104 protein-coding genes and 1 tRNA gene (1 of these 105 running past the window's edge) are annotated in these 114,251 nt (G+C 67.8%); 52 read left to right on the top strand and 53 right to left on the bottom strand.

The annotated features are described in order from the left end of the window. From GGQ80_RS08125 to GGQ80_RS08115, 3 genes are all read right to left on the bottom strand, one after another. Positions 1-78 carry the 5' end (the start) of an Hpt domain-containing protein gene (locus GGQ80_RS08125; protein ID WP_183983598.1) on the bottom strand. The gene continues 99 nt to the left of window position 1, outside the view, so only the first 78 of its 177 coding nucleotides appear in the window; it begins with the start codon at positions 76-78; its stop codon lies off the left edge, out of view. Between the two features lie 86 nt (positions 79-164). Then, complete coding sequence (locus tag GGQ80_RS08120; protein WP_183983596.1) at positions 165-374, bottom strand: hypothetical protein; 210 nt, start codon at positions 372-374, stop codon at positions 165-167. Between the two features lie 400 nt (positions 375-774). After that, the gene (locus GGQ80_RS08115; protein ID WP_246346953.1) at positions 775-1,476 is read right to left on the bottom strand and encodes a choice-of-anchor K domain-containing protein; all 702 of its coding nucleotides are present in this window, start codon (positions 1,474-1,476) and stop codon (positions 775-777) included. 555 nt (positions 1,477-2,031) lie between these two features. Between GGQ80_RS08115 and GGQ80_RS08110 the strand changes: the two genes are divergently transcribed. Continuing rightward, positions 2,032-2,544 carry a glycine zipper 2TM domain-containing protein gene (locus GGQ80_RS08110; RefSeq protein ID WP_183983594.1) on the top strand — a complete coding sequence of 171 codons (513 nt, stop codon included), beginning with the start codon at positions 2,032-2,034 and terminating at the stop codon, positions 2,542-2,544. 42 nt (positions 2,545-2,586) lie between these two features. Here the strand turns inward: GGQ80_RS08110 and GGQ80_RS08105 are convergent, their stop codons facing one another. The 3 genes from GGQ80_RS08105 to GGQ80_RS08095 are packed head-to-tail and all read right to left on the bottom strand — an operon-like array spanning position 2,587 to position 5,188. Beyond that, positions 2,587-3,234 carry a GntR family transcriptional regulator gene (locus GGQ80_RS08105; RefSeq protein ID WP_183983592.1) on the bottom strand — a complete coding sequence of 216 codons (648 nt, stop codon included), beginning with the start codon at positions 3,232-3,234 and terminating at the stop codon, positions 2,587-2,589. A gap of 34 nt (positions 3,235-3,268) precedes the next feature. Then, the gene (locus GGQ80_RS08100; RefSeq protein WP_183983590.1) at positions 3,269-4,267 is read right to left on the bottom strand and encodes a 4-hydroxyproline epimerase; all 999 of its coding nucleotides are present in this window, start codon (positions 4,265-4,267) and stop codon (positions 3,269-3,271) included. Between the two features lie 6 nt (positions 4,268-4,273). Next, a complete protein-coding gene (locus GGQ80_RS08095; RefSeq protein WP_183983588.1) occupies positions 4,274-5,188 on the bottom strand; it encodes a dihydrodipicolinate synthase family protein in 915 nt (304 codons plus the stop codon). Positions 5,189-5,254: 66 nt separating this feature from the next. Between GGQ80_RS08095 and GGQ80_RS08090 the strand changes: the two genes are divergently transcribed. Next, complete coding sequence (locus GGQ80_RS08090) at positions 5,255-6,478, top strand: NAD(P)/FAD-dependent oxidoreductase (RefSeq protein ID WP_183983586.1); 1,224 nt, start codon at positions 5,255-5,257, stop codon at positions 6,476-6,478. Positions 6,479-6,503: 25 nt separating this feature from the next. Here GGQ80_RS08090 and GGQ80_RS18735 read toward each other — a convergent pair whose 3' ends face one another. Further along, a complete protein-coding gene (locus GGQ80_RS18735) occupies positions 6,504-6,629 on the bottom strand; it encodes a hypothetical protein (protein ID WP_343050949.1) in 126 nt (41 codons plus the stop codon). An 89-nt stretch (positions 6,630-6,718) separates the two neighbouring features. Between GGQ80_RS18735 and GGQ80_RS08080 the strand changes: the two genes are divergently transcribed. The 7 genes from GGQ80_RS08080 to GGQ80_RS08055 all read left to right on the top strand — a co-directional run bounded on the left by GGQ80_RS08080 (position 6,719) and on the right by GGQ80_RS08055 (position 12,438). Beyond that, positions 6,719-7,003, top strand: a complete 285-nt coding sequence (locus tag GGQ80_RS08080) for a glycoside hydrolase family protein (protein ID WP_183983584.1) — start codon at positions 6,719-6,721, stop codon at positions 7,001-7,003. Between the two features lie 116 nt (positions 7,004-7,119). Then, positions 7,120-7,719, top strand: coding sequence for a hypothetical protein (locus GGQ80_RS08075; RefSeq protein ID WP_183983582.1), 600 nt, complete (start codon positions 7,120-7,122; stop codon positions 7,717-7,719). After that, a complete protein-coding gene (locus tag GGQ80_RS08070) occupies positions 7,710-7,943 on the top strand; it encodes a hypothetical protein (RefSeq protein ID WP_221364272.1) in 234 nt (77 codons plus the stop codon). The genes GGQ80_RS08075 and GGQ80_RS08070 overlap by 10 nt, the downstream gene beginning before the upstream one ends. Positions 7,944-8,335: 392 nt before the next feature. Then, a complete protein-coding gene (locus GGQ80_RS08065) occupies positions 8,336-9,115 on the top strand; it encodes a FadR/GntR family transcriptional regulator (protein ID WP_183983578.1) in 780 nt (259 codons plus the stop codon). Continuing rightward, positions 9,103-9,480, top strand: coding sequence for a hypothetical protein (locus tag GGQ80_RS08060; RefSeq protein WP_183983576.1), 378 nt, complete (start codon positions 9,103-9,105; stop codon positions 9,478-9,480). Before GGQ80_RS08065 ends, GGQ80_RS08060 begins: the two co-directional genes overlap by 13 nt. Before the next feature lie 112 nt (positions 9,481-9,592). Continuing rightward, entirely contained in the window at positions 9,593-9,895 is a 303-nt protein-coding gene (locus GGQ80_RS18290; protein WP_221364271.1) for a hypothetical protein, read from the top strand. A 266-nt stretch (positions 9,896-10,161) separates the two neighbouring features. Continuing rightward, a complete protein-coding gene (locus tag GGQ80_RS08055) occupies positions 10,162-12,438 on the top strand; it encodes a glycoside hydrolase family 127 protein (protein WP_221364270.1) in 2,277 nt (758 codons plus the stop codon). Positions 12,439-12,480: 42 nt separating this feature from the next. On the opposite strand, the gene GGQ80_RS08050 is transcribed toward GGQ80_RS08055, so the two are convergent. The 3 genes from GGQ80_RS08050 to GGQ80_RS08040 are packed head-to-tail and all read right to left on the bottom strand — an operon-like array spanning position 12,481 to position 17,669. Then, positions 12,481-14,292 (bottom strand): NPCBM/NEW2 domain-containing protein, encoded by a 1,812-nt coding sequence (locus tag GGQ80_RS08050; RefSeq protein ID WP_183983574.1) that lies wholly within the window; start codon positions 14,290-14,292, stop codon positions 12,481-12,483. Positions 14,293-14,310: 18 nt separating this feature from the next. Beyond that, positions 14,311-15,345 carry an Ldh family oxidoreductase gene (locus GGQ80_RS08045; RefSeq protein WP_183983572.1) on the bottom strand — a complete coding sequence of 345 codons (1,035 nt, stop codon included), beginning with the start codon at positions 15,343-15,345 and terminating at the stop codon, positions 14,311-14,313. Next, positions 15,345-17,669, bottom strand: coding sequence for a beta-L-arabinofuranosidase domain-containing protein (locus GGQ80_RS08040; protein ID WP_281375373.1), 2,325 nt, complete (start codon positions 17,667-17,669; stop codon positions 15,345-15,347). The genes GGQ80_RS08045 and GGQ80_RS08040 overlap by 1 nt, the downstream gene beginning before the upstream one ends. Before the next feature lie 197 nt (positions 17,670-17,866). On the opposite strand from GGQ80_RS08040, the gene GGQ80_RS08035 reads away from it, so the two are divergent. Further along, on the top strand, positions 17,867-20,623 hold the full coding sequence (locus GGQ80_RS08035; protein WP_246346952.1) for a DUF5695 domain-containing protein: 2,757 nt from the start codon (positions 17,867-17,869) through the stop codon (positions 20,621-20,623). 46 nt (positions 20,624-20,669) lie between these two features. Here the strand turns inward: GGQ80_RS08035 and GGQ80_RS08030 are convergent, their stop codons facing one another. Continuing rightward, the gene (locus GGQ80_RS08030; protein ID WP_343050946.1) at positions 20,670-21,536 is read right to left on the bottom strand and encodes a glycoside hydrolase; all 867 of its coding nucleotides are present in this window, start codon (positions 21,534-21,536) and stop codon (positions 20,670-20,672) included. 405 nt (positions 21,537-21,941) lie between these two features. Between GGQ80_RS08030 and araD1 the strand changes: the two genes are divergently transcribed. From araD1 to GGQ80_RS08015, 3 genes are all read left to right on the top strand, one after another. Beyond that, positions 21,942-22,937: an AraD1 family protein gene (gene araD1, locus GGQ80_RS08025; protein ID WP_183983568.1), complete on the top strand. Its 996-nt coding sequence runs from the start codon at positions 21,942-21,944 to the stop codon at positions 22,935-22,937. Next, entirely contained in the window at positions 22,934-23,875 is a 942-nt protein-coding gene (locus GGQ80_RS08020) for a Gfo/Idh/MocA family protein (protein ID WP_183983566.1), read from the top strand. The genes araD1 and GGQ80_RS08020 overlap by 4 nt, the downstream gene beginning before the upstream one ends. Before the next feature lie 121 nt (positions 23,876-23,996). Next, positions 23,997-24,659, top strand: coding sequence for an RBBP9/YdeN family alpha/beta hydrolase (locus tag GGQ80_RS08015; protein ID WP_183983564.1), 663 nt, complete (start codon positions 23,997-23,999; stop codon positions 24,657-24,659). 98 nt (positions 24,660-24,757) lie between these two features. On the opposite strand, the gene GGQ80_RS08010 is transcribed toward GGQ80_RS08015, so the two are convergent. Both GGQ80_RS08010 and cpdR read right to left on the bottom strand, forming a co-directional pair. Then, positions 24,758-24,832 (bottom strand) — tRNA-Val (locus GGQ80_RS08010). Between the two features lie 54 nt (positions 24,833-24,886). Beyond that, positions 24,887-25,261 carry a cell cycle two-component system response regulator CpdR gene (cpdR, locus tag GGQ80_RS08005; RefSeq protein ID WP_183983562.1) on the bottom strand — a complete coding sequence of 125 codons (375 nt, stop codon included), beginning with the start codon at positions 25,259-25,261 and terminating at the stop codon, positions 24,887-24,889. 64 nt (positions 25,262-25,325) lie between these two features. Between cpdR and GGQ80_RS08000 the strand changes: the two genes are divergently transcribed. Then, on the top strand, positions 25,326-26,207 hold the full coding sequence (locus tag GGQ80_RS08000; RefSeq protein WP_246346951.1) for an N-formylglutamate amidohydrolase: 882 nt from the start codon (positions 25,326-25,328) through the stop codon (positions 26,205-26,207). A 171-nt stretch (positions 26,208-26,378) separates the two neighbouring features. On the opposite strand, the gene GGQ80_RS07995 is transcribed toward GGQ80_RS08000, so the two are convergent. The 3 genes from GGQ80_RS07995 to GGQ80_RS07985 all read right to left on the bottom strand — a co-directional run bounded on the left by GGQ80_RS07995 (position 26,379) and on the right by GGQ80_RS07985 (position 29,275). Further along, entirely contained in the window at positions 26,379-26,912 is a 534-nt protein-coding gene (locus GGQ80_RS07995; RefSeq protein WP_183983560.1) for a cytochrome b, read from the bottom strand. Between the two features lie 99 nt (positions 26,913-27,011). Beyond that, entirely contained in the window at positions 27,012-27,779 is a 768-nt protein-coding gene (locus GGQ80_RS07990) for a SapC family protein (RefSeq protein ID WP_183983558.1), read from the bottom strand. Positions 27,780-27,844: 65 nt separating this feature from the next. Next, positions 27,845-29,275: an FAD-binding oxidoreductase gene (locus GGQ80_RS07985; RefSeq protein WP_183983556.1), complete on the bottom strand. Its 1,431-nt coding sequence runs from the start codon at positions 29,273-29,275 to the stop codon at positions 27,845-27,847. Between the two features lie 67 nt (positions 29,276-29,342). Between GGQ80_RS07985 and GGQ80_RS07980 the strand changes: the two genes are divergently transcribed. The 3 genes from GGQ80_RS07980 to GGQ80_RS07970 all read left to right on the top strand — a co-directional run bounded on the left by GGQ80_RS07980 (position 29,343) and on the right by GGQ80_RS07970 (position 31,611). Then, complete coding sequence (locus GGQ80_RS07980; protein ID WP_183983555.1) at positions 29,343-29,783, top strand: hypothetical protein; 441 nt, start codon at positions 29,343-29,345, stop codon at positions 29,781-29,783. A 93-nt stretch (positions 29,784-29,876) separates the two neighbouring features. Continuing rightward, positions 29,877-31,328, top strand: a complete 1,452-nt coding sequence (locus tag GGQ80_RS07975; protein WP_183983552.1) for a DEAD/DEAH box helicase — start codon at positions 29,877-29,879, stop codon at positions 31,326-31,328. Positions 31,329-31,413: 85 nt separating this feature from the next. Continuing rightward, positions 31,414-31,611, top strand: coding sequence for a DUF1289 domain-containing protein (locus GGQ80_RS07970; RefSeq protein ID WP_183983550.1), 198 nt, complete (start codon positions 31,414-31,416; stop codon positions 31,609-31,611). A gap of 100 nt (positions 31,612-31,711) precedes the next feature. On the opposite strand, the gene GGQ80_RS07965 is transcribed toward GGQ80_RS07970, so the two are convergent. The 7 genes from GGQ80_RS07965 to GGQ80_RS07935 all read right to left on the bottom strand — a co-directional run bounded on the left by GGQ80_RS07965 (position 31,712) and on the right by GGQ80_RS07935 (position 39,175). Beyond that, complete coding sequence (locus GGQ80_RS07965) at positions 31,712-32,323, bottom strand: glutathione S-transferase family protein (RefSeq protein WP_183983548.1); 612 nt, start codon at positions 32,321-32,323, stop codon at positions 31,712-31,714. A gap of 11 nt (positions 32,324-32,334) precedes the next feature. Then, positions 32,335-33,195: a dienelactone hydrolase family protein gene (locus tag GGQ80_RS07960; RefSeq protein WP_183983546.1), complete on the bottom strand. Its 861-nt coding sequence runs from the start codon at positions 33,193-33,195 to the stop codon at positions 32,335-32,337. 208 nt (positions 33,196-33,403) lie between these two features. Beyond that, positions 33,404-34,045 carry a carbonic anhydrase gene (locus GGQ80_RS07955; protein ID WP_183983544.1) on the bottom strand — a complete coding sequence of 214 codons (642 nt, stop codon included), beginning with the start codon at positions 34,043-34,045 and terminating at the stop codon, positions 33,404-33,406. After that, positions 34,042-35,622 carry a SulP family inorganic anion transporter gene (locus tag GGQ80_RS07950; RefSeq protein WP_183983542.1) on the bottom strand — a complete coding sequence of 527 codons (1,581 nt, stop codon included), beginning with the start codon at positions 35,620-35,622 and terminating at the stop codon, positions 34,042-34,044. Before GGQ80_RS07950 ends, GGQ80_RS07955 begins: the two co-directional genes overlap by 4 nt. A 285-nt stretch (positions 35,623-35,907) precedes the next feature. After that, positions 35,908-36,891 carry a cell wall hydrolase gene (locus GGQ80_RS07945; protein WP_183983540.1) on the bottom strand — a complete coding sequence of 328 codons (984 nt, stop codon included), beginning with the start codon at positions 36,889-36,891 and terminating at the stop codon, positions 35,908-35,910. 222 nt (positions 36,892-37,113) lie between these two features. Beyond that, positions 37,114-37,902, bottom strand: coding sequence for an SDR family oxidoreductase (locus GGQ80_RS07940; RefSeq protein WP_183983538.1), 789 nt, complete (start codon positions 37,900-37,902; stop codon positions 37,114-37,116). Positions 37,903-38,029: 127 nt separating this feature from the next. After that, positions 38,030-39,175: an acyl-CoA dehydrogenase family protein gene (locus tag GGQ80_RS07935; protein WP_183984064.1), complete on the bottom strand. Its 1,146-nt coding sequence runs from the start codon at positions 39,173-39,175 to the stop codon at positions 38,030-38,032. Between the two features lie 246 nt (positions 39,176-39,421). Here GGQ80_RS07935 and GGQ80_RS07930 point away from each other — a divergent pair, with 246 nt between their 5' ends. The 3 genes from GGQ80_RS07930 to GGQ80_RS07920 all read left to right on the top strand — a co-directional run bounded on the left by GGQ80_RS07930 (position 39,422) and on the right by GGQ80_RS07920 (position 42,428). Further along, a complete protein-coding gene (locus GGQ80_RS07930; protein ID WP_183983536.1) occupies positions 39,422-40,240 on the top strand; it encodes an SDR family NAD(P)-dependent oxidoreductase in 819 nt (272 codons plus the stop codon). Beyond that, positions 40,237-41,700, top strand: coding sequence for an MFS transporter (locus GGQ80_RS07925; RefSeq protein WP_343050943.1), 1,464 nt, complete (start codon positions 40,237-40,239; stop codon positions 41,698-41,700). The genes GGQ80_RS07930 and GGQ80_RS07925 overlap by 4 nt, the downstream gene beginning before the upstream one ends. A 167-nt stretch (positions 41,701-41,867) precedes the next feature. Next, the gene (locus GGQ80_RS07920) at positions 41,868-42,428 is read left to right on the top strand and encodes a CHAP domain-containing protein (protein WP_343050942.1); all 561 of its coding nucleotides are present in this window, start codon (positions 41,868-41,870) and stop codon (positions 42,426-42,428) included. 134 nt (positions 42,429-42,562) lie between these two features. On the opposite strand, the gene msrB is transcribed toward GGQ80_RS07920, so the two are convergent. After that, the gene (gene msrB / locus GGQ80_RS07915; RefSeq protein WP_183983533.1) at positions 42,563-43,063 is read right to left on the bottom strand and encodes a peptide-methionine (R)-S-oxide reductase MsrB; all 501 of its coding nucleotides are present in this window, start codon (positions 43,061-43,063) and stop codon (positions 42,563-42,565) included. A 114-nt stretch (positions 43,064-43,177) separates the two neighbouring features. Between msrB and GGQ80_RS07910 the strand changes: the two genes are divergently transcribed. The 4 genes from GGQ80_RS07910 to GGQ80_RS07895 all read left to right on the top strand — a co-directional run bounded on the left by GGQ80_RS07910 (position 43,178) and on the right by GGQ80_RS07895 (position 47,021). Further along, positions 43,178-43,888 carry a response regulator gene (locus tag GGQ80_RS07910; protein ID WP_183983531.1) on the top strand — a complete coding sequence of 237 codons (711 nt, stop codon included), beginning with the start codon at positions 43,178-43,180 and terminating at the stop codon, positions 43,886-43,888. A gap of 56 nt (positions 43,889-43,944) precedes the next feature. Further along, positions 43,945-45,195, top strand: coding sequence for an ATP-binding protein (locus GGQ80_RS07905; RefSeq protein ID WP_183984058.1), 1,251 nt, complete (start codon positions 43,945-43,947; stop codon positions 45,193-45,195). A gap of 72 nt (positions 45,196-45,267) precedes the next feature. Further along, positions 45,268-45,975: a carbonic anhydrase gene (locus tag GGQ80_RS07900; RefSeq protein WP_183983529.1), complete on the top strand. Its 708-nt coding sequence runs from the start codon at positions 45,268-45,270 to the stop codon at positions 45,973-45,975. A 197-nt stretch (positions 45,976-46,172) separates the two neighbouring features. Continuing rightward, positions 46,173-47,021, top strand: coding sequence for a TorF family putative porin (locus GGQ80_RS07895; RefSeq protein WP_183983527.1), 849 nt, complete (start codon positions 46,173-46,175; stop codon positions 47,019-47,021). Between the two features lie 61 nt (positions 47,022-47,082). Here the strand turns inward: GGQ80_RS07895 and GGQ80_RS07890 are convergent, their stop codons facing one another. Continuing rightward, positions 47,083-47,991, bottom strand: a complete 909-nt coding sequence (locus GGQ80_RS07890) for a TraB/GumN family protein (protein ID WP_183983525.1) — start codon at positions 47,989-47,991, stop codon at positions 47,083-47,085. 95 nt (positions 47,992-48,086) lie between these two features. Here GGQ80_RS07890 and GGQ80_RS07885 point away from each other — a divergent pair, with 95 nt between their 5' ends. The 4 genes from GGQ80_RS07885 (at position 48,087) to ppdK (ending at position 55,315) form a co-directional block, all read left to right on the top strand. After that, positions 48,087-48,956 (top strand): glycine--tRNA ligase subunit alpha, encoded by an 870-nt coding sequence (locus GGQ80_RS07885; protein WP_183983523.1) that lies wholly within the window; start codon positions 48,087-48,089, stop codon positions 48,954-48,956. 247 nt (positions 48,957-49,203) lie between these two features. Continuing rightward, positions 49,204-51,447, top strand: a complete 2,244-nt coding sequence (gene glyS / locus GGQ80_RS07880) for a glycine--tRNA ligase subunit beta (protein ID WP_183983521.1) — start codon at positions 49,204-49,206, stop codon at positions 51,445-51,447. Between the two features lie 4 nt (positions 51,448-51,451). After that, positions 51,452-52,522, top strand: coding sequence for an acyltransferase family protein (locus GGQ80_RS07875; RefSeq protein ID WP_183983519.1), 1,071 nt, complete (start codon positions 51,452-51,454; stop codon positions 52,520-52,522). Between the two features lie 102 nt (positions 52,523-52,624). After that, a complete protein-coding gene (gene ppdK, locus GGQ80_RS07870; protein WP_183983517.1) occupies positions 52,625-55,315 on the top strand; it encodes a pyruvate, phosphate dikinase in 2,691 nt (896 codons plus the stop codon). A gap of 136 nt (positions 55,316-55,451) precedes the next feature. Here ppdK and GGQ80_RS07865 read toward each other — a convergent pair whose 3' ends face one another. After that, positions 55,452-56,207 (bottom strand): M15 family metallopeptidase, encoded by a 756-nt coding sequence (locus GGQ80_RS07865; protein WP_183983515.1) that lies wholly within the window; start codon positions 56,205-56,207, stop codon positions 55,452-55,454. 50 nt (positions 56,208-56,257) lie between these two features. Between GGQ80_RS07865 and GGQ80_RS07860 the strand changes: the two genes are divergently transcribed. The 4 genes from GGQ80_RS07860 (at position 56,258) to GGQ80_RS07845 (ending at position 58,463) form a co-directional block, all read left to right on the top strand. Then, a complete protein-coding gene (locus GGQ80_RS07860) occupies positions 56,258-56,899 on the top strand; it encodes an RluA family pseudouridine synthase (RefSeq protein ID WP_183983513.1) in 642 nt (213 codons plus the stop codon). Next, complete coding sequence (arfB, locus tag GGQ80_RS07855) at positions 56,896-57,294, top strand: alternative ribosome rescue aminoacyl-tRNA hydrolase ArfB (RefSeq protein ID WP_183983511.1); 399 nt, start codon at positions 56,896-56,898, stop codon at positions 57,292-57,294. Before GGQ80_RS07860 ends, arfB begins: the two co-directional genes overlap by 4 nt. A gap of 148 nt (positions 57,295-57,442) precedes the next feature. Beyond that, a complete protein-coding gene (locus tag GGQ80_RS07850; protein WP_183984056.1) occupies positions 57,443-57,925 on the top strand; it encodes a GAF domain-containing protein in 483 nt (160 codons plus the stop codon). A gap of 94 nt (positions 57,926-58,019) precedes the next feature. Next, complete coding sequence (locus tag GGQ80_RS07845) at positions 58,020-58,463, top strand: hypothetical protein (protein WP_221364268.1); 444 nt, start codon at positions 58,020-58,022, stop codon at positions 58,461-58,463. 142 nt (positions 58,464-58,605) lie between these two features. Here GGQ80_RS07845 and GGQ80_RS07840 read toward each other — a convergent pair whose 3' ends face one another. Beyond that, on the bottom strand, positions 58,606-59,892 hold the full coding sequence (locus tag GGQ80_RS07840; protein WP_183983506.1) for a M20/M25/M40 family metallo-hydrolase: 1,287 nt from the start codon (positions 59,890-59,892) through the stop codon (positions 58,606-58,608). A gap of 129 nt (positions 59,893-60,021) precedes the next feature. Here GGQ80_RS07840 and GGQ80_RS07835 point away from each other — a divergent pair, with 129 nt between their 5' ends. Further along, entirely contained in the window at positions 60,022-60,819 is a 798-nt protein-coding gene (locus tag GGQ80_RS07835; RefSeq protein WP_183983504.1) for a hypothetical protein, read from the top strand. A 213-nt stretch (positions 60,820-61,032) separates the two neighbouring features. Here GGQ80_RS07835 and GGQ80_RS07830 read toward each other — a convergent pair whose 3' ends face one another. Beyond that, positions 61,033-61,488 (bottom strand): universal stress protein, encoded by a 456-nt coding sequence (locus GGQ80_RS07830; RefSeq protein WP_183983502.1) that lies wholly within the window; start codon positions 61,486-61,488, stop codon positions 61,033-61,035. Between the two features lie 105 nt (positions 61,489-61,593). Here GGQ80_RS07830 and GGQ80_RS07825 point away from each other — a divergent pair, with 105 nt between their 5' ends. From GGQ80_RS07825 to lpdA, 6 genes are read left to right on the top strand one after another with little or no spacing between them, the layout of a single operon-like run. Continuing rightward, positions 61,594-62,970, top strand: coding sequence for a pyruvate dehydrogenase complex dihydrolipoamide acetyltransferase (locus GGQ80_RS07825; RefSeq protein ID WP_183983500.1), 1,377 nt, complete (start codon positions 61,594-61,596; stop codon positions 62,968-62,970). 5 nt (positions 62,971-62,975) lie between these two features. After that, on the top strand, positions 62,976-63,188 hold the full coding sequence (locus tag GGQ80_RS07820; RefSeq protein ID WP_183983498.1) for a hypothetical protein: 213 nt from the start codon (positions 62,976-62,978) through the stop codon (positions 63,186-63,188). A 41-nt stretch (positions 63,189-63,229) separates the two neighbouring features. Next, positions 63,230-63,571: an acyl-CoA thioesterase gene (locus GGQ80_RS07815; RefSeq protein ID WP_246346970.1), complete on the top strand. Its 342-nt coding sequence runs from the start codon at positions 63,230-63,232 to the stop codon at positions 63,569-63,571. Positions 63,572-63,621: 50 nt separating this feature from the next. Next, a complete protein-coding gene (locus GGQ80_RS07810; RefSeq protein ID WP_183983494.1) occupies positions 63,622-63,900 on the top strand; it encodes a hypothetical protein in 279 nt (92 codons plus the stop codon). Then, on the top strand, positions 63,891-64,301 hold the full coding sequence (locus tag GGQ80_RS07805) for a PIN domain-containing protein (protein WP_343050941.1): 411 nt from the start codon (positions 63,891-63,893) through the stop codon (positions 64,299-64,301). Before GGQ80_RS07810 ends, GGQ80_RS07805 begins: the two co-directional genes overlap by 10 nt. A gap of 2 nt (positions 64,302-64,303) precedes the next feature. Next, the gene (lpdA, locus tag GGQ80_RS07800; protein WP_183983490.1) at positions 64,304-65,698 is read left to right on the top strand and encodes a dihydrolipoyl dehydrogenase; all 1,395 of its coding nucleotides are present in this window, start codon (positions 64,304-64,306) and stop codon (positions 65,696-65,698) included. Between the two features lie 143 nt (positions 65,699-65,841). Here the strand turns inward: lpdA and GGQ80_RS07795 are convergent, their stop codons facing one another. The 8 genes from GGQ80_RS07795 to GGQ80_RS07760 form a co-directional block, all read right to left on the bottom strand. Then, entirely contained in the window at positions 65,842-66,264 is a 423-nt protein-coding gene (locus GGQ80_RS07795) for a hypothetical protein (protein WP_183983488.1), read from the bottom strand. A gap of 11 nt (positions 66,265-66,275) precedes the next feature. After that, positions 66,276-67,508: a molybdopterin-dependent oxidoreductase gene (locus tag GGQ80_RS07790; protein ID WP_183983486.1), complete on the bottom strand. Its 1,233-nt coding sequence runs from the start codon at positions 67,506-67,508 to the stop codon at positions 66,276-66,278. Between the two features lie 292 nt (positions 67,509-67,800). Continuing rightward, entirely contained in the window at positions 67,801-68,844 is a 1,044-nt protein-coding gene (locus GGQ80_RS07785) for a YeiH family protein (protein WP_183983484.1), read from the bottom strand. 44 nt (positions 68,845-68,888) lie between these two features. Then, positions 68,889-70,040, bottom strand: coding sequence for a 3,4-dihydroxy-2-butanone-4-phosphate synthase (gene ribB / locus GGQ80_RS07780; RefSeq protein WP_183983482.1), 1,152 nt, complete (start codon positions 70,038-70,040; stop codon positions 68,889-68,891). Continuing rightward, entirely contained in the window at positions 70,037-72,040 is a 2,004-nt protein-coding gene (locus tag GGQ80_RS07775) for an alpha-glucosidase (protein WP_343050940.1), read from the bottom strand. The genes ribB and GGQ80_RS07775 overlap by 4 nt, the downstream gene beginning before the upstream one ends. Continuing rightward, a complete protein-coding gene (locus GGQ80_RS07770; RefSeq protein ID WP_183983480.1) occupies positions 72,037-72,627 on the bottom strand; it encodes an NADPH-dependent FMN reductase in 591 nt (196 codons plus the stop codon). The genes GGQ80_RS07775 and GGQ80_RS07770 overlap by 4 nt, the downstream gene beginning before the upstream one ends. Positions 72,628-72,918: 291 nt before the next feature. Next, positions 72,919-73,986 carry an LLM class flavin-dependent oxidoreductase gene (locus GGQ80_RS07765; RefSeq protein WP_183983478.1) on the bottom strand — a complete coding sequence of 356 codons (1,068 nt, stop codon included), beginning with the start codon at positions 73,984-73,986 and terminating at the stop codon, positions 72,919-72,921. After that, positions 73,983-74,891 (bottom strand): aldo/keto reductase, encoded by a 909-nt coding sequence (locus tag GGQ80_RS07760; RefSeq protein WP_425506030.1) that lies wholly within the window; start codon positions 74,889-74,891, stop codon positions 73,983-73,985. Before GGQ80_RS07760 ends, GGQ80_RS07765 begins: the two co-directional genes overlap by 4 nt. A 195-nt stretch (positions 74,892-75,086) precedes the next feature. On the opposite strand from GGQ80_RS07760, the gene GGQ80_RS07755 reads away from it, so the two are divergent. Continuing rightward, positions 75,087-77,438, top strand: a complete 2,352-nt coding sequence (locus GGQ80_RS07755) for a TonB-dependent receptor (RefSeq protein WP_343050939.1) — start codon at positions 75,087-75,089, stop codon at positions 77,436-77,438. 413 nt (positions 77,439-77,851) lie between these two features. Here GGQ80_RS07755 and GGQ80_RS07750 read toward each other — a convergent pair whose 3' ends face one another. The 4 genes from GGQ80_RS07750 to GGQ80_RS07735 form a co-directional block, all read right to left on the bottom strand. Then, positions 77,852-79,102 carry an MFS transporter gene (locus GGQ80_RS07750; RefSeq protein ID WP_183983476.1) on the bottom strand — a complete coding sequence of 417 codons (1,251 nt, stop codon included), beginning with the start codon at positions 79,100-79,102 and terminating at the stop codon, positions 77,852-77,854. 50 nt (positions 79,103-79,152) lie between these two features. Then, entirely contained in the window at positions 79,153-80,175 is a 1,023-nt protein-coding gene (locus GGQ80_RS07745; RefSeq protein WP_183983474.1) for a LacI family DNA-binding transcriptional regulator, read from the bottom strand. Between the two features lie 169 nt (positions 80,176-80,344). Continuing rightward, on the bottom strand, positions 80,345-81,121 hold the full coding sequence (locus GGQ80_RS07740; protein WP_183983472.1) for a DeoR/GlpR family DNA-binding transcription regulator: 777 nt from the start codon (positions 81,119-81,121) through the stop codon (positions 80,345-80,347). After that, on the bottom strand, positions 81,118-82,632 hold the full coding sequence (locus GGQ80_RS07735) for a glycerol-3-phosphate dehydrogenase (protein ID WP_183983470.1): 1,515 nt from the start codon (positions 82,630-82,632) through the stop codon (positions 81,118-81,120). The genes GGQ80_RS07740 and GGQ80_RS07735 overlap by 4 nt, the downstream gene beginning before the upstream one ends. A 119-nt stretch (positions 82,633-82,751) precedes the next feature. Here GGQ80_RS07735 and glpK point away from each other — a divergent pair, with 119 nt between their 5' ends. Together glpK and tpiA are read left to right on the top strand one after the other, a co-directional pair. Beyond that, on the top strand, positions 82,752-84,245 hold the full coding sequence (gene glpK, locus GGQ80_RS07730; RefSeq protein WP_183983468.1) for a glycerol kinase GlpK: 1,494 nt from the start codon (positions 82,752-82,754) through the stop codon (positions 84,243-84,245). Beyond that, positions 84,242-84,967, top strand: coding sequence for a triose-phosphate isomerase (gene tpiA / locus GGQ80_RS07725; protein WP_343050938.1), 726 nt, complete (start codon positions 84,242-84,244; stop codon positions 84,965-84,967). Before glpK ends, tpiA begins: the two co-directional genes overlap by 4 nt. Positions 84,968-85,133: 166 nt before the next feature. On the opposite strand, the gene pbpC is transcribed toward tpiA, so the two are convergent. Both pbpC and GGQ80_RS07715 read right to left on the bottom strand, forming a co-directional pair. Beyond that, positions 85,134-87,257 carry a penicillin-binding protein 1C gene (gene pbpC / locus GGQ80_RS07720; protein ID WP_183983466.1) on the bottom strand — a complete coding sequence of 708 codons (2,124 nt, stop codon included), beginning with the start codon at positions 87,255-87,257 and terminating at the stop codon, positions 85,134-85,136. A gap of 88 nt (positions 87,258-87,345) precedes the next feature. Beyond that, positions 87,346-93,117 carry an alpha-2-macroglobulin family protein gene (locus GGQ80_RS07715; protein WP_183983464.1) on the bottom strand — a complete coding sequence of 1,924 codons (5,772 nt, stop codon included), beginning with the start codon at positions 93,115-93,117 and terminating at the stop codon, positions 87,346-87,348. Between the two features lie 165 nt (positions 93,118-93,282). Here GGQ80_RS07715 and GGQ80_RS07710 point away from each other — a divergent pair, with 165 nt between their 5' ends. Beyond that, positions 93,283-93,771, top strand: coding sequence for a homogentisate 1,2-dioxygenase (locus GGQ80_RS07710; protein ID WP_183983462.1), 489 nt, complete (start codon positions 93,283-93,285; stop codon positions 93,769-93,771). 58 nt (positions 93,772-93,829) lie between these two features. Here GGQ80_RS07710 and GGQ80_RS07705 read toward each other — a convergent pair whose 3' ends face one another. Continuing rightward, the gene (locus GGQ80_RS07705; protein ID WP_183983460.1) at positions 93,830-94,243 is read right to left on the bottom strand and encodes a hypothetical protein; all 414 of its coding nucleotides are present in this window, start codon (positions 94,241-94,243) and stop codon (positions 93,830-93,832) included. 55 nt (positions 94,244-94,298) lie between these two features. Further along, positions 94,299-96,077, bottom strand: coding sequence for a calcium-binding protein (locus tag GGQ80_RS07700; protein WP_183983458.1), 1,779 nt, complete (start codon positions 96,075-96,077; stop codon positions 94,299-94,301). 921 nt (positions 96,078-96,998) lie between these two features. On the opposite strand from GGQ80_RS07700, the gene uvrA reads away from it, so the two are divergent. Then, the gene (uvrA, locus tag GGQ80_RS07695) at positions 96,999-99,905 is read left to right on the top strand and encodes an excinuclease ABC subunit UvrA (RefSeq protein ID WP_183983456.1); all 2,907 of its coding nucleotides are present in this window, start codon (positions 96,999-97,001) and stop codon (positions 99,903-99,905) included. Positions 99,906-99,936: 31 nt separating this feature from the next. On the opposite strand, the gene GGQ80_RS07690 is transcribed toward uvrA, so the two are convergent. From GGQ80_RS07690 to GGQ80_RS07680, 3 genes are all read right to left on the bottom strand, one after another. Further along, complete coding sequence (locus GGQ80_RS07690) at positions 99,937-100,503, bottom strand: HEPN domain-containing protein (RefSeq protein ID WP_183983455.1); 567 nt, start codon at positions 100,501-100,503, stop codon at positions 99,937-99,939. Between the two features lie 52 nt (positions 100,504-100,555). Next, complete coding sequence (locus GGQ80_RS07685) at positions 100,556-101,734, bottom strand: DUF262 domain-containing protein (RefSeq protein WP_183983453.1); 1,179 nt, start codon at positions 101,732-101,734, stop codon at positions 100,556-100,558. Positions 101,735-101,882: 148 nt separating this feature from the next. Further along, the gene (locus tag GGQ80_RS07680) at positions 101,883-102,308 is read right to left on the bottom strand and encodes a hypothetical protein (RefSeq protein WP_183983451.1); all 426 of its coding nucleotides are present in this window, start codon (positions 102,306-102,308) and stop codon (positions 101,883-101,885) included. 202 nt (positions 102,309-102,510) lie between these two features. Here GGQ80_RS07680 and GGQ80_RS07675 point away from each other — a divergent pair, with 202 nt between their 5' ends. The 3 genes from GGQ80_RS07675 to GGQ80_RS07665 all read left to right on the top strand — a co-directional run bounded on the left by GGQ80_RS07675 (position 102,511) and on the right by GGQ80_RS07665 (position 104,734). Further along, on the top strand, positions 102,511-103,131 hold the full coding sequence (locus GGQ80_RS07675; RefSeq protein WP_183983449.1) for an SOS response-associated peptidase family protein: 621 nt from the start codon (positions 102,511-102,513) through the stop codon (positions 103,129-103,131). Positions 103,132-103,424: 293 nt separating this feature from the next. Further along, positions 103,425-103,661: a hypothetical protein gene (locus GGQ80_RS07670; protein WP_183983447.1), complete on the top strand. Its 237-nt coding sequence runs from the start codon at positions 103,425-103,427 to the stop codon at positions 103,659-103,661. Then, positions 103,658-104,734: a hypothetical protein gene (locus GGQ80_RS07665; RefSeq protein ID WP_183983445.1), complete on the top strand. Its 1,077-nt coding sequence runs from the start codon at positions 103,658-103,660 to the stop codon at positions 104,732-104,734. Before GGQ80_RS07670 ends, GGQ80_RS07665 begins: the two co-directional genes overlap by 4 nt. On the opposite strand, the gene GGQ80_RS07660 is transcribed toward GGQ80_RS07665, so the two are convergent. The 6 genes from GGQ80_RS07660 to GGQ80_RS07635 all read right to left on the bottom strand — a co-directional run bounded on the left by GGQ80_RS07660 (position 104,718) and on the right by GGQ80_RS07635 (position 109,108). Further along, a complete protein-coding gene (locus GGQ80_RS07660; protein ID WP_183983443.1) occupies positions 104,718-104,867 on the bottom strand; it encodes a hypothetical protein in 150 nt (49 codons plus the stop codon). The genes GGQ80_RS07665 and GGQ80_RS07660 overlap by 17 nt on opposite strands. Positions 104,868-105,080: 213 nt before the next feature. Beyond that, complete coding sequence (gene ppa, locus GGQ80_RS07655) at positions 105,081-105,659, bottom strand: inorganic diphosphatase (RefSeq protein WP_183983441.1); 579 nt, start codon at positions 105,657-105,659, stop codon at positions 105,081-105,083. Between the two features lie 22 nt (positions 105,660-105,681). Beyond that, a complete protein-coding gene (locus tag GGQ80_RS07650) occupies positions 105,682-107,610 on the bottom strand; it encodes a M61 family metallopeptidase (protein WP_183983439.1) in 1,929 nt (642 codons plus the stop codon). Between the two features lie 96 nt (positions 107,611-107,706). Next, the gene (locus GGQ80_RS07645; RefSeq protein WP_183983437.1) at positions 107,707-108,093 is read right to left on the bottom strand and encodes a hypothetical protein; all 387 of its coding nucleotides are present in this window, start codon (positions 108,091-108,093) and stop codon (positions 107,707-107,709) included. A 48-nt stretch (positions 108,094-108,141) separates the two neighbouring features. Then, the gene (locus tag GGQ80_RS07640) at positions 108,142-108,294 is read right to left on the bottom strand and encodes a hypothetical protein (protein WP_183983435.1); all 153 of its coding nucleotides are present in this window, start codon (positions 108,292-108,294) and stop codon (positions 108,142-108,144) included. 175 nt (positions 108,295-108,469) lie between these two features. Next, positions 108,470-109,108 (bottom strand): DUF1345 domain-containing protein, encoded by a 639-nt coding sequence (locus GGQ80_RS07635; protein WP_183983433.1) that lies wholly within the window; start codon positions 109,106-109,108, stop codon positions 108,470-108,472. Between the two features lie 50 nt (positions 109,109-109,158). Here GGQ80_RS07635 and hisS point away from each other — a divergent pair, with 50 nt between their 5' ends. From hisS to GGQ80_RS07610, 5 genes are all read left to right on the top strand, one after another. Beyond that, the gene (gene hisS, locus GGQ80_RS07630; RefSeq protein ID WP_183983431.1) at positions 109,159-110,376 is read left to right on the top strand and encodes a histidine--tRNA ligase; all 1,218 of its coding nucleotides are present in this window, start codon (positions 109,159-109,161) and stop codon (positions 110,374-110,376) included. Positions 110,377-110,392: 16 nt separating this feature from the next. Next, complete coding sequence (prfA, locus tag GGQ80_RS07625; RefSeq protein WP_183983429.1) at positions 110,393-111,469, top strand: peptide chain release factor 1; 1,077 nt, start codon at positions 110,393-110,395, stop codon at positions 111,467-111,469. A gap of 24 nt (positions 111,470-111,493) precedes the next feature. Continuing rightward, positions 111,494-112,324: a peptide chain release factor N(5)-glutamine methyltransferase gene (gene prmC, locus GGQ80_RS07620; RefSeq protein WP_183983427.1), complete on the top strand. Its 831-nt coding sequence runs from the start codon at positions 111,494-111,496 to the stop codon at positions 112,322-112,324. A gap of 258 nt (positions 112,325-112,582) precedes the next feature. Further along, positions 112,583-113,440 carry a DUF4167 domain-containing protein gene (locus GGQ80_RS07615; RefSeq protein WP_183983425.1) on the top strand — a complete coding sequence of 286 codons (858 nt, stop codon included), beginning with the start codon at positions 112,583-112,585 and terminating at the stop codon, positions 113,438-113,440. 169 nt (positions 113,441-113,609) lie between these two features. Beyond that, entirely contained in the window at positions 113,610-114,038 is a 429-nt protein-coding gene (locus tag GGQ80_RS07610) for a CBS domain-containing protein (protein ID WP_183983423.1), read from the top strand. Positions 114,039-114,251: the final 213 nt, after the last annotated feature.

Raw genomic sequence — 114,251 nt, 5'->3', positions numbered from 1 at the left:
GGTCAACAGCCCCGAGGCGGAGGTCTGCAACAGCTCGCGCGCCTCCTGCACGAACCGTTCGAGAAGGACGGTCTTCATCGCACGCGCAGCAACCCGTCGGCCTGGCCGATCGACTTCATCGTTTGCTGGGCGGCGCTTGACGCTTCCTCGGCGCCGACGCTGATCTACTTCGAATACTTTCGCGATTTTTTCGTAGCAGATGTCGCCTCGACGATCCCACCCGACAGTTGTGACGTCACCGACGCGATGCGCTCCGCAGCTTTCTGCTGGCGTGCGAAGGTGCGCGCCTTGCGCTTTTCTGCTTCGGCCGTCACGCGAACAGCGCGCGTCGCCGTCTCCAGCTCCAGAACCCCGTTCCTGGCCGCCGAATTCATGGATGAACGCTTTGCAAGTGCTGTATTGATCTAAACCTTCTCGAAACTTATCTTTCGAAACATAGGTTAGGCTTGTTGGTGACTGGTTAATGCTGTTCCGTAGGATTTAGACTTCATCAAGCATGATGAAGACCTCTAAAAAGCTTCAACAGAAAATCAGACAGATAGTGATGTGGTCAATATTGATGCGTTGTTGGTAAAATATGTTGCAACAAAAAAAACTGGACAAGAACGCATTTTATACAGATAATTATCACTTTTATTTGGAAAATAACCAATAAGTCGGTTGAATTGGCACATCGACGCGCGGTTCTCGGCGCAGGTCAACCGCGCCGCAGTACAAATAAAAGGGGCTGCCGACACCGTCGGCAGCCCCCCAAGCGTTGTGGCGATATGCGGATTACGCGGTGATCGCGGCCTTGACGCTGCGGCGGCGATAGCGGGCCGAGGCGCCGACCATGCCGAAACCCACGAGCATCATCGCCCAGGTGGTGGGCTCGGGCACCGCGCTCAGAATACCGAACACGTCGGCCGAAGCGTTGCCACCCTCGCGGACGTTGAACTGGCTGGCGTTCGACGACAGGAAGCCGTCGCCGACCACGTTGGTCAGGCCGAGCAGCTTGAACTGATATGCCTGGCCGTTGACGGTGAAGGTGTCGGTCGTGTTGAACGACGGGAAAGTCACGAAGTCGGCGTTCTGGTCGGCCGTGCCGGTGTTCGGCGTGCTGGTCAGGCCGAGCGTGAAGCTCTTGGTGAACGCGCCGATGGCGGGATCGGCGAAGTTGAACGCGAGGTTCAGCCCGACGCTGGTCAGCTCGGTGCCGTTTTCAATCGTGCCGTTGTAGTACGAGATCGAACCGATCTTGAACTGCTGGCCGAGCGTCGCCGAGAAGGGCGTGTTGGCGCCGAAGGTCAGGCGGTTGACCTGCGAACCCGAAGTGGCGGTGCCCCAGGTGATCGCGTTGGTGCCCATGCCGGTGTAGACGGCCGTGGTCGGCTTCGCATCGGAGAAGGTCGCGGTGGTGGTGCCCTGAACGGCGGCCATCGCCGGCGAGGCAATGACAGCGGCGCTGAGCGCGATAGCTGCGGCGAAAGTGCGCATGATGAGGTTCCTGTGTCCAAGCAGATGATGTTGCGACAGCCGTTTGGAGCTGACGAGGAACCGACTAACCGAGCACTTCCGTTCATCCTAGATTAAACATTATCCCGTTTTGGGACTATTCCTTTGATCTCCTGGTAACACATCAGGATCAAATGATAATTTGACGAGGATGTCGTATGGAACCATCTCTTTGATAGTCTGTTTCAAAACCTTACACAAAATGGTTAACTGCACTTGGGATAGAATTTAGTCTTTGAAATCAATGCATTACCGCAAAACATGGCGATCTGATCGGCATCCGCCATGTGATAGGGTAACGACATCATCCCAGCGGCGGCCGTTCAGGATGCGGGCGGTGCGGCGTTTCCGCGAATCAAGTTGCCTTGCCGCCAGCACTCATCGCCCCGTTCGGAACGCTCCCGCCGCGATGATTCGGCTGATGGGATCGACGTCTGGAAGGGGCTTCGGTATCCGATCGGCCGGCGCGTCAGGAACGTCGGCAAGGTTGCTGCGTATTGTTGGGCAGACTTGCCTTTGATCGAAGAGGATCGTCCGATGAAGCTTTGCATCCTAGTCGCCGCCGGCGCCATGATCGGGTCCATGGCCCTTGCCACCCCCACGTTGGCGCAGAGCAGCGTCGACGATGCGCGCTTCCAGCAGGCGCAGGCGCGATTCGATCGAGAATATCAGCTCTATCGGCAGGAGGCCGATCGCTACCGCGCGCTGCGGGGCGCCGCGTACGACAACGGCCGCTATCGCCAGGCGCCCGACCCCTACGGCGACGATCGCGAGAGCGGCTATTACGACCCGTCGCGCGACTATCGCGCGGGCAATTATCAGGAGCGCGTGTTGTCGACCAACGACCGCGTCTATGCGGGCACCGATGGCCGTTATTACTGCCGGCGCAGCGACGGGACGACCGGCCTGATCGTCGGCGCGGCCGGCGGCGGCATCCTGGGTAACGTCATCGACGGTGGACGCAGCCGAACGGTGGGCACGCTGCTCGGCGCGGCAGTGGGCGGCCTGGCCGGGCGCTCCGTCGACCAGAACCAGGTTCGCTGCCGCTGACCGATCGGACCAGCCGCCTGCGCGTCGCTGCGCGGAGGCGGTTCAGTTCGCCTGGAACTGGTCGCGCAGATCGTCCAGCGTCGCGCCGATATGGCCGATGAGCATCGTCTCCAGCCTGGCGCCATCGCGGGCGAGGAAGGCGTTGAGTAACTCGCTGTGCTCGCGGTGCGCGCGTGATTCGCGCTCGGCCGGCTCCAGATGGGCGATGACGTAGCGCTCGGAGAGCACCGCAAGCCGCTCGACCAGCTGGGTGGTCAGCAGCCGTTGCCCGGGCCTCACCAGGGCGACGTGGAAATCGCGATTGCGAATGGCGACTTCGAGCAGGTTTTCATGCGCCGCACTGTCGAGCCGGACGAAGGCGTCGGTTACCGCCGCACGATCCGCGTCCTGCGCCACCGTGGCGGCATAGGCGGCCGCAGCGGGCTCGATGGCGAGGCGGAGCGCGTAGATTTCCTCGGCCTGGTCGGTCGACATCGGCCGGACGAAATAGCCGCGGTTGGCGTGGCTGGTCAGCAGGCCTTCCTGTTCCAGCCGGGCCAGCGCCTCGCGCAGCGGAATCTTGCTGATCCCCAGCTCGGCGGCCAGCGCGTCCTGGCGGATCGCGGTCGACACCGGGAGTCGTCCGGCGACGATGCGCTCGCGAACGATCTCGAACACCCGTTCCGACAGCGTGCGGACGACGATGCTCATGAACGGTCTCCAACCAACGACGGACGCGGTGGCGTCACGTAACCTGAAACCCTTCCCAGAAGCGATCGGCGCGATCAATCCAGATGGTATTGAAACCAGTGGAAATCGCCGATCCTTCGACCGAGGGAATGATCGCCGGCACGTCGCCCAGCATGGTCGCGGCCTCGACCCGGCCAATGAAGCGGCTGCCGATATAGCTTTCGTGGACGAAGCGATCGCCCGCCTTCAACACGCCCTTGGCGGCGAGATGCGCCAGCCGCGCCGAGGTGCCGGTGCCGCAGGGTGAGCGGTCGATCGCCTTGTCGCCGTAGAAGACCGCGTTGCGGCCATCGGTGTCGTTGGCGCGCGGGCGATCGGCCCACAGGACGTGGCTGACCCCGCGGATCGTCGGATCGAGCGGGTGGACCGGCTCGATCGCGGCGCGCATCTGCTCGCGGACGGTGCGGCTGAGCGCGATCAGCCGGTCGGCGCCGAGATCGTCGAGGCCGGTGTAGCCGCCCTGCGGTTCGACGATCGCATAATAGTTGCCGCCATAGGCGACATCGACGCTGAGCGGGCCGATCCCCGGCACGTCGATCGCGACGCCGGTCGCGGCGACATAGGATGGGACATTGGTGATCCGTACCGCGGTCACCTTGTCGCCCTCGGCCTCATAGGCGATGCGGATCGTGCCCGCCGGCACCTCGACCACCAGCTCGCCCGGCGTGGCCGGCTGGATCAGGCCATGCTCCAACCCGAAGGTGACCATGCCGATCGTGCCGTGCCCGCACATCGGCAGGCATCCCGATGTCTCGATGAAAAGGATGCCGACGTCCGCCTCGGGCGTCGTAGGCGGGTAGAGGAAGCCGCCCGACATCATGTCGTGGCCGCGCGGCTCGAAGCAGAGGCCGGTGCGGATCCAGTCGAAGCGGGCCAGGAAATCCTGGCGCCGCTCCGACATCGATCCACCCTTCAGCAGCGGCGCACCGCCTGCCACCAGCCGCACCGGGTTGCCCGCGGTGTGGCCGTCGATGCAGAAGAAGGTGTGCCGCATGACGCCTTACGCGGCGCGAGCGAGGTCGAGCGTCGGGCGGGTCGCCGCGGCCTTCTCGACCATCGCGATCACCTCGGCGCGGCGTGCGCCCTCCAGCACGTAGCGCGGCGGCAGCACGCGCTCCGACCCGCGACCCATCACCTGCTCGGCGAGCTTGATCGACTGGACCAAGTCATGCTCGGCATCGAGGTGGAGCAGCGGCATGAACCAGCGATAGATGGCGAGCGCCGTCGCATGGTCGCCGCGCTGGATCGCGGCGACCAGCTCGACCGATTCGCGCGGGAAGGCGTTGGTCAGGCCCGACACCCAACCCTGCGCACCGAGATACAGCCCCTCGAGCGCGACGTCGTCGAGGCCGGCAAAGAGCACGAAGCGGTCGCCGAACGCGTTGCGGAAGTCGGTGAAGCGGCGCGTATCCGGCGCGCTTTCCTTGACCGCGACGATGTTGGGCACGTCGACCAGCCCCGCCAGCACGTCCTGGTCGATGACCGTGCGATACGCCGGCGGGTTGTTGTAGAGCATGATCGGCAGCCCGACCTGGTTCGCGACGCCCTTGAAATGGTTGACCAGTTCGTGCGCCTTCGGGACGTAGACCATCGGCGGCAACAGCATCAGGCCGTCGGCGCCGGCCTTCTCGGCGGCCTGGGCGTAGCGCGCGGCGCGGCGCGTGTCATATTCCGACACCCCGGTGATGACCGGGACGCGACCGTCCACCACCTCGACGATCGCCGAGAGAACGGACACTTTCTCGTCGAATTCGAGCGAGTTATTCTCGCCTACGGTGCCCAGCGCGATTACGCCGGTCACGCCGTCGCGAATCAGATCGTCCACCACCCGCTGGGTGTCGGCCAGATCGATCGACAGATCCTCGCGGAGCTGCGTCGTCACTGCCGGGAAAACACCCTTCCAATCGACCGCCATTTTCTCAACCCCATTGCAATATCGAAAATCGTATACGAAACTGCGATGCGTTGAACAAGGGCAATTGTGTTGGCTGATATCGGTATCATCGGCGGCGGCGTCGTCGGGCTGGCGAGTGGGGTGGCGCTGGCACAGGCAGGGCATGCCGTGACGGTGTTCGAACGGCATCCCGACCGGCGCGCGGCATCGTGGAACAATGCCGGGCACATCGCCGTCGAGCAGGTCGCGCCCTTGGCCTCGCCCGCCTCGGTGCGCAGCGCCTGGGGGCGACGCTTTTCCGTGGGCGGCGCGCTCGACATGCCGGTGGCGATGGCGCGGCATTGGCTGCCGTTCGCGCCGCGCTTCCTGGCCGCGAGCCGACCGACGAGCTTCAGGCGGGGGAGCGCCGCGCTGGGCGCGTTGCTGAGTGAGGCGATGCCGGCCTGGCGACGTTTGGCGACCGCGATCGATGCGCCGGAACTGCTGCGCGAGGAGGGCCACCTCGTCGCTTGGGAAAGCCCGGAGACTGCGGCCCGCGGCGAGGCGGCGTGGCGCGCGGCGGAAACGGGCGATGCCACCGTCGAGCCGGCATCGGCAGGCGATCTCGAGCGGATAGCGGCGGTTTGCGCGGCACCCGTCGCGAGCGCGATCCGGTTCGACGGGAGCGGACACATCAGCGATCTGACGGCGCTGGCGGCGGCGCTCGAGCGGGCTCTGGTGGAGGCCGGCGGACGGCTCGTCAGGCAGGAGGCGCGGTTATCGGTCGTCGGAGGACAGGCCCGGATTGCTGGGCACGACGTGGGGCGAGTCCTGATCGCCGCCGGTATTGCCAGTGCGCCGCTGGCGGCTGTGGCGGGGCATCGTGCGCCGCTGATCGCCGAACGCGGCTATCACATCCGCGCCGCAGCCGATTGCTGGCCGGACGATGTGCCGCCCCTGGTGTTCGAGGATCGTTCGATGATCGTCACCCGCTATGCCGACAGCGTCCAGGCGGCGAGCTTCGTCGAACTGGGCAGCGCGGATGCACCGCCAGATCCGCGTAAATGGCAACGGCTGGAGGCGCACGTCGCCGCGCTCGGCCTGGCGATGGCGCCGCCGTTCACCCGCTGGATGGGATCACGGCCGACACTGCCCGATTATCTGCCGGCGATCGGGCGATCGTCGCGGGTCGGGAACCTCTTTTATGCGTTCGGCCATCAGCATCTCGGCTTGACGCTGGCGGCGGTAACGGCGGAAATCATCGCAGCGTTGGTCGCGGAGGAGGCGCCCGCCGTGTCTATCGAGCCGTTCCGGATCGAACGCTTCGGCTGACTTGGCGACCCGGAGCCCTGCCGCATCAGTGCCCGGTAAGCTCGACGACCTCGAAGGCGAAGCGCGTCCATCCGGGTCGCTGCGCCGCCTGGCGGGTCAGTGCCTCCTTGCTGGCGGCTTCGCGGGCGGTGGTGGCGTGACCCCAGAACACCTCGGTACTGCCGTCCGGGCGTTCGGCGACGATGCGCCATAATGCGTGAATGGTGCTGCGGTGGGGCCAATCGTCTTAACGACTTCGTTATGAAGGAATGGCAGCTTTTCTCGACCCGCGATCCGGCGTCGGGCCGATGGCGGCACTATCCCACCATCGCCAAGGCCGAGACGCTGTTCCGCTGGGCGGAGCCGGGGCGGACCTATGCCGGCCAGATCGTCAAGGGCCCCGACGGCCGCTTCTATCTCTACGCGCCGGTGATGCAGCGCGACAGCACGGCGAAGGATCGGTTCGCGATCGGCGTTGCCGTCGCCGATTGGCCGCTGGGCCATGGCGCGATGCGCATCCCGCGGGGCCGATCGTCTCGCAACTGACGCCGCAGCCTAACGACATCCAGAACATCGATCCCACCGTGCTCGTCGACGAACGATAAGCGGGTCTATCTCTATTGGGGCACGTTCCGCCGGTCGGTCGCGCTCGATCGGATGTAGTGGGACGACAGCGTCCAGCCCGCCAGGATCCGGCCGATCACGCCGACCCGCGCCCCCGGCCCGCCCCGCCGCCGACACGCAACATCGCCGGGGCGGCCGTCGCCGCGGCGTCGAACGAGCCGGTTCTGGTGCGGTTCTGGATCAAGGCGCTGAACGACGGGATCGTCAAAGCGGCGCCGCTGCCGCCCGACATGTGGGGGAACTGGAACGGCGCGATGCCCGCTCGCAGCTGGATCGAATATCGCTGGCCGGCGCCGGTCACCCTCGATGGTTCGCGGATATGGTTCTTCGCCGATCAACCTGCGGGATCGGGGGTCGGCGTCGCCCCGCCGAAAAGCTGGCACATCGAATATTGGAACGGCGCGGCGAAGCGCTGGCAGCCGGTCGACCGGCCTTCCGGCTACGGAACCGAGCCCGGACGCTATCAGGACACGCGCTTCACGCCGGTCACGACGCGGTGCCTGCGGGCGGTGTTCGATGCCTCGCAAGCGAACGGCACCAACGCAGCAGTGGCGGTGCAGGAATGGGAGGCGCTGGCGCCCACCGTCGGCGGCCGCGCCGCGAACGGCCCCGTCGGGGACGTCGCGCCATGTCGGTAACGGATCGCGCTACGCGTCGGCGGGCGCTCGTGCCATTCGGGCTGAAGGATATCACCGTGCGCTCGTCGTTGCTGCTCTTGTTGACGTCGGTGCTGCCGCCGTCGCTCAGTGCGGCGCAGCAGGCCGGCATTGCCACATCGCCGGTCGCCGCGGCCGCCACGCCTGTGCGGTTCGATGATGTGGCGGTCATCTTCGACCAGCCGTCCGCCAATCCCGGCGTGTGATTACTGGAGGTGAAACGAGCGCCCGACGGCAGCTTCGCGGGGAAATCTCTGCCTGCAACGACGCGCTAGCGACAAGCTCGATTTCGTGCTGGCAGTGTCAGTCAATATTACTTCGTTCAGCAGAACCTTCGCCCGAATAGCGGCATCAAGACCGCCAACGTCGATTTCTTTTCGCCGCAATATGGTGCGGGCATTCCGTCCTTCACCTCCCCAAGCTTCCGCTTCTGACGGCGCCTGATCGGGAGGGGGCGTCGCGCGGCGGCGATCCCTCGGCTACCCGACCTCGATCCTCGGCGCTCGCCGAAGGATTTGGATCAACCGCCCCGGAAGTTTATCGTCGCCTGTACCGCGTCGTGACGATCGAGGCTGCGGAATTGAGGTAAGTATTGCCGATGGGTGTCCTGCGATCTTTCAATGCCACGCTCGACGGGGATTCGCTGATCCGTCCCGGCGAGAAGATCCGCGGCGCCGAAACGGTGGCGGAACAACTTGCGGTCAAGATCCTCTCGGGCGAATTCGCCGAGGGCCACGTCTTTCCCAGCGAGGTCACCTTCGCCAACGAGATCGGCATATCGCGGTCCGCACTGCGTGAGGCATTCCGCGTCCTGTCGGCGAAGGGGCTGGTCGACAGCCGTCCGAAGGCCGGCACCAAGGTGCGGGCGCGGCGGCGCTGGAGCCTGCTCGACCCCGATCTGCTCGCCTGGCAGTTCAAGGCGGAGCCGAGCGCGAAATTCATTCGCGACCTGTTCGAACTGCGCATGATGGTCGAGCCCAATGCGGCGCAGATGGCGGCGCTGCGACGCTCGGACGCGGATGTCGCGGTGATGAGCGAAGCGCTCGACCTCATGGCGCATTACGGCCTGGCCGATGCGCGCGGGCGGCGAGCGGACCAGCGATTTCACATGACCATGCTGGAAGCGACGCGCAACGAGATGGTCACGGCGCTCGCCACGTCGATCATGGCGGCGATCGCGTGGACGACGATCTGCAAGCAGCGCAAGCGCGCCTTGCCGCGAGACCCGATGCCCGAGCACCGTGCGCTGTTCCGCGCCATCGCCGCCGGCGATCCGTCGGCGGCCCACGGCGCAATGGTCGACCTGATCACCCTCGCGCTGCGCGACACCGAGGTATCGCTGCAGGACAATGGTGGAGGCTTCCCATGCGCCGACTGACGAGATCCATCGTAATTGCAGCGTTCGCCGTTGCGACCGCGGCCGATGCGGGGGCGCCGCAGCCGGCGGCGCAGGGGTCGACCGCCCCGCGATGCGTCAAGCCAGCGCGTGTCGCCGCGCCCGTCGCTCGCCCCGATGGCCGTGTCTTCCTGCGCGGGCAGCCCAACGCGGCCCGATCCTATTTCATCCGCTTCAAGGGCGCGCCCTGCGCGGGCCTCGACCGCTTCTCGATCGTCAAGGTCGAGACGACGGCGGCGGGATATTGCGAAGGCGACAAGGTTCGCGCCTATCGCGACGCTACCCGGATCGAGGCGCCGGCCTGCGTGATCGACGGGTTCGATCCCGTCGACGGACGCGGCCTCTAGCGCCGCAGCGGCCTCGTCGATGGCCCGCCGTCGCGTGCGACGGTCGCGACGGCTGGGCATTACAGCCTGGTGGCCGACGGTATACGATCGGACAATATGACGGAGAGTGACGATGGGCGCTGGATGTTGCGGCACCGACCATGATCGCGACGTCGGTCAACCCGAACGCATCACCGTGTCCCGGCGCGGCGCGATCGGCATCGTGTCGGGCGGCGCCGCCGTGGCGCTGGCCAGCCCTGTGCTCGCCGCCGAGGCGAAGACGGCTCCGGTCAATCTGGCGAAGGTCGCCAAGGCGTCGGGCAAATATGTTTCGGGCGATACCAGCTATGCGGCACTGAACAACGGCGCCGAGCCTGCGAACTCGGCCGACGCCGAGCGTTGCGCCTATGGCACCTGGCCGAAGACCGACGGTTAGTGGGTCGAGTATCGCTGGGATCGCCCGGTCACGACCGATGCGATCGACGTCTATTGGTGGGCCGATGGCCGCGGGGTCGGTGCGCCATCGACCAGTCGCCTGTTCTATTGGGACGGCAAGGCGTTCGTGCCGGTTCGGAATGCCAAGGGCCTGGGCACCGCGCCGGACAGGTTCCGGACTAGCTTCGATCCGATCACGACCGATCGCCTTCGCCTGGAAGTGATGGGCGATGGCGAGAAGTCGATCGGCATGCTGCAGTGGCGAGTATGGAGCAGCGGACCGGTTCCGGCCTTCCCCCCGGTGGTCGCCGCAGGGTCGATTGGTCGGTCGTGGTCGGGGGGACGACCTATCTGGCGGGCAAGGCGGACTGGCTGCAGAAGGGCGCCAGCGATCTGGTCCGCTGGACGAAGGTGAGCGGCCCCGGCGAGGTCCGCTTCGCCAATCCGGCGGCCCCGGTAACGCGCGCGACGGTATCGACGCCGGGCGATTACGTCCTCCGCCTGGCAGCGGCCGGGCGGGGGCAGGTGGCCCAGTCCGACGTCGCGCTCCGCGCGGAGGCGCCGCCGCCGGCCAAGCGGCTCGATGTCGTCTATACGACGCGATACGCTATCGACAGCACGCTGTGGAACGCCCGCGCCAAGTCGCTGATCGTCAACTGGATTCCGCATTGCGTCGACTATTGCGAGCGTACCGACCTGAAGGCGGGGCAGGGCGGCATCGACAATTTCATCGAGGCGGGCAAGGCACTGCGCGGCGAACCGCATGAGGGGCACAAGGGCTATGTCTTTTCGAACGCCTGGGTCCACCAGACGGTCGAGGCGATGTGCATCGCGCTGATGGTCGATCCGCGCGGCGACCGAGAGGTGATCGCGGCGCAGGACGGCATGCGCAAGACGCTCGATCGCTGGATCCCGATCATCCTCGCGGCGCAGGAGCCCGACGGCTATCTTCACACCGCCTATACGCTCGCCGATCGCCAGGCGTGGAAGGCGCGCTGGTCGCCCGAGCATCGCGCCGATCACGAAGGTTATGTCGCCGGCTATTTCATCGAATCGGCGATCAAGCATTACACGCTGACCGGCGGCCGCGACCGCCGGCTGTACGACGGCGCGAAGAAGCTGGCGGATTGCTGGGTCGCCAACATCGGGCCGGGTCGCAAGGCCTGGTTCGACGGTCACCAGGAACTGGAGCAGGCGCTCGTCCGCTTCGGCCGGTTCGTCAACGACGTCGAGGGCGGCGGACGCGGCGATGCCTATGTCGCGCTCGCCAAATTCCTGCTCGATTCGCGCGAGGGCGGGTCGGAATATGACCAGAGCCATCTGCCGCCCGAGCAGCAGTATGAAGCGGTCGGCCATGCCGTCCGCGCGGTCTATTTCTATTCCGGGATGGCCGATGTCGCCGCCGAGACCGGGGACCATGACTACCAGAGCGCGGTGCTGTCGCTGTGGGACAACATGGTCAACCGCAAATATTACGTCACTGGCGGCGTCGGCAGCGGCGATACGGCGGAAGGTTTCGGCGTCGATTATGCTTTGCGCAACGATGCCTATTGTGAGTCGTGCTCCAGCTGTGGACTGATCTTCTTCCAGTATAAGATGAACCTGGCGTATCACGACGCCAAATATGCCGATCTCTACGAAGAGACGATGTACAATGCGCTGCTCGGCGCGACCGATCTCGACGGGAAGACGTTCACCTACACCAATCCGCTGGTCGATACCGATCGCGCGAAATGGCATGTGTGCCCGTGCTGCGTCGGCAACATCCCGCGCACGCTGCTGATGCTGCCGACGTGGACCTATGTGAAGGGCGACGACGGCCTGTACGTCAATCTGTTCGTCGGCAGCACGATCGATGTCGGCAAGGTCGCGGGCGTCGACGTGACGATGACGCAGCTGACGAATTATCCCTGGGACGGGCGCGTCGCCATCACCGTCAACCCCGAGCGCCCGGCGCGGTTCGCGCTGCGCGTCCGGGTCCCCAACCGAAGCACCAGCGCGCTATATACGGCGACGCCTGCGGTGCAGGGCCTGCGGTCGCTGTCGGTGAACGGCAAGCGCACGCCGGCGACGATCGAGCGCGGCTATGCGGTGATCGAGCGCGAGTGGCGCGCGGGCGACCGGATCGAAATTGACCTGCCGATGGCGGTCCAGCGCATCACCGCCGACGAGCGTATCGCGGCTAATCGCGGCAAGGTGGCGCTGCGCTATGGGCCGTTGGTCTATAACGTCGAACGGGCGGACCAGCCGACGATCGACCTAGCGCTCGGCGCGGCGCCGGTGACGCCGCAATGGCGAGCCGATCTGCTGGGCGGCGTAAACATCCTGCGCGGCACCTGGGCCGACGGTTCGCCGATGACGGCCGTGCCGTACTTCGCTTGGATGAACCGTACCGGCGATCCGATCCGCGAACTGCCGGGCGGCGAGGTGGCCGTCGATTATGCGCCCGGCGCGGCGGTCAAGGCGGAGGCCGCCGCGGCGGCGCCGAAGCCCGCGGCGCGCCGCCGCACCGGCCCGCAGTCGATCGTCTGGCTGACCGCCTGAGCCCTCGGCCGGCCCTGATCGGTGCGGTCGGAGAGAGGTGGCTCAGGCGCGGGTGAGGCGCAGGCGGTGCCAGGCGAAGCTGGTGGTCCCACCGGTGGCGGGCGGGGCGATCAGCTCGATCCGGCGAACGCCCCGAACGTCCAGCGTCACCGCGTTGCCGCGTGGTGAGGCCCTGCCGTGCACCAGCGTCTTGCCATCGCCGCGGATGACGAAGCGCCCGCGCGTCTGCGCCAGCATCCGTGGATCGACCGTCAGCCGCGCATAGCGCCCGCCGAGGTCGATCCCGACCCGCGATCCCGCCGCTACGCCCAGGCCGGCATGGTCCTGCCGTCCGTCCAGCATCAGCGGTTCGCCATAGGGTCGATAGCCGATCCGGGCGAGCACCCATTGGTGGGCGGGGGTGCGATCGGGTGCCTTGTATCCTTCGTCCGCGACGTCGAAGCGCGCCGGCAAGTCGGCGGGCTGGTCGACGCCGGCGAGCAAGGGGCGACCGTCGACGAGCAACAGGGTGGTTTCGTGCGGTGCCAGGGTCACCGCGATCCGGCCACCGCGTACCCGCGCCGACCGCTTGGTCCAGACGTCGCGCGACATCGTCAGTGCGGTTGGCGACAGCCCTAGATCCGCCAGCGGCACCGTCAGGTCGAGCGACCGGGTGCCGCGGTTGACGATCGCCACCGCCTTGCGCCCCGGAGTGGACAATGCCTTGGCCAATATCTGCGCATCGTCATCCTGCGAGACCACGACACCCTGGTTGCCCGCGGCATCCTGGTCGATCGCGATCACGTCGCGATTGCCGATGATCGCGGCGATCTCGGGCGTCATGCGGCGCAGGTCGTTACCCAGGATGAGTGGGGCCGCCAGTATCGCCCACAGGCTCATGTGCGTTCGCGCCTCGGTCAGGTGATGGGTGTCGAACGCGCCGTTCCCCACCTCCAGCATGTCGGGGTCGTTCCAATGCCCCGGTCCGGCGAACAGCGCCCGTGAGGCGGCGGAGTCGAAGTTGAAGAGCATCGCGTCCCACGTCGGCGCGATGTCGAAGCTGGTGCGCGACAGATGTCCGTAGTGCTGCGCCCAGTCGTTGACGTCGGCCTGACCCCAGGCGCAGATCGAAATCAGCGGCGTCCGGCCCGGCGCGGCGCGGCGGACCGCCTCGGCGAAGCTGGCATATTGCCGCGCCAGCGCGCGGGCGTCGGACGCCACCGGCCGCTCGCGGACGATCAGCGGCGGGAAGGCGCGATAGGTGCCGTCCTTCACCTCGGCGACATCGGCGCCATAGTCGGCCACGCCGCAGGCATCGACCTTGATGAAGTCGAACCCCCAGGTCGCGAACAGCAGGGCTGCGTCCTGCGCGTGGTGGCCGTAGGTGCCGATCTCGCGCTCGATCACGGTGCCCTGCGGCAGGTTGGGCGTGTGCGGGCGCCAGCGCTGCGAGCAGCTGTTGCGCCCGATGTCGGTATAGATTCCCGCCTTCAGCCCCATCGCATGGAGCCGGTCGACGAACGGGCGCAGGCTGGTCGATCCGTCGGGCAGGGCGGCGGACGGATAGATGCCGGTCCGCACCCTTATCGTGTTGCCCTCGCGTCGCAGCCACCATCCGTCGTCGACGTTGACATGGTCGTAGCCGAGCCGGGCTAGCCCCGACGACACCAGGATATCGGCCTGTGCCATCACCTCCGCCTCGCCATAGTTCAGGTCGAAGGCGTTATAGGGGTTCCAGCCCATCGGTGGTGTCGCGGCGGCGGATCGCGCCTGCGCCTGGATCGGAGAGGTTGCCGCGATCCAGGCGGCGGCGACGCATAATGCCGCCTTCGTTGCACGGCGGCCAATGCTTATCGGCGTTCCTTCTCCCGTCATTCCGTTCCCATCACGACGCTAGTCCGCCTTGCCCGCCCCGATCGCGAGAATGTCGTCATACAGCGCGCGCGGGATCGTCACGCCCTCGACGAGGCTGCGCGCCCGAGCGGCGTGCCGGCGACTCGACGGCAGGCGGGCGCCCTGGTCCTCGATGCTCGCGAACATCGCCTCCGCGCGATCGAGCTCGGCGGCGACCGCATCGCCGAGGAAGCCGGCGGGATCGACCGCGAGGATCAGCTCGCCGCCGATCGGCGATCCGCCACGGCCGCCGTCGGCTGCGATTGATTCCGCGCTGGTCATGTCGCCGATCAATGGCCCGGCGATCAGTTCGACCATCGCCGCCAGCGCCGATCCCTTGTGCCCGCCGAAGGTGCGCATGGCGCCAGCAAGCACCGCCGCGGCGTCGGTCGTCGGGTTGCCGTCGGCGTCATAGCCCCAGTCGTCGGGCACGGGTCGACCGGCGCGACGGTGCAGCTCGATCTCGCCGCGGGCGACCATGCTGGTGGCGAAGTCGAAGACGAACGGCGCGCGGCCGGGCCGCGGCCAGCCGAACGCGATCGGATTGGTGCCGAACACCGGCCGCGTCCCCCCGGCGGGCGCGACCCAGGCGTGGCTGGGGGTGAAGGCGAGCGCGACCAGGCCCTGGTCGGCTAGCAGCTCCACCTCAGGCCACAGTGCCGCGAAATGGACGACGTTGTTGAGCGCCAGCGCGGCGATGCCGAAGTCGCGTGCCTTGGCGACCAGCCCCGGCAGCCCCCGTGCGAAGGCGAGCTGCGCGAAGCCGCCGCCGCCATCGACCCTCACCAGCGCACGCGCCGGCTCGCTGACCACCGGCACCGCATCGGGCACGACGACGCCGCGCTCGATGCTGCTCGCAGCGACGAGCAGGCGATAGATGCCGTGGCTCGCGCAGCCGTCGCGTTCGCCCGCCACCATCGTTTCCGTCACCGCATCGGCGTGATCCGGCGCCAGCCCGACCCGCAACAGGGTGTCGCGGGCAAGCGTGCGCAGCGCGTCGAGCGACAGCGTGACGTCGGTCCCCCCGCCGTTCATCAGGCGACGCCGGCCGCCGCGGCGGTATAGATGCGGACGCCGAAGATGGGGCCGGCGGTGTTGCGGTCGTGGGGCACGATCTTCACCCGGACGGACGGCTTGCCCTTCGTCACGCCGACCGGGATCGGATAGCTGACGTCGAAGAAGGCGCCAGGCTTGTCATTGTCCAGCCGCTGGGTCGCGATCTTCACGTTATCGACCAGAATGTCGAAGTCGCGCTTCGTTTCGCTGCCCCAATAGGTCGCCTGCAGGATCAGCGGACCCGGTTTGACCTTCATCGCGAAGTCGACATAGCCGCCCGAGCGCACGTCGCGTCCCTGGCGCCCGCGATAGGTGACCGGATAGGAGCTTTCGCTCTTCAGGTCGTGATCGCGTTCGGGCTGCATCTCGCCCAGGTGCATGACGTCGACCGAGCGTGCCGCAATGTCGCGCAGGCGCGCCTGTTCGGCGTTGTACGCGGCCTCTTCCTTCACCCAGGCGGCATCGGTGAACCGCTTGAAATAGACGGCGCTGCGCCGCTCGTACTGGCGATAGAAGGGGACGAACGTCAGGTCGGCGGGACGGACGATGCCGCGCGTCGCGTAGCGCCCGGTCGCGGCATCGGCGGCGGTGAAGCCGGCGAGCAGATCGGCGCCGACGAGCGCCGGATCGGCCCGCTGCCACTTCTCGGCCACCGGACCCAGATCGGCGGCGAGCACCATCGGTCCGCGCAGCACCGACACCAGCTGGTCGCTGCCCGGCGCGGTTTCGATCCGCAGCTCCAGCGGCAGCGTGATGGCGATACGGTCGTGTGCCTGCCATTGCCGCTCGACGATCGCATAGCCGCGCGCGAGGACGGGGGTGACCGGTTCGTCGTTGACCGTGATCACTGCCTTGTCCTTCGCCCAGGCGGGGATGCGCAGAGCCACAGGGAAGCGGCCGGCGCGCACCTTGGCGAACGTCAGCGTCGAGGTGGGCTCGAACGGATAGCGCGTGTCGAGCGTCACCTGCGCGCGGCGCTTCGCCCAGGTGGCATCGGCGGGGATGTACAGGTTGACGTAGAAGGTGCCGTCATCCCCTTCCCAGAAGATGCTTTCGCCGTGCTTCGCATGGCTTTCCATCCCCGAGCCGACGCAGCACCAGAAGGCGTCGTCGTCGACCGTCGAATAGCCGCGCTCCGCGCCCGTCATCAGCGGGGTCATGTAGGTGAAGCCGCCGTTGGCGGGGTTCTGCGCCGACATGACGTGGTTGAGGTGCGCGCGCTCATAGTAATCGAACAGCGCTCCCTCCGGCTGCCACGACCACAGCTGGCGGGTCAGCTTGAGCATGTTGTAGGTGTTGCAATGCTCGCACGTCTGCTCGGTGACATGGTCGGCGATCGTGTCGGGGGCCGAGAAATACTCGCGATCGGCGTTGCCGCCGATGACGTAGCTGTGGTGATGGACCACGGTAGCCCAGAAGAACCGGGCCGCGGTGGCCTTGGCTGGATCGCCGCCCTTCACCTCGTGGATTCGGGCGAGGCCGATCAGCTTGGGCACCTGGGTATTGGCGTGGAAGTTGGCGAGCTTGTCCTCCTGCCGCGTCAGGGGATCGAGGACGCGATTGTCGTAGATGAGCTCCGCCATGCGCAGCCAGCGCTGGTTGCCGGTACGGGCATAGAGTTCCGCATAGCTTTCGTTCAGGCCGCCATATTCGCAGCCCAGCACCTGCTGGACCTGGGCCGGGGTCAGCGCCGCGAACACGCGCTCGAAATAGCCGCCCAGTCCCTCCGCCACCGCGATGGCGCGCCGATTGCCCCAGCCGGCGTCGACGTCGAGCAGGCCGGCGAACAGCTTGTGGACGGTGTACAGCGGCGACCAGGAGCCGTTGAGGTCGAAACCGCCCGAGCGGATGTCGCCCTTCATGATCTCGGGGAAGATCTCCTCGCCGTCGACGATCTTGCCGTCGGGACGCTTGCGGCCAAGGCCGCCGACATAGCCGTTGCCGCGCTTCGCCTGCGCCGCCGCCAGTTCGTCGACGATATAGTCGGCCCGGCGGCGCATCTCCGGGTCGCCGGTCTGCCGATAGGTGTGGACCAGCGCAGTCATGTAATGACCCAGCGAGTGGCCCGCGATCGTGTCGCTTTCCCAGCCGCCATAGATCGGCGCCTTGGGCGTCATCCCTGCGTAGAGATGGAAATTGTGGAGCAGCCGGTCGGGGCTGAGACGACGTAGGTAGTTTCGGTTGACCTCGACCGCGGTGGCATAGTCCGAGGGCCGCAGGCGAACCGCGCTGAGCGGCAAGGGGTGCGCGCGTGCGACGCCGGTCGGCGCCGCCTTCGCCACCACCTGGGCGGCGCAATTCAACAGTGATACGCCCGCCGCTCCGGCCAGTAAGTCTCGACGCCTCACGCTGATCATATGGTCCTCTCCAGGCCGGCTCCCGAGCGGCCTTTGCGACGTACCATACACTCGTGCGATCAAAGATAAATAGATATCGTATACTATCATCACAGCTGTTTGCGGTGTAGTGTCGGGTAGAGAAAACAGGAGAGCCCGCCGACATGATGCCAGCAAAAGCATGGGCTTCGCGTACGCCGCTCGTCGCACTGACGGCGGCGATGTCGATGACCGCCTATGGCGCCGCCGCCCAGCTGCAGGATGGGGTGCGGCCGAGCCGGGCGGCGGCGGCGGTGGCCACCGACGACTATGTCGTTGGACCATGGCGCGTGGGGCTGCGCCGCGACACCCAGACGCTGGCACGGCTCTCGCCGGCGGGCGAGCCCGGCTTCAGCTTTGTTCCCACGGGGCGCGAGGCGGAGCGGTCGGGCGACGGCTACAACCATCTTGGCGACATCAACCTGCGCGTCCGTGCGCCGGGCGGCCCGTGGCGCGATCTCGCGTCCGCTCATCGTCGGCAGGCGAACCGCCCCCTGCCCACGGGCAAGGGCGTGCTGGCGGCGGCCGACATCACGCCGAGCCTTGCCGGCGACTCGCCCGTCACGGTCGAGCGGCGCTGGCTCGACGAGCGTGGCGCGCTGGCGCTTCGCTTTCGGATCGCGAACCGATCGTCGGCACCGATCGAGATCGGTGTCCTCGGCCTGCCGATGGTGTTCGACAACATCATCACCGATCGCACGCTGGAGCAGGCGCATGCGCAGGCGAGCTTCACCGATCCCTATATCGGGCGTGACGCGGGTTATCTCCAGGTCACGCGCCTGAACGGCGGCGGCCCGGCGCTGCTGGTCCTGCCCGAGCGGGGGACGCCGCTCGAAGCCTATGTCCCGCTCAAGAACCCGCGCGAGGCGGAGCCGGGGTCGGTGTTCGTCGAACGGACCCAGCGCGCGCAGACGTTCGAGGGTTTCTACGACTGGACGGTCCATTCGCTCGGCTATGCCGATCGCGAATGGCAGAAGGCAGGCGAGCCCTGGAACGCGCCGACCGCGCGCACGCTGGCCCCCGGGGCGGTGATGGAGGTCGGCGTCCGCCTCGTGCCGTCGCCCTCGATCCGCAAGATCGAAGCGACGCTCGCCGCGAGCGGCCGGCCGGTGGCGGTCGGCATTCCGGGCTATGTCGTGCCGACCGACCAGCAGGCGTCGCTGTTTCTGCGCAGCTCCAGCCCGGTCAAGACGATCGAGAGCTTGCCGACGGGCGCGCTGGAGGCCCGGCCGGCAGGGCAGGTAACAGGCTGGACACGGCTCGCGGTGCGGGCGCGCGGCTGGGGCAGGGCGCGGCTCACGATCGGCTATGCCAATGGCGAGAAGCAGACGGTGAGCTATTTCCTCACCAAGCCGCTCGACCGGACCATGGCCGATCTCGGTCGCTTCGCCACCAACGAGCAATGGTATGAGGGCAAGGGCGACCCCTTCGGCCGATCGCCCGCGATCCTGACCTATGACGACGAGGCGAAGCGGATCGTCGACGTCGAGCCGCGGGTGTGGATCGCGGGGATGAGCGACGAGGGCGGCGCGGGCAGCTGGGTCGCCGCGACGATGAAGCAGCTCGACCATCCGACCCCAGACGAGGTGGCGAAGATCGATCGTCTGGTCGACGAGACGGTGTTCGGGCGACTGCAGGTCGTGACCGGGCCACACATCGGCGCGGTCCAGAAGAGCCTGTTCTATTACGATCCCAAGGCGTTCCCGACGCTGTACGGCGACCCGGCGCGATGGAAATCATGGACGTCGTGGAGCCCGAAGGATGCCGGCGACCTGGGCCGCGCCTATAATTACCCGCATGTCGCGATCGGCTATTGGGTGCTCTATCGGGTGGCGCGCAATCACCCGGGCATGGCGATGCGGCACGACTGGCGATGGTATCTCGACCATGCATGGCTGACCGTCGCGGCGATGATGCGCGACGCGCCCTATTACACGCAGTTCGGACTGATGGAGGGCGACGTCTTCGTCGACATCCTGTCCGATCTCGAGCGCGAGGGCCTGGCCGCCGAGGCGCGCGAGATGACGCGACTGATGAAGGGGCGGGCGGACCATTGGCGGACGCTCCGCTATCCGTTCGGGTCGGAAATGGCTTGGGATTCGACGGGCCAGCCCGAAGTCTACGCCTGGATGCGGCGCTTCGGCTATCAGCCGCAGGCCGATGTGACCCGCGAGGTGATCCTGGGCTATGATCCCACCCTTCCCAGCTGGGGCTACAACGGCAACGCCCGGCGCTATTGGGACTTCCTGTACGGCGGCAAGCAACCGCGGATCGAGCGGCAGATCCATCACTATGGTTCGGCGCTCAACGCCGTGCCCCTGTTCGACGCCTATCGGCAAAACCCGGCGGACATCCACCTGTTGCGGGTCGCCTATGGCGGCATGATGGGCGCGGTGACCAATATCGACCAGCGCGGATTTTCGTCGGCCGCCTTCCACGCCTGGCCCGACACGATGCGCTGGGACCCCTATAGCGGCGACTATGGCATGGGCTTCTATGGCCATGCCGTCGCCGCGGCGACCTATCTGGTCGAGGATCCGACCTTCGGCTGGCTAGGCTTCGGCGGCGACATCGACCGCCGGGGCCGCGACATCGTCATCGTGCCGAAGGACGGCGCGCGGACGCGGCTGTTCGTCGCCCCGGCGCGGGTCTGGATCACGTTGCAGGCGGGACGCATCGCCGCGGCACGTTATCAGCCCGCGACGAAGCGGGTGATACTGACGCTCGATCCGGCGACCAAGGACGCACCGGTCGCGCGGGTCTTCGCCGAGCGGACCGGCGACCGTGCGGCCGCGCTGGCGGTCGGCGGCGGCGTGGCGGAGCGTGGCGGCTATACCGTGCGGCTCGGCACCGGGCCGACCGAGGTGACGATCGGTGGCTGATCCGACGGAGCCGGCGTTACGGGACGCCGGCCCCTTCGATCGGCGATCAGCAGACCTCGGCGGTGGACTGGCGCGGCGGCCCCGGCGGGACGCGGGCGGGGTGGTTCCAGAAGGTGTCGCCGTCCAGGCGGTGGCGATCGCCATAGACCTCGCTCAGCAGCGCATAGAGCGCCGGATCATAGCGGCGCAGGTCCTCGTCCGACAGGATGCGCTGGCCATCGATGACGGCCAGCTTGTTTGAATTGAACCAGAACTGCGTCCCTTCGGCCCAATATTCCTCGGCGGTCGTCTCGGCATATTCGCCCTTCCACAGCCCCGCCGCCTTCGCCACGCGATAGCGGTTCTGGATGCGGCGAAACAGATCGGGATCGGCTCGCTCGATCCCGGTCATGATCTCATGCGAGAATTCGTGGACGAAGATATTCTCGCCGAAATAGCGGGTGTGCGGCACCGCCATCAGATTTTCCTCGGCGCCGCTCGTCAGCAGGCCGCCCATGCCCCGCGCGCGCCCGTTCCAATAGTCGCGGTCGCTCAGACGGCCGATGCGCTCGTCGTAATGCTTGCGCTCGCACACAGTCAGGACCGGGTCGTCACGCTTCGGCTTCTTCCAGTCGGCCTGCTCGGGCAGATCCATCGTGCCCTCGCTCTGCGCCATGATCGCGACCCGCGCGCCCATCGCGACCAACGCCCGGCGGATGTCGGGCCGCCGTTCGAGCATCTGCAGGACGATGCTGCGTGCCCGCTTCAGCGTGGCGCGCGCCACCTTCGACGACGCCGTGATCGGCACGCCGCGCGCGTCGACATATTGCGTATAGAATGGCGCCAGGCGAAGCGCGGCGGGCGGGCGGGATACACTCGCGCACCCCGACGCCGCCAGCGACAGGGCGACGCAACGCAGAGCAATGCCGCCCACCCCTCGCCTGCCGCGCGCGGGAGGCGACGGTGTCGTTGCCTGCTTTGGTGTCGTCAACTTCGCCTCCACTAACGGGTGATTTCAGTCGGTCCGCCGCGGGGGAACGGCAGCGCTAGACGCTCACTCCCCGCGACACCCGCCACCCTCATTGTCCGCTCCGGCATTCAACGGTATACGATCAGCATGCGAGGTTTTCGACTACCGGCAATATGGATTAAGACCGTATGACGGCCATCGCGGCATCGCCTCGCATAATTGCCGATTGTCGGACAAAGTAAGGATCCGTTTTGGCCTGCGGCCAAGCCATAAGGTTTGACCGCGCGGCTGAAACAGTTAATTGTCATGCAAATAACGGGAGAGTGTCGTGGTTGTGATTCTGGCGACGCGTAACGGCGGTGGTGCGGCATGAGCGCGGCGCGGTTGATGCAGCATCGCGGCGAGGATGGCTGTCGCCAACTGATCCTGGCGGAAGGCGATGCCGCATCGTTTCTCGCCGGTGTCGGCACCGTTCGCGACCTTGCCGCGATCGCCATCGCCGAGGGCACGACGCTGCTCGAAGCGGCGCGGCAGCGTCGCATCGGGGCGGCGGTCGACCCGGCTGCCGAACTGGCGGCGGGGCGGTTGCTGCCCGCGATCGACCATGTCGATCCGGCGCGTCTCGTGCTGGCGGGGACGGGGCTGACCCACCTCGGCTCGGCGGAGGGCCGCGATGCGATGCACAAGGCGGCGGCCAGCGCCGAGCGCCCGACCGATTCGATGCGGATGTTCCTGGAGGGCGTCGAGGGTGGCAAGCCTGCCGACGGCGCCGAGGGGCAGCAACCCGAATGGTTCTACAAGGGTGATGGCCAGGGGCTGGTCGGCCCCGGCGCGCCGCTGGTCTCGCCCGCCTTCGCCAAGGACGGCGGCGAGGAGCCCGAGCTGGCGGGGATCTATCTGATCGGCGACGACGGCACGCCCTATCGTCTGGGCGTCGCGCTCGCCAACGAGTTCAGCGATCATGTCACCGAGCGGCACAACTATCTGTGGCTCGCGCATTCGAAGCTGCGCCAGGCGGCGCTCGGTCCCGAGCTGCTGCTGGGGGAGCCGCCCGCCGACATCCGCGGCACCAGTCGCATCCTGCGCGACGGCACGGTGCTGTGGGAAAAGCCGTTCCTGACCGGCGAGGCCAACATGTCGCACCACCTGTCGAACCTGGAGGCGCATCATTTCAAATATGCGGGTTTCCGTCGGCCGGGCGACGTCCACGTCCATTTCTTCGGCACCGCGACGCTGTCGTTCAGCGACGGCGTGACGGCTCAGCCGGGCGATGTGTTCGAGATCGAAGCTGCGCCCTTCACGCTGCCGCTGCGTAACGCACTCAGCGTCGCCGACGCGGTCCCCGTCGCGGTGCGCGCGCTTTGAGCGGTCCGATCCGCCTCGCGCTGGTCGGCATGGGCAAGATCGCCCGCGACCAGCATCTGCCTGCGATCGCGAGCAATCCCGACATCGTTCTGGCCGCCACCGTCAGCCGCCATGGCGAGGGGGAGGCGGGCGTGCCCTTCTTCCACTCGATCGAGGAGCTGGCGGCCTCTGGGGTCGAGATCGATGCGGTGGCGCTGTGTACGCCGCCGCAGCCACGCCGCGCGATCGCACATTTCGCGATCCAGCAGGGCTGGCACGTCTTCCTCGAAAAGCCGCCGGGCGCGACGCTGGCCGAGGTGGAGGCGCTGCGCGACGCCGCCGACGCGAAGGGCGTCAGCCTGTTCGCCAGCTGGCACTCGCGCTACGCCGCGGGTGTCGAGCCCGCGCGTGCGTGGCTGGCGACGCGCGATATCCGCGCGGTGACGATCACCTGGCGCGAGGACGTTCGCGTCTGGCATCCGGGCCAGGACTGGATCTTCGAGGCGGGGGGCTTCGGCGTGTTCGATCCCGGCATCAACGCGCTGTCGATCGCGACCCGCGTCCTGCCGCGTCCCTTCTTCGTCGAAACCGCCGAGCTGGACGTGCCCGCGAACCGCGCCGCGCCGATCGCCGCGCGAATCGCTTTCCGCGATGCCGCCGGGGCACCGGTGACGATGGACCTCGATTTCCGGCAGGAGGGCCCGCAGAGCTGGGATATCGTCGTCGAAACCGATGCGGGAACGCTGACGCTGGCAAAGGGCGGCGGCGAGCTGTCGATCGCTGGCGGCGGCGAGCATGCCGGCGATACCGACCTGCACGGCGAATATCCCGGCCTCTATCGGCGCTTCGCCGACATCGTGCGCGCCGGCTCGTCGGACGTCGACATCACGCCGCTTCGCCTGGTCGCCGATTCCTTCCTGACCGCCCGGATCAACGCGATCGAACCCTTCGACTGGTGACAATCGGCTGGCCGCATCGCCGCCACGGTGCGGCGATGCGGTCGCAACTTGTCCTCGGCTCGTCATTTCCCACCTGATAAGTAGGTGTTCGGCGCAGCCAAGCGCCGTGAGGAGATGGGCCATGGATAGTTTTGCGCCCGACATGGGCAATCGTCCGACGATCATCACCGTTCCGGGGCTGGGCGGCTCCGGCCCTTCGCATTGGCAGACGATCTGGGAACAGAACCGCCCCAACACGATTCGCGCCGACCTCGGCATGTGGCAACGGCCGCATCGCAACAGCTGGGTGACGAAGCTGGACGAAGCGATCCGCCGCGCCCAGGCGCCGGTGGTCCTGGCGGCGCACAGCCTGGGCTGCCTGGCGGTCGCCTGGTGGGCGACGTTGTCGCCGCAGCCTTACGGATGGCCCGTCGCAGGCGCGTTGCTGGTGGCGCCCGCCGATGTCGACCGTGCCGATGCGCCGGTCGAGCTGAGCGGCTTCGCACCCAGCCCTGCCGTACCGCTGCCGTTTCCCACGATCCTGGTATCGTCGCAGGACGACCCGTGGATCGATCCTGCGCGCGCTCATAGCCTGGCGGCAGCATGGGGCAGCCATTTCGTCGACGTCGGGCCGCTCGGCCATATCAATGCGGTAAGCGGCATCGGCGCCTGGCACGAGGGGCAGGAACTGCTCGACCGGCTGATCGCGGCGGCGAGTGGCGGGATGCCGCGCTCGGCCAGCGACGCGCGGCCGTTCCTGCAACATCCGAAGGGCCACAACGGCGACGCGTTGCCGCTCAACTGACGAGGGCAGGGGGCGCAAGGCGCCCCGGCCCATGTCGGTCATCGTGACCACCAACAGCAAAAACCCCCGGAAGCCGATCGGCAACCGAGGGTTTTTGATGGTGGGCGTGGCAAGGATTGAACTTGCGACCCCTGCGATGTCAACACAGTGCTCTACCACTGAGCTACACGCCCGCCGGGAGTGGCGCGTCTAGCCGCGCTTTCGCGCGAGTGCAAGCGCCTTTGCGGTCAAAGTCCCGACGCGTTGCCGACGTCGAAGATCCGGTCGATCTCCAACACCAGATCGCGCAGGTGGAACGGCTTCGACAGCACGCGGGCGCCCGGCATTTCCTGGCCCGCGCGCAGCGTGACCGCCGCGAAACCGGTGATGAACATGACGCGCAGCTCGGGGTCGATCGTCCCGGCGCGGCGTGCCAGCTCGATGCCGTCCATCTCCGGCATGACGATATCGGTCAGCAACAGGTCGAAGCGTTCGCTTTCGAGCAGGGGGATGGCATCGGTGCCGCGATCAACCGAGGTCACGGCATAGCCCGAGCGTTCGAGCGCGCGCGTCAGATACTCGCGCATCACCTGATCGTCTTCTGCCAGCAGGATGCGGATCACCGTTCTCGTCCCTCGTTGCAAGCGCCAGCGATTATCGCGGGAAGTGTAAAGAATTCCAGAGCGCATGTCGCGCACCGCCGATATAGCGTGTGCGAAGATGGACGGATCGTTCGATCTGCTGGGCGAGCCGACGCCCGAGAGCCCGGTCGTGGTGTCGGTGCCGCACGCCGGGCGCGACTATCCGCTGGCGCTGCGCGCGGCGCTGCGGGTGCCGGAGAAAGCGCTGGTGGTGCTGGAGGATCGCTTCGTCGACGCCGTGGCCCTGGTCGCGCATCGCCGCGAGACGATGCTCGTCCAGCGCCGGGCACGCGCCTGGATTGACCTCAACCGGGCGGAGGACGAACGCGACCCGCAGGTCGACGAGGGCGCGCGCAGCACCGGCCAGCCGATCCGATCGGCCAAGATCCGCTCGGGGCTGGGGCTGGTGCCGCGGCGCGCGGGAGCGGCGGGCGACCTGTGGCGGCGGCGCTTCGCGGCCGTCGATGTCGAGGCGCGGATCGCGTCGGATCATCGTCCCTATCACCGCGCGGTCGATCGCGCGCTGGCGGCGGCGCGGGCACGTTTCGGCGTCGCGGTGCTGCTCGACATTCACTCGATGCCGCCGCTCGCGACCGGCGTGCGCATCGTGGTGGGCGACCGGTTCGGGCGATCCGCGGCGACCCGCTTCGTCGCGCGGGTCGAGGGGGTGGCCGGTACGGCGGGACTTCGGACGGCGCTGAACACACCCTATGCCGGCGGCCATATCCTCGACCGCCACGGCGCGCCGGCGCGCGACATCCATGCGATCCAGCTGGAAATCGACCGCACGCTGTATCTGGATGCCGCGCTCGACCAGCCGGGCGCGGGCCTCCCGGCGACGGCGGCACTGGTCCGCGCGATCATCGATTCGCTGGCGGACGAGGCGCTTGGCGGCCGTTCGATGCCGTTCGCGATTGCGGCGGAATAAAAAAACCACCTCGCGCGAAGCACGAGGTGGCCAAGGTTCAGGGAGGAGACACATCCGAGGATGTGCCATACGGTGTCGCGAAAGGGGGGACACGAGCACCGTACAGAAGTAAAATGGTGATCTGGGCAGAAGGTTCAACCCTTTTTTGCCCGAATTACGAATTTTTCATCGTCACCCGTGCGGCAGCATCCTCGCGAGGACTTGATCCTTCAGGACGAAGCGGTGGCGAAGCGCTGCGGCGACATGCAGCACGACGAGCGCGAGCATCAACCAGCCCAGCAACCCGTGCGCATTGCCCGCCGCATCGCTCGTCGCCGGCGCGACCGGCAGATAGGGAACGTCGAACAGCCCGAACCAAGCGAGCGGGCGACGCACCGGCCCGCCGGACACCATTGCCCAGCCGGTCAGCGGCATGGCGATCATCAGCAGGTAGAGCGTCCAATGCGTGGCATGCGCCAAACCACGTTCCAGGTGCGCGATATTGCCGGGGAGCGGCGGCGGCCGATGCGCCAGCCGCCACGCGACGCGGCCGAGCGTCAGGACGAGGACGGTCAGCCCGATCGACTTGTGCAGGCCCATCGTGCCCTTGAGCAACGATTCATGCAGTAGCCCGATCGCGAGGTTCGCGATGACCAGCACCGCGATCGACCAGTGGAAGGCGATGGCGACGCCGTGATAGCGCCGGTCGTAGGGTAGCCTCGTCATTCGCTTGGCCTTCGTTGTGAGGCGCGAGTGTCGGCAGGCGTACCGATGTAAGTCAAGTGGAACCGGTCGGTCCTCCCCCAGCGGGGGAGGACCGGGCCGTCAGAATCCACCGTTGGGCAGCGGCGCACGACCCTGCTGCGCCTGGCGACCGAACAGGTCGCGCATCAGCGACAGCGAGAACATGTGCGCATAGAGCAGCGGCAGCATGCCCGACTGCGACATCTTGCGCAGCTGGTCGCCGCGCAGGTCGGCCAGCTTCTGCTCGTCGATCATCTGGAAGCCGCGATAGATGAACGGCTGGTCGGTGCCGTCGAGCTGGATCGACACTTCGCCGTCCATCAGCAGGCCGCTCTCACGCAGCTCGTTCATGAACGCCTGGGTGTTGGCGCCCGACTGTTCGAACTGCTCGGTAAACGACAGGATGTTCTTGGTTGTTTCCGAGGGCTGGCCATCGGTGAACAGCGGCTCGCCCTCTTCGAACGGACCGATCGCCTGCGACGTCGGATCGAAGCACAGTGACAGCTCTTCGGTATCGGGGCGCAGGCGCGCGAGCATGAACGGATAGCGGCGGACATAGGCCGGCACGTAGAAGTTCGCGTCGAGCAGCTTGCCGTCGTCGCCCATGAAGACGTTAACGCCCTCGTTCAGGCCCATCAGCGCCAGCGGGATCGCGTCGGGACCGACCGAGAAGACGATCGGCATATGCCGCTGCACCAGCGGAAATTCCTCGACGGTGATCGGCACGGCGTGCTGACCGATGAGGAAGGGCGCGCTGTCCTGCGCGCGGATGCGCCAGTTGGCGTGGGTCTCGCTCGAGAGCGGCTCGAGGCCGTTGTAGAAGAGCGGAAGCGGCGGCGCGCTGGCCATCGGGGACAACTCCGAAAAAAGGCTAAGAAGGGAGAGCGACGCCGTGCGCCGACTGGCGCGAGGCTCTATTGGTTGGCGGGCGGCGAGGCAAGCGCCACGAGCTTGCCCGGGTTGAGCAGGCCGAGCGGATCCATCGCCGCCTTGATCGCGCGCATCGCGGTCAGCTTCGCAGGCGAGGCGAGGCGGGCGAGCTCGTCGATCTTCATCTGGCCGATGCCATGCTCCGCCGCGATCGAACCCCCGGCCGCGGTGACGAGGTCGTCGACGAAGTGCGTGATCGCCGCGGCATGGTCGGCCAGCCAGCGTTCGCGGTTGGCGTCGCGGGGGCCGCGGACGTGGAAATGGATGTTGCCGTCGCCGAGGTGGCCGAAGCCGCTCGCCCGCGTGCCGGGGAAGCGCGCGTCGCAGGCCGCCGCCGCCTCGACCATGAAGCGCGGCATCGCCTCGACGGGAACCGACAGGTCGTGCTGCGTCGCCGGTCCGGTTGCGCGCTCGGCATCGGACAGCGATTCGCGCAGTCGCCAGAAGGAGTGCGCCTGCGCCTCGCTCGCCGCGATGGTCGCATCGCCGATCAGGCCATCGTCCAGCGCTGCCGCCAGCACGCGTTCGAGCAGCGCGGTGTCGGCGTCGGTGACCTCGATCAGCAGATGCCAGCGCTGGCGGCCGGCGACGGGCGGCCTGACGTCGGGAAGATAGGCCAGCGCGGCGGCGAGCGTTTCCGCCGGCAAGATCTCGAAGCTCTCGGTCGCGTCGGTCGCGGTCTGCAACCGACGAAGCAGGCGCAAGGCATGCTCGGGGTCATCGGTGGCGGCCCATGCCGTGACCGTTGCCGGCGGCAGCGCCACGAGGCGAAGCGTCGCAGCGGTGACGATCGCCAGCGTCCCTTCGGCGCCGATCAGCAACTGGTCGAGATCATAGCCGCGATTGTCCTTCTTCAGCGCCGCCAGCCCGTCATAGACCTCGCCGTTGGTCAGCACCGCCTCGACGCCCGCGACCAGCCCGCGCATCGACCCGAATCGCAGCACCTGGGTGCCGCCCGCGTTGGTCGAGACGAGGCCGCCGATCGACGCATTGCCCTTGGCGCCGAGCGACAGCGGGAAACGGCGCCCGGCCTCGATCGCCGCGGCGTGCAGGTCGGCCAGGATTACGCCCGCCTCGCACACCGCCAGGTTCGCCTCGGCGTCGAGGCGGCGGATGCGGTTCATCCGGCGCAGCGACAGGATCAGCGCCTCGCCGTCGCCGGGCGGGGTGGCGCCGCCGACCATCGAGCTGTTGCCGCCCTGCGCCACCAGCGGCACGCGATGCGCGCTCGCGGCCTGCATGATCGCGGCGACCTGGTCGGTGGATGTCGGCGACAGGATCGCTGGCGCGGCACCGTGGAACCGCCGCCGCCAGTCGATCAGCCAGGGTTCGATATCCGCGGCGTCGGTCAGGATCGCCTTGGCATCGAGCGTGCCGGCGAGGGCGCCGATCATCGCGGTCTGGGCGGGGGTCATGGTGCCGGCGGGTAGGCCAAGTTCATCGGTCGTTCAACGACGGGACGTAGGGAATGGGGCAGAACGCATGATCCATCCAGCCATCCCCGTCACGCTGCTCGCGCTGCTCGCGCCTACCGCTGCCGGTCGCGGCGATTCGTCGCTCGATGGCGTCTCCTTCGCGCAGCTGACGATCCGCCAGCGGATCATCGTGCGCGTCCCGGTGTCGCGCGCGCCGCCGCCCAAACCGATCCGCTGGAAGGAAAAGAAGGGGCCGAAGTGCGTCGCCATCGGCAGCATGGCGGGCGCGCTGGTCAGCGAAAAGTCGGCTGTCGACTTGGTGATGACGGGCGGCAAGCGGATTCGCGCGAAGCTGGACGACGATTGCCGCCCGCTCGATTTCTATTCGGGCTTCTATCTGAAGCCGAGCGCCGACGGCATGGCCTGCGCCGGTCGCGACTCGATCCGCGTGCGCTCGGGCGCGAGCTGCGGGATCGACGGGTTCAAGAATCTGGTGGCGCGGGACTGAGCTTCGCAATTTCTTGACTTTCGCCCCCAAATCCGCAAGCCCGGACGGGCTGTCGTGCCCGGGCGTCCCGGACGCGCGTTTCCGGACGACCAGATGATTTTTGCCGACCTCGGCCTTTCAGACGAACTCCTCGCCGCCGTCACCGACGCCGGCTATACCGAACCCACGCCGATTCAGGCTGCCGCGATCCCGTCGGTGCTGATGATGCGCGACATGATCGGCATCGCGCAGACGGGGACGGGCAAGACCGCCAGCTTCGTGCTGCCGATGATAGATATCCTGGCGCACGGTCGCAGTCGCGCTCGGATGCCGCGGTCGCTGATCCTCGAGCCGACGCGCGAGCTTGCCGCGCAGGTTGCCGAGAATTTCGAGAAATACGGCAAGAATCACAAGCTTTCGATGGCGCTGCTAATCGGCGGCGTGTCGATGGGCGACCAGATTAAGGCGCTGGAAAAGGGCGTCGACGTGCTGATCGCGACCCCCGGGCGGCTGATGGACCTGTTCGGCCGCGGCAATATCCTGCTGACCGGGTGCAGCCTGCTCGTCATCGACGAGGCGGACCGGATGCTCGACATGGGGTTCATCCCCGACATCGAGGAGATCTGCACCAAGCTGCCGGCCAACCGCCAGACGCTGCTGTTCTCGGCGACGATGCCGCCGCCGATCAAGAAGCTGGCGGACAAGTTCCTGAACAATCCTAAGCGGATCGAGGTGTCGCGCCCGGCGTCGACGAACCTCAACATCAAGCAGATGCTGGTCCCCGTCAGCGGCAATGCCTTCAAGAAGCGCGACGCGCTGCGCCGGCTGCTGGCGGTAGAGGACGTCAAGACCGCGATCATCTTCTGCAATCGCAAGACGACGGTGCGCGAGCTCAACAAGAGCCTGAAGCGGCACGGCTTCCGTTCGGGCGAGATCCATGGCGACATGGAGCAGCCGCAGCGGCTGGCCGAGCTCGACCTGTTCAAGAAGGGCGAGATCAACATCCTCGTCGCCTCCGACGTCGCCGCCCGCGGGCTCGACATCAAGGGCGTCAGCCACGTCTTCAACTTCGACGCGCCCTGGCATCCCGACGATTATGTCCATCGCATCGGCCGCACCGGCCGGGCGGGCGCGACCGGCACCGCGTACACGCTGATCACCAGCGAGGACGCCGAGAATATCGAGAATATCGAGAAGCTGACCGGCCAGACGATCGAGCGGCTGAAGATGGACGACGTGCCCGAGCCCGCCGCCGCCGAGGAAGCGCCGCGCCGCCGTGGCGGTCGCCGCGACGAGCCGCGGGACGAGCGTCCCCGCCGCGAGGAACGTCCGCGCGAGGAACGGGCCGCCGAGCGGCCGCGCCGGGAGGAACGTCCGGTTCGAGGAGAGCGTCCGGTTCGTGAAGAGCGGCCGATCCGCGAAGAGCGTCCCGTGCGCGCTCGCGACGACCGGCCCGAGCGCATCCGCGAGGATCGCCGTCCCCGCCGCGAGGAGCGCTTCGATGGGCCGGACGACGGCTGGAACGGGCCGGTGCCGAGTTTCCTCAACGTCACCCTCGGCGGCTGACCCGTCCTCATCCTTCGCTGCCTTCGGCAGCATTTTCCCTCTCCCGCCGGAAGGGTGAGGGCGGAACGCTCTTGGCAGCTACCGCATGACGACCAAAAGTCCCTGCACCGGCATCTGCGCGATCGATCCCGCAACCGACATGTGCCGCGGCTGTGACCGCAGCGTCGATGAGATCATGCGCTGGGGGCTGGGCGACGACGCCGAGCGGCGTGCGATCCTGGATGCCGTGGAAGCGCGGCGGCGTACCATGCTCCCTGGCACGGGGAGGGGACCCATCGCTTAGCGATCGTCGACGGGGAGGCCCACCGGCGTGATCGCGTGTTGCAAGCCCCTCCACCATGCCGCTGCGCGTCGCGGTCCCCCTCCCCGCGAGCGGGGAGGACTTACTGCCCCGCCATCAACGCGTCGTCGATCTCACCTCCCCGGACATAGGCGGGCCGCTCGCGCAGCCGCGCCATATAGGCGTCGAACGCCGGCCGCTGCGGCAGCCAGCCGAACTGCGATCCCCACAGCAGGTGCGATCCGACATAGACGTCGGCGGCGGTGAAGCGGCCCGCGGCGATATACTCACGCTCGTCCAGGAAGCCCGCCAGCGCATCGATCGCCGTGTCCAGCGTGCCATAGCCGACCATGCGCGACTGTTCGGGCGTCACTTCGATCTTGCGCGCGCGATCGATCGCCGCATGCTCGAACGGCCCCGCCGCGAAGAACATCCAGCGGTAATAATCGGCGCGATCGTCGGTCGGGGGCGCCAGTCCGGCCTGCGGAAAGGCGTCGGCCAGATAGGCGCAGATTGCCGCGCCCTCGGTCACCACGCGGCCGTCGTGGACGATCGCGGGCACCTTTCCCATCGGGTTGATCGCGCGATAGTCGTCGCCCTTCATCGTCGTCGCATAGTCGAGCACGACCGTCTCGTAGGGGGCGCCGACCTCCTCGAGCATCCAGCGCGCGATCCGGCCGCGCGATTGCGGGTTGGTGTAGAAGGTCAGGGCCATCGATCGCTTCCTCAGGCCAGGTGGCGCTTGAACAGCGCGAGCTGGCGCGCCCAGGCCTTCTCCGCCGCCGCCTTGTCGTAGACCTTGCTGTCGGGCGGGCACCAGCCGTGCATCGCACCGGCATAGACCTCGATCTCGGCCGGCACCTGGGCCGCTGCAAAGGCCGCGCGCAGCTTGTCCTTGTCGGTCGGCGCGCGCGCATCGTCGTTGGCGGCGATGGCGATCAGATAGCCGCCCTTTAGTCTGGGCACGAGCAGCGCCGGGCTGTCGGGCCCGTCTGTGACGAGAGCCGCGCCATGGAACGACGCGCCGGCATGAACGCGGGCCGGCTGCGCGGCGGCGGTGCGGAGTACCATCGGGCCGCCCATGCAATAGCCAGACGATCCCATCGGCTTCTTCGGGTCGACCTCCTTCTGCGTGTCGAGCCAAGCGACGAAGGCATTGGCGTCGCTGGTGGTCGCGGCCGGGGTCAGCGCGCTGCGCCACGGCATGATCTTATCGCGCACCGCCGGCTGGTCGAACGACTCGCCCGGCTTCAGGAACGGCGCCTTGGTCGAGCGGTAGAACTGGTTCACCGTCAGCACGGCATAGCCCGATTCGGCCAGGCGGCGCGCCATCTGCTCGAAGGCGGGGCGAAGGCCCATGATGTCGGGCCACACCAGCACCGCGGGATGCCTGCCGCTGGTGGGAGCGACGAAATAGGCGTCGCACGCGCCGTCAGGCGTCTTGATGGTCACGCGGCGGCCGGCGACGGGCACGGCGTCGGCGGGACTGGGAAGCAGTGCGGCGATGCCGGCCGCGCCCGCGCCGGCACCGAACGCGCGGCGGGAGAGGAAATGCTCGTTGTCGCCGGCGGTCAATTCATCGCACATCGCTACGCTCTCCGGTTGTTTTGCCGGAGCTTAGCGGGATTGCGCGCGCTGATCTATCTCCTGGGAAGGCGACGAAAAAAGACACCGTCATCCCGGCCTTGGGCCGGGATCCATGGTGCCGCGAGCGACGTCTTTGCGCCACGAGCTGAGTCGCTTGCCGCCCGATGGATCCCGGCTCGAGGCCGGGATGACGGGGTATCAGTATGACTTACGCCAGCAGCACCGGTCCCGGCCGCCCAACCTCGTCGAGGACGGTCGCCGCATCGATCTCCATCAACGGCTTCAGCAGGCCATCGCGAATGTCGTAGACCCAGCCGTACAGCGTCAGTTCCTGCCCGCGGGCGAAGGCGTCCTGGACGGTGGCGGTGCGGGCCAGGTTGACCAGCTGGTCGCGGACGTTGACCTCGACGAGCCGGTTGACGCGTGCCTCGCCCTTGGGCTGGGCCATCACCTCGTCCTCGTGATCGACCAGCGACCGGCGCGCGGGGTCGAGCCACTGGTCGACCGGGCCCGTCGTGCCGCCGTTGAGCACCGCATTGATGCCGCCGCAGTCGTGGTGGCCGCACACGATGATGTTGGGCACCTGCAGCGTGTCGACCGCGAACTGGACGACGCTCATCAGGTTAAGGTCGTCTGGATTGACCAGGTTGGCGACGTTGCGGTGGATGAACATGCCGCCCGGCAGCGTCTGCGTCATCTGCTCGGGGGCGACGCGGCTGTCGGAACAGCCGATCCACAGGAACTGCGGCTTCTGCCCCGCGGTCTGGCGCAGGAAGAAGTCGGCGTTCTCCTCGGTCAGCTCGGTCGCCCAGGCGCGGTTGGCGAGCAGCAGCTGCTTCACCGCCTTCATGCGTACTGGACCTTGGCGGTGGGGGCGTTGATCATGGTTTCGGTCTTCTCGGCGATGTCGCCGCGGACCACGACGGTGATCCCGCGGTAGCCGGCGTTCTTGATGAAGGCGTTGATGACGTCGATGTTGTCGAGGTCGACATAGCTGGTCGACGACAAATCGATCAGCAGGTTGGCGCCGTCGGGCACCATGCCCAGGCGCTTCTGCAGCTCGTACTTGTGGATGAAGTACAGGTTGCGGCGCGCCCGGATCAGCCAGTCGTCGCCGTCATGGGCGGTCGTCACCGCGGTGCGGAAGTTGCGCGCGATGACGAAGATGAAGCCGACGACCATGCCGACCATGATGCCCTTGAGCAGGTCGGAGAACAGGATCGCGATCACCGTCACCACCAGCGGCACGAACTGGGTCCAACCCTGCTTGTAGCGCTCGACGAACAGCTTGGGCTTGGCGAGCTTGTAGCCGGTCGCGATCAGCACCGCGGCGAGCGCCGACAGCGGGATCAGGTTGAGCACCGCCGGCACCAGCGCCACCGACAGCAGCAGCCAGGTGGCGTGGAGGATCGCGGACAGCTTGCTGTCGGCGCCGGCGTCGACGTTCGCCGACGAGCGCACGATCACCGAAGTGACCGGCAGGCCGCCGATCATGCCCGAGACGAGATTGCCCGTCCCCTGCGCCATCAGCTCCCAATTCTTGTCGGTGGTGCGGCGCTTGGGGTCGATCTCGTCGACCGCCTTCACGCTCAGCAGCGATTCGAGGCTGGCGACGATCGCCAGCGTCACCGCCGCCGTCCACACCGCGGCGTTGCCGATCGCGGTGAAATCCGGGATGGTGAACAGGCCGACGAAGCCCGCGACGCTATCGGCGATCGGCACCTGGACGAGATGCTTGAAGCCGAGCTGCCATTCGGGCGCGATCACTCCGAGCAGCAGGTTGCCGATCACGCCGATCAGCACGACCACGAGCGGCCCCGGCACGAAGCGCAGCGGCCCGTTCTTGGGCCTGGCGGCGTCCCACCAGAACAGGAAGGCGAGGCTGACGACGCCGATCAGCACCGCGCCCGGCTGGATATCGTCGCGGAACGAGCGTGCGAGATCGGTGAAGGTGTTGCCGCCGCCCGGGCTGGCGTAGACGAAGCTGCCTTCGAAATCGCCGTCATAGCCGATCAGGTGCGGGATCTGCTTCAGGATCAGGATCAGGCCGATCGCCGCGAGCATGCCGGTGATGACCGACGACGGCACGAATTCGGCGAGGATGCCGGCGCGCGTGAACGAGAAGATGATCTGCAGGATGCCGGCGAGCACCACGGCGAGCAGGAACGTCTGATAGGTCGGCACCGATTCGATCGCGTGAAGCACGATCACGGTCAGGCCGGCGGCGGGGCCGCTGACCGACAGCGGCGACTTCGACACGGCACCGACGACGATCCCGCCGACGATACCCGCGATCAGCCCCGAGAACAGCGGCGCGCCCGACGCGAGCGCGATGCCGAGGCACAGCGGCAGCGCGACGAGGAAGACGACCAGCGAGGCCGGGACGTCGGTGCGCCAGCTTCGCGCGATGGAGAGGACGGACGACACGGGGCGCTCCTGACGGTCGGCAACCTGCGCTGCGCGCAGATCGGGAAGGAACCGCTGCGATACTGGCGCCGACGACGCCCGCCAACGCGAGGAGGGTGGCGCGCAATCATTTGTCACGTACGGTGGCGTGCGTTTCGGCCACCTTCATCCTCCCCCGCCAGGGGGAGGTGGCAGCGCAGCTGACGGAGGGGGCGGAAGCACCGCGCCTTCGATGATGATTCGCTTACCTCCCCCTCCGACGCCTTCGGCGCCACCTCCCCCTGGCGGGGGAGGATCGAGATCGCCTCAGCTCTCGTCCGCCACCATGACCTCGATGTTGCGATGGATGCGCACCCCGGCGACTTCGGCGCGGATGGTGCGGCCGGTGGGCTTGGTCTCGGCCGATTCGGCGGGGGCGACCGCGGCGGTGGCGGCGGCCTGAATGTCGGCGGCCGGGTCGGTGCGGTGGACGGTGACGCCGGCCACGTCGGCAACGCGCCAGCCGGCGGCGTCGAGCGTGGTCGCGGCGGGCGGCTCACCGGCGTCGGCGATCAGGTCGGTCGCGCGCGGCGTGGCCACGGGCTCATACCCGCCATAGCTCTGGCGAAACGAGAGCGAGCGTTCGATCGCATTCTGCCAGCGATAGAAGATGTGCGCGCCGACGGTGCCGATCCGCGACAGGCTGGGCGCCCACCAGGGCGAGATCGCGGTGGTGTGGAAGAAGGTGGCGGAGCCGATCGGCGCATAGACGTCGCCCGCCAGCGCGGCCTCCGCCACCTCGCGTGCGCGCTGCCATGCGGCCTCGTCGCGGCGGCCGCGCAGCATCGATCCGTCGCAGGTGAAGCTGAACTGGCAGCCGGTGCGTCGCTCCGAGCCCTGGAACACGACGCCGCAAATGCTTGCTGGAAAGGCCCGGTCGCGGACGCGGTTGAGCACGACCTGCGCCACCGCGCGCTGCCCGTCGCGCGGCTCGGATCGCGCCTCGTAATAGACCGCGGTGGTCAGACAGTCGGCGGCGCGCGCGGCGTCGTCGGCGGAGCGGGACGCGGCGACGAAGGACGGCGCTGCGGTGATCGAAGCGGGCTCGACCGGGGCATCGCCGCCATGCGGCGGGGTGATGCCGGGGATCGGCGCGGTCGAGGGGGCGCCGAACGCGAGCCGGTCGACGAACGCCTTCGCCTCGACGACGGTCGGATCGGCACGCGCCACCGACGGCCGCTCGGCCTCATGCGGGATGCACGAGGTGGCGGCGACGAGCGCGGCGAGGCCGACGGGCAGGCGCAGGTTCATGGTGCCTGCCCTACAGTGCAGGCGTTATGAGGCGGTTAACCAGGCATCGTCGCGATGGATTGAAGGGCCGCTACCCTCCACCTTCGTCATCCCGGGCTTGACCCGGGATCCATGGCTCCCCGAGCGACTGGATCGCCAATGAGCTGAGCCGCTCGCCGTGAGATGGATCCCGGCTCAAGGCCGGGATGACGATAGAAGGCGAGGGCCCGCCCGGTAACGGCGTCACGCGTCGATGCTGACCCCAAGCGCGGCGTTGACGAGGCCGCCGTCGACGACGATCGTATCGCCGACCACATAATCGCCCGCGCGGCTCGCGAGGTAGATCGCGGCGCCCGCCATATCCTCGTCGACGCCGATGCGGCCGGCGGGAATGCCGCGGCCGACCTCGTCGCCATGGTCGCGCGCGGCGCGGTTCATTTCGCTGGCGAAGGCGCCGGGCGCGATCGAGGTGACGTTGATCGAATCCTGGATCAGCCGCGCCGCCATCCGCTTGGTCAGATAGATCAGCGCCGACTTCGACGCATGATAGCTGTAGGTGTCCCAGGGATTGAGGCGGAGGCCGTCGATCGAGGTGATGTTGATGACCTTGGCCGGCCGATCGCGGCTGCCCGCCGCCTTCAGCGCTTCGTGCAGCGCCTGGGTCAGGAAGAAGGGCGACTTGACGTTGAGGTCCATGACCTTGTCCCAGCCCTTCTCGTCGAACTGCTCGAACGGCACGCCCCAGGCGGCGCCGGCATTGTTGACGAGGATATCGAGCCGCTGCTCGTGCTCGGCGAGCTGCTCCGCCAGCGCGCGGCAGCCGGCGACCGTCGAGACGTCCTGCGGCAGGGGGATGCAATTCGGGCCGAGTTCGGCGGCCGCGTCCTCGCAAGCCGCGGCCTTGCGCGAAGAGATATAGACCTTGGCGCCCTGGGCGATGAAGCCCGCCGCGATCATCTTGCCGATCCCGCGGCTGCCCCCGGTGACGAGCGCGACGCGGCCGTCGAGGCGGAACAGGTTGGTGGTGTCCATCAAGCTCTCCCTCTCCCCTTCAGGGGAGAGGGCCGGGGAGAGGGGGAGTCGCCCGGCCCATTGTCGTTGATAGGTGGGACTGCCCCTCTCCCAACCCTCTCCCCTGAAGGGGAGAGGGCTTTATTGCCTACCCCCCGCGCTTCAGCGTCTCGCGGGCGATGATGACCTGCTGGATCTGGCTGGTGCCTTCGTAGATGCGGAACAGGCGGACGTCGCGGTACAGCCGCTCGATGCCATAGTCGGCGATGTAGCCGGCGCCGCCGTAGATCTGCACCGCCTTATCGGCGACGCGGCCGACCATCTCGCTGGCGAAATACTTGGCCGCCGCGCTCTCCAGCACGACGTCCTTCCCGGCATCTTTGGCCGCCGCCGTCTCCATCACCAGCGCCCGCGCCGCCAGCGCCTCGGTCTTCATGTCGGCGATCATGCCCTGGATCAGTTGGTGCTGCGCAATTGGGTGGCCGAATTGGTGGCGCTCGCTCGCATAGGCGACGCTGTCGGCGATCAGCCGCTCCGCCACGCCGACGCACACCGCGCTGATGTGCAGCCGACCGCGGTCGAGCACGCGCATCGCAATCTTGAAGCCCTCGCCCTCCGCGCCGAGCCGGTTGGCGGCAGTGACGGGGACGTCGTCGAAATGAACGTCGGCGACCTTGGCGCCCTTCTGCCCCATCTTCTTCTCGGGCTCGCCGACACTCACGCCGGGCAGGTCGCGCGGGACCAGGAACGCGGACACGCCGCGCGCACCCTTCTCGTCGCCGGTGCGCGCCATGACGGTGAACAGGTCCGCCTTGTCGGCATTGGTGATGTAGCGCTTGGTGCCCGACAGGCGATAGACGTCGCCGTCCCTCACCGCGCGCGTCTTCACCGAACCGGAGTCGCTGCCGACATCGGGTTCGGTCAGCGCGAAGCTGGTGACGATCTCGCCGCTGGCGATGCGCGGCAGCCACTGCGCCTTCTGCTCGGGCGTGCCGGCCATGACCAGGCCCTGGCTGCCGATGCCGACGTTGGTGCCGAAGGTCGAGCGGAACGCCGGGGTGGTCCGCCCCAGCTCGATCGCGACGCGGCATTCCTCGACCATCGACAGCGCCAGGCCACCATATTCCTCCGCGATCGACAGGCCGAACAACCCCATCTCCCGCATCTCGGCGACGACCGAGTCGGGAATGGCGTCGTTCGCCTCGACCTCTGCCTCCAGCGGGCGGAGCCGTTCGCTGACGAAGCGGCGGAGGTGATCGATCAGCGCGTCGAAGGTGTCGGGGTCGAGGGGCATCATTTCACCTAATTTCCGTTCGCCCTGAGGAGCCGCTGAGCGAAGTCGAAGCGGCGTCTCGAAGGGCCTGTGGTTCGAGACGGGGCTTCGACTTCGCTCAGCCTCTCCTCACCACGAACGGTGGGGGCTGGACGGCAGGACAATAGCCACAGTCACGGTCGGCGCCAAACCCGTTCTTCGAAGCGTGTTCGATTGACGCGCCAAAACCCCATACTATGCTTGGCAAAACACAGGAGCGTTGAGAGGATGCGGTTCGCGGGCAAGCGTGCGGTCGTCACCGGGGGCGTGTCGGGTATCGGCCGCGCCACCGTCGAGCGGCTGGCGGAGGAGGGTGCGTTCGTCCTCGTCGGCGACCTAGACGTTGCAGGCGGCGACGCGCTGGCGGCGGGATCGAACGGTCTGATCGCCTTCCAGCGGTGCGACGTGACGCAGGAGGACGACATCGCCGGGCTGCTGGCGGCGGCGGACGGCGTCGACATCCTGTTCAACAACGCCGGCGCGGGCGGCGCGCGCGAAGGCATCGGCGAGATCGCGAGCGAGGACTGGGACACGACGATGGCGCTGCTGCTGCGCTCGGTCGCGCTCGGCATCCGCCATGCCGCGCCGTTGATGCGCGCACGCGGCGGCGGCGCGATCGTCAACACCTCCAGCGTGTCGGCGCTCGGTACCGGCTTTGCGCCGACCGCCTATTCGACCGCCAAGGCCGGCGTGCTTCATCTGACCAAGCTCGCCGCCGCCGATCTTGCCCGTGACAATATCCGCGTCAACGCGGTGGTCCCGGGGTTCATCACCACCGCGATCTTCACCCGCGGCCTAGGCATCAGCGGCGAGAAACAGGCGATGGCCGACGCCGCGATCGCGCGTGCCGCCGCCGATGCGCAACCCGTCCGCCGCGCCGGGCGGCCGGAGGATATCGCGAGCGCCGTCGCCTATCTTGCCAGCGACGACGCCAGCTTCGTCACCGGCACGCACATCCTGGTCGACGGCGGGCTGACGCTCGGCACGCGGGCCAGTTGGGATCCCGCTTCGCCGTCGCTGCTGACCGCGCTAGAAGCGTTTCGGTGAGCGATCCGAACCCCGCCGTCCCACCCTCCCGCCGACTGACCCGCGGCACCATGGCCAGCTATGGCTTCGGCGCGGTCGCCTATGGGGTGAAGGATTCGGGGTTCGGCACCTTCCTGCTGCTGTTCTACAACCAGGTCGTCGGGCTGCCCGCGGCGACGGTCGGCTTCGTCGTCATGATGGCGCTGGTGATCGATGCCTTTATCGATCCCGCGGTTGGCTTCCTGTCCGATCGCACCCGGACCCGCTGGGGACGGCGGCATCCGTGGATGTACGCCTCGGCGCTGCCGATCATGGTCGGCTGGATCCTGCTATGGCAGCCGCCCGCCGCACTGTCGCAGCCGACGACGCTGGTCTGGTTGTTCGTCACCGCGGTGATCGTGCGCTCGGCGGTGAGCGCCTATGAAGTGCCGTCGGTCGCGCTGACGCCCGAGCTGACCGCCGATTATGACGAGCGGACGCGGATCATGGCGTATCGTTACCTGTTCGGCTGGGCCGGCGGGCTCACGATGCTGCTGTCGGCCTATCTGATCTTCCTGGCGCCGACTCTTGAATACACCAACGGGCTGCTCAACCGTGCGGGCTATACCGGCTTTGCGATCACCGGCGCGCTGCTGATCGGAACGGCGATCCTCGTCTCGGCGATCGGCACCCATCGCGAGATCCCGCGCCTGCCCCAGCCGCAGATCGAGCGCCAGTCGCTCGCCGCCAGCTTTGCCGAGCTGGCCGAAACGGTGCGCAACCGCCCCTTCGTGATCCTGATGCTGGCGGGCGTGTGCGCCTATACCAATCAGGGGATCAGCTATGCGCTGTCCAATTACCTCTACAGCTATGTCTGGGGGTTCAAGGGCGGTGCCTTCGCGATCCTGACCGCGATGCTGTTCAGCGGCGTGTTCGTCGCCTTTTTGGTCGCGCCGCGCGTCGGACGTCGCTTCGGCAAGGCGCGCGCGGCGACGGCGGCGGTGGCGATCGGCGCGATCGTCCAGACGACGCCCTATGCGCTGCGCTTCGCCGGCGTCTTTCCGCAGCCGGGCGATGCGGCGCTGCTGCCCGCCTTCTTCACCTGCGTGATCGCATCGACTGCCTGCAACGTCACCGCCTTCATCCTGGGCGCGTCGATGATGGCCGATGTCGTCGAGGCGTCGGAGGAGCAGACCGGCCGCCGCTCGGAGGGCGTGTTCTTCGCCGGATCGTTCCTGGTGCAGAAATGCACGTCGGGCCTGGGCATCTTCGCCTCGGGCCTGATCCTGTCGGCAGCGGCATTCCCGGCGAAGGCGGTGCCGGGGCAGGTGCCGGTCGCGGTGATCGACCGGCTGACGCTGATCTATCTTGCGCTGTACCTGACCCTGGCGTGTCTCTCGGCATTCTTCTTCACCCGCTTCCCGTTCGGCCGGGCCGAGCATGAAGCGCGGCTCGCGGCGCTCAAGGCGAGCGATTCGCCGCGGAATTCCGCCGAATTTTAAGTCTCTGGTAACGGATGCGACGGCCGGCCGGACAGGTCGCCTGACCTATCAGATCGGTTCATCGGCGGCGAAACACCGTTCGTCCGCTTTGGTTCCCGGCCGGGTTGGTAATCCGCGAATCGCCGGCTAGCGACATCCTCGACAAACGGTTTTGACCGGGGGGTCGCGTGAATTTGAAGCTCGTCGCAGCGCGTTTTGCGCTGGTGTTGACCTGTGCCCTGATGACGGCGGTGCCGGCCACCGCCCAATTCTGGCAGTGCGCACCCTTCGCCCGCGAAGTGTCGGGCATCGACCTCCACGGCAATGCCAACACCTGGTGGGGCCAGGCCGCCGGCCGCTACGAGCGCGGCGCCAGCCCGAAGGTGGGCGCCGTCCTCGCTTTCCAATCCACGCGCCGCATGCGCGTCGGCCATGTCGCTATGGTGTCGAAGGTGATCAGCGATCGCGAGGTCCTGCTCACCCACGCCAATTGGTCGCGCCCCGGCCGCGTCGAAACCGACGTCCGCGCGGTCGACGTGTCGGCGGCGGGCGACTGGAGCGAGGTGAAGGTGTGGTATGCGCCGCAGGGCGGGCTCGGCACCTCGGTCTATCCGGTCAGCGGTTTCATCTATGCCGGCCATGCGCCGAGCACCCCGATCGTCGACCAGCAGCAGCCGACCGCCGCGCAGCCGAACGCGATCATCGCCGCCAACGCCGCCGTGCCGGTGGTGCCGGTCGCCGCGAGCTGATTTTTCCCTACCGTTCGTCCTGAGCGAAGTCGAAGGACAAGCCGCATGCGACCGAGCCTGCCTCATGTGCTTCGACTACGCTCAGCACGAACGGAGGATTGGCTCAAGCCTCGCGGCAGCGGGCTCGATCAGGCCTATGCCGCCCCCGGCTTGAACGTCATCGCCACGCCATTCATGCAATAGCGCTTGCCGGTCGGCTTGGGCCCGTCGTCGAAGACATGGCCCAGATGCCCGCCGCAGCGGCTGCAATGCACCTCGACGCGGGTCATCATCAGCGATCGGTCCGACTTGGTGCCGACGCGACCCGGCAGCGGCGCCCAGAAGCTGGGCCACCCGGTGCCGCTGTCGAACTTGGTCTTCGACGAGAAGAGCGGCTGCGCGCAGCCCTTGCACGCGAAGACGCCGGCGCGGTGCTCGTCGTTGAGCGGGCTGGTGAACGGCCGCTCGGTGCCCTCGTGACGCAGCACGTCATAGGCGGCGGGGCCGAGCTTCGCCTTCCACTGCGCATCGCTCATCCTGACCGGGAAATTCTCCGCGGCGGCGGCAGGCGCGGCGCGGCAGCCCCACAGGACCGCGCCGGCAGCGGCGGTGCCGGCCAGCGACAGGAGCGAACGGCGATCGATCGGCTTGGTCATCCGCCTGATATAAGTCGACAATGACGGACGGAAAGGTGGCGCGCCGACAGGCTCGTGATCGCGGGGTTCGCGCGGGGCTCGAAACCCATCGATGATCGGGGTAAGGACGCTGGCATGACTGCCCCGACGATCCTGCTGGTCGAGGACGACCCCGCGCTGCGCACGCTGACCGCCCGTGCGCTTCAAGAAAACGGCTATATCGTCCGCCCCGCCGCCGCCGCGCCCGAGATGTGGCTGGCGCTCGATGCCGGGCCGGTCGACCTGATCCTGCTCGACATCATGCTGCCCGGCACCAGCGGCATCGATCTGTGTCGGACGCTGCGCCAGAAGAGCGACGTTCCGATCATCTTCGTCAGCGCCAAGGGCAGCGAGACCGATCGCGTGATCGGGCTGGAGATCGGCGCCGACGACTATATCGCCAAGCCGTTCGGCACGCGCGAGTTGATCGCCCGCGTCCGCGCGGTCCTTCGCCGCGGCCAGCTCGAGCGCAATCCCGGCGAGCGCGAGAAGGGCGTGCTGACCTTCGACGGCTGGACGGTAACGCTGCCGCGCCGCGAGCTTCGCTCGCCGACCGGGGCGATCATCGATTTGACCGGCGCCGAATTCGACCTGCTCGTCAGCCTGCTCGATCATGCCGGCCGCGTCATCGCGCGCGAGCGGCTGATCGAATTGTCGCGGACCCGGCTGGGCGACAGCAGCGACCGATCGATCGACGTGCTGATCAGCCGCCTGCGCCGCAAGCTGTCGAGCGCTGGCAAGGAGGCGCCGATCGTCACTGTGCGCGGCGTCGGCTATATGCTCAATACCGAGGTGACCCGCCGTTGACGCGGCCCTGGCCCGCGGGGCTGGTCGGCCAGATCGTCGCGATCCTGCTCGTGACGATGGTCGTCGAGTTCGGCGTCTCGACCTGGCTCTACGAGCGGGCGAGCCAGTTTTCGGTACGCGACGACGAGGCGCGGCGACTGGCCGAGCATCTCGTCATCTCGCGCGCGCTGATCGCCCGGCGAGCGCCGGCGGAGCGGCCGGCGATGGCCGCCGATCTCACCACCCGCCGCTATGCGATCGACTGGCAGCCGGTGGGCGCGCAGCCGGCGACCGATGCCACCTTCGCCGATGCGCGCAGCCAGGTGATCGAGTGGGAGCCGTCGCTCGCCGATGCCGACGTGCGGATGATGCGCCGGCCGGGCGCGACGCTGGGCGGGGTGCTCAGCTTGCCCGACGGATCGTGGCTCGGCTTCCGCGCGCTGCCGCCGCTGCGCGACCTCGACCTGTCGCAGGGGCGGATCCTGCTCGCGCTGATTCCGGCAATGGCGCTGATGCTGATCGGCGGCCTGCTGGTGCGGCGCACGCTCAGGCCGATGCGGCGCCTGGCCGCCGCCGCCGACCGCTTCGGCGAGGGCGAGCGGGCCTATGTCGAGGAGGAGGGGCCGAGCGAGGTGCGCCACACCGTCGTCGCCTTCAACCGGATGCAGGCGCGGATCGAGCGGCTGATCGCCGACCGGACCCAGGCGCTGGCGGCGGTGGGGCACGACCTGCGCACGCCACTCGCGCGGTTGCGGCTGCGCGCCGAATCGGTCGTCGACGGTGATTCGCGCGAGGCGATCGACCGCGACCTCGGCGAAATGGAGGCGATGGTCGCGTCGCTGATGGCGTTCCTCGGCGGCGATGCCGATCCCGAGGCGCCGGTATTGACCGATGTCGCAGTGCTGTGCGCGACCATGGTCGACGATCTCGAGGACCGCGGCCTCGACGGCTATTATCGCGGACCCGATCATTGCGAGATGGTGGTGCGCCCCTCGTCGCTGAAGCGCGCGCTGACCAACCTGGTCGACAACGCGCTGCATTATGCCGGCAGTGCGACGCTGGTGGTGGCGCCGAGTGCCGTGGCGGTGGCGTTCACGGTCGAGGACGACGGCCCGGGCATTCCCGAGGAACAGCTGAAGCGCGTGCTCGAACCCTTCGTCCGCCTCGACATCGCCCGGCCACGCGATACCGTCGGCTTCGGCCTCGGCCTGCCGATCGTCGCGCGGATCGTCGAGGCGGAGGGCGGAACGCTGACGCTGGCGAACCGGGCGACGGGCGGGCTCGCCGCAACGATTCGCCTGCCGCGGCGCGCCTCAGCAACGCTTTGAAACGCGTCCGCCATGGACGATAGACAGCGATCACCTATCTGCGGGTCACATCAGTTAGCGGAGAAGGACACGATGAACGACGTTATCGGCCGGGTTTTCGGCTTCGAGAAGGAAGTCTTCCCGAATCAGCGCGCCCTCTACAGCAAGCTTGCGACCGAGGGGCAGAGCCCCAAGGCGCTGGTCATCAGCTGCGCCGATTCCCGCATCGTACCCGAACAGATCATGCAGGCGGATCCGGGCGATATCTTCGTCTGCCGTAACGCCGGCAACATCGTGCCGCCGTTCGGCGCGCAGAATGGCGGCACCGTCGCGTCGGTCGAGTTCGCGGTGATGGCGCTCGGCATCACCGAGATCATCGTGCTGGGCCATTCGGACTGCGGCGCGATGAAGGGCCTGTCGGGCGATCCGGCGAAGCTGGTGTCGATGCCCAGCGTCGCCGGCTGGCTGCGTCACGGCGCCGCGGCGCGCCAGGTGGTCGACGACAGCTATCCCGAGCTCGACGGCGACGACCGCGTCCGTGCGACGGCGCAGGAGAATGTCGCGATCCAGGTCCAGCACCTGCGCACGCACCCGGCGGTGGCCGCCGGCATGGCGCGCGGCGAGATCTCACTGCACGGCTGGTTCGTCGACATCAAGGCCGGCCAGGTGCTGGCGCTCGACGGGCAGAGCAACCGCTTCGTGCCGCTGACCGACGAGGACAAGCCGCTGCCGGTCGCGGTGCCGGCGCAGCGCCGCCTGCTCGCCGATGTCGACGCGGTGGACGCGCCCGCCGCCGCGTGACGCGATCGATGCCGGGTCACGCCTGCGCGACATAGGCGTGGCCCGGCACCGTACAAAAAAGCTTGCCACCTTTCGGCCATTTTGCTGCATTAGCGAAGAGGCCGTCGCATACGATCGCATCGCAGCCCGCCAGGGCGAGCGGCGCGGCAGGCGGCAAGCAGGAGGGACCTGGTTTTCCTAACGGAACGAGGGGTCCCATGAAATACTATCGTCTCGCGCTGACGGCCGTCGCCGCCGCCGCCGCTACTCCCGCGCTCGCGCAGGAGACCGCACCGCCCAAGCCGATCACGGTATCGGGCAGCTTCGCCATCGTGTCCGACTATCGGCTGCGCGGCGTATCGCAGAGCGACAGCAAGCCCGCACTGCAGGGCGGCATCACGCTGACTACCGATTATGGCATCTACCTCGGCGTCTGGGGCTCGAACCTCGCCGGCTGGGGCACGTTCGGCGGCGCCAACCTCGAATTCGACTATATCGGCGGCTACAAGGCGAAGCTGGGCAACGGCACCGTCGATGTCGGCCTGACCTGGTACACCTATCCCGGCGGCGCCGACAAAACCGATTTCGTCGAGCCCTTCGCCAAGCTGTCGGGCACCGTCGGTCCCGCCAGCCTGACCGCCGGCGTCGCCTATGCCCCCAAGCAGGAGGCGCTGGGCCGCTGGTACAACACCGGCGCCGATGCCGCGGCGGGTATCTACAACAACCCGGGCGCCAAGTACGACAACCTGTACCTGTGGGGCGACGGCGCGGTCGGCGTTCCATCGACGCCGTTCACCGCGAAGGGGCACATCGGCTATTCGCGCGGCAACCCCGGCCTAGGCCCGAACGCGACCAGCGTCGCGCCGACCGGCAAATATTGGGACTGGCTGGTCGGCGTCGACTATGCCGTGAAGGATTCGCCGCTGACGGTCGGCGTCGCCTACACCGATACCGACATCAGCACGCGCGATGCGGCTTACCTGCAGCCGAGTTTCAGCAAGGGCCAGGACGGCAGCGGCTCGATCGCCGGGCCGCGAATCGTCTTCACCGCTACCGCTGCCTTCTGAGCGCGGGCCTGCGACCTGCCGCGCCGCCGGGGGGACGGCGCGGCGGGTCGCGGCGTGGCGGTCAATATTTGACGCGGACCGCCTTCACCCCGTCTTTCGCCAGCTGCGCCTGGACCGAGTCGTTGCCCGCCAAGTGGCCGGCGCCGACCGCGACGAAGACGGTGCCCGGCTTCTGCATGCGCTGCTCAATCCACTTGGCCCAGCGCTTGTTGCGATCGACCAGCAGCACCTTCGCCACTTCTGGCGAGTCCTTCAGGCTGTCGTTCAGTTCGTCGGCCAGCGCTTCGGGCCGGCCCCTGGCCCAATCGTCGACCATCTTCTGCATCGTCGTGCCCAGCGTCGGCAGCTCGTCGATCGTCGATGTCAGGAATTCGACCTGTGCGGGCTGCGACAGCGAGGCGAAATAGCCGAGCTGCTGCGCCGCGGTTTCCAGCCCGATCACCGGCTTGCCCGCGGCCTTCGCGGCCTGGCTGATGACCTCCTCGGGGCCGTTCGCCGAATCATAGCCGGTCTTCGACAGCGGCGCGACCGACAGCTGCGTCGCCGCCAGCCACGGGCGATAGCGATCGAAGGCGTTCGCCGGCAGGCCGATGTCGGCGACCGCCTTGGCATAGGCGGCGCGCTTGGCGGCGGGCAGCTGCTCGATCAGTGGCGGCGTGCCCGGTGCCGCGAGGCCGGTCGACTTGACGAGGCCGCTCATCGTCGTCGGATCGGGCATCACCAGTTCCAGCACCACCTCGTCCGACTTGTCGAACGCGGTCTTCACCGCTTCGTCGAACCAGCTCAGCCCCGGCTTCAGCACGTGGATCGTACCGAACAGATAGATCGTCGTGTCCTTGTCCTTGACCACCCACAGCGCGGGATCGGCATCCTGCGACGCGGCGGCCTTGGTTGCGGGTTGCTGCGCGCAGGCGGGCAGCGGCAGGGCAAGGGCGAGCGCCGCGGCGGCCGCGGTCAGGGTGTTCTTCATAAGCGGCAGCAGTCTCACGGGAAGGATGAACGCGCATCTAATGCCGCGCCCCCGCCCTTGCTAGACGCGGCGCCATCGGCCACAGACCTGCCCCCATGACCGGCCGGCCGATGAGCTTCCAGCGGATGATCCTGACGCTCCATGACTATTGGAGCGAACAGGGCTGCGTGATCCTGCAACCCTATGACATGGAAATGGGGGCGGGCACCTTTCACCCCGCCACCACGCTGCGCGCGCTCGGTCCCGATACGTGGAACGCGGCCTTCGTCCAGCCATGCCGCCGCCCGACCGACGGCCGCTATGGCGAGAACCCCAACCGGCTTCAGCATTATTACCAGTATCAGGTTATCCTGAAGCCCTCGCCCGACAATCTTCAGGAACTGTATCTCGGCAGCCTGGCCGCGATCGGCGTCGACATGGGGCTGCACGACATCCGCTTCGTCGAGGACGACTGGGAAAGCCCGACGCTGGGCGCCTGGGGCCTTGGCTGGGAAGTGTGGTGCGACGGGATGGAGGTGACCCAGTTCACCTATTTCCAGCAGATGGGCGGCTTCGACATGAAGCCCGTCGCGGGCGAGCTGACCTACGGGCTCGAGCGCCTCGCGATGTACATCCAGGACAAGGACAACGTCTACGACCTGGCGTTCAACGATGCCGGCGTGACCTATGGCCAGGTGTTCCTCGAGAACGAGAAGCAGATGTCGAAGTGGAACTTCGAGGTCGCCGACACCGACACGCTGTTCGACGCCTTCCGCAAGGCGACGGCGGAATGCGAGAACTGCCTGGCGAACGACGTGCCGATCGCGGCCTATGAACAGGCGATCAAGGCGAGCCACACCTTCAACCTGCTCCAGGCACGCGGCGTCATCTCGGTCGCCGAGCGCCAGGCCTACATGGGCCGCGTCCGCGACCTGGCGAAGGGCGCCTGCGCCGCCTGGATGACCCAGCACGGATGGGCGGCGTGACGATGTTCGCGCGAAGGCGCGAAGACGCGAAGAGGTTCACGCGGAGGCGCGGAGACGCGGCGCATGGTTCGCGACGGCTCGCAACAGCGAGCCCATCATATGTGCGACGCCGGCGATCGGCCATGACCGCTGATGCGGTCGAAACCTTGCCGCGAGCACTGCCTCCGCGTCTCCGCGCCTCCGCGCGTATCACCTGCTTCTTCGCGCCTTCGCGCCTTCGCGCGAACTTTACGACGGCCGCAGCATCATGACCGACTTCCTCCTCGAACTCCGCTCCGAAGAGATCCCCGCGCGGATGCAGGACAAGGCGCGCGAGGATCTCGCCCGCCTGTTCGCCGCCGAGATCGGCAAGGCGGGGCTGACCGCCAGCGGGATCGTCACCCATGCCGGCCCGCGCCGGCTGGCGTTGATCGCGTGCGGGCTGCCCGAGGGGACGGCCGCGGTCAGCGAGGAGGTGAAGGGGCCCAAGACCAGCGCGCCACCGCAGGCGCTCGAGGGCTTCCTGCGCAAGACCGGCCTCACCCGCGAGCAGCTGGTCGAGCGTGACGGCATCCTGTTCGCGGTCTCCGAAAAGCCGGGCCGCGCCACCGTCGAGGTGTTGGCGGAGGCGATCCCGGGGATCGTCCGCGCTTTCCCGTGGCCCAAATCGATGCGCTGGGGCGCGGCGTCGGCATCGACCGAGTCGCTGCGCTGGGCCCGCCCGCTCCACGGCATCGTCGCGCTGTTCGGCGACGCGATCGTCGATGTCGAGGTCGCCGGCATCCGCTCGGGCGCGGCGACGCTCGGCCATCGCTTCCACCATCCCGGCCAGATCACGATCGGCTCGGCGGCGGACTATGTCGAGAAGCTGCGCGCCGTCCACGTCATCGTCGACCAGGACGAGCGCCGCGCGATCATCCGCACCCGCGCAGCCGAACTGGCGCGCGAGGCGGGGCTGGAGCTGGTCGAGGACGAGGGGCTGGTGGGCGAGAACGCCGGCCTGACCGAATGGCCGGTGCCGCTGCTCGGCCGCTTCGACGCCGACTATCTGAGCGTCCCGCCCGAGGTGATCCAGCTCACCGCGCGGGTGAACCAGAAGTATTTCGTCTGCCGCTCGGCTGATGGCGCGCTGGCGAATGCGTTCGTCTGCACCGCGAACATCGAGGCGTCGGACGGCGGCGCCAAGATCGTCGAGGGCAACCGCAAAGTACTCGCCGCCCGCCTTTCCGACGCGCGCTTCTTCTACGACACCGACCTGAAGGTGCCGCTGGAGCAGCAGGCGGAGAAGCTGAAGAACATCGTCTTCCACGAGAAGCTGGGAACGGTCGCCGACAAGGTCGAGCGTGTCGCCAAGCTGGCGCGATGGCTGGTCGAGGATGGCATCGTCACCAGCAAGCCCCTCCCCTTCAGGGGAGGGGTTGGGGTGGGGGCCACAAGCGCCGGTCTCGGTGAGACTGGCCCCACCCCCAACCCCTCCCCTGAAGGGGAGGGGCTTGCCATACTCGCCGACCAGGCAGAGCGCGCGGCGCGGCTGGCGAAGGCCGACCTCGTCACCGGCATGGTCGCCGAATTCCCCGAGCTTCAGGGTCTGATGGGCGGCTACTACGCCGCCGCGCAGGGCGAAGCGCCGGAAGTGGCCGCCGCCATCCGCGATCACTACAAGCCGGTCGGGCAGGGCGATGATGTCCCGAGCGATCCGGTGACGGTGGCAGTCAGCCTGGCGGACAAGCTCGACAGCATCGGCCAGTTCTTTGCCGCCGACCTCAAGCCCAGCGGATCGAAGGATCCCTTTGCGTTGCGTCGGTCCGCCCTTGGCGTGATTGCGCTGATCATCGACAACCGGCTGCGCTTTCCCCTCGCCGGGGTGATGTCGCCGGATGCACTCGACTTCTTTGCCGACCGCCTAAAGGTCCAGCAGCGCGAGGCGGGGGTTCGCCACGACCTGATCGACGCGGTGTTCGCGCTGGGTGGCGAGGACGATCTCGTCCGGCTGCTCGCGCGCGTCCATGCGTTGCAGGCGTTCGTCGGCACCGATGACGGTACGAACCTGCTTGCCGGCTACAAGCGTGCGGCCAATATCCTAAAGAAGGAGGGCGTCATTGCCGCTCCCCTCCCTGCAAGGGAGCGGCTGGGGGTGGGTGCCGATGCGCAGGCATCGGCTCCGTCGCCAGCGGCAGGCGCTTCGGTCGACGCTGACGCGCCGACACCCACCCCCGACCCCTCCCTTGCAGGGAGAGGAGACGTGTTGGCCTATCCGCCCGAACCCGCCGAGGCGGCGCTGATCGCGGCGCTCGATACCGCCGAGCCGGCCGCCGCCGCCGCGGTCGAGCGCGAGGATTTCGAGGGCGCGATGGCCGCGCTCGCCTCGCTGCGCGCGCCGATCGATGCGTTCTTCGACGGTGTGACGGTGAACGATGCCGATCCGGCGAAGCGCGCGGCGCGGCTGGCGCTGCTCGCGCGCGTGCGCACGGCGGTGCATCAGGTGGCGGACTTCTCGCGGATCGAGGGCTGATCCGATGGAAGCAGTGCATCCAGTGCCTTCATACCGCTTCGAGCAACTGGATGCGCTTCGCGGACTTTGCGCTCTCGCGGTGGTGGGCTTTCATACGAGCTTTCTGACCGGCGTCAGGTTCGCGCCGTCCGGCTATCTCGCAGTCGATGTTTTCTTCGTCATCAGCGGGTTTGTGATCGCTCATGCCTATGGCGATCGGTTGCAGCGCGGGCATTACTTCACCACCTATTTGATTAAGCGCTATGCGCGCTTTTTGCCAATGTGGTGGATTGGCGTAGCGATCGGCATGACCGCGGCTTTTCCTGGCGTCTATCATGATCGCGCCTGGTCTGGCTTCGCCATCAGCAGCGCTTTGGCTCTGGTAATCTTGCCCAACCCTGGCGAACACGTTCTTTTTCCGTTGAACCTTCCAGGTTGGTCGTTGTTCGTCGAGCTGACCGTGAACATCGGCTATGCCGCCCTGCTTCCTCGCTTGTCGAGGCGCGTCCTAGTCGGCACGATCGCAACGTCCTTTCTCTACATCGTGCTAGCGACGTTGCGGCACGGCAATATGAGTTCCGGTTTCACGTGGGACACGGCCGATGCGGGTATGGCGCGTGGTGTATACGGCTTTGCGGTGGGGGTACTGATCCACCGCCTTGGGCTGCACCGAAAGCCGCGCTTCCTTAGCGGGCGCTGGGCATTGGCTGCCTTGGGCGGCGTGGTGATCTTGCTGTTCGCCGATGTCGTTGGCGGGGTTCGGCCCTGGTTCGATCTGGCCTGTGCGGGCGTCGTGATACCGGTGACGATTGCCGGTCTGGTCGGCACGGGATGTTCCTGGAGAGGATGTGAAACGCTGGGCGCGATTTCCTACCCGATCTACGCCATTCACTTCGGCGTGTTCCTGCTGGCAAAAACATTTGTTGGTTTGGCGTCGGGATGGCAGCAATCCTATCTGTCCGGCTCCGCGGCCTTGCTGGTCGGCCTGTCGGTCGTCTCCATGGGATTCGTGTTGGGCAAGTTCGTCGATCCACAATGCCAGCGGATCATTGGGAGATACGCGCGGATACGCGCGGTGGCTGTTGCAAAGGCCTAAGGCGCCTTGTCCCTCGCGGGACAGTCCCCGCGTCACGGCACTATTGCCCCCAAGCTGCGTTCGTGCTGCAACGCACAACATAAAATACGGCTGGAGGGAATGATGGCGACGGCAGCGCAGGCGGCGAACGACGGGCAATATGTGTATCGCTTCGGCGGCGGCGTGTCGGACGGCGGCAAGGGCGACAAGAACCTGCTCGGCGGCAAGGGCGCGAACCTCGCCGAAATGGCGTCGATCGGCCTGCCCGTTCCCCCCGGTTTCACGATCAGTACCGCGATGTGCACCCGCTATTATGACGAGGGCGAGCAGTTCCCCGAGTCGGTGCGGGCCGAGGTCGCCAACGGTATTGCCCATATCGAGGAGGTGACCGGCAAGCGCTTCGGCGACCCCACCAGTCCGCTGCTAGTTTCGGTTCGTTCGGGTGCGCGCGTGTCGATGCCCGGCATGATGGACACCGTCCTCAACCTCGGGCTCAACGATGCGACGGTCGAGGGGCTGGCAAAGGGGTCGGGCGACGAACGCTTCGCCTGGGACAGCTATCGCCGCTTCATCCAGATGTATGCCGATGTCGTGCTCGAACTCGATCACGGCGCGTTCGAGGAAGCGCTGGAGATTGCGAAGGAAGATCGTGGCTACACCCTCGATACCGAGCTTGCCGCCGACGACCTGAAGGCGCTGGTCGACGAGTATAAAGGCCTCGTCCGCCAGGAATGGGGCAAGGACTTCCCGCAGGACGTCCACGACCAGCTGTGGGGCGCGGTCGGTGCGGTGTTCGGATCGTGGCAGTCGGAGCGCGCCAAGGTCTATCGCCGGCTCAATGACATCCCCGGCACCTGGGGCACCGCGGTCAATGTCCAGGCGATGGTGTTCGGCAACATGGGCGACACATCGGCCACCGGCGTCGCCTTCACCCGCGATCCGTCGACCGGCGAGAACGCCTATTACGGCGAATTCCTCATCAATGCGCAGGGCGAGGACGTCGTCGCCGGCATCCGCACGCCGCAATATCTGACGAGGGCCGCGCGCGAGGCGGCGGGCGCCAAGCCCGCGTCGATGGAAGAGGCGATGCCCGAGGTCTACGGCCAGCTCGCCGACGTGTTCCAGACGCTCGAGCGTCATTACCGCGACATGCAGGACATCGAGTTCACGGTCGAGCAGACCAAGCTGTGGATGCTCCAGACCCGCTCGGGCAAGCGCACCGCCAAGGCGGCGTTGAAGATCGCGGTCGAGATGGCCAACGATGGCCTGATCACGCGCGAGGAGGCCGTGGCACGCGTCGATCCGGCGGCGCTCGACCAGCTGCTCCACCCCGCGCTCGATCCCGACGCGCCGCGCGACGTTATCGCCAAGGGCCTGCCCGCCTCGCCGGGCGCCGCCTCGGGCAAGGCGGTGTTCGACGCCGACACCGCGGAGAAGATGGCGGCGGCGGGTGAGGAGGTGATTCTGGTCCGCACCGAAACGTCGCCGGAGGATATCCACGGCATGCACGCCGCGAAAGGTATCCTGACCGCGCGCGGCGGCATGACCAGCCACGCCGCGGTGGTCGCGCGCGGCATGGGCCGGCCTTGCGTGTCGGGCGCGGGCAGCGTCGCGATCTCGGCGAAGGACAAGGTGATACGCGTTGCGGGCCGCGAGGTGCGCGAGGGCGACATCCTGACGATCGACGGGTCGACCGGTGAGGTGATGGCCGGCGCGGTCGCGACGGTGCAGCCCGAGCTGGCGGGCGATTTCGGCACGCTGATGGAATGGGCCGACGGCGTCCGCCGGCTGAAGGTGCGCGCCAATGCGGAGACGCCGCACGACTGCCAGGTCGCGCGCGACTTCGGCGCCGAGGGCGTCGGCCTGTGCCGCACCGAGCATATGTTCTTCGACGCCGCGCGGATTACTTCGGTGCGCCAGATGATCCTGGCCGAGGATGAGAAGGGGCGCCGCACCGCGCTCGACAAGCTGCTGCCCGAGCAGCGCGCCGATTTCGCTGGCATCTTCGAGGTTATGGCCGGCCTGCCGGTGACGATCCGCCTGCTCGATCCGCCGCTCCACGAATTCCTGCCGCACGAGGAGAACGAGTTCGCCGAGGTCGCGGCGGCGGCGGGCGTCGACGCCGAGGTGCTGAAGCGTCGCGCCGCGGAGCTGCACGAGTTCAACCCGATGCTCGGCCATCGCGGCGTCCGGCTGGGCGTGACCTATCCCGAAATCTACGAGATGCAGGCGCGCGCGATCTTCGAAGCGGCGATCGACGTCGCCGAGAAGAGCGGCGAGGCGCCGATCCCCGAGGTGATGATTCCACTGGTCGCGACCAAGCGCGAGCTAGACCTGATGAAGGCCGTCGTCGATCGCGCCGCCCAGGCGGTGTTCGGCGAGCGCGGGCGCGAGATCGAATATCTCGTCGGCACGATGATCGAGCTACCCCGCGCTGCGCTGAAGGCGGGCGAAATCGCGGAGAGCGGCGAGTTCTTCTCGTTTGGGACTAACGACCTGACCCAGACGACGCTGGGCGTCAGCCGCGACGACGCCGCCCGCTTCCTGGGGGCGTATGTCGAGCAGGGCATCTATGCCAAGGACCCGTTCGTCAGCCTCGACGTCGAGGGCGTCGGCGAGCTGGTCGAGCTGGCGGTCGAGCGCGGTCGCAAGACCCGGCCCGACATCAAGCTCGGCATCTGCGGCGAACACGGCGGCGATCCGGCGAGTATCGCGTTCTGCGAGAAGGTCGGGCTGAACTATGTCTCGGCCAGCCCGTACCGCGTGCCGATCGCGCGGCTCGCGGCGGCGCAGGCGGCGTTGCAGGCGCGGTAAACGCGCTCGTCGTTGCCCGCTGCGTCGTCATCCCCGCGAAGGCGGGGATCCATACTGGCTGATGCTGATGGTTCTCACCCCGTTCCGAGGAAAATGGATTCCCGCTTTCGCGGGAATGACGAAAGCTAGGGTATCTCTACCGCCGCCGCTTCTTCTGCTTCCCCACCGGGTACGCCGGCGCATCCACCCACACGGGTGGCGCGGGCACGTCGCGCAGCACCACGGGGTCGAGCACCGCCGGGTCCGCCGGAAACTCGCGCCGGGCCCGCGCGAACACGAACCGCGCGCGCGCCGCACCCGGGACGGACGCATTCGTGCCGACCCAGCGCCAGTGCCACGGCTCCCACTTCACCTGCTGCCTGTTGCCGCCGGGGAAGGACATTTCGAAACCGTATTTCGGCGCACTCGCCGCCAGCCAGCGCCACGCCGGCGTCGCTGCCATGCAGGCTTCGGCATCGGGGCAGCCGTTCTGCGGGCGCACGGCGAAGTCGATCGCATAGCCGGTCGAATGCTCGCTATGCCCCGGCGGCGCGACCGAGATCGCGCGGTCGGCGGCATCGCCGTCACTGCCACGGCAGAACACGCCCGACTGGCGGATGACGCCGCGCTGGCACGACAGGCCACGCAGGGTGCCGATCGCCGCCGCGTCGCGGCCCGCCGCGGCCAGCAGCCGCTCCAGATCGGCATAGACCTCGCGCCGGATCCGGCATCCGCCGCGCAAGGCGAAGCCAGGCGGCGCCTCGACCAATTCGGTGTCGGCGGCGTTGCCATAGGGCAGGTGGCCGAGCACGCGCCCGTCCCGCTCGACCGGCGCCTGCGTGCCCGCGCATCCCTGCGCATCGGCGATGGCGCTCCACGTCAGCGCGGCGATCAGGAGGATCAGGCGGGTCATGCGCGGCGCGGCACTGGCATAGCGGCGCGGCGGGTGGCAAGGACACAACCATGCATGGCGACAGGGTACTCTTCATCGACGGCGAGGCGCTCGTCATCGACAAACCCGCAGGGCTGCCGGTCGATCCGCCGCGCGACGGATCGCTGAGCCTGGAGAACCACCTCGAATCGTTGCGGTTCGGCTTTCATCGCTGGCCGGTGGCGGTGCACCGGCTCGATCGAGACACCTCGGGCTGCCTCCTGCTGGCGCGCAATCCAAAGGCGGCGGCGCGGTTAGGCCAGGCGTTCGAGCGCGGCGAGGTGGAGAAGCGCTATCTCGCGGTGCTCGACGGCGTGCCCGAGGGCGAATCGGGCACGATCGACTTCCCGCTGGGCAAGGTCAGCACGCGCGAGGCCGGATGGCGGATGGTCGAGGATGCGAAGGGCAAGGCGGCGCGGACCCATTGGCGCCTGCTGCGCAGCGAGGGCGGGCGATCGCTGGTCGAGTTCCGTCCCGAAACCGGTCGCACGCACCAGATTCGCGTCCATGCCGCGACCGGGCTCGGCACGCCGGTGGTCGGCGATCCGGTGTACGGGCGCGGCGATCCGGCGGGCATGCTGCTTCATGCTGCCGGGCTGGTGGTTCCGCGCGGCAGCAAGGAGCCGATCCGCGCCGAGGCACCGCTGCCCGAGCGTTTCGGCATCTTCGCGTGATCGAGGTGCCCGAGGATGCGCTGGAGGAGCGCTTCCTCGCCTCTACCGGGCCGGGCGGGCAGAACGTCAACAAGGTCGCGACGGCGTGCCAGCTGCGTGTCGACGTGTTCCGGCTGGGGCTGTCGCCGGAAAGCTATCGCCGGCTGAAGGTGGCGGCTGGCAGCAAGATGACCGCAGGCGGCGAGTTGGTGATTACCGCGCGTCGCTATCGCACGCAGGAGGCGAACCGCCAGGATGCGCGGGCGCGGCTGGCCGATCTGCTGGCCGAGGCGGAAAAGCGCGAGGCGCGGCGGGTGAAGACCAAGCCCTCGCGCGCCGCCAAGGCCCGCCGCGTCGATGCCAAGAAGGGGCGAAGCGTCGTGAAGGCCGGCCGCGGGCGGGTGAGCCTAGACTAATCCTCCCCGGCACGGGGAGGGGGACCGCTCGCGCCAGAGAATCGTGGAGGTGCAGACCCTAAGCGCTGGTCCTGTTTGGCTGCCCCTCCACCATGCCTATGGCATGGTCCCCCTCCCCGTGCCGGGGAAGAATGGCTATCTGGTCTCCATGTACCAGTTCGATATCGCCGCCGGCACCAAGGCCGACCTCTATCACGACCTCCACGCCGCACTCGACGCGCTGACCGGCGACGAGCCCGATGCGATCGCCAACATGGCCAATGCCGCGGCACTGATCTGGCAGTATCTGCCCGATCTCAACTGGGCCGGTTTCTATCGGACGATCGGCGACGAGCTGGTCCTGGGGCCATTCCAGGGCAAGGCGGCGTGTATCCGCATCCCGTTCGGCGAGGGCGTGTGCGGCACCGCCGCCGCCACTACGTCGACCCAACTGGTCGAGGACGTCCACGCCTTTCCGGGCCACATCGCCTGCGACGCGGCGAGCCGGTCGGAACTGGTGGTGCCGATCGTCCGCGACGGCCGGGTGATCGCGGTCCTCGACCTTGACAGTCCCGAGCCCGCGCGCTTCAACGCCGAGGATGCCGCCGGCTGCGAGGCGCTGGCCAGGCTGTTGGCAAACCGTCTCGGCTGATCCGAAACGGGACGAGGTTTTTCGTGGTGACGCGTGTCACACGATGGTAACAATCGGGCAGCCAACCGGCAGCGCCGATGGGGGTGGGATGAGGATGACGGCCTGGGGCATCGCGGTGCTCGCGCTGGTGTCGACGGACGCCGTGGCGCAACGCGACGATCGACAGCGCCAGCCGGCGGCGACGCCGACGCCATCCGCCAGTCCCACGCCGACGGTGGCGGCGACCGGCGATCCGCGGCTCGACGCGGCGGCCGGTTTCGGGGCGGCGATGGGCTATGCCTATGGCGATACCGCGGCGTTTGCACCGCAACCGCCCGATCCGGTCCGCCGGCGGGGGTCGATGGCGCAGGGGGCGCCGCAGTGGCACGCGGTCGCTGGCGGCGGGGTGACGACGACCTCGACCGGTGTCGGCATCGCGCCGCGGGCGAGGGTGACGCGGGGGACGGACCCCGGCACGGTGGTGACGACCACCACGAGCGAATTCGCCGAGCCGGCACCACCGGCCCGGCCAGCCAGGCGCCGCGCCACGCGACGCTGAACGAGACATAGGTTTTCCGGGGAGGGGTACCCCGGGAAATGGCCCCCGGGGGTCTTAGGCAATGCCGTCCCGCACGAACTCCCGCGGGGCGGCATTGTCGTGTCCGGCCTCCTCGATCCTCCCCCTGGCGGGGGAGGATCGATCAGCGCCGTGCCGCGCGTCCCGCGAAGGTGGGGATGCTCTCCGCCCCATCCGCCGACAGCGCCGATACCGCGACGAAATGATCGTCGACGGGCACGTTGACCAACGTCGTCGCGGTATCGTCGACGTCGCGCATCGCCGTCCACTTGGGCGTGCCGTCGTTGGGCCGCCAGCGGACGCGATAGCGCGCCGCGCCCGGCACCGGCGTCCAGCTGACCTGGGTATCGCGCGACAGGTCGCCGACCAGCGATGCGCTGGCTGGCGCGGCAGGCGCCGCGGCGAGGCGGGTGATGGTCGCGACGTTGATCGCGGTCACGCGGCCGAGATAGGCGAAGTCCATCCGGTCGATGGTGTCGCCATAGACGACGCCCTTCTCGGTGCGCAGGTCCTGGTGCTGCGCGTCCCAGTTCTCCGCGCCCACCGAGAAGCGGACGGCAGGATAGCCGCGCTTCAGGAACGGCTCGTGATCGCCGCCGCGGCCGAAGCGATCGGGGCGGCGATCGAGGAACACCTGGAATCCGCCGGGAATGCCGCCGGCGACATCGGCGATCGTCTTCGCCAGCGCACGGCTGGGGCCGTCGTCCTCGCCACCGATGCCGCGACGCGTGAGCTGCTGGGGCATGTCCTCCGACGCGCGGATGCCTTCGGAAAAGACGCGGACGCGGCCGGCGTCCTTCACCCCGCCCTGGCCGATCGAGTTACCGACGATGTCGTTGTTGAGCATCGCCGTCACCTGCCAGCCGCGTTGCTGCGCCGTGTCCGCCAGCAGCTCGGCACCCCACAGCCCCTGCTCCTCGGCGGAGAATGCGACATAGACGATCGTCGCGTCGAACGTCCGCTTCGACAGCAGTCGCGCCGCCTCGAGCACCAGCGCGACGCCCGAGGCATCGTCGTTGGCGCCCGGTGCGTCGCTGGTCGCGTCCATCACGTCGGTAACGCGGCTGTCGAGGTGGCCGCCGACGATCACGACGCGATTGGGGTCGCGGCCCTTCTGGATGCCGAGCACGTCCTGCACCACGACGCCGCCGGGCGCGCGCGGGCCGGTGAAGCGGCGGTCGATCCGCTCGACGGTGATACACCCGCCGCATTCCTTCGACATCGCCTCGAACCGGCTCGCGACCCAGGTGCGGGCGGCGCCGATGCCGCGCTTCGGATCGGTCGTCGTCGACAGCGAGTGGCGGGTGCCGAAGCCGACCATCGCGGCGACGTCGGCGCGCATGCGCTGGGGGTCGGGCCGCGGGGCGGGGGTGATCGCCGCAGCGGCGGCGGCCAGGAGGAAAAGAGCCATGCCGCTGATGTGACGGCAAAAGCGCGACCGCTCAACCCCGCTTGCGACTCGTGCCGTTTCGGGTCAAACTCACCTTCAGAACATAACGGTCGCTCGTCATGCCACAGGCAAACAAGAGGGGACCGATCCATGACATTTCGTACGACCTATTGGCTCGCGGGCATCGCGCTCGCGATCGCGGCTCCCGCGTCGGCGCAGAGCGTCTTCGACGGTACGTGGAAGGGGGAGGCGACGTCGGCGACGCTCGACGTCAAGCCCGACGAGTTCACGCTGAAGGACGGCCTGTACTCCTGCAAGTCGTGCATCCCGCCCTATGCGGTGAAGGCCGACGGCCAGTTCCACGCGGTCAAGGACCGCCCCTATTGGGATGAGATCGCACTGACCGTGGTCGACCCCAACGTCGTACGGATGCAGTTCCGCAAGAACGGCAAGATCGTTGCCGAGAACGTCGAAACCGTGTCCGCCGACGGTAACACGATCACCTTCAAGGGGCGCAACACCAACAATGGTGCCGGCACGGTGGTGGAACAGTCGAGCAGCGCGACCCGGGTCGGGGCCTCGATCCCCGGCGCACACCGCATCTCCGGCGCATGGAAGCCCGATCCCAAGACCAACCAGGTTTCCGACAATGCGATGACGATGATGGTGAAGGTCCATGACGGCATGGTCCACATGACCACCGGGCTGGGCGAAACGCTCAACGCGAAGATCGGCGGCGACTATGCGCTGACCGAGAAGGATCCGGGCAAGACGATGAGCAAGGTCGAGATGCCCGCGCCCAATGTCATGAAGATCACCGACATGCGGCAAGGCAAGGTGGTGCAGGTGTCGACCTATACCGTCACGCCCGATGGCCGGACGCTCGATGGCGCCTGGATGGACCCGCGTGACGGATCGAAGGGCACGTTCGTCGCGCGCAAGCAGTAGGGGCCATCGGCGGCGGCCTTCCCATCCTTCGTCATCCCGGCCTCGAGCCGGGATCCAAGGTGCGGCGAGCGACCCAGCCGGTCACCGCACGAGCCGCCCGCCGCACGATGGATCCCCGCCTGCGCGGGGATGACAGAATAAGAGAGGGCCGCCCTCGCAAAACCGTCATGCTGAACTCGGTTCAGCATGACGAGGGTGGGTTATGCCCCCCCTTCAACTCAACCGGTCGATCTGCTCGCGCGTCAGGCTGCCCGGCACGATCGTCACCGGCACCGGCAGCGCGCCCGCATCGGTGCCGGCGAAGTGGCTCACCAATTCCCCCGGCGCGCCGCTCGCCGCCGCGCCCAGCACCAGCGCGGCGATCTCGGGATTGCCCTCGATGATCTCGCGGATGATCTTCGGGCCTTCGCCCTCGCGCACCGTGATCGCGGGCTTCAGCCCCGATTCCTGCAGCAGCGTTCCCGCTGCCGCCGCCACCAGCCCCTCGGCATGGGCGCGCGCCTCCGCCTCGATCGTCGCCTGAACGCCGCCGAAGGCGATGAATTCCTGTGGAGGGACGATGCTGACGATTTCGACGCCGCCGCCGGTCTTCACCGCACGCCGCGCGGCGAAGCGCAGCGCGATGCCGGCCTCGGGACTGTCGTCGATCGCCACCAGATAGATGCGCATCGCGCGAGCGTGCCGTGCGACGACGCTGCGCGCAAGGGTTGACCCTAGTGCGCGCTGGGGCGAAGAGCGTGCCGCGCTCCACCGGAGCAAGCCAAGAGGACGCCCATGTCGATCGAGATCAAGATGCCCGCGCTGTCGCCGACGATGGAGGAGGGCACGCTGGCCAAATGGCTCGTCAAGGAGGGCGACACCGTCAAGTCCGGCGACATCATGGCCGAGATCGAAACCGACAAGGCGACGATGGAGTTCGAGGCGGTCGACGAGGGCGTCATCGCCAAGATTTTGGTGGCCGAGGGTACCGACAATGTGAAGGTCGGCGCCGCGATCGCGATCCTGGCCGAGGAAGGCGAGGATGCCTCCGCCGTCTCCGCGCCGTCGAAGAGCGAGACGCCTGAGCCCGCCGACCCCGAGTTCAAGGGCCGCCCCGATCCCACCGACCCCAATGCCAAGGGTAACGAGGGCAAGCCGGTCGAACGTACCGAGACCCAGGCCGAGGATCACGGCCGCCCCGCCGACGCCGGCGCCGAGAGCGCGGCGCGCTCGGGTGGTCAGTCGGGCGACCGCGTGAAGGCGAGCCCGCTCGCCCGCCGCATCGCCGCCGAGAAGGGCGTCGACCTGGGTGCGGTCAGCGGCTCCGGTCCCAACGGCCGCATCGTCAAGGCCGATATTGAGGGCGCCAAGCCGGGGGCTGCCGCGCCCAAGACCGCGACCAGCCAGCCGGCAGAGACGGCCACCGCCGCCGCGCCCACGCCGGCACCGGCCGCCGCGGCCAAGCCGATCGCCATTCCCGACATTCCGCACGAAGCGACCAAGCTGTCGAACATGCGCAAGACGATCGCGCGCCGCCTGACCGAATCGAAGCAGCAGGTGCCGCACATCTACCTGACGGTGGATGTGCGCCTCGACGCGCTGATGAAGCTGCGCGGCGAGCTGAACGGCGCGCTGTCGGCACGCGGCGTCAAGCTGTCGGTCAACGACATGCTGGTGAAGGCGCTCGCGCAGGCGCTGATCGCGGTGCCCAAGTGCAACGTGATGTTCACGCCGGACCAGCTGATCAGCTTCCACCGCGCCGACATCTCGGTCGCGGTGTCGACGCCCGCCGGGCTCATCACCCCGATCATCGCCGGCGCCGAATCGAAGAGCCTGTCGGCGATCTCGACCGAGATGAAGGATCTCGCCGCCCGCGCCCGCGACAACAAGCTGAAGCCTGAGGAATTCCAGGGCGGTACTGCCTCGATTTCCAACATGGGCATGTTCGGGATCAAGCAGTTCGAGGCGGTCATCAACCCGCCGCAGGGCATGATCCTGGCGATCGGTGCCGGTGAGAAGCGGCCATACATCGTCGACGACGCGCTCGGCGTCGCCACGGTGATGACCGCGACCGGCAGCTTCGATCACCGTGCGATCGACGGCGCCGACGGCGCCCAGCTGATGAAGGCGTTCAAGGAGCTGGTGGAAAGCCCGCTCGGGATGATCGCCTGATCGCCATGCGCACCGCGATCGAGCTGATCCATATCGTCGCCGGGCTGATCGTCGCCTGGACGTTCACCGAACTGGCGATCTGGGCCTATCCGCTCGGCAGCCAGGTGATCTGGTGGTGCGGCGCGGCGGGGATGGCGGCGGCGGTCGTGCTCGGCGCGGGGCCGCTCCACCGCGCATGGCGGCTCGACCGGCGCTTCGACCGGCGACGCAAGGCGTGACTAGCCTGCCCGACCTGCAGCCGGTGATCCGCGTCACCGCCATGCCCGCCGACGCCAATCCCTATGGCGACATCTTCGGCGGCTGGCTGATGGGGCACATGGATCTCGCCGCCGGCTCGGTCGCCTCGCATCACGCCGGCGGGCGCGCGGTGACGATCGCGGTCGAGGGGATGAAGTTCCACCGCCCCGTCATCGTCGGCGACGAGGTGTCCGTCTACGCCACGCTGGTCGCGACTGGCACCACCTCGATGACGATCGACGTCGAGGCCTGGCGCCGCGGCCGCCACACCGACGAGGCCTATCGGGTGACGCAGGCCCGCTTCGTCTTCGTCGCGATCGGCGACGACCGCCAGCCGCGCAAGGTGGCGGCGCTGGGCGGTTGAACGCGCTTCGACAAAGTGTATCTTATGGTGACACTTTTGAGGATCGCGCCATGAAGATGGGCATCAAGGAATTTCGCGAGCGGCTGGGTGAGGTCGCGATCGGCGATCAGGTGATCGAGGTCACCCACCACGGCAAGCGCGTCGGCCGCTACATGCCCGAACGGCTGCGAACGGCTCCCGACATCGATCTGGACGCGTGGGCAAAGCAGCGCGTTGATGCCGCGCGGCGTTGGCGCGAGCAGACGCCCGATTGGCGTGAGCGCCTGAAGGCATTCGGGATTCCCGCCGACGAGATCGAGGGCATGGAAGCCGACGACCAGTGCTCCTGACCGATACCAACATTCTCCAGCGGGTTAGTCGCGGGCGCGCAATGCGCCACGTCGTCGCGCTCCGCGAGCGTGGCGTGCCGCTGGCGACTACCGACCGTAACGCCTTCGAACTTCATCGCAACCTTGTCGGCCAGCTGGGCCTGGACGAGGACGAGGCGATGGAAGAGGTCGACCGCGTGCTGGCGCCTTTCATGCTCATCGGCGCAGACGAATATGATTATCTGCGCGACGCCGCCCGCGCGCGGCTGCGCCAGGGGGGCAAGTCGGACTGGCCCGCCCTTGCCGCGGCCCTTGCTTTCGGCGGCCAAATCTGGACGGAGGACGTCGACTTCTTTGGGGTCGGCGTGGCGGTCTGGACGACGGACAACCTGCCTTACCTGAAACACGCATCGGATGATTGACCATGGCTGACCAATTCGACCTCATCGTGCTCGGCTCGGGCCCGGGCGGCTATGTCGCGGCGATCCGCGCGTCGCAGCTGGGCCTCAAGGTCGCGATCGTCGAGCGCGAACGGCTGGGCGGCATCTGCCTCAACTGGGGCTGCATCCCGACCAAGGCACTGCTGCGGTCGAGCGAGATCTATCACTATATGCAGCATGCCGCCGACTACGGCCTGGCGGTCGACCGGTCGTCGTTCGATCTCGGCAAGGTGGTCGATCGCAGCCGCAAGGTCGCGGGCCAGCTCAACGCCGGCGTCAAGGGCCTGATGAAGAAGAACAAGGTCCAGGTGTACGAGGGCGTCGGCAAGCTCACCGCGCCGGGCAAGCTCAGCGTCAAGCAGGGCGACAAGACGATCGAGCTGGCCGCCAAGGACATCATCATCGCCACCGGCGCGCGCGCGCGCGACCTGCCCTTCGCCAAGGCCGACGGCAAGCGTGTCTGGACCTATCGCCACGCAATGGTGCCGCCCGAGATGCCGACCAAGCTGCTGGTCATCGGATCGGGCGCGATCGGCGTCGAATTCGCCAGCTTCTACAACGACATGGGTGCCGACGTGACGATCGTCGAGATGCTGCCGCGCATCCTGCCGGTCGAGGACGAGGAGATCAGTGCCTTCATGGAAAAGGCGCTGACCAAGCAGGGCATGACGATCCGCACCGGCGTCGGCGTCGAGAAGATCGAGGTCGGCGGCAGCGGCATCAAGGCGAGCATCAAGGGCAAGGACGGCAAGGTCACGACCGAGGACTATAGCCACGTCATCGTCGCGATCGGCATCGTGCCCAACACCGAGGAGATCGGGCTGGAGGCGCTCGGCATCGAGACCGAGCGCGGCCACATCAAGACCGACGGCTATGGCGCGACCAGCGTCAAGGGAGTGTGGGCGATCGGCGACGTCACCGGCGCCCCCTGGCTGGCGCACAAGGCGAGCCACGAAGGCGTCATCGCCGCCGAAAAGATCGCGGGCGGCCACCCGCATGCGATGGACAAGAACAACATCCCCGGCTGCACCTATTCGCGTCCCCAGGTCGCCTCGGTCGGCCTAACCGAGGCCAAGGCCAAGGAAGCGGGCTATGAGGTGAAGGTCGGCAAGTTCCCCTTCATCGGCAACGGCAAGGCGATCGCTCTCGGCGAGGCGGAGGGCTTCACCAAGACGGTGTTTGACGCCAAGACCGGCGAACTGCTCGGCGCGCACATGGTCGGTGCCGAGGTGACCGAGATGATCCAGGGCTATGTCATCGCCCGCCAGCTCGAGACGACCGAGGCGGAGATGATGGACACCGTCTTCCCGCATCCGACGATCAGCGAATCGATGCACGAGAGCGTGCTCGGCGCCTATGGGCGCGCCCTGCATATCTGATTCCACCCAATCCTCCCCCGGAGGGGGAGGGGGACCAGCCGCAGGCTGGTGGAGGGGTAGTCGCCTCAGGCGACGCGGCCCGCGGCATACCCCTCCGCCACCGCTTCGCGGTGGCCCCCCTCCCCTTGCAGGGGAGGATTTACTTACTTCGCCGCCACCTCAGCCGGCTTCGTGGCGCCGGTCATCCCCACCAGATACGCATGGATCGTCGTCGCCTCGTCCGGCGTGATCCGCGCCTTGTAGACTTCGGCCATCTTCTTGATGGCGGCCGCCCATTGGTCGCTGGTCAGCGGCGGCTGGGTCAGGATCATGCTCGCCGAGTGACAGGCGGTACACACGCGGTCGGCGACATCCGATCCCGGGCCGGCGGGGAACTTGGCCTCGTCGGCGGGCAGCTCGATGCTGGCCGAGGTCAGCGCCAGACCGCCGCCCGCCACGCTGGGCTCGGGCACCGTCGGGACCGGCTTGGGTGCCGGTGCGGGCCGGTTGTGCGGCGCGCCGACCGCCAGCAGGACGATGGCGACGATCGCGGCGATCAGGACGCCGATGGCGGCATTGGAGCGCATCGCTAATTCCCTCAGCTCGCCACGATCGTGGTGGTTTCGACATTGCCGCGCATATAGCCGCCGGGGTTCCAGATCGGCCGGAACGGCTGCGCGACGCCGGCGCTGTTCCAGCAGCGCACCGCGATCCGGTTGCGCCCGCGCACCAGCGGCACGCGCGCGTCCCAGCGGCGGAAGCTGTAGCGCCCCTCGTCTGGCCCCAGCGTCGCCTGGCGCCAGCTGCGCCCGCCGTCGGACGATACCGCGACGCGCGCCACGCCGTGGTCGCCGCCCATGGCGATGCCGCCGACCTCGATCTCGGGTTCGTAGGCGATCACCTGGCCTTCGGGCAGGCTGGTCATCCAGCTGCGTGGAATCATCGCGCTAATCGGCGTCGTCGGGAAATCCTTCGATCCCGGCGCGACATCGGCGCCGGGCGCGGTCGGGATCTTGTACGCCTTGGCCATCCAGTAATTCTCGTCGGGCGCGCCCAGCACCTCGATCGCGTTGAGCGCCTTTACCCAATAGGTCGAATACCAGCCCGGCACGATCAGCCGCAGCGGAAAGCCGTTCAGCAACGGCAGCTGTTCGCCGTTCATCGCAAAGGCGATCATCACCTCGCCGTCGCGCGCATGGTCGAGCCCAAGCGACTTCTCGAAATCGGGCCCGTCGGGCACCGCCGGCTGGTCGAGCGCGTCGAAGCGCACCTGCACCGCCCCGGCGCGGACGCGGGCGAGGTCGAGGACGTCCTTCAGCCGCACGCCGGTCCATTTCGCGTTACCCATCGCGCCATGGCCCCATTGCGCGCCGGGCACGCGCGGCTGGAAATAGCCGCGGCTGTTGCCCGAGCATTGATTGACCGCGGCATATTCGATCCGCGGCAGCCGCAGCAGTTGCGCCAGCGAGATCGCCAGCGGCCGCTCGACCATCCCGCCGACACGCAGGCGGAACGTCTCGACATCGACGCTGGTGGGAATGTCGGACCAGTGCCAGCGGACGAAGAACTGGTCGTTGGGCGTGAACACGCTGCGATCGAACACCTCCATCGGCGTTTCCAGCAGCGGCGGGCGATTGCGCTGCAGGATCATGCTGCCCTTGCCGGGGAAGGCGGTGGTCAGCGGCCGTTCGTCGTTGCCGCCGGGCAGGTGCAGGTCCGCCATCTGCTGCGCCAGCGCCGGCGCCGCGATGGCGCCGGCACCTATCGCCATGCGGCCGAGTAGGCGGCGGCGGTTCGTCTCGGCGGCGAGGAGGGAGTTCAGGCGGTCCATTGCGGCGTCTCCATGGACGGCAGTCTAGCGCCTCGTCCGCTTCCACCCAACCGTTCGTACTGAGCGAAGTCGAAGCCTGTCCCGAGCGTCGCCGGAGGGCAGATGTCGCGGGTGGTGTCGTGCGTGGCATGTCCTTCGACTACGCTCAGGACGAACGGTGGAGGGGAGGCGACGGCGGCCAAATTACCTGTCCGTTCGTGCTGAGCGAAGTCGAAGCACCTGCCCCCGGCGCCGGCATTCGTGGCCTGTCCTTCGACGTCGTTCAGGATAAACGGGAGAGGGGAGGCTGAGCTCACAACACCACCATCGCCGCGACCAGCGACAGTGCCAGCGCGACCAGTGATGCCACCCCGATGATGACCAGCGGCTTCGGCCCCGTTCCCAGCAGCGAGCGCATCGGCGCGCGGATACCGGTCGCCGCCACCGCGCAGGCGAGGCAGGCAGTGGCGGCGGTGCCGGCGGCATTCGTCACCACGGCGGGGATCGGCACCAGCGAGTTGACCGCCGCGACGACGAAGAAGCCGGTGACGAACCACGGGATCGACAGGCCGGCGCGCTTCGCCCCCGGCACCGGCGCGACCGCAGCGATAAGCGCCAGCACCGGCGCCAGCAGCGCGACGCGGGTCAGCTTGACGATCGTCGCGGTCTCGCCCGCCGCGTCGGAGAAGGAATAGCCCGCACCGATCGCCTGCGCGACGTCGTGGATCGACGCGCCGAGCATCAGCCCCGCCTGTGCATCGCTCAGGTGAAGCGAATGAGCGATGAGGGGATAGAAGAACATCGCGGTCGCGCTCGCCGCCGCAATGCCGACGAGCACCAGCGCGAGCTGCGCCTGGCTGATCCGCCGCTCGCCCAGCGTCGTCGCGATGGCCAATGCCGCCGACGCGCCGCAGATCGCGACCGCGCCGCCCGCCAGCGCTCCGAACGCCGGCGACAGCCCGAGCGCCCGCGCCACGATCACCCCGGTGGCCAGGGTCGCGAGCAGGATCAGCACCACCGCCACCAGCGTCATCGGCCCCAGCCCGACGATCTGCCCCAGCGTGACGCGCGCGCCGACCAGCACGATGCCCCAGCGCAGCAAGGTCTTCGACGCGAAGGTGAGGCCCGGCGCCATGTTCTTTTCCGAGCCCAGGAAATTCAGCGCGAGCCCGATCAGCAGCGCCATCAGCGTCAGCGGGGCGCGATAGTGATCGGCGACGAACGCCGCCGCCATCGTCGCCAGCGCCGCGACGGTCAGCCCGGGCACTTGGTCTCGCCACGTCGTCGGCGGCGCGGGGATGATGTCATTGTAGAGATCGGCCGCCTGGAGCGTCGGCTGTTCGCGATAGCTGGCCATGGCCCTCTCAATAACGATCGTCATCCCGAACTCGACTCGGGATCTCAGGCCGCATGGGCGACGGCGGGAGATGCTGAATCGAGTTCAGCATGACGGTAGTGGGAAGCGGGTGCGTTGCCCAACCCCCGCTGCGCCATGATCGACAGGCCATAGCCCTCCAGCCCGACCATCGTGTGGTGCGAGTTCGACAGCAGCACCATCTCGTGAATGCCCAGGTCGGCGAGGATCATCGCGCCTTCGCCATAGTCGCGCAATTCGTCCATGTCGCTTTCGGGGCGCGGTTCGGCGAAGGCGTCGGCGCGCGGGCGGTCGATGACGACAATGACGCCCGATCCCTCCGCCGCGATCGCCTCCATCGCCTGGCCCAGCATGTCGCTGCGCGCGCCCGCCTCGCCGAACATGTCGGCGAAGGGCGTGGCGGCGTGCATCCGCACCAATGTCGGCGTCGTCGTGTCGAGTTCGCCCTTGATGAGCGCGATCTGCTCGCTGCCCGTCGCCTTGTTGCGATAGGCGCGCGCGATCCAGCGGCCGCCCCAGCGGCTGTCGAATGCGCGCTCGGATATCTGCTCGACTAGATGGTCATAGCGGCGGCGATAGGCGATCAGGTCGCGGATCGTCCCGATCTTCAGCTTGTGGGCTTCCGCGAAGGCGACGAGGTCGTCCATCCGCGCCATGGTGCCATCCTCGTTCATGATCTCGCAGATCAGTCCCGAGGGATTGAGCCCCGCCAGCCGCGACACGTCGACCGCCGCCTCGGTATGGCCCGTGCGCACTAGCACGCCGCCGTCGCGGGCGACCAGCGGGAAGACATGGCCCGGCGTCACGATCTCGCTCGCGCCCTTCGACGAATCGATCGCCACCGCGACGGTACGCGCGCGGTCGGCGGCGGAGATGCCCGTCGTCACGCCCTCACGCGCCTCGATCGAGGTGGTGAAGGCGGTCTCGTGCCGCGTCCCGTTGTTGCGGCTCATCAGCGGCAGGCCGAGTTCGTCGACGCGGCTCTTGGTCAGCGCCAGGCAGATCAGGCCACGGCCATGCTTCGCCATGAAATTGACCGCTTCGGGCGTCGCCATCTGCGCCGGGATGATGAGGTCGCCCTCGTTCTCGCGATCCTCGTCGTCGACTAGGATGAAGATGCGGCCGTTGCGCGCCTCGTCGATGATCTCCTCGACGCTCGACAGGAAAGCGGCTCTCATGCGTTGACCTTTGCTGGGATGGAGCGGAACAGCGCGGCGTGGTCGCTGGCCTCGCGCCAGAAGACGGGCGGCTCGCCGATCGGTGCGGCGACATCGGCGGTGGTGCCGCCCTCGTATCGTTCGCCCGACCACAGGTGGATCCAGGCGGCGCCGGCGGGCAGATACGCCGACCAGCGCGTCGCCCCCGCCTCGATCACCGGCGCGACGACGAGGTCGCGGCCATAGCCATATTGCGTCTCGACGCCCCAGCAGTCGGCGTCGTCCTGCCAGTCGAGGAACAACGGCCGCTGGAGCGGCATACCGGTTGCCGCCGCCTCGTCGCACAGGCTGGTCACATAGGGTGCCAGCGCCGCATGAAGCCGAGTCATCGCCGCGAAATGCGCCAGCACCGCCGGATCGTCGTCGAGCTGCAGGTTGTCGTCGGGCCGATTGCCTTCGTGGCTGCGCATCACCGGGGTCAGCGCGCACAGTTCCGACCAGCGCATCAGTAGCTCGGGCGTGCGGACGTTGCCATAGAGGCTGGTGTAGCCGCCGAGATCACTGTGGTGATACGCGTTGCCGACCAGCCCCGACGACAGCGCCGCGCGGATCACCGTGCCGATGCCGTCGTGGCGGCTGAAATCGACGCTCTGGTCGCCTGCCCAAAGCAAGGGGCAGTACCGCCCCACCCCGGTGAAGCCCGCGCGCATGAAGAACAGCGCATCGCCCGTCTTGCCGCGCGAGGCGACCGCACGCGCGTTCACCTCCGCCCAAATCGTCGGCCAGGCATTGTGCGCCAACATCCCGTCAGTGCCGTCGTGGAGCCGGACGTCGGTCGGCAGATATTCGCCGAAATCGGCCATCCATCCCGACAGGCCGTAATCGAGCATCTCGCCCCCGATCACTCGCTCGGCGAACCAGTCGGCGGCGGCGGGGTTGGTGAAATCGACGATGCCGCAGTCGAACTCGCCGAAATCGACGATATACGGCGCGTCGGCATCGAGCCGCAGCGCCAGATAGCCCGCCGCAACCGCCTCCTGATACAGCGTGCCGTCGATCGCCAGGTACGGATTGACGTAGCCGAGGAAGCGGATGCCGCGGTCGTTCAGCGCGGCGATCTTCGCCTTCAGCGCCGGATAGCGCGACTCATTGGCTTTCCAGTCCCAGAACAGGCGCTTGCCGAAGCTGGTGATGCGCAGGCCGATCCAGTCCTCGCACCACAGGCCGGTGACAATCGCGCCGGCGGCGATGATCGCCTCCATCCGGGCGAAGCTTTCCTCGCCCTGCTTCAGCCCCAGGATCGCGCCCTCGATCGCCCAGGCGGGCAGTTTCGGCTGGCGCCCGAACCGCGTCGACAGATGGCCGACCAGATCGGCGAAGCGCGGGGCCGCGAACAGCTCGATCCGCGCCGGGATCGCCCACGCCTCGATCTCGTGGAACGCCGGATCGCGGAAGTCGAAGCAGGTGTAGGCGGTCGTCTCGACATGCAGCGCATAGCGGCGCGACGACAGATACGTCGGCTGCGGATAGTTGGTGTTCCAGTAATCGCCGCCCGACCGATGATCGCGGTCGCACTGGAAGGTGAGGTAGGTCGACTTGTCGCGCCCGACGCCCGGCTCCGACGTCCACATCGGAAAGCGCCGCCCGGCCATATCGACATAGGACAGCTGCTCGCCGCCGCCCCACAGTCGCTCGCCAGCCTCCGCAACGCAGCGCAGCCACAGCCGGTTCAGCGAAGGATCGAGCGCCTCGATCGCCACCGCGCCGCCCTCGATGCGCAGCCGCAGCAACGGCGCGCCATCCGCACTCAGCGTCGCGACGTCGCCCGCCACGGTGCAGCGCGTCAGCGGCACGCGTGCGTCAAGCCGGTCGGACAGGAAGTAATTGCCGCGGTACATGTCGACGTCGGCGCGTCCGGCACCGACGAACAGGGCAGGCGCCTCGGGCCGATGCCGCATCACCAGCGTGCCGGCGATGGTGAGGTCGAACCCGCCCTCGACCGCGGTCAGGACGACGCTCACGCCGCCCACCGGATCTGGTGATCGCGCAATGCTGCGCGTGCGACCTGCCGCCCGACCGTCTCCAACTGGCCCAGCGCCGCCGCGTCGGTGCAGCCGCCCTCGACGTCGAACTTGCACTGCGCGCTGTTGATCGCCGCGCCGAGCGGTGTTGGCCAGCCGCGCAACGCATGGACGATCGAACGCAGCGCCGCGATCGTCGATCCTGTCGCCTGCCAGCCATAGGCGGTGGCGATCACGCCGACGGGCAGGTCGGTCAGGTAGACGCGCTCGTCGCGCGCCGTTTCCTCGATCAGGTCGAGCGCATTCTTGACGAGCCCGCTGATGCTGCCGTGATAGCCGGGGCTAGCGATGATGACGCCCGACGCGGCCCGGATCGCCTCGACCAGCGCGGCTTCGCCCGGCGTCCGCTCGGCCCCCGGCGTGTAGAGCGGCAGCGCCGCGAGCGCCTCGCCGCCGAACGCCAGCGTCTCCACCCCTTCCGCCGCGGCGGCGCGCAGGCTGATGTCGAGCGCACGTTCGGTCGAGGACCCGGCAACCGTCGTGCCGCCGATGCCGACGATCAACGGGCGGGAATGTGCGTCGGCCATGTCCTTCTCCTCTCGACCCTGGCTGGCTTCCCTCCTCCGTTCGTGGTGAGGAGGGGCTGAGCGAAGCCGAAGCCCCGTCTCGAACCACATGCCCGGTAACCTGCCCTTCGAGATGCCGCTTCGACTTCGCTCAGCGGCTCCTCAGGGCGAACGGGACGAGGATCAAGTCCTCCTCCCTCTCATCACGCCCCTCCCCTTCAGGCGAGGGGTTGGGGTGGGGGCCACGGGCGCCGGTCTCGGTGAGACACGCCCCACCCCTACTCCTCCCCTGAAGGGGAGGGGCTATGTAGGTCACACCATCAACGGCCCGTGCGTCATCTTCGGTAGCACGTGGCGCGCGAACAGGTCCGCCTCCGCCGCATGTGGATAGCCCGACAGGATGAACGCCTCGATCCCCATGTCCTGATACATCGCCAGCTTGGCGAGCACCTGGTCGGGATCGCCGACGATCGCCGCGCCGCAGCCCGATCGCGCCCGGCCGACGCCGGTCCACAGATTTTCCTCGGCATAGCCGTCGTCCGCCGCATTCTCGCGCAGCGCCGCCTGCGCCGCGACCCCGGTCGAGGAGGTGTCGAGCGACTTGTTGCGGATCGCGATGCCGGTCGCATCGTCCAGCTTCGACAACAGCCGGTCGGCGGCGGCGCGTGCCTCTGCCTCGGTATCGCGAACGACGACATGCGCGCGATAGCCGAACTTGAGCGTCCGGCCGTGCTTCGCCGCGCGCGCGGTCATGTCGTCCATGATCTCGCGGACGACCTCCTTCTTGTCGGGCCACATCAGGTACACGTCGCAGCCCTGCGCCGCGGCCTCGCGCGCGTCTTCGGACAGGCCGCCGAAGTAGAGCGGCGGGCACTTGCCCGACACCGTCGTCACCGCCGGCGGATCGAGCTTCAGCTGCCAATGCTCGCCCTGGTGATCGAGCGGCTCGCCGCCCAGCATCGTCTTCAGAATCTGCATCGCCTCGAGCGTGCGGGCATAGCGCGGGGCCGACGCCATCTTCTCGCCCGGCAGGTCGGACGAGATGATGTTCACCGTCAGCCGCCCGCCCAGAATGCGGTCGATCGTCGCGATCTGGCGCGCCAGCTGCGGCGGCCAGCTCTCGCCGATCCGAACCGCCATCAGCAGGCGGATGCGACGCAGCATCGGCGCGATCGCCGCCGCGAAGGCGGTGGTGTCGATGCCCAGCTGATAACCCGACGGCAGCAGGATGTTGTCGAACCCGCCGCTCTCCGCCTGCAACACGATGTCGCGGCAATGCTCCCAGCTCGACTTCAGCTTGGAATCGGGGACGCCGAGAAATTCATAGTCGTCGTCGCATAGCGCCGAAAACCAGCTGACTTCGCAACTCCGCTCGCTCATGGCAGCTTCTCTCCAAGGCTTGCCTGCAGGACGTCGTACCATTCGGCGCGCGTCCATTTCGGCGTATAGGCGTCGGGTATCGATGCGATCCGCGACGGGTTCTGGGTGCCGACGATCGGGATGATCCCGGCGGGATGCGCCATGATCCAGCTATAGGCGGCGGCGGCGCGATCGACGCCGGCCTCTTCCGCCTTCTGGTCGAGCAGTGCCGCGACCGCGCTCGCCGTGTCGCCCTCGGGCTTGGCGAGCCGCCCGCCGCCCAGCGGCGACCAGGCGAGCACGCTCATGCCGTGCTGCATCGCCTGGTCGAGGATGCCGTCCCACAGCGGCGTCGTCGTCAACGGCGAAAATTCAGGCTGGTGGCTGACGATCGGCACGCTCAGGAAGCGTGCCAGCGCGTCGGTCTGCGCGGGCGTGAAGTTCGACACGCCGATGCTGCGGATCTTGCCCGCGGCGCGCGCATCGTCGAGCGAGCGGGCGACTTCCTGCGGATGCGCCAGCAGGTCGGGGCGGTGGATCTGATAGAGGTCGATCCGCTCGCAGCCCAGCCGCGTCAACGACGCGTCGATCGCCTGCGGCAGGTACACCGCACCCGAATCATAAGGCACGCCGATGCGGATGCCGCCCTTCGACGCCAGCACCATGCGGTCGCGCAGCGCAGGGGCCTCCGCGAACACCCGGCCCAGCAGCGCCTCGGCGGCGCCGAAGCCCTCGCCGTTGTCGGGGCCATAGATGTCGGCGGTGTCGAGCAGCGTGATACCGGCGTCGAGCGCCGATTCGACCAACTGGCGGGCCTTGGCGACGTCGTCGCCGGCGAAACGCCACATGCCCCAGGCGATGGTCGAGACGGCGATGCCCGAGGATCCGAGCATCGTGTTGCGAGCAGGAGATTTCATATAAGACACCGTTGTCTTATCGCAGCGACATGGCATAAAGGGAAGACAGAAAAGATGGTGGGGGCAGCAGCTTTGATCGGGCGCACCGATCGCGGCGGCTCGCTAATCTACCACGATGGACATGCTGCCCGTTCAGCGGAGGAGAGATACAAGATGATGCATCACGGTCCCCGAATCGCGCGTTTTCTGGCCGGTTGCGCCTGCGTGGCGCTTGCCGTTCCCGCTGCCGCGCAGACTGCCGGCGGCGCCCCCGACCAGACGATGAGCCCCGCACCGGATGCCGGCGCGACCGCCGCCGCGCCGGGCACGGCCGCACAGACCGAGGATGCCGTCACTACCGGCGACATCGTTGTCACCGCGCAGAAGCGTAGCGAGCGCCTCCAGGACGTGCCGCTCGCGGTGTCCGTCATCGGCGGTGGCGCGCTCGAGGCGACCGGGCGGCCCAGCATCGAAAGCGCGGTCAACCTCGTCCCGGCGCTCAACTTCTCCAAGTCGGGCACCACGCTCAACCAGTCGCTGTTCCTGCGCGGCGTCGGCACCACCACCTTCTCGATCGCCGGCGAGCCGTCGGTCTCGGCGATCGTCGACGGCGTCGTCTATGCCCGTTCGGGCGAGGCGTTCGGCGATCTCGTCGACATCGAGCGGCTCGAAGTGCTGCGCGGCCCCCAGGGCACGCTGTTCGGCAAGAACGCGTCGGCCGGCGTCATCAACGTCGTCACCGTCCAGCCGGGCCAGAAGTTCGGCGGCTATGTCGAGGGGCAATATTACACCAACGGCGACGAGGCGCGCGTTCGCGGCGCGGTCGACATTCCGCTAAGCGAAGACCTGCTGACCCGCTGGACCGGCTTCTACGGCCGGTACGACGGCAACATCCGCAACCTTGCCACCGGCACGCGCGTCAACGGTTACGAGCATTACGGCTTCCGCGGCCAGGTGAAGTGGATGCCGTCGGCCTCGACCACGATCGCGCTGATCGGCGACTATCACCGCAACGACGACGATTGCTGCGCCGAGGTGATCGGCACCGGCCCGCTGACCGGCGCCGGCGTCGGCTTCTCCAGCCCCGTCTTCGCCGTCCTGCCGACCCCGCGCGGCAACGAGACGCGGGCGATCAACCAGAATCTGGTGACGCGCACGAAGGAGACGGGTTGGGGCGTGTCGGCGCAGATCGACACCGAGCTCGGCAACCAGACGGTGACCAGCATCACCGCCTATCGCGACTATCGCAACACCGAGATCCGCGACGGCGACTGGTTGCCGACCGCCTATGTCGGCTTCCCGCAGCTGCACGACAACGGCCCGCAGACCGGCAACACCTTCAGCCAGGAGCTGCGACTGACGTCGCCGTCGGCGCAGTTCCTGTCCTACGTCGTCGGCCTCTATTACTCGCGCGCGGAATCGGAGCGGATCTTCTCGCGCTCGGTCGTCAGCTGCGGCACCGCGGCGCCGGCCACGCTGACCCCGTGCGGCACCACGGGCGCGCCCGCGATCACGACGCCGTTCGGCACCGCCGATTTCGGCTCGGTGTTCAAAAACATCGCCGCCTTCGGCCAGGCCACCGCCAACTTCACCGATCGCTTCCGCTTCATCGGCGGCCTGCGCTGGACCGCCGACCAGCTCGACGTCTTCCACAGCCGCACGACGACGCTGGCGGGCCCCGGCATCCAGCCGAGCTTCCCCGTCACCGCGACCGGCACCGGCACCCCCGCGACCCAGTTCCGCGGCAAGGCGACGAACACCAACGTGTCGGGCAAGGCGGCGCTCCAGTTCGACCTGACGCCGGAGATCGTGGCCTATGGCGGCTACACGCGCGGCTATAAGGGGCCGGCGTTCAACGTGTTCTTCAACCTGACCGCGACCGGCACCAACGTGATCGCGCCGGAAACGTCGAACAGCTATGAAATCGGCCTGAAGAACAACTTCTTCGGCGGCCGGCTGACGCTGAACCTCGCCGCCTTCTACGCCAAGTACGACAATTTCCAGGCGAACAACCCCGATCTGGTCGCCGGCGTCGTCGTCACCCGCTTCACCAACGCGGGCCAGGTGTCGACCCGCGGCGTCGAGGCGGACCTGGTGCTTCGCCCCGCCACCGACTTCACCATCTCGGGCGGCCTGGCCTATACCGATGCGCGCGTGAACCGCTTCTTCCAGGCGCCGGGCGCCGCGGCGACCGCGATCATCCCGGCCGGCACCTCGCTGCCGTTCGCGCCGAAGTGGAAGGGGTCGCTCGGCGCCGACTATCGCTGGCGCACCGGCGGCGCGATCGACATTTTCCTCGGCGCGCAGGGCAATTACCAGTCGAAGCAGCTGTCGCTCTTCTCGCCCGACGCGGTCCAGCGCCGGCTGGGCACGATCGAAGGCTATGGCCTGGTCAACCTGTCGGCGGGCGTCGGCGACCGCGACGATCGCTTCCGCCTGACCTTTCAAGTGCGCAACCTGTTCGACCAGAGCTTCGCCGCCGCGATCGCCAACGGCGGTCCGGCCGGCTCCTACCGCTACCAGATCCCGCGCGATGCCGACCGCTATTACGGCGTGACGGGGCGCGTGAACTTCTAAGCCGCTCTCTTCCCCGACTGACCCTCTCGGCGCCTCGCGCCGGGAGGGTTTTCTTTTGCTCTCGCGAAGCCGCGAAGACGCGAAGAAGATTGGTTCACGCGGCGACCCGAAGGCGCGGAAGGAAGAGCGCACTGGCGCCCATCTCCCTCCTCCGTCATGCCGGACTTGATCCGGCATCCATCGATCCGCGTGCGGCTCGACCTTCGAGGCGCGCGATGCTCGCCATCGGCAGACCTCGACATCCTAGGGTTGTTTCCGATGAGCCGAACTTGGCGACTCGACCCCGTGGACACCTTCAACCCAGATCACTCCGTCAGAAGCCCGGCGGACGGATGGATGCCGGATCAAGTCGGCATGACGGATGGGGGGGGGCCCCAAACAATCTTCGCGTCTTCGCGCCTTCGCGCGAAAAACTAGTGCCGCACGATCCCCTCGCGAGCCACCCCAGGCTCCGCCAGCGTCAACCGCGGTACCAGCAGCTGGATCAGCGCCAGCGCCACCAGATACGAACACCCGCACACCACCAGCAGCGGCAGGTAGCCATAGCCGCGGTCAAGCGAGAAGCCCGCCGCTTCGATCATCGCCATGCCCGACAAATTGCCCGCGAATGCGCCGATCCCGATCGCCGTCCCGATCATCCGCGCCGGAAAGATATCGGCGGTCATCCCGAACACATTGGTCGAAAAGCCCTGGTGCGCGAACAGCGCCATGCCCAGCATCAGCGCCGCGACCCACGGGTCGCTCGTCTGCAACACCAGCGGCACCGGCAGGATCAGCAGCGCGTAGAGCAGCATCGATCCCTTGCGCGCGCGATCCATCGGCACGCCACGCGACAAGAGCCAGGTCGGCAGGATGCCGCCGCTCAGCGATCCCAGCGCCGCGAGCGTGTAGACCAGCGCGATCGGCACCCCCAGCTGGCCTTGCGACAGCCCGAACACGCGGTGAAACAGGTCGGGCATGAAGAACAGCAGGAACCACCAGCACTGGTCGGAAAAGACCTTGGCTGCGATCACCGCCCATTGCCGCCGGTCCTCCAGTAGCGACAGCCACGGCACCCGCTCGGCGGGGGCATCGGGCACGGCGGCATCGGTCCGGCTCGTCCGCGGCGTCACCGCCAGCCAGGCGACGACCCACACCAGCCCCGCACCGCCAGCGATCAGGAACGCCGCGCGCCAGCCAAGCCACAGCGCCAGCGGCGGGATCGACAGCGGCGCCACGACCGCGCCGAAATTGGCCGCCATGTTGCCGATGCCCAACATCAGCGTGCGCTTTTCCGGCGGGAAATAGGTCGCGGCGGTCTTCACCTGCGCCGGTGTGCCGATCGATTCCGCCACGCCCAGCGCCGCGCGTGCCGCGACGAAGCCGCCGACACTCGCCACGAAGGCGTGGGCCATCCCTGCGATGCTCCACGTGGCCACGCCGATCGCGAAGCCGCGGCGCAGCCCGATGCGATCGATGAACCAGCCGGTGCCCAGGAACGCGACCGCCGCGCTGAACTGGAAGGCGGAGGCCATGTGGCTGTAATCGCGGTCGGTCCAGCCGAACTCGCCCTGCAGCATCGGCTTCAGCAGCGCGATGATCTGGCGATCGACATAGTTCAGCATGATGGCGACGAACGCCAGCACGACGATCGCCCATTGCCGTGTCCCGATCCGCTCGCTCACCGGCCTCTCCCTTATTTAAGACAACGGTGTCACAGGTTCGGTCCTCGCGGTCAAGCCGCTGGCGGCGCGGTGGAGTCGCGGATCACCAGTTCGTGCGCCACCCGCTGCTCGCGCAGGCCCTCGGGATCGAGCAGCAAACCCGCCGCCGCCGCGGCACAATCGCGCACCGGCTGGCGCACCGTCGTCAGCGCCGGCCATACCACCTGCGCCAGCGGCGCGTCGTCGAAGCCGGTGACCGACAGCTCACCCGGCACCGCGATCCCGCGCCGGTGCGCCGCCGCCAGCACCCCGGCCGCCAGATCGTCGCTCGACGCCGCGATCGCGGTCGGCGGCTCCGCGAGGTCGAGCAGCGCATCCGCGCCCGACTGGCCCGACGCGAAGTCGAACTGCCCCTGGCGGACATAGTCCAAATCGACATCGACCCCCGCCGCCGACAGCGCGCGCAGGTGCCCCGCCAGCCGCTGCCCGGACGCCGCATAGCTGCGGTCGCCGACGATGAAACCGATCCGCCGATGGCCCAGCGCCAGCAGATGCTGCGTCATGTCGAACGCCGCCTGCTCGTTGTCGATCAGGACCGAGGGCGCGTCCGATGCCTGACCGCCGGGTTGCAACCGCACGAAGGGAATGGCGCGGCGCTCCAGCTCGTCGATGACGCGATGATCGTCGCAGGCGGGCGGCGCCAGTACCAGCCCATCGGGATGCGCCTGATCGATCAGCGCGACGATATCCTCCAGCAGCGTCGGCGACGCGCGGTCATAGGGCTGCGCGATCATCCGCACCCGATCCTGCGCACAACGCTCACGCACCCCGGCTTGGATCTCGTAGACGTACCAGGGATTGGGATTGTCGCAGATCAGCGCGATCTGGTGCGACCGCCCGCCCTTCAGCGCGCGCGCCGCCTGGCTCGGCTGGAAGCCGATCTCGGCCATCACCTCGAGCACGCGCTTGCGCTTGTCTTGGCTGACGTATTGCTGGTCGTTGATGACCCGCGACACCGTCTTGATCGACACCTCCGCGATTCGCGACACGTCCCGGATCGTCGGGCGTTTCGCGGGCGAGGGGGGGATGGTCATGCGCCCGGCATAGGCAAAGGGGGAGGGCACACGCCACCCCAAAAGCATAGCCCACCGTCGCCCTACTCCCTCCGTTCGTCCTGAGCGAAGTCGAAGGACGGGCCACAAGCGCTGACGCCTGCCCCATGTGCTTCGACTGTGCTCAGCACGGACGGGGGAGGGCTCTATCTCAAGCCGATGTCTCCACCAGCCGCACCCCAGCCGCCGCGCAGGCCGCGCGAAGCTCCGGCCCCGCGCGATCCGTCACCAGATCGTCGATATCCCCCAGGTTCCCGACCCGAACCGGCGCCGCGCGCTCCATCTTCGACGAATCGACCGCCAGGATCACCCGCCGCGCGTTGCGGATGATCGTCTGCGACACCCGCACCTCGTCGACGTCGAAATCGAGGAAGTCGCCGCCCGGCTCGATCGCCGAGGCGCCGATCAGCGCGACATCGACCTTGAAGCCGCGGATGAAGTCCATCGCGATCGCACCCACCACCGCGCGGTCGGGCCGCACCCGGCCGCCCGCCGCGATCACCTCGATCCGCGGCACGTCCGCAAGGATGTCGACGACGTTCAGGTTGTTGGTGATCACCATCAGGTCGCGGTGATCGGCGAGATGCCGGGCGATCGCCTCGGTCGTGGTGCCGATGTTGATGAACAGGCTCGCGCCGTTGCCGACCAGCGCCGCCGCCGCCGCGCCGATCGCCGATTTGGCCGCCACCGCGATCCCGCGTCGCTCGGCATAGGCCAGGTTGTCGATCCCTGCGGTCGCCACCGCGCCGCCGTGGACGCGGGCGATCAGCGCCCGCTTTTCCAGCTGCGTCAGGTCCTTGCGGATCGTCTGCGGCGTGACGCGCAGCGCCTCCGCCAGCGTCTCGACCGACACGCTGCCCTCGGCGCGCGCCAGCTCGACGATCCGCGCCTGGCGCGCGGCGATGTCGGGCGGTGCCGCCTCGTTCATGCCGCCAGCGGCAGCGTCGCGGCGAGGTGCGCGTCGATCCGCTCAGGCGTGCCCGGCGGCACGTGGAGCCCCATCTTGCTTCGCCGCCACAAGATGTCTTCAGCCGACCGCGCCCATTCGTGGCCGACCAGATAATCAACCTCGGCCCGCGTCAGCCCGCCGCCCAGGTCCGGCCCCAGATCCTCGATCGTCCGCGCCGTGCCCAGGATCGCGCCGACCCGCGTGCCATAGGCGCGTGCCAGCCGCCGCAGCAGCGCCGTCGGCATCGCCGGATAGCGTGCCGCCAGCCCGTGCAGGAACCCCTCGAAATCGGCATTGGCGATATCGCCGCCGGGCAGTGCCGCGCCCGCCGTCCACGCCGTCCCCGCATCGGGCATCACCGCCGCCAGCTCGCGCATCGCATGCTCGGCCAGCTTGCGGTATGTCGTGATCTTGCCGCCGAAGATGCTCAGCATCGGCGCGCGGCCCTCGCCCGCATCCAGGTCGAGCACATAGTCGCGCGTCACCGCCGACGCGCTCGCCGCCTTGTCGTCGTAGAGCGGCCGGATCCCCGAATAGCTCCAGACGATCTCGCTTTCCTCGACCGTCCGCTCGAAATAGCGCCCGATCGTATCGAGCAGGTAGCGCGTCTCGCCGGCGCCGATCGTCGCCTTGCCCGGCGCTTGTTCCCACGCCTCGTCGGTCGTCCCGACCAACGTGAAGTCGCCTTCATAGGGGATGGCGAACACGATCCGCCGATCGTCGTTCTGCAGCATGAAGGCATGGTCGCCCTCGTACAGCCGGGGCACGATGATGTGGCTGCCCTTGACCAGCCGCACGCCCTTGTCGTCGCTGGTCGCGCCGGCCCGGCCGAGCACGTCGGCGACCCACGGCCCCGCCGCATTCACCAGCACTCGCGCCGTCACCTGCCGCTCGCCGCCCTCGGTGGCGAGCGTCGCCACCCAGCGATCCGCCTCGCGCCGCGCCGACACCAGCCGCGTGCGCGTCGCGATCGTCGCCCCCTTCGCCGCCGCGTCCATCGCGTTGAGCACGACCAGCCGCGAATCCTCGACCCAGCAATCCGAATAGACGAACGCCTTGCCCGCCCTTGGGGAAAGCCCCGCGCCATAAGGGGATGCGGCGAGCGAGACCGTGTCGGTCCCCGGCAGCTTCTCGCGACCGCCCAGATGATCGTAGAGGAACAACCCCAGCCGCACCATCCAGGCGGGACGCGGCGACTGGTTCTGCGGCAGCACGAAGCGCAGCGGCCAGATGATGTGCGGCGCCATGTTCAGCAACCGCTCGCGCTCGATCAGCGCCTCGCGCACCAGCCGGAACTCGCCATATTCCAGATAGCGCAGCCCGCCGTGGATCAGCTTGGTCGACGCCGACGAGGTGTGGCTGGCCAGATCGTCCTGCTCGACCATCAGCACCGACAGCCCGCGCCCCGCCGCATCGCGCGCGATCCCCGCGCCGTTGATGCCGCCACCGACGATCAGCATGTCCACCGTCCCGCTGGGCCACATCACCATCGTATCCATCCTTCCCATGATCGCCGACGCCTCTACCACGGCCAGCAGCAAAACGAAACACTTGACCTTCTAACGAAACAGACCATGGTTTCGTTCGAAATATAATGATGGAGAGACACGTGGCCAAGCCGCACCTGTTGGTCATCGATCAGGGCACCACCTCGACCCGCGCGATCGTGTTCGATGCCGAGGCGCGTCGCGTCGCGATCGGGCAGCGCGAATTCCCGCAGCAGTATCCCCAGGCCGGCTGGGTCGAGCATGATCCCGAGGACATCTGGCGCGACGCGCTCGCGACCGCGCGCGAGGCGCTCGACAAGAGTGGCGTCGCCGCCACCGGCATCGCCGCGATCGGCATCACCAACCAGCGCGAAACCGCGGTGGTGTGGGACCGTGCGACCGGCGAGGCGATCCACAACGCCATCGTCTGGCAGGACCGCCGCGGCGCCCCGCGCTGCCAGGAGCTGCGCGCCGAGGGTGCCGAAACGCTGGTCGCCGAGCGCACCGGCCTGCTGATCGACCCCTATTTCAGCGCCACCAAGATCGCCTGGATCATCGACAACGTGTCGGGCGCGCGCGAGCGGGCGGAGCGTGGCGAGCTGGCGTTCGGCACGATCGACAGCTTCCTCCTGTGGCGGCTCACCGGCGGGAAGGTCCATGCGACCGACGTTACCAACGCCTCGCGCACGATGCTCTTCGACATCCATCGCCAATGCTGGGACGACGAGCTGTGCCGCCTGCTCCGCGTGCCCCGGGCGATGCTGCCCGAGGTTCACGACAACGCGCATGTCTATGGCACCACCGCGCCCGACCTGCTCGGCGCCGCGATTCCCGTCGCGGGCATGGCGGGCGACCAGCAGGCTGCGCTGTTCGGCCAGGCGTGCTTCGATCGCGGCTCGGCCAAGTCGACCTACGGCACCGGCTGCTTCATGCTGCTCAACACCGGCGACGAGGCGGTGGCCTCGAAACATCGCCTGCTGACCACGCCCGCCTATCGCCTCGACGGCAAGGTCACCTATGCGCTCGAAGGCTCTATCTTCGTCGCCGGCGCCGCGGTAAAATGGCTGCGCGACGGTATCGGCGTCATCACCCACGCCAGCCAAACCGACGACATGGCGACCCGCGTTCCCGACAACCACGGCGTCTACATGGTCCCCGCCTTCGTCGGCCTCGGCGCACCACACTGGGACGCCGACGCGCGCGGTGCGATCTTCGGCCTGACGCTCGGCGCGACCCAGGCGCATCTCGCCCGCGCCGCGCTGGAGGCGGTGGCGTTCCAAACGATGGACCTGATCGACGCGATGGCCGCCGACAGCGGCACGCGCCCCGCCATCCTGCGTGTCGACGGCGGCATGGCCGCCAACGACTGGCTGTGCCGCTTCCTCGCCGACATGACCCGCGCCAGCGTCGAGCGGCCGTCGGACCTGGAAACGACCGCTCGCGGCGCCGCCTTCCACGCCGGGCTCGCGACCGGCGTGTGGTCGGGGCTCGACGAACTCGCGCGCCTCTGGTCGCGCGAGCGCTGCTTCGATCCGCAGATGGACGAGGCGGCGCGAGAGCCGCTGGCCGCCGGCTGGCACGACGCCGTCCGCCGCACGCTGAGCCACCCCGCGTGACGCCCTATGTCGTCGGCAATTGGAAGATGCACGGGCAGGGGGCATCGCTGCCGACGATCTCTGCGATCGCCGACGCCGCCGCCGAGACTCCGCACGTCGACATCGCCCTCTGCCTTCCCGCAACGCTGATCCACCGCGCCGCCGCCGCCGCCCCGACACTCGCGATCGGCGGCCAGGATTGTCACGCCGAAACCGAGGGCGCCCATACCGGCGCCGTCTCCGCCGCGATGCTGCGCGACGCCGGCGCCTCGCTCGTCATCCTCGGCCACAGCGAATGCCGTGCGGCCGGCGACACCGATGCGCAGATCGCCCGCAAGATAACGGCGGCACAGGCGGCGGGGTTGGACGTGATCCTCTGCGTCGGCGAAACCGACCGCGGCGGCGATACGACCGACGTGGTCGTCGCCCAGCTGCGCGCGTCGCTGCCGCCCGGAGCCGGGTCGCTGACGATCGCCTACGAGCCTGTCTGGGCGATCGGCCAGGGCATCACCCCCGCGCCCCGCGACGTCGCCACCATCGCCGCCGCCGTGCGCCGCGAAGCATCCGACGCCCGTATCCTCTACGGCGGCTCGATCACCGCCGACACCGCCGCGGCGATGGTCGACCACGGCAACGTCGACGGCCTCCTCGTCGGCAAGGCCAGCCTGTCGGCCGACAGCTTCACCGCGATCGTCGAGGCGGTGAACGACCTCCAACGGATCGGAATGACGTCGTCGCGCTGAAGATTTCGCGCGAAGACGCGAAGGCGCGGAGAGCCACGCCTCGCCGCGATAGCGGCGCTTCGTCAACTGCGTTATATGGGCCGAGCCTGCGGCAACGCGTACGGCAATTCTCCGCGTCTCCGCGCCTCCGCGTGAAAATACCCTTCGCGGCTTCGCGTGGACAAAATCACCGCACCGTAAACAACACCCGATCGACCACCGCCCCACCCGGCGCCACCAGCCGCAGCCGGTGCGCCCCCGGCGTCGGCATCAGCTGCACGACATGATCCGCCGACCCCAGGTCGATCGAATCCATCATCACCCGATGCTCCGCCGCCGCGCCGGTCACGCTCACCGCCAGCCGCTGCCGTGCCGGCGGGATGTCGGGATCGAGCGCATAGACGCTGCCCGCCACCGGATTGGCGAAATGCGGGCGCCGGGCCTCGGGCGGTGCCGCCGCGATCAGCGACTGGCCGGTGCCGCGCAGGAACCATTCGCGCCGCGGTTCCTCGCGCCGGTCGGCGAAGGCGATCGCCCGCGCCTCGATCCCGGCCGGCGGGGCAGGGGCCGCATCGGGCGAGCGCCCCGACAGCGCGATCATCACGTCGCGCCAGACGGGCGCCGCGCCGCTCGTCCCCGACACCGCGCGCATCGGATCGCCCTCGGCATTGCCGATCCACACGCCGACGGTGTAGCGCGGCGTGAAGCCGATGCACCAATTGTCGCGCATAGCCTTCGACGTCCCCGTCTTCACCGCCGCCCAGAACGGCAGCCTGAGCGCACTGTCGAGCCCGAACGTCGCCGCACGCGCATTGGGATCGGCCAGGATGTCGCTCACCAGCCACGCCGCCTGCGAGGTCACCATCGCCCGCGCCGCCGGCTCCGGCGTCCCCGCCACCAGCCGCAGCGGCGACCAGCGCCCGCCCCGCGCCAGTGCGCGATAGGCGGCGACCTGCTCGCCCAGCGTCACCTCCGCCGATCCCAGCGCCAGGCTGAACCCGTAATAGGCGCCGTCCTCGACCAGCCCGCGATAGCCCAGGTCCCACAGCCGGTCGCGAAACGGCTCGACCCCGACCAGCAGCAGCGTCCGCACCGCCGGCACGTTGAGCGATCCCGCCAGCGCGGTGCGCGCCGACACCGGCCCCTTGAACCCGCGGTCGTAATTCTGCGGCACGTACAGCCCCGATGCGGTGTCGAGCTGGACCGGCGAATCGTCCAGGATCGACGCCGGGGTCAGATAGCCGCGCTCGAACGCCTGGGCGTAGAGGAACGGCTTCAGCGTCGACCCGGCCTGGCGATAGGCATTCGCCTCGTCGGCGGCGGGCGCGGTCGATGCGCCGCCGATGCCGCCGACATAGGCGAGGACGTCGCCGCTCGTATTGTCGACGACGATCACCGCGCCGTCGCGCGCCCGCGTGCCCCCGAGCCCCAGCAGCTGCCGCCGGAGCGCCGCGATCGCGAGCCGCTGTACCCGCGCATCGAGCGTCGTCGTCACCCGAAGCCCAGCCTTCGTCAGCAGCCGCGCCGACAGGTGCGGCGCCAGCCCCGGATCGAGCGCCAGGCTGCGCGCCGGCCCCAGCATCGACGCCGCCTGCCCGGCGAAGCGCGCGCAGTCCCTGCCGCCGTCGAGCGCACACGCCCGCCGCGCGATCCGCGCCGCCGATCCCTGTGGGTCGGGCAGCAGCGCCGCCAGCAACAGCGCATCGTCGCGGTCGAGGCTGGCGGGCGTCTTGCCGAACAGCCCCAGCGCCGCCGCGCCGATCCCCTGCGCCTCGCCGCGATAGCCCGCGAGGTTTAGATACGCCTCGAGGATCTGGTCCTTGCTCCAGCTGTCTTCCAGCGTCCGCGCGGCGCGGATCTGGCGCAGCTTGTCGATCCACCCACGCGCGCCGGGCCGGGCGAGGTCAGGCGACAGGAAGCCCGCCACCTGCATCGACAGCGTGCTCGCGCCGCGCGCGCGATGCCCCGTCGCCCGCGCCTTGGCGGCACCGCCCAGCGCCCACCAGTCGACGCCGCCGTGTTGGGCGAAGCGATGATCCTCCGCGCGCACCACCGTCTCGCGCACCACCGGCGCGATCTGGTCGAGCGGCGTCCACGCCAGCCGCCGCCGTGCGAAATCGACCCTCGCGCTGTCGATCAGCACCCCGTGGCGATCGTACAGCCACGCCTCCGACGCCCGCCACCCGGCCCGCGTCGCCGCATAGGAGGGCAGCGGCGGCGGCAGCGTGATCCAGTCCGCCAGCGCGACGACGACGGCGACGAGCAGGATGACGACCGGCGCCAACCAGCGCTTTGGCAGGGTGATCCCCATTCTTACATCACTCCCACCCCGGCGAAGGCCGGGGCCCAGTTGCGGGCCGCTCATGACTGGTCCCCAGCCTTCGCCGGGGTGGCATGAATCACCGCTGCCCCACCGTCACCGCCGCATTGGGCACCGCTGCGCGGATCGCCGGCGAATACATCGCCTCCACCACGCTCGGCGGCAGCGAGAAGCGCCCGGCGCCGTTCAGCCGCACGGTATAGCTCATCACCGTCTTGCCGCGCGGCATCCAGGCGAAATAGCCGCGCCACGCTTCGCGCCCGCGCTCGACATAGCTCGGCGCGCTCGCATCCTGCGGCCCGCCCTCGGCCAGCATCGCCGATTGCCCGCCCAGCGCGCCGACGATCGTCGCCCCCGGTGGCACCGGATCACTTACCACCACCCAGCTCCGCTCCGCCGACGCCTCGACGGTCAGCGTCACGCGCAGCACGTCGCCGCGCGTGAACCGACCCGGCACCCGCGCCTGCACCACCGTCACCTGCTTGGTCAGCCGGTATCCTGCGAACAGCGGCTGGCGCAGCGGCACCGCCGCCTTGACCGATACCGTCGCCCACGGCCCGTCGCCACCCGCCTGGCGCAGCAGCAGCGGCGTCTGCCCGGACGGCAGCGCGAAGCTGGCGACAACCTTTGCCTCGGCGAGCGGCCAGCCCTTCGCCACCTGCCGCCCCGCCAGCGACAGTGTCGTCGTCCCCTGGATCGCCTGCGCCGGATAGGCAGCGGCGAAGCGGCGGACGAGCAGCGCGCCCCACGCATTCGCCGGCGTCGTGTCCCAATGCCCGCGCTGCTGGCGCGATGCCACGCCGACCATCATCTTCGGCGCCTCGTCCTGCCATCCGGGCCGCCCGACCGCGACGCTCGCCGCCTTGATCGCCGCCTCGTCGCCCGACTGCATCAGCCACCAGGCGGTACTGCCCGCATCGGTCAGGTCGAGCCGCGTCCCCTCGTACACCAGTCGCGACCGCAGCACGGCCTCCGCCTGCGCCCGCTGCGGCGCCGCGCCAAGCCGGTCGAGCGCGACGATATAGTCGGCGAGGTTCGCGGTCGGCATCTCCGCCGGCGCCATCCCCATCTGCCCGATCATCGCGGGCGTCGCCGCGCCCGCACGCGCCAGCGCGGTGAAGGCGGCGAGCTTCTGCAACCGCACGTCGCCATAGTCTTCGCTGCGCAACCGCCCGTCGATCACCGACGTCAACGCCTGCACCATCCGCCGCTTCGGCTCCTCGGGCAGCGGCCAGCCGGCCTCGGCGGTCACCGCCAGAACGTAGGACGTCAGCGCCTCCGATCCCCGGATCAGCGGCGAGGGGAAGTATCGTAGCAGGCCATTCTCCGCCTGATAGGTCGGTATCTCGCCGGACAGTGCCCGCCACCCGGCGAGATCGTCGAACACCACCTGCCGCGACAACTGCTGTTCGAAACAGTCGTAGGGATAGCGCGCCATATACTCGCGTACCCCCGCCATCGGCGGCGCCAGCGTATCCGCCAGCCGGACGTCGACCGACCCTCGCCCGGCAAGCGCGCCCACCGGCGGCGCGATCGGCACCTGCGTATCGGCACCCACCCGCATCAGCGCCTGCGCCCACACCTCGACCGGCACCGCCGGCACGACGTCCTGCGTCACCGTCACCCGATCTGCCGCGCGGCCATCGGCGGCGCGCGCCGACACCTGCCAGCGCAGGTTGGTCAGCCCTGCCGGCACGCTCAGATTCCATGCTACCGGCACCGCGCCACCCGCGGGGATCGTCACCGTGATCGGCCGTCCCTGTGCCACCCTGGGGCTCAGCTCTGCGGTCGCGGTCACCGTCATCGGCTTGGCCGATCCGTTGCGCAGCGTGAAGCCCGCCGCGAACCAGTCGCCCGCGCGCACCAGCGGCGGCACGCCCGGATAGATCGACAGATCCTGCCGCGTGCGCACGCTCGTGCTGCCGGTGCCGTACAGCTGCGCGCCATCGGTCGCGATCGCCACCAGCTTGAACGACGACAGCGCGTCGGACAGCGGCACCATCACCTTGGCGCGCCCCTGCGCGTCGAGCGGCAGGTGCCCGCGCCACAACAGCACCGGCTGGAAATTCTCGCGGTTGAGTGCCGCCGCCGCATCGCCGCCACCGCCGCCCGCTTCCACCGCCTTGCGGCCATAGTGGCGCTTGCCGACGACCTGCATCTGCGCGGTCGCGGTCAGCACCGACAGCGGCCGCTCGCCCATCAGCGCGGTCAGCACGTCCCAGCTGTCATTGGGCGACAGCTGCAACAGCGCCTCGTCGACCGCGACGAAGGCGACGTCCGCCGCCGCCGCCGGCTTGCCGTCTGGCGCGCGCACCTGCACCATCACCGCAGCGCTCTCGCGCGGGCCATAGGCAGGCTGAGCGGCCTTCACCGCGACGTTCAGCCGATGCGCCTCCCAGCCCACCTTCACCTTGGCGATGCCGAGGCGATAAGCGGGCTTGGCGAGATCGACGAGCGCGGTCTGTTCGGGCGCCGGCTCGCTTCTGGCGACCAGCCCGATCTTCTCGGCGATGCGCCGGAACCAGCCGCCCCAGCCGGGCTCGATCCGCCCGCGCACCGCCATCACCGAGACATAGACGTCGGGCGCAAAGCTTCCCGGCATCTTGACCTCGACCACCGGATCGCTGCCGCTGAGGTCGGTGACGAAGCTCGACAGCACGCCCTCGCGCTCCACGGTCACCAGCGCGGTCGCCTTGCGGAACGGCATCCGCACCTGGAAGCGCGCGGTCTCGCCCGCGGCATAGGATTGCTTCTCGGGCACCACGTCCATGCGGTCGCCATTGTCGCCGCCGAACCACCAGGCGTCGTCGCCGACCAGCCAGGTCGACGTCACCGCGCGCGCGACTTGGCCGTCGTCGTCGGCCGTCGTCGCCACCGCGAACACCTCGCCCGACACCCCCGGATCGATCCGGCACGTCGCCAGCCCCAGTTCGTCGGTCGTCGCGGTGCAGCCCTGCGCCAGCTTCGTCGTGCGCACCTGATTGTCGTAGGCATAGAAGCCGCCGATCAGCCGCCGCCGCGCCGTCAGCACCTCGCGGCTGTACAGCGCGACATTGATCTTGCGCCCCTTCAACGGCTTGCCGTCGAGCCCCAGCGCCACGAAGCGCAGCCGAAGGTCGTCCTGCTTCATCAGCCAGCCATCGGTGCGGATGCCCAGCTGCACCGCCGACGGATGGATCGGGATCAGCTTCGACGCGGTCAGCACCTCGCCATCGGCGTCCTGGTAATCCATCTCGACGCGCATGTCGGTCAGGCCGTCGAGCGCCGGCACGTCGATGCTGGTCCGCGCCGTGCCATCGGCGCCCAGCGTCGCCGGCAGCGTCTGCGTCGGTGGCAGCGGCGAGGCTTCGTCGTCGCCGCCATTGTCGAGCGCAGTCACCCCCTCGGTCACGGGACGCCCGCCGAAGCTGTAGTTGTCGTACCCCTCGGGCGTGCCGCTGTGCCGGAACCAGCCGACCCGCAGGTCGACCGGCAGGTTCGCCGCGCCGCCGCCGGACAGATACCCGACGAACAGGTCGAGCGGCAGCGACTTGGGGACCACCGCCGGCCTGTCCGGCCCGGTCACGGTGGCGCGCATCGTTGGCAAACGGAACTCGTCGACCTCGAACGACTGGTCGCTCGCGATCGTCCGGCCTTCGACCGTCACGGTGAGGTCGTAATCGCCCATCGGCGCCCCCTTGGGCGCGGTCCAGCTCGTCTCGCCATTGCCGCGGCCGTCGATCGTCAGCGGCAGCTCGAACCGCGTGTCCGACCCGCGATGCGCCAGCGTCAGCGTGCCCTTGAACCCCACCGGAATACGGAAGCCCGCGCCGACGGCCTGGCGCAGGATGTGCTTCATGTGGATCGTCTCGCCCTGGCGCAGCAGCGTCCGGTCGAACACGGTGTGGAGCTGCTCGCCCGGCGCCGAATAGCCATAGGGCAGCTCGAAGTCCCACGGCCGGATGCCGTCGCCCCAGCTGGTCAGCGCGAAGCTGAAATCGTCGCCAGCGCGCGCCGACACCATCAGCGGATGGTTCTCGCCCTCGCAGCTGCCATAGGTTTCGGGCGCGGGCAGTCCCGGCGCGGTCAGCACGCCGCCGCTCCTGTCGGTGGTGCCGTGCATCAGCTTGGCGCCGGTGCAGCTGTCGGTGATCGTCACCAGCGCGCCCGCTACCGGCCTGCCGGTGTCGAGCGACGTCACCCACGCCAGACTCCGCTCGCGCCCCCATTTGAAATGCACCGCCATGTTGGTGACGAGCGCCGCCGTCGCGACGTAGCGCGGCGCATCGCGTCCCAGCAGCGCGCGGCCCAGCACCGGGCTCGCCAGCTCGACGACGTAGAAGCCGGGCTTGCCGAGCGGGATGCCGACCACTTCGAAATCGCGCCCCTTGCCCGGCAGCGGCACAGACAGCGCCTCGCCGATCCCCGCAGGCAAAATCGAGCGCGCACCGGTGTTGTTGGTGCTGCGGATCACCTCGCCATCATCGTTGCGGACGGTGTCGATGTCGTCCTCGCCCGCCTTGTCGACGGTGCGCAGCCAGCGCGCGACCTCGCCGTCGTCGCTGCCGACGCGCAAGGTGCGCCCGCCGACGCCGATCCGCTTGCCCTGCAACGCCGGCTCGACCGCGCGCACCGTGACCGGCAGCACGCCGCCCTGCTTCGCCTCGAGGATGCCAAAGTCGGCTGCGAACTTTACCAGCGGCGGCGCGCTGTCGAAGCGGACCGCCAGCGGAAAGCGCGCGGCGTTGGTCAGTGCCCGCCCGCTCTCATCGCGGACGTTGGCGGGCAGGATCACTTCGGCCTTGGTGGCGAAGGGCAGGGGCTTGGCAAAGCTGACGTCGCTCAGCGTCGCCTGGTGCTGCTCGTCCTTCGACAGCGTCGGCGCGATCTCGCGCCCGTCGGGCAGGCGGATGCGCACCGCCGCCGCCATCGCTCTCGGCACCTTGTCGCTGAAGCGGACATAGGCGGGCTCGACCGGATTGCAGCCGGCCGCCGCATTGATCCGCGAGCATTCGAAGCGCGCGGTAAAGGGCTTCCTCACCTTGAAATCGAACCGCTGGTCGGCGCCCGCGACCTTGCCCGACTGGCCGGTGATCCTGCCCGACCACACCAGCGCCACATCCTGTCCCGGGGGCAGCGGCCGGCGGCACTTCACCGCGACGACATTGGCCAGCGCCTTCGCCCGCGCCGCCGCGCTATCGCCCGCGGGCAGCTTGGCGCTCTGACGAAAGCGCATCGCCGCGTCGGGCTTCAGCAGCGCGAACGGCACCAGCGCCTTGTCGAGGAAATAATAAGCGTCGTAATCGCTGCTGCTCATCGCGGTGAGGAGCCTGGCCGGGACGTCGGCGGGCAGCACGTCGACCGGGATCTTCTCACCGATCCCCTCGACCGCGCAATAGGCGTTGGCGGCGATCGACTGGCGCAGCGCGGGGACGCTGGTCGCGATCAGGAAGGTCTGCTCCTCCTCGATCTGCGTGCCGCCCGCATCGGGCAGGATCGATCGCACCACCGGCCCGCCGGCATCGATCTCGAACTTCGTCTGGCCGGTCAGCGTGTAGCCGCCGACGCTCTTCAGCCCCGGCACCGCCTCGAAACTGCACTTCTGCGCCCCGTCGAGCGGCGCGGCGAATTCATAGACCCAGGTCTGCTGGTCGACCCAGCGCCCTTGCCCCGCGCAATCGGTCTTCATCGGTGCCGCGGCGCGCGGATCGCCCAGCGGCACCATCGCGACGTTGAAGCGAAGCGTGAACCGCTCGACCGCGCCGTCGCCGACGCCCGGCTGCGCCATGATGACTTCCGGCGAGGCGCCCCCGAACGCCGCCACCGGCACCATCAGCGCCGCCCAAGCCGCCAACCAGCGCCGTGCCGCCATCACACCCTCCCCGACAGGTGGCGCGAGGGTAATGGCGTGCGAGAGGAGCGGCAATGGTCGGCGTGCCCTTCGATGCCGATCGAAAATCCACCTCGCGGCGCAGCCAGACCTGGGGCATGCTCCGCCATCACGCCGCCGCCGATGCGGCCCCGAAGGAAAACGACGATGACGATAGCCGGATTGATCCTCGCCCCGCTGCTGGCGCTCCAGGCGGCTCCGGCCTGCGCCACCGTCGCGGCGCCGCCGCCCGAATTGGCGGGCTGGTCCGCGGCAAGGCCGCTTCGTGCCGGGACGAGCGGGGAGGGCGCTCCTGCCGTGACGCCCGGCACCGCGGCCGACATACAGCTGCGTCCCACCGCCCAGCTGCGCTACCCGGTCGCCCCCGCCAAGCCCGGTGCGGCAGCAACCGCCGGCGGAGTCTTCTCGCTCACGATCGACCGCGCGGGCCGCTATCGCATCGCGCTGGGCGCCGGCGCATGGGTCGATGTGGTGCGCGACGGCGCGGCGCTGGCGTCGGTGGCGCATGGCCACGGCCCGGCCTGCAGCGGCGTTCGCAAGATGGTCGATTACGACCTCGCGCCCGGCCGCTACCTGATCCAGCTCGCCGGCAGCACGACGCCGACGATCAGGCTGATGGTCGCCCGCCTGCGCTGAAGCCGCGTCACCGCCCGGCTAGCGAAACGAACGCGGCGCCCGGGCGCCCCTTCGGCGCTCAGTGCGGCTTGGGCCGATCCGCCCCGTCGCGCGGCTGGCCGAGCCCGCCCGCCCAGCGCTCGAGCGCCGATGCGGCAAAGCCCATGATTTTGGCCATCTCCGGCGGCACCGATGCCTGCGCCGTTCGCGTGCCCGGATCGCCCGGCTTGGCCTCGCCGGCGTCGGTCCTGGGCGGCGCCGGGGGCACGGGCGGGACCGGCGGCACCGGCGCCTGGGGTGTCGCGCCCGTCGCGCGCCGCGTGCCGCTGATCGCATCCGCCGCCATCCGCAGCCCGGTCGCGATCACCTGACGACCTTCGGGCGTCCCCGCCTGCCGCATCACCAGCCCCGCCAGCCCGGCCAGCGGCAACGCACCCGCCTTGGCGCCTGCGCCCTCATGGCCGTGCTTGTTCTTCTTGTGCTTCTTGCCCATGCCGGCCTCCGTGTGTGTCGTAGGAAGATAACACACGAAGGCGCGGCTTCAAGGGTCAGCTCGGCAGGTCGGACACCGGCGGGATGACGACGAAACTGTTGACGTCGAGTTGCGCCGGGTTCTGGAACGTCGCGATCAGCACCGCGGCGCCGGCCCCGTTGCCGTCGGCATCGTAGAACAGCCGTCGTCCGGCCTGGTCGAAGATCAACCGGTCGTCGGCATCGAGCGCCGCCGTGCCGGTCACGAATTCGCCCGCCGTGATGCCGCCGCCGGTCACGGCCGCGAACACGTCGCTCGCGAGGCCGATGCGATCGACGCCCGCCTGGAAATCGAGGATGACGTCGCTATTGCCCGCCGAGGGCGCCGTGGTGAAGGCGAACACGTCCGATCCGCTTCCCCCGACCAGCAGGTCGTTGCCGCCGCGCCCGTCGATCGTGTTGTCGCCCGCATTGCCGACGATCGTTTGGCTGACGTCGTTGCCGATCAGCACCAGCCGCTCCGTCCCCGACAGATTCTGTGCGGTAAAGTTCTCGATGCTGGCGTTGCTGCGCAGCTGATAGCTGACGCTGGTGACGACGGTATCCGTGCCCTGACCGGCATTCTCGACGATCGTGACGCTGCTGTCGCCGACCGCATAGGTATCGTCACCGAACAGCCCGATCAGCGTGTCCTGGCCGGCCGATCCGCCGTTCAGGATGTTATTGCCGTAATTGCCGATGATCAGCTGCGTCGCGTAATTGCCGATCAAATTGATCGCGTCGTTGGCGGCCTGCACCACCGTCGACAGCACCTCGACCTCGTTGGCCCCCAGGCTGTAGCTGACCGTCGCGAAGACCGTGTCGACGCCGCCGCCGTTCGCTTCGATCACCTGGTCGCCCATCGAACGGACCTGATACGTGTCGTTGCCGCCAAGCCCGATCAGCGTATCGCCGCCACCCGCCCCCGACAGGATGTTGGCGCCATCGTTGCCGACGATCGTCTGGGCGTCGGGATTGCCGGTGATGTTGATCGCATCGGTGCCGCTCGCGGCCTGGATCGTCTCGACCGAGCTGCCCGCGTTGAGGACGAAGTTGGACGCCGCGACCGACACGGTGACGACGTCGGCGCCCTCGCCGGCATTCTCGAACACCACTGTCCGCACGCTGTCGACGACGTAGCGATCATCGCCGCGCAGGCCGATGAGAACGTCGTTCTGATCGCCCGAGCGCAAAGTGCCGCCACCGATCAGCGTGTTGTTGCCGTAATCGCCGACAATGACCTGGGCGTAGCCATTGCCCGCCAGCGCGATCGTGCTGGTGGCGCCATTGGCCGATGTCGACAGCACCTCGACCTCCGCATCGGCGGCGAGCGTGTAGCTCACCTCGGCGAAGACGGTATCGCGCCCTTCGCCGGCCACCTCTGTCACCACGTCGCCTATGTTGTCGACGACGTAAGTGTCGTTGCCGAGCCCGCCCGAAAGAACGTCGGCCCCCGCCCCGCCATGCAGCGTGTCGTTACCCGTTCCGCCGTCAAGCAAGTCTGATCCGGCGAAACCGAGGAGATAATCGTCGCCGCTCAATCCCTGCATATAGTTGGCGCCGTCGTCGCCGCGCAGAATATCCGCATCCCCGGTTCCCAGGAAGGTCGTCAGTGGCGTAAGCAACGTCACCTTGCCCGAGTCGGCATCGGTGACGACGATTGCACCGCCGTCTTGCGAGACCAGGAGGGCGTTGCCGTAGCTATTCCGGCCACCCGACCAAGTCGTCAGCGCCGGCGACTGGTATCGGGCGATCTCCTGGAAGGTCTGCGTCGTGTACTTGACGACGGCCGATCCCGTTGAAAATCCGGAAAACACCGCGTAGATAAAGGACCCGGTCTTATCGACGCTCAGTCCGGTGAGTTGGTCGAAGCCCGACGGATTGAGATTGACCGAGCGGAGATATTTGACGTTCAGGTCATATATATTGATCGTTTGACTGTAGATGCCCTGAAAGATGAGGCCGGCGGCATCGCTGATCGCCTGTACGCCGAAGTTAAATCCGGTATACGGCGTCTGATAGTCGTCGCCTGACGAAATGATCTTGCCGGCGCGATCATCGTATACGGCGAGAGGACCGTTCGAGATGCCGGTTTCGGCAAGCAGCGTGTATCGCTTGTCTTCAGTCAGGATCGACGAGCCGCTGTAGTAGATTCCCCCGCTGAGCGGTGAAAAGGTACCCGTCGTCAGATCGAGGACAGAAACGGCGGAGCCGCTGACGATAGCTTTGCCGCCGTCAACGACTTCAACGTCTCTATATCCACTGCCACTGCCCGAGAACGTTCCGGTCGTACGCCCTGTAGCCGTATCAACGCGGTAAATTACGGGAAGTCGAGGATCCGACGCGAGAAGATAGGATCCATCCTCCGATAGTGACAGCGCACCTAGGGCTGAACTGATCTGCCAGGTCGCGATCTTGGTTTGAGACGCAATGTCAAATACTTCAATCGTTCCGTTTTGGTTGCTAATGAAGACTTTGCTCTGATCGAGACTGAACGTTGCATCTGCCGCGCCCGACGCGACTAGCGTCTTCGCATTCGCCTTATCTGCCATGTTTCCCCCGGATGTACAGCGGCCGCGATCCCTTGCGCGCCGTCAATTTGCTAACGGGCGCCTGTATCCGCCTCAATAGTTTTTTCTGGCGCTATTCCGGACAAAATTGGCCGAGGTGGCGTTTGGCTTGTCGCCATCCTACATCCCACCCTAGCCCCCTGGCCGGAACGGATGTAGAACGCCCCCATGTCCCTGACCACCATCGCCGTACGCGGCGCTCGCGAGCACAATCTCAAGGATGTGGATGTCGACATCCCGCGCGACACGCTGACCGTCATCACGGGGCTCAGCGGCAGCGGCAAGTCGTCCCTCGCCTTCGACACCATCTATGCCGAGGGGCAGCGGCGCTACGTCGAGAGCCTGTCGGCCTATGCGCGCCAGTTCCTCGAGCTGATGCAGAAGCCGGACGTCGACCATATCGAGGGCCTGTCGCCTGCGATCTCGATCGAGCAGAAGACCACCAGCCGCAACCCGCGCTCGACGGTGGCGACGGTCACCGAGATCTACGACTATATGCGCCTGCTCTGGGCGCGCGTCGGTATCCCCTACAGCCCCGCGACCGGCGAGCCGATCGCCGCGCAGACCGTCAGCCAGATGGTCGACCGCGTCATGGCGCTGCCCGAGGGCACGCGGCTCTACCTGCTCGCCCCCGTCGTGCGCGGGCGCAAGGGCGAGTATCGCAAGGAGCTCGCCGAATGGCAGAAGGCGGGCTTCACCCGTGTGCGCATTGATGGCGAGCTGTACGAGATCGACGAGGCGCCGGCGCTCGACAAGAAGTACAAGCACGACATCGAGGTCGTCGTCGATCGCCTGGTGGTGCGCGAGGATATCGCGACGCGCCTCGCCGACAGCTTCGAAAACGCGCTCAAGCTCGCCGATGGCCTCGCCTATGTCGACCCCGCCGATCCGGTCGAGCCGCACACCCCCAAGCAGGAGGTACTCGGCGACAACGCGCCCCCCGGCCGTATCGTCTTCAGCGAGAAATTCGCCTGCCCGGTCAGCGGCTTCACCATCAGCGAGATCGAGCCGCGGCTGTTCTCGTTCAACGCCCCCCAGGGCGCGTGTCCGGCGTGCGACGGGCTCGGCGAGAAGCTGATTTTCGACGAGGACCTCGTCGTCCCCAACCACGATCTGTCGATCAAGAAGGGCGCCGTCGTCCCCTGGGCGAAGTCGAACCCGCCGTCGCCCTATTACATGCAGGTATTGGGCAGCCTGGCGCGCGAGTTCGGGTTCGACCTGGAGACGCCGTGGAAGGACCTGCATCCCGAGATCCGGGACAAGATCCTCTACGGCACCAAGGGCAAGCCCGTCACGCTGCGCTTCGTCGACGGCAAGAAGTCGTACGACGTGAAGAAGCCGTTCGAGGGCGTCATCGGCAACCTCAACCGCCGCCTGCTCCAGACCGAGAGCGCGTGGATGAAGGAAGAGCTGTCGAAGTACCAGTCGGCGCAGCCCTGCGAGACCTGCCACGGCGCCCGCCTGAAGCCGGAAGCACTGGCGGTGAAGATCGCCGGCCAGGACATCGCCCACGCCACCCATCTGTCGGTGGTCGACGCGCTCGCCTTCTTCACCGACATGCCGTCGACGCTCACCGACCAGCAGCGCGCGATCGCCGAGCGCATCCTGAAGGAGATCGTCGAGCGCCTGGGCTTCCTCAACAACGTCGGCCTCGATTACCTCAACCTCGACCGCACGTCGGGCACGCTGTCGGGCGGCGAGAGCCAGCGTATCCGCCTGGCGTCGCAGATCGGCAGCGGGCTGTCGGGCGTGCTCTACGTCCTCGACGAACCCTCGATCGGCCTTCACCAGCGCGACAACGACATGCTGCTCGCGACGCTGCGGCGGCTGCGCGACCTCGGCAACACCGTGCTCGTCGTCGAGCATGACGAGGACGCGATCCGCACCGCCGACTATGTCATCGACATGGGGCCGGGCGCCGGCGTCCACGGCGGCCAGGTCGTCGCCAAGGGCACGCTCGAGGAGGTCCTCGCGACCGAGGGCAGCGTCACCGCCGATTACCTCAACGGCACCCGCGAGGTGCCCGTCCCCGCCACCCGGCGCAAGGGATCGGGCAAGAAGCTGACCGTCCACAACGCGCGCGCCAACAACCTCAACGGCGTCACCGCGAGCATCCCGCTCGGCACCTTCACCTGCATCACCGGCGTCAGCGGCAGCGGCAAGTCCAGCTTCACCATCGATACGTTGTTCGCCGCCGCCAGCCGCCAGCTCAACGGCGCGCGCATCCTGGCGGGCAAGCACGACAAGATCACCGGGCTCCAGCACCTCGACAAGGTGATCGACATCGACCAGTCGCCGATCGGCCGCACCCCGCGGTCGAACCCGGCGACCTACACCGGCGCCTTCACCCAGATCCGCGACTGGTTCGCCGGCCTGCCCGAAAGCCTCGCCCGCGGCTACAAGCCCGGCCGCTTCAGCTTCAACGTCAAGGGCGGGCGGTGCGAGGCGTGCCAGGGCGACGGCGTGCTCAAGATCGAGATGCACTTCCTCCCCGACGTCTACGTCACCTGCGACGTGTGCCACGGCGCGCGCTACAACCGCGAGACGCTGGAGGTGAAGTTCAAGGGCAAGTCGATCGCCGACGTGCTCGACATGAACGTCGAGGACGCCGCCGCCTTCTTCGCCGCCGTCCCCCCGATCCGCGAGAAGATGGCGATGCTGGCCGAAGTCGGCCTCGGCTACGTCAAGGTCGGCCAGCAGGCGACGACGCTCTCGGGCGGCGAGGCGCAGCGCGTGAAGCTCGCCAAGGAACTCGCCCGCCGCGCGACCGGCAGCACGCTCTACATCCTCGACGAGCCGACCACCGGCCTCCACTTCGAAGACGTCCGCAAGCTCCTCGAAGTCCTCCACGCGCTGGTCGAGCAGGGCAACACCGTCGTCGTCATCGAGCATAACCTCGACGTCATCAAGACCGCCGACTGGGTCGTCGACCTGGGCCCGGAGGGCGGCGTCAAGGGCGGCGACATCGTCGCGGTCGGCACGCCGGAAGAGGTGGCGAAGGCGAAGGGGAGTTATACCGGGCGGTATTTGGCGCCGTTGTTGGCGAAGGGTGCGCGGGCTGAGGCGGCGGAGTGAGGGTGGGAGGCTTCCTTAGCGCCGCTATCTGTTACGATCCTAGTGCTTGCAATGCAAGTTGTTCGAACGACTTAAATTGATCGATCAGGCGTTCGGCGAGAATTTTCTCTTCCTTGGGGTCGGGCAGAACCGAAATCTTAAGTAAAGCCTTATGGGCTACATCGCCCCGACGCGCACCCAAAAGGTTCAGATCAATGATCATTTGATCATCTAATCGGATTTCGTCGAGGCCAATTGGTATAAAAAGAGAAAGCAGATTGTGCGCTTTAAGGCCATTATTAGAAGATATTCTACGCCTCATTTCGTTCAGACATGATAGCTGCGCTCTCATCTTAAAAGAGCGCGTGCTTACCTCGTTCAATTGAGATGGCGGTGACCCATGAGCCTCCGGTCGATAGAGGATTAATATGGCCTCAGCACCATTACAGTTCATGCTATTTCGAATATTTTCCTCTAATTTGTTAGTTATATCGAGTGCTAATTCTTCCAAGAACGACTCAACTTCCGCATGAAAAAGAATGCGAAATGCGGCCGCTGCAGTATATTCTTGATGCGTATAGTTCCCCGTTGCGGAAAAGCGTTTTGGTAGGAACTGCATGCGTAGTTCCCAAAAGCGGCTATCAAGGGCTCTTAGTGACGCAGAACGCATTTTAGATTGGCGACACGACTGGTATTTCAATTGCTTGCTCGAGAGCTGCAGCCCAAAGGCTAAAGCGATAATGAACTGACTCAAGACTTTTTGTCGTTCCGCTGACCGATGTGCTAAAGCGGTAGTCTTTCGACACTGCCTTGTACGCATCTTCGACTCGACTTCGAAGCATTAGCGCTGCGTTCGCAATGTCTGGCTGCGAAAAGTAATACGCCATAATATCAAACACTGCCCGGTTAATCCGGGTTTCATAATAGACTGTGTTCCATCGCTTAAAGGCATTACGTCCGAACACCTCTTGGGTAACATTTATAGCGCGCTCCATCGCTCCAAGAGACTCCACTACCTCCGCGCAAATTTCGTTCCAACCGCTATTAAACATCCTTGTAGTCTCATCAAGAATATACTTAAGATTACCATTATACAAATGCATAAAATGCTTAAAGGCTAAATACCGCAGCGCTATCTCATTATCTCGCATCCGAAAATCCGGTTGCTTTAGGCCAAGCATTGACTTTATAGACTTACTTTCAATAACAAACCGGTTCAGGAAAGTCGTAAACGGGCCAGGGTGGAGAGCCTGTCTCAATTCTTGAGGGGAGAGCTGAACGCTACCACTGTTAATACGAAGAAAAACTTCGTATAGGAAGTCCTCGGTCGGCCAAGCACGTATAACAACAGTACGAATAGTCGCATTCTCAAAATCGGGTGCCGAATCTCCAAAAAGAGACTGAGTAAGATTCGCATAGCTTAGGCCATTTAGGTCAGTTCTTAGTTTAAGGCCAGACAAAGCAAAGGGACGAAACTCACTATCATCATCACGTGCAGCAAATTGACGTAAGGAAAGTAGTCGCTGTTTACCGTCAATTACAATATATGATCCGCGCCGTGTCTTTCTTTCAGCCAAAATAATCTGAGGGGTAGGTATCCCGAGAATCAAGCTCTCGATGTACTGGCTTTTCCTAACCCTATTCCAGGCATCTCGGCGCTGAAAATCCGGATCGAGAAATATGTTACCCTTCGTTAGCTGACTTACGACCGTTTCTGTTGTCCAGTCAGACGACGATATTGCGGCATCATATCGGTGGATACTATCGCCCAGGATAATATCTTGTTCATCTTCCTGCTGGTCAAGAGGCGCGAACTTTGCATCTTCGTAATCGGTTGGATTTGTAGCCATTAGACAATCCTGAATGAATAGGTGGCAGCGGTCAATCAGCGTTGTGGTTCTGCAAATTGAGATTTGCTGGGCCGTTCATTGGAGCGGGCTTGACTATGACGATGGCGGCTGACCCCCGTGTTGCAAATGCGCGCACATCGCACCCCCCTCACCCATGATACCGCCGCTCCCGCTCCTTTGCCGCCTCCAGCTCCCGCACATCCTCGCGCAGCAACTCGGCCGCCGCGCGCCGCACCTGTAGCTCCGCCACATACGGCCCACGCGTGCGCAGCCATTGCAGCACCTCGGCGCTGGGCCTGAGGCCGACGTTGCGGATGATCGCCTGCAGCGCGGTCAGCGTGTCGCCGGGGCGGCGCGGGGGGCGGGTGTCGGTGGGCAGCGGCGTGCGGATCGCCAGCCAGAACGCGTCATAGGGCCAGCGCTCGCCATTGCCGCTGGCATAGAGGAAGGCGAGGGCGAAGCGCAGCGCCAGGCTGGGCGGCGGCATTGCCTCGCGCGTCTCGATCGCGCGCTCGGCTACCTCGTCCACCGCCAGCAGCGCCTTCCAGATCAGTTGTTCGCGAACCCGACTCATGACCGGTGGAACGTAACAGGAACGGATGCGGTTGCGCTATCGTGGGATGGCAAAGGGTTGGGGATAATTTTGCTTGGGGCGGGCGGGGTGGCGACGCGGCGAAGCCGCGTCGTCGATCGGCGCGGGGGCGCCGTCGGCCGATCGAGCCGGCGCCTTTGCGCCGGGCTGGATTTAGGCTTCGCTAAATCCTAGCCTTTGCTCGATGTGCAACGAAGTCGCTCGCCGCATCGCCCTGGGCCAACTGCGCGACGACTGGTCGCAGCTGAAGGTGCCGCTCGTCTTTCCAGAAGGGCTGCCCAACCTCGGTGAGCAGGACAGCATCCGCATCACCGATACCGCGCTCACCCTGCGCGCCGCTGCCGATGGCGCGGTCGCCGGCGCGATGCGGCGGTGGAGCTGGCCGGGGCAGGGCGGGCGGCCTGTCTATAACTACCGGTCGGAGGGGCGCAGCCTCGGCAATGGCGCGACGATGGGCCGCTGCCTGATCCCCGTCGACGCCTTCTTCGAATTCACCGCGCCCCCCGCCGGCGCCCCGGCGCGCGCGCGCAAGACGAAGTGGCGCTTCACCGCCACCCCCGGCGGCCCGCTCGCCTTCGGCGCCACCCCCTGGTTCTGCATCGCCGCCGTCTGGCGCGCCGACGCGGGCGGCGAGGCCTTCTCGCTCCTCACCGGCGAACCGGGGCCGGACGTCGCGCCCTACCACCACCGCCAGGTCATGCTGCCCCCGCCCGAAACCTGGACCGGCTGGCTCGACGGCTCGCTCCCCGCTGCCGACGTGCTGAAGCCCGCGGCGGCCGGATCGCTGACCGTCGAGCAGGCGTAGCCGCCAAGGGCGCGACAAAATTCTCCGCGCCTCTGCGTGAACCGATCATCCTTCGCGTCTTCGCGTGAATCAATTGTTCTTAGTGTCTTCGTGTGAGCCAATGGATCGTTCGCCCGGCGGCGCGCCGTCACGGGAGTAAATCCCGTGACGTCGAACGGCGCTGTAGCGCCGCCGGCCGAGCCCGCCGCCGTGAGCGCGCAATTTGCTTCGCAAATTTCTTGCGCGGCGGGCTGTCCTACAGACCTTTGTTCCGCATATGTACCCGGTCCTCTCCATCAGAAAGGACGCGAACCGTGCAGACGTTCCACCCCGGCAACCAGGTCAACCTCGGCCAGCCCGAGCTGATCGACATCCCCGCCAACCCCGATCACGACACCGTCCGCCGCTGGCAGGCACACGTCGACGCAGGCCGCCTCGGCACCCGCCCGGCGACCGATCCCGCGGTCGCCGCGAACCGTGCCGCCACCAACGCGCTCTTCCGCTCGATCGCGCGCGACCGTCGCGCCCTCGCCCGGGAGAACCGCGCATGACGGCGATCCGCTCGCTGGCGCATGATCCCTTCGCGCCCACCGAACCGCCCGCGCTCGTCTCCTCGCGCCGCCAGGATGGCTGGTCCGCGATCAGCCAGCGCCAGTTCCTCGAAGCAATTGCAGAGGGCCTCAGCGTCGAGAGGGCCGCGATGCGCGTCGGCTTGTCGCCCTCGGCGGCCTATGCCTTCCGCCGCAGTGCCCGCGGCGCCGCCTTCGCGCTCGGCTGGCGCGCCGCGTCGATGATCGCGCGCGAGGTCGTTGCCGAGACGCTGATGGCGCGCGCGCTCGACGGGCAGGAGGAAACGATCACCCGCGACGACGGCTCCACCGTCACTCGTCGCCGCTACGACAATCACCTCGCGATCCGGCTGCTCAATCGCCTCGATCGCCAGGCGGAGACGCTGCCCGACGCCGATTGCCGTGCCGCACGGATCGTAGCGCTGGAATTCGACGCGTTCCTCGACGTCGTCGAGCGCGACGAGGCGCCCGCCTGCGCCGGGCTGTTCCTCGCCCGTCGCGGCGAGGGGCTGGCGGCGGGGGAGGGACAGGTGCCCGATCTCGCCCCCGTCTACGCGCTCGCCGCCGCCGACCGTCTGGTCCGCACCGGCGTCGCCACCGCCGCCGAGGTCGCGACCGACGATCTCGACGTGACGCAGCGCGCCGGCTGGACGGCGGAGCAATGGGCGCGGGCGGAGGCCGCCGGCCTCGTCGCGCTCGCGCCGCCGCAGGGCGACGAGTCCGATCTGCCCGCGATCGAGTGTGAAGAGTCTCAACATTCGCACACCGACGACGAGCAGGAGGACGAGATCGACGGCCTCGTCTATCGCGATCGCGTGACGGGCGAATGGCGCACCCTTTACCCGCCGCCCCCCTATTTCGATGGGCGCGAATGGGGTCGCTTCGGCGAACTCTTCTATCGCCGCACGCTCGCGCCGCACGAACTCGATCTGGTCGAGGCGCAGGTCGGCCGGCTCGATCCCGAAACGCTGGCCGAGCGCTTCGCCCAGTACGACGACTGGATGGCGGCGATGCGCGACCGCGAGCAGCGCTGGGCGACTATGCGTTCCGGGTGAGGCTGCTCTTGCGCCCGCCGTCGTCCTTCGCCGGCGGCCGGTCGCGGTCGAGCGTATCGCTCGGCTGCTTGGCGTCGCCGGTCTTCTGGTGCTCGGTCGACAGATTGTGGTCGGGGGTGCCCTGCTCGGTCATCGCGCGTCTCCTAACGCGATGAAACGCGCAGGATGCCTTTTGGCCCCCGGCGTCTGCCCCTCATCCTCCGTCATCCCCGCGAAGGCGGGGATCCATGGCGCGGCGAGCGGCTCGGCCCGATAAGCGCGGTCGTCGCTTGCGGAGGGCTGGATTCCCGCCTTCGCGGGAATGACGAAAGGGGGGGCAGGGTTACCTGCCTGCCCCCCGGCGCGATCAATCGCGACCCGGTACGTCGTGGTCGTGCGGCTCTTCGCCCTGCTTCTTGGCGTCGTTGTAGCGGTCGATCGCTTCCAGCGTGATGCGCTTCGCCTCGCTGGCGTCGCCCCACGTGCCGACACGGACCCACTTCTTCTTCTCCAGGTCCTTGTAGTGGGTGAAGAAGTGCTCGATCTGCTCGAAGACGATCTCGGGCAGGTCGGCGCGCTCGCCGACGTTGCTGTAATAGGGGAAGGTCTGGTCGACCGGCACGCAGACCAGCTTCTCGTCGCCGCCGGCCTCGTCTTCCAGGTTCAGCACCGCGATCGGCCGGGCGCGGACGACGCAGCCCGGGATGAACGGCGAGCGCGCGACGACCAGCGCGTCGAGCGGGTCGCCGTCGGGGCTCAGCGTGTGCGGCACGAAGCCATAGTTCGCCGGATAGCGCATCGGCGTGTGGAGGATGCGATCGACGAACAGCGCGCCGCTGGCCTTGTCGAACTCATACTTCACCGGCTCGCCACCGGTCGGCACCTCGATGATGACGTTCAGGTCGTCCGGCGGGCTCTTGCCTACCGGGATCATGTCGATACGCATGCTCTGATCTTCTTCCCTGCTCTTATTTGGCCGTCAGCAGACGATCGAGCCCGGTTTCGCCCTGGCCGACCTTCTCGAGGCGCGGATAGCGGGGGCCGCCGTGATAGTCGATGGCAAGGTCGCGGAAGCGTGTGCCATTCTTGACGGTCAGCCGGATCGGATCCTTGCTCGTCTTGGCGTCGAGGATCGCCTTCTTCAGCACCTCGGGCGAATAGGCGGTGCCGTTGACCGCCTGCACCTGGGTGCCGACGTCGATCCCCGCCTTGAACGCCGGCGAATCCCAGATCGTCTGCGTGACCTCGCCGTCCTTGTTGACGACGATGCCGATCGAATAGCTGGCATCGGTGCCGCGAACCTTCTCGGCGCCCAGGAAATATTTGGTCGGCTCGGGCGTGTAGACCAGCTTGTAGCCGTTCATGGCGAAGCCCTGGATCGGCGCGGGCTGCCCCGTCTCGGTCAGCCGCTTGGTCAGGAAGCCGGCCCAGTCATAGGGCACGATCCCGTTCAGCGTCGCCGCGACGTCCTCGAAGCGATAGGTCACCTCGCCCCAATCCCCGTCGCGGATGCCGAAGAACGCCTTGGCGAAATCGTCGATCGACTTCGTGCCCCCCGACTTCTGGCGGAGCATCGCATCGACCTCCATCCACACCATCAGGCCTTCGTTGTAATAATCCTCCGACCGCTGCCAGCTGGTCCAGCCCTTGGGCCGGCGGGCGGAGATGATGGGGTCGTTGGTGGTGTCGATCAGATTGCGCCACTGCCGCGCCGGCGCGGTGTCATAGGCGCCCAGGATCATCGCATAGCCGTCGAGTGTGTCCTGCTTGCTGACCAGGCCCGAGCGAGCCTGGAGGACATAGCCCCAGAACTGCGTCTGGCCTTCATAGACCCACAGCGACTGGTCGCGCATCGGCGTGCGGTAATCGGGCGTCCACAGCTCGGCACCCCGGCGGAACTTGCCGTCCCAGCTATGGCTGAACTCGTGCGGCAGCAGGTTGCGCGACGCCGCATTCTGCTCCCATTCGGTAAAGTAGTTGGGCCGCGAGCCGTTTTCGGAACTGCGGTGATGCTCCAGTCCGATACCGCCGAGCTGGTCAGTCAGCGACAGCAGGAATTCGTAATGGTCGTAATGCTGTGCGCCGAACGCCTTCACCGCCTGGTCGACGAGCCGCTTGTGCGCGTCGATCTGCGCCGGGGTGGCGTTCAGGTTGGCGGGATCGTCGGCATAGACGTTGAGGTTGACGCGGGGGCTGAGCGCCCAGGTCTTGCCGTAGCGGCCGGCCAGGATCGGGCTGTCGACCAGGATCTCGTAGTTGGTCAGCTGATAGGCATAGGTCGATGCCGCCGCGCCGGTCCCCGCCTTCGCCGGCACCGCACCGGCGGCGGTGAAGCCGGCCGGATATTTGACCGTCATCTGGATCGGGATCTGCCGCGTGAAATAGCCAGCCGGATACAGGCTGACCGAATTGGGCTGAAGGCTGACCATGTTGGGAGTCATGACGACGCGGCCCTGGTCGGGCTTGGTCGCGCTGATGAACTGGAATTCGACGTCGAGTCGCTTGGCGCCATTGGGCACGTCGATGTGGAAGGCATAGACGTCGACCTCGTCACGACGCCACGGCAGCACCTTGCCATCGGCGCGAATGACGAGGCCCGCCAGCTTCTCGATCTCGCCGCGCGGCGCGTGGTTGCCGGGCAGCCACTTGGGGTACAGCAGCACCATGTGCCCCGCCTGCACCACGGGGATCGTCTCCTTGACGCGGAAGATCCCGCGCTCGTTGTCGGTCGCGTCGACGTCGAGCTGGATGGTGCCGGGGAAGGCGACGTCGCGGGCGGCGGGGATGGTGTCGACGATCGGCACCGGCTGCGGCGCCGAATTGCCCGGCGGCACCTGCGCAACGGCAGCGCTGGCGACGGAGGTCAGGAGAGACGCGGCAAGGGCGGTGCGGATCATGGAAGCCTTTCCGGCAAGACGGTGGATGGCCGCGGTGTAGAGGCGGGAAAGGTCAGACGTCCAGTCTCTTGGCAGGCAGAAGAGGCCGTCTGCGATTCACCGATGGCGGCGAAGATGCTCCATCCGCGGCTCGACCAGCCGCAGGATGAAGTCGATGCAGCCCGCCGCCCAGACCTCGACGCGTTGCAATGCCTCGGGCGTCGCCGTCACGATGTCGTCCAGCCGCCCCTCGCCGTCGCTGACGGTCAGCCCCTGGCTGTTGGTAAAGCGAATCCACCGCTCGCCGGCTATCCTCGATCCCCCGATACGCTGGAGCAGTTCGCGGGCCGTCAGCCGTTCGCCATGCGCATCGGCGACGAACAGCTCGAGCAATATGTCCCAACCCTGTTCGCCGATGAACAGGTCGGGCGGGAACTGCCCGGCCCGCGATCGGCGAAGATCGATGATGGATTCGACCAGGACCGTTGCGTCATCGAGCGCCACGCCATTCTCCCCTGCAATGACCGACGAACGCTACACGATCGCCATCGACTAACGCGTGCAGGTCATCAATCGTTCATCGACTCGCGCGAGCGCCATGCTGATATGGGCAGCCAGCACATGGTCGCCTTCCCGATCGGCGAGGGCGAGCAATTGCGCCAGTTGGTCGCGCATATAGTCGAGGGTCGAGCGTTCGGGGATCAAGGTCGTCTCGTTTGGCAAGGAAGAGGGCGGGGCATGCTGGCCATCGTCGCCGGTCTCCGCGCCGGGATGGCAAGCCGGTCGGTCGCGGCAATCGCGGCAATATGGTAGGTGACGGGCCCCGGTCCAACGGTATCTACACCGTTACGGCCCTTTGCACCGGTCGCCCAACCGCGTTTCAGCCGGCGTTGCCGATGGTGTTGATCGTAAAGGCGAGGACACCGAGGTTGAAGACGAACGCCGCCAGGCACTGGCCGATCGTGACGACCCGCATCGCGGTCGACCGGATTGTCACGTCCGACGTCTGGAAGGTCATGCCGAGCGTGAAGCTGAAATAGACGAAATCCCAATAGACGGGCTCGTCGGTATCGGGAAAGTCGAGCCCGCCGGCCGCGTCGCCCGCCATGTAGAAGATGTGGGCATAGTGAAAGGCATAGACGAGGTTGGAGAACAGCCAGGCACAGACCAGCGTCGCGATCGACAGGCCGATGTCGACGCCGCTGTTCTTGCCGCGCAGCTCGACGTAGACCGCGGCCAGGATCACCAGCGTGACCACCGCGGTGAGCACCAACAGCGCGGATCGGTTCGCGTCGTTGTCGGCTGCGGTCTGGCGGATGTCGGTCGCACGGCGGCGGAAGCGCGGTACGCTCATCGCGAAGAAGACCAGCGCGGCCAGGTCGAAGCCCAGCATCACGCCACGCGTCGTGCCGAGAAGGACAGCGAGGCCCAGCCCGCTCACGATCAGGACCAGCGTGAAGACGACGAAGGCGGGCGGGGCGATGCGGCGGCCCAGATGCAAGCGGTCGAAGAGGCTCATGTTTCGGACGCTAGCGCGCGGCCCTGACCTCGCCTAGATAGCCGCGCTCCATGGCCAGGCAGCAATCTCCGCAGCGCGTGCGCGGCACGCAGGACATCTTCGGCGACGACGAGCGCCGATTCACGCATGTCGTCGAGACGTTCGACCGGCTGCGCCGGCTCTATTGCTTCCAGCGCGTCGAGGTGCCGACGTTCGAGGAAACCCAGGTGTTTGCGCGCTCGATCGGCGAGACCACCGACGTGGTGGCCAAGGAGATGTACACCTTCCCCGATCGCGGCGGCGATTCGCTGACGCTGCGGCCGGAGTTCACCGCAGGTATCGCCCGTGCGTATCTGTCGGAAGGCTGGCAGCAATATGCGCCGCTGCGGCTGGCGACGAGCGGGTCGGTGTTCCGCTACGAGCGGCCGCAGAAGGGTCGCTACCGCGAGTTCCATCAGATCGACGCCGAGATTCTGGGCGCGGCCGAACCGACCGCCGACGTCGAATTGCTGGCGCTTGCCGACCAGTTGCTGGCCGAGCTAGGCATCGCCCAGGGGGTAACGCTGCAGCTCAACACGCTCGGCGATGCGGCGACGCGCGATGCGTGGCGCGCGGCGCTGGTCGCGCATTTCGAGGGGCATCGCGGCGAGCTGTCGGAGGACAGCCTGGTACGGCTTGCGAAGAACCCGCTGCGGATACTCGACAGCAAGGATCCGCGCGACCGGCCGATCGCCGATGCGGCGCCGGGTATCGACGCCTTTATGTCGGCCGAGGCGGGCGCCTTCTTCGAGGCGGTGCAGAAGGGGCTTCAGGCCTCGGGCGTCGCCTTCGTCCGCAACGAGCGCCTGGTGCGCGGCCTCGACTATTATCGCCACACCGCCTTCGAGTTCGTCACCGACCGGCTGGGTGCGCAGGGCACCGTGCTGGCGGGCGGGCGCTATGACGGGCTGATCGAGAGCCTGGGCGGCGCACCGACGCCGGGGGTCGGCTGGGCCGCCGGGATCGAGCGGCTTGCGATGCTCGTCGAGGGCGTTGACGCGCCACGTCTGGATGTGGTGCTGGCGGTCGAGGACGATGGCGCGATCGATGCCGCCTGGGCGGCACTGGGAGCGCTGCGACGCGCGGGCCTGTCTGCCGAGATGATTGCGACCGGATCGCCGCGTAAACGCTACGACAAGGCGGCGAAGCTCGGCGCCGGCGTGCTGGTGTCGGCCCGTGCCGAGGGTCTGACCGTCAAGGATGGCCCGGACTCGGCGCGTGTGCGCGAGATCGTCGGTGGGTCGGCATGACTGAAGCTGCCCAGCCATGGTGACGATATCCCCCGAGCGGATCCGGCAGATCGAGGCGCGGCGCGACGAGCTGTCCGCGATGATGGCGACCGGCGAGCTGAGTGGCGAGCGCTTCGTCCAGCTGTCGAAGGAATATGCCGAACTCGAACCGGTCGCGGCGGCAGCGGGCGAGGTGCGGCGGCTTCGCCAGGAGGCGGAGAGCCTGGCCTATATGGCCGAGGACAGCGAGGACGACGAGCTGCGCCTGATGGCCGCGGAGGAGCTGCGCGACAATCGCTCAGGGCTCGCCGATGCCGAACACCGGCTGGCGCTGGCGCTGCTGCCACGCGACGCTGCCGACGAGCGCTCGGCGATGCTCGAGCTGCGCGCCGGGACCGGCGGCGACGAGGCGGCGCTGTTCGCGGGCGACCTGTTCCGCATGTATCAGCGCTATGCCGAGCGTCAGGGGTGGCGGGTCGAGCTGATCTCCGCCTCCGCGTCGGAAGCCGGCGGCTACAAGGAGGTCGTCGCCAGCGTCAGCGGCACCGGCGTGTTTGCGAAGATGAAGTTCGAGAGCGGCGTCCACCGCGTCCAGCGCGTGCCCGCCACCGAAGCGGGCGGGCGGATCCACACCTCCGCCGCGACGGTTGCGGTGCTGCCCGAGGCGGAGGAAGTCGACCTGCAGATCGATGAGAAGGACCTGCGCGTCGACATCTATCGGTCGAGCGGAGCCGGTGGCCAGCACGTCAACACCACCGACTCGGCGGTGCGGATCACGCATATCCCGACCGGCATCGTCGTGATCCAGCAGGACGAGCGCTCGCAGCACAAGAACCGCGCCAAGGCGATGAAGGTATTGCGGACGCGTCTCTACGAGGCCGAGCGCGAGCGGCTGGCATCGGAACGGGCAGGGGCGCGCAAATCGATGGTGGGGTCGGGCGACCGGTCCGAGCGGATTAGGACCTATAATTTCCCGCAGGGGCGCGTGACCGACCATCGCATCAACCTGACGCTGCATCGCCTGCCCGAGATATTGGAGGGCGACCTCGACGAAATGATTGGCGCCCTGGTGGCGGAGGACGAGGCGGAGCGCTTGGCCTCGCTCGATGGGTAAAATCAGCGCCCCGCGCGACCGGGCATGAGCGACGGGACTGCCGCTACGGCGCGTGACGCCTTGCGAGTGGCGGCCCTGCGCTTTGGTTCTTCCGATACGCCGCGCCTCGACGCCGAATGGCTGCTGGCGCATGCGCTGGGGATCGATCGCTCCGCGCTGCTCCTCGATCTCGATCGCGGCGTGCCCGCCAGCTTCGCCGCGCTGGTCGATCGTCGCGCGGCGGGCGAGCCGATCGCCTATATTATGGGAACGCGCGGTTTCTGGACGATCGACCTCGCCGTCGGGCCCGGCGTGCTGATCCCGCGCGTCGATAGCGAGACGCTGATCCTGGTTGCGCGCGAGCATTTTGGTGAACGAGCGCCGGCGTCGGTGCTCGATCTCGGCACCGGGCCCGGCACGCTGCTGTTCGCCGCGCTCGATGAATGGCCAGAGGCGCGCGGGATCGGGGTAGAGTTCTCGTCGGCGGCGCTACGCTATGCGCGGGTCAATCGCGATGCGTTGGGCAAGGCCGAACGCGCCTCGTTGATCCGCGGCGATTGGGCGGCCGCGATCGAGGGGCGCTTCGACCTGGTCCTCGCCAATCCCCCCTACATCGGTACGGGCGAAGCGGTGGCACAGGACGTAGCCGGCCATGAGCCGGCCGCCGCGCTGTTTGCCGGCAGCGATGGCCTCGACGCCTATCGCGCGCTCGTACCGCAACTCCCGCGGTTGCTGACCGACGGGGGTATGGCGGCGATCGAGATCGGCTGGACCCAGGCCGAGGCCGTCTCGGCGCTGGTCGATACGGCAGGATTGCACGCCCACCTGCGCCACGACTTGGGCGGTAGGCCTAGGTGCATCGTAGCCACGCCTTGAATTTGTCGCTTGCTGCCCGATATTTTACTTGAACCATTGGCCTGCCCGTCGCTAATGAGGTCGCCGGGGCACGCATTTTTTTCGACAAAGAGCGTTGAAGACAGGCGGACGCCCGCATCCTTCGTCATGAAACCGCTGCAGTCCGGCGGCCGTGGCAGGCTCTCAGCGATCGGCCTTGCGCCACGCTGCGAGGCCCGAAGGTTTGCACCGTGACGCGGGAGCAAGGCCAGTTTTGGTTCTGAGCACAAGGACAGTAGCTTGATCAACAATCGGCAGAACGGCCGCCGGCGTGGCCGTGGCGGCGGTAATGGTGGTGGCGGCAACGGCCAGCGCCAGGGCGGCCAGGGACGTGGCGACAGCGGTAATCGGATCGACAACCGCGCGCGCGGCAACGCCGCCCAGCTTCTCGAGAAGTACAAGAATCTCGCGTCGGATGCGCAGCGCCAGGGCGACCGCGTCACCACAGAATATTACCTCCAGTTCGCGGATCATTATTTCCGCGTGCTCGCCGACCAGCGGGGCCGGTTCGAGAATCAGCAACAGCCGCGCGTCCAATCGCGCGACGATTTCGATCTCGATGGCGACGACGATTTCGGCGATGAGGGCGAGCCGATCCGTGCCGGCGAGCAGCAGGGCGACGGCGATGGCGTCGGCGGCCAGCAGCACGGCCAGCGCCGCGATCGCGACCGCGACGACAATCGCGGCAACCGCTGGGACGGCAACCGTCAGGAAGCCCGTGGCGAGCGCTCGGAGCGCGGCGAGCGTCCAGAGCGTGGCGAGCGCAGCGATCGCAACGAACGTCCGCGGCGCGAGGATCGTCAGGAAGTCGCCGGGCAGCACCGCTCTGACCCGCCGACGCAGGACGAATCGCTGAACGATCGCGCCGAAGCCGTGCTTGAGGCTGACGCACCCGTAACGCCGCGCCGCCGTGGCCGTCCCCGCCGCGACGCAGCGCCGGTCGAGCCGCAGGGCGAGGCCAATGGCGTCGACGCCGACCGCTTGCCGCCGTCGCTCGGGATCGCGGCGCCCGCCAATGACGAGGGCACCGACGAGCCAAAGCCACGTCGCCGTCGCACGCGTGCCGCTCCGGTCGAGGTGCCGACCGCGGCGGAGTGACATTATCTATCGATCGAACGGGCCGGTTCTCCAGCAGGGGAGCCGGCCTTTTTCGTATCGGCGTCCCGGCATCGTTCGAGCCGCGGCGCGGACCCCGCATCTCCTTTTGCCATTGAGGCGCGGGTGTGGTTTCCTCCCGCTTGCACGACAGAGCGACAGGAGAGGGCGGATGACCATCGCGGCGATCCTCAAAACCAAGGGCGGCGACGTCGTATCGCTGACCCGCGACGCAACGGTGGCCGACGCCGTTGCCCTATTGGCAGAGAGGCGGATCGGCGCGCTGCCGGTCATGGACGGCGACACGGTCGCCGGCATCTTTTCCGAACGCGACGTGGTCGCTTGCCTTCAGGCAGACGGCGCAGATGCGCTCCATCGACTGCTCGGCGAGGTGATGACGTCGCCCGTCCAGTCGGTGGGCGAGGGCGAGGCGGTGATCGCCGCGCTATCGCTGATGACGCGGCGGCGCATCCGCCATCTCCCGGTGGTCGAAGACGGACGAATGGTTGGGTTCGTGTCGATCGGCGATCTGGTGAAGTACCGGATCGACCGCATCGAGGCCGATGCGAACGCGATGCGGGCCTATATCCAGTCGGCTTGAGCGGGATTCAGGCCTGAATCGACGATTCCTGCTCCGGCCGACTCACAATTAGCCGTTAGGTTCCGGCATTGGCGCATCTCCTGCGCGTCAGGAACCTGCGGAAATCTGGGGAAAATGTACGGCCTCGTCAAAAAACTGCAAAAAGCTGTTGACCGGTGGGTGAGGGTCACCTAGATGGCTGTCACCGCAGCGGTGGCCCGGACGGGTTGCTGG

The organism is Sphingomonas jinjuensis (assembly GCF_014197105.1).
GTDB classification, from domain to species: domain Bacteria; phylum Pseudomonadota; class Alphaproteobacteria; order Sphingomonadales; family Sphingomonadaceae; genus Sphingomonas; species Sphingomonas jinjuensis.
Note: the sequence above shows the minus strand (reverse complement) of the source record. Positions and strands in the feature narration are given on the sequence as shown.

Bases quoted from the DNA above. Each gene is read 5' to 3' on its own strand.
- GGQ80_RS08035 (WP_246346952.1), top strand. From the start codon at position 17,867: ATGATGCCAGCAAAAGCATGGGCTTCGCGTACGCCGCTCGTCGCACTG.
- GGQ80_RS07990 (WP_183983558.1), bottom strand. From the start codon at position 27,779: ATGGCCAGCGCGCCGCCGCTTCCGCTCTTCTACAACGGCCTCGAGCCG.
- GGQ80_RS07910 (WP_183983531.1), top strand. From the start codon at position 43,178: ATGACTGCCCCGACGATCCTGCTGGTCGAGGACGACCCCGCGCTGCGC.
- prmC (WP_183983427.1), top strand. From the start codon at position 111,494: ATGAGCGACGGGACTGCCGCTACGGCGCGTGACGCCTTGCGAGTGGCG.
- GGQ80_RS08050 (WP_183983574.1), bottom strand. From the start codon at position 14,292: ATGACGGGAGAAGGAACGCCGATAAGCATTGGCCGCCGTGCAACGAAG.
- GGQ80_RS08120 (WP_183983596.1), bottom strand. From the start codon at position 374: ATGAATTCGGCGGCCAGGAACGGGGTTCTGGAGCTGGAGACGGCGACG.
- GGQ80_RS07840 (WP_183983506.1), bottom strand. From the start codon at position 59,892: ATGGCTCTTTTCCTCCTGGCCGCCGCCGCTGCGGCGATCACCCCCGCC.
- GGQ80_RS07660 (WP_183983443.1), bottom strand. From the start codon at position 104,867: ATGACCGAGCAGGGCACCCCCGACCACAATCTGTCGACCGAGCACCAG.
- GGQ80_RS07845 (WP_221364268.1), top strand. From the start codon at position 58,020: ATGACGGCCTGGGGCATCGCGGTGCTCGCGCTGGTGTCGACGGACGCC.
- GGQ80_RS07930 (WP_183983536.1), top strand. From the start codon at position 39,422: ATGCGGTTCGCGGGCAAGCGTGCGGTCGTCACCGGGGGCGTGTCGGGT.
- GGQ80_RS07940 (WP_183983538.1), bottom strand. From the start codon at position 37,902: ATGGACACCACCAACCTGTTCCGCCTCGACGGCCGCGTCGCGCTCGTC.
- GGQ80_RS07635 (WP_183983433.1), bottom strand. From the start codon at position 109,108: ATGAGCCTCTTCGACCGCTTGCATCTGGGCCGCCGCATCGCCCCGCCC.
- GGQ80_RS07690 (WP_183983455.1), bottom strand. From the start codon at position 100,503: ATGCAGTTCCTACCAAAACGCTTTTCCGCAACGGGGAACTATACGCAT.
- GGQ80_RS07830 (WP_183983502.1), bottom strand. From the start codon at position 61,488: ATGCGCATCTATCTGGTGGCGATCGACGACAGTCCCGAGGCCGGCATC.
- GGQ80_RS07825 (WP_183983500.1), top strand. From the start codon at position 61,594: ATGTCGATCGAGATCAAGATGCCCGCGCTGTCGCCGACGATGGAGGAG.
- GGQ80_RS07790 (WP_183983486.1), bottom strand. From the start codon at position 67,508: ATGGACCGCCTGAACTCCCTCCTCGCCGCCGAGACGAACCGCCGCCGC.
- GGQ80_RS07665 (WP_183983445.1), top strand. From the start codon at position 103,658: ATGACGGCGATCCGCTCGCTGGCGCATGATCCCTTCGCGCCCACCGAA.
- GGQ80_RS07680 (WP_183983451.1), bottom strand. From the start codon at position 102,308: ATGAGTCGGGTTCGCGAACAACTGATCTGGAAGGCGCTGCTGGCGGTG.
- GGQ80_RS07770 (WP_183983480.1), bottom strand. From the start codon at position 72,627: ATGGCCGACGCACATTCCCGCCCGTTGATCGTCGGCATCGGCGGCACG.
- GGQ80_RS07715 (WP_183983464.1), bottom strand. From the start codon at position 93,117: ATGGCGGCACGGCGCTGGTTGGCGGCTTGGGCGGCGCTGATGGTGCCG.
- GGQ80_RS07850 (WP_183984056.1), top strand. From the start codon at position 57,443: ATGTACCAGTTCGATATCGCCGCCGGCACCAAGGCCGACCTCTATCAC.
- ppa (WP_183983441.1), bottom strand. From the start codon at position 105,659: ATGCGTATCGACATGATCCCGGTAGGCAAGAGCCCGCCGGACGACCTG.
- GGQ80_RS07675 (WP_183983449.1), top strand. From the start codon at position 102,511: ATGTGCAACGAAGTCGCTCGCCGCATCGCCCTGGGCCAACTGCGCGAC.
- GGQ80_RS07815 (WP_246346970.1), top strand. From the start codon at position 63,230: ATGCCCGCCGACGCCAATCCCTATGGCGACATCTTCGGCGGCTGGCTG.
- GGQ80_RS08100 (WP_183983590.1), bottom strand. From the start codon at position 4,267: ATGCGGCACACCTTCTTCTGCATCGACGGCCACACCGCGGGCAACCCG.
- GGQ80_RS07890 (WP_183983525.1), bottom strand. From the start codon at position 47,991: ATGAAGAACACCCTGACCGCGGCCGCCGCGGCGCTCGCCCTTGCCCTG.
- GGQ80_RS08000 (WP_246346951.1), top strand. From the start codon at position 25,326: ATGTCGCGCACCGCCGATATAGCGTGTGCGAAGATGGACGGATCGTTC.
- GGQ80_RS07705 (WP_183983460.1), bottom strand. From the start codon at position 94,243: ATGGGCAAGAAGCACAAGAAGAACAAGCACGGCCATGAGGGCGCAGGC.
- GGQ80_RS07810 (WP_183983494.1), top strand. From the start codon at position 63,622: ATGAAGATGGGCATCAAGGAATTTCGCGAGCGGCTGGGTGAGGTCGCG.
- GGQ80_RS07945 (WP_183983540.1), bottom strand. From the start codon at position 36,891: ATGAACCTGCGCCTGCCCGTCGGCCTCGCCGCGCTCGTCGCCGCCACC.
- GGQ80_RS07735 (WP_183983470.1), bottom strand. From the start codon at position 82,632: ATGGTGATGTGGCCCAGCGGGACGGTGGACATGCTGATCGTCGGTGGC.
- ribB (WP_183983482.1), bottom strand. From the start codon at position 70,040: ATGAGAGCCGCTTTCCTGTCGAGCGTCGAGGAGATCATCGACGAGGCG.
- GGQ80_RS07650 (WP_183983439.1), bottom strand. From the start codon at position 107,610: ATGATCCGCACCGCCCTTGCCGCGTCTCTCCTGACCTCCGTCGCCAGC.
- uvrA (WP_183983456.1), top strand. From the start codon at position 96,999: ATGTCCCTGACCACCATCGCCGTACGCGGCGCTCGCGAGCACAATCTC.
- GGQ80_RS07900 (WP_183983529.1), top strand. From the start codon at position 45,268: ATGAACGACGTTATCGGCCGGGTTTTCGGCTTCGAGAAGGAAGTCTTC.
- glyS (WP_183983521.1), top strand. From the start codon at position 49,204: ATGACCGACTTCCTCCTCGAACTCCGCTCCGAAGAGATCCCCGCGCGG.
- GGQ80_RS07975 (WP_183983552.1), top strand. From the start codon at position 29,877: ATGATTTTTGCCGACCTCGGCCTTTCAGACGAACTCCTCGCCGCCGTC.
- GGQ80_RS07960 (WP_183983546.1), bottom strand. From the start codon at position 33,195: ATGTGCGATGAATTGACCGCCGGCGACAACGAGCATTTCCTCTCCCGC.
- GGQ80_RS18290 (WP_221364271.1), top strand. From the start codon at position 9,593: ATGGGCGCTGGATGTTGCGGCACCGACCATGATCGCGACGTCGGTCAA.
- lpdA (WP_183983490.1), top strand. From the start codon at position 64,304: ATGGCTGACCAATTCGACCTCATCGTGCTCGGCTCGGGCCCGGGCGGC.
- GGQ80_RS07865 (WP_183983515.1), bottom strand. From the start codon at position 56,207: ATGACCCGCCTGATCCTCCTGATCGCCGCGCTGACGTGGAGCGCCATC.
- hisS (WP_183983431.1), top strand. From the start codon at position 109,159: ATGGCCAGGCAGCAATCTCCGCAGCGCGTGCGCGGCACGCAGGACATC.
- GGQ80_RS07955 (WP_183983544.1), bottom strand. From the start codon at position 34,045: ATGAAGGCGGTGAAGCAGCTGCTGCTCGCCAACCGCGCCTGGGCGACC.
- GGQ80_RS08015 (WP_183983564.1), top strand. From the start codon at position 23,997: ATGGATAGTTTTGCGCCCGACATGGGCAATCGTCCGACGATCATCACC.
- GGQ80_RS08105 (WP_183983592.1), bottom strand. From the start codon at position 3,234: ATGAGCATCGTCGTCCGCACGCTGTCGGAACGGGTGTTCGAGATCGTT.
- GGQ80_RS07935 (WP_183984064.1), bottom strand. From the start codon at position 39,175: ATGCCCCTCGACCCCGACACCTTCGACGCGCTGATCGATCACCTCCGC.
- GGQ80_RS08095 (WP_183983588.1), bottom strand. From the start codon at position 5,188: ATGGCGGTCGATTGGAAGGGTGTTTTCCCGGCAGTGACGACGCAGCTC.
- GGQ80_RS07905 (WP_183984058.1), top strand. From the start codon at position 43,945: ATGGTCGTCGAGTTCGGCGTCTCGACCTGGCTCTACGAGCGGGCGAGC.
- GGQ80_RS07895 (WP_183983527.1), top strand. From the start codon at position 46,173: ATGAAATACTATCGTCTCGCGCTGACGGCCGTCGCCGCCGCCGCCGCT.
- GGQ80_RS08045 (WP_183983572.1), bottom strand. From the start codon at position 15,345: ATGAACGGCGGGGGGACCGACGTCACGCTGTCGCTCGACGCGCTGCGC.
- GGQ80_RS07745 (WP_183983474.1), bottom strand. From the start codon at position 80,175: ATGACCATCCCCCCCTCGCCCGCGAAACGCCCGACGATCCGGGACGTG.
- GGQ80_RS08070 (WP_221364272.1), top strand. From the start codon at position 7,710: ATGTCGGTAACGGATCGCGCTACGCGTCGGCGGGCGCTCGTGCCATTC.
- GGQ80_RS08110 (WP_183983594.1), top strand. From the start codon at position 2,032: ATGAAGCTTTGCATCCTAGTCGCCGCCGGCGCCATGATCGGGTCCATG.
- GGQ80_RS08060 (WP_183983576.1), top strand. From the start codon at position 9,103: ATGCGCCGACTGACGAGATCCATCGTAATTGCAGCGTTCGCCGTTGCG.
- GGQ80_RS07985 (WP_183983556.1), bottom strand. From the start codon at position 29,275: ATGACCCCCGCCCAGACCGCGATGATCGGCGCCCTCGCCGGCACGCTC.
- pbpC (WP_183983466.1), bottom strand. From the start codon at position 87,257: ATGGGGATCACCCTGCCAAAGCGCTGGTTGGCGCCGGTCGTCATCCTG.
- GGQ80_RS07835 (WP_183983504.1), top strand. From the start codon at position 60,022: ATGACATTTCGTACGACCTATTGGCTCGCGGGCATCGCGCTCGCGATC.
- GGQ80_RS08080 (WP_183983584.1), top strand. From the start codon at position 6,719: ATGAAGGAATGGCAGCTTTTCTCGACCCGCGATCCGGCGTCGGGCCGA.
- ppdK (WP_183983517.1), top strand. From the start codon at position 52,625: ATGGCGACGGCAGCGCAGGCGGCGAACGACGGGCAATATGTGTATCGC.
- GGQ80_RS07765 (WP_183983478.1), bottom strand. From the start codon at position 73,986: ATGAGCGAGCGGAGTTGCGAAGTCAGCTGGTTTTCGGCGCTATGCGAC.
- araD1 (WP_183983568.1), top strand. From the start codon at position 21,942: ATGAGCGCGGCGCGGTTGATGCAGCATCGCGGCGAGGATGGCTGTCGC.
- GGQ80_RS07860 (WP_183983513.1), top strand. From the start codon at position 56,258: ATGCATGGCGACAGGGTACTCTTCATCGACGGCGAGGCGCTCGTCATC.
- prfA (WP_183983429.1), top strand. From the start codon at position 110,393: ATGGTGACGATATCCCCCGAGCGGATCCGGCAGATCGAGGCGCGGCGC.
- GGQ80_RS07980 (WP_183983555.1), top strand. From the start codon at position 29,343: ATGATCCATCCAGCCATCCCCGTCACGCTGCTCGCGCTGCTCGCGCCT.
- GGQ80_RS07820 (WP_183983498.1), top strand. From the start codon at position 62,976: ATGCGCACCGCGATCGAGCTGATCCATATCGTCGCCGGGCTGATCGTC.
- GGQ80_RS07610 (WP_183983423.1), top strand. From the start codon at position 113,610: ATGACCATCGCGGCGATCCTCAAAACCAAGGGCGGCGACGTCGTATCG.
- GGQ80_RS07970 (WP_183983550.1), top strand. From the start codon at position 31,414: ATGACGACCAAAAGTCCCTGCACCGGCATCTGCGCGATCGATCCCGCA.
- GGQ80_RS07995 (WP_183983560.1), bottom strand. From the start codon at position 26,912: ATGACGAGGCTACCCTACGACCGGCGCTATCACGGCGTCGCCATCGCC.
- msrB (WP_183983533.1), bottom strand. From the start codon at position 43,063: ATGACCAAGCCGATCGATCGCCGTTCGCTCCTGTCGCTGGCCGGCACC.
- GGQ80_RS07885 (WP_183983523.1), top strand. From the start codon at position 48,087: ATGACCGGCCGGCCGATGAGCTTCCAGCGGATGATCCTGACGCTCCAT.
- GGQ80_RS07710 (WP_183983462.1), top strand. From the start codon at position 93,283: ATGACGATAGCCGGATTGATCCTCGCCCCGCTGCTGGCGCTCCAGGCG.
- GGQ80_RS08065 (WP_183983578.1), top strand. From the start codon at position 8,336: ATGGGTGTCCTGCGATCTTTCAATGCCACGCTCGACGGGGATTCGCTG.
- GGQ80_RS08115 (WP_246346953.1), bottom strand. From the start codon at position 1,476: ATGCGCACTTTCGCCGCAGCTATCGCGCTCAGCGCCGCTGTCATTGCC.
- GGQ80_RS07785 (WP_183983484.1), bottom strand. From the start codon at position 68,844: ATGGCCAGCTATCGCGAACAGCCGACGCTCCAGGCGGCCGATCTCTAC.
- GGQ80_RS07795 (WP_183983488.1), bottom strand. From the start codon at position 66,264: ATGCGCTCCAATGCCGCCATCGGCGTCCTGATCGCCGCGATCGTCGCC.
- GGQ80_RS08055 (WP_221364270.1), top strand. From the start codon at position 10,162: ATGGAGCAGCGGACCGGTTCCGGCCTTCCCCCCGGTGGTCGCCGCAGG.
- GGQ80_RS07685 (WP_183983453.1), bottom strand. From the start codon at position 101,734: ATGGCTACAAATCCAACCGATTACGAAGATGCAAAGTTCGCGCCTCTT.
- GGQ80_RS07965 (WP_183983548.1), bottom strand. From the start codon at position 32,323: ATGGCCCTGACCTTCTACACCAACCCGCAATCGCGCGGCCGGATCGCG.
- GGQ80_RS07740 (WP_183983472.1), bottom strand. From the start codon at position 81,121: ATGAACGAGGCGGCACCGCCCGACATCGCCGCGCGCCAGGCGCGGATC.
- GGQ80_RS07875 (WP_183983519.1), top strand. From the start codon at position 51,452: ATGGAAGCAGTGCATCCAGTGCCTTCATACCGCTTCGAGCAACTGGAT.